Origin of the sequence: Serratia sp. PGPR-27 (assembly GCF_022678525.1) — a bacterium.
Taxonomy (GTDB): domain Bacteria; phylum Pseudomonadota; class Gammaproteobacteria; order Enterobacterales; family Enterobacteriaceae; genus Serratia; species Serratia nematodiphila.
Map to the genome: position 1 here is coordinate 1 of NZ_JALBYS010000004.1, position 115,343 is coordinate 115,343.

Sequence of the window (115,343 nt, forward strand, 5' to 3'; positions counted from 1 at the left end):
TATATTTCTAGTGTAGATCTCCCGTCGCTTTCTATCATGACGTTTCCTGCTTCGGCTATGTCTGAACCTCCAGAACTGGTGTTCCTGCTTGGATAATTTCATTGCATTATTGTATCTGGCCCATTCGCGCATAAACGCGGGTTTGGAAAGGGCGTGCTGACGCATTCGTGTCCGCAAGTCATCAGAACCTTGTTCTTCCTTGTTTTTGTAATGTTGATGGTTGACAAGGAAACTTGCCCAAAGATCAACGTTATCTGTTCTAAACGCCAGATCGAGGATAAATTTATAGTCATTCCGCCATAAATGAAGGCCTGAATGTGAGTGCAAGTGTCCGTTGAATTTTTCTACTTTTATGTTGAATATTGCTTTACGATCCGTTAATGACCCGAATACATGAGCAATGATCCCCTGACGAAGCGTGTCATTTTCTCGAAGTATCTGTACCGATTTGCTTTGATCGGGCTGGCATTGATGATGAAAATTGAGATTACCTATCCATTGCCAGATCCTCACAGGATCAAACGGAGCTTGGGCTAATTCAAAATAGCGATCTACCATTGAACCGACGATCTTACTTATCCCATTGCGACAATCACATTCATAGGATTTTTTCCCACAATGGCAGTAAAGGTTATGGGTTAATTCATCCAGAAGAGATTCGAGAGTATTCTGTGAAAAACAGGAAATGAGCCTCTTAATGAAATAACGAGTTCCTACCACTCTTTCAAATTTTTCTTTGTGGCTTGGATAGAGGTTTGCACAGACTCGTAAGAATCCAGAGAGATATTTTCGGTTAAATTTTTCTGGCCCTACGACTTGGATGAATTTTGCTGAAATATTGAGTGAAATATTACTGGCTTCAAAAATTAAAACGGCTAAAGCACTAATGAAATCGTATTCTTTTACATTGAGCAAGCATCTGCTTGCTAATGTACGAATATGTTCAGACTCGCTGGGGTTTAAAATAATCAAGCTCAATTCAGGCATCAACTGGTTATTAACCGGAGAGTCTGCTAGAAGTTCTAAAATTAAGTCACGTAAATGCCCCTCATCGCCCATAGCTAAAAGAGGTTTTATTTCTTCAACAACGTCTCGTGTGAAAAAACCGGCCGCGCTGAACCGTCGCCAGAAATCGCTCCGACGAAAGTAAGGGTCTGCGGCTTCAATCTCTTTAAGCCGATGAAGAAGCTGTCGTTTCGATGAGCGTTCAAGCTGCGATGGATCGCCGTTTGCGAGTACCGCATAGGCGTCAAGCTCAATAATAGCTCCCTGTACCGACCTGTTGCCTAGTGCCGCCATCCATCCTAGCAGACCTCTCAACTCATCTCTGGCAGTATCGTTCGGTGCAATAATAGACAAGCACTTTGATAAAGTGAGGTCATCCGCAGGATCGGCTATTCGTTTAATGAGATAATCCGCTGCACAGTATTCAGCGACGATCTTGTGGACCGGGCGGTGTTGATCTTCATTATCGCCGGGTTTGAAAAGCTGTGTTGACAATATGTCGTAACAGGCAGTACTGCCGTTAAACAACGCTGGCAGCATGGGATACATCCGATTTGCAGTCGTGTCGATGGTGCTTATGCCTTCTGCGCCCGACAACAGAAGTTTGGCATAAACCTCGGCAGAAAATGCAATCTTTTGTGCAACGGGAAGAGATACGGAGGCTTTCGGAATTCCTGGATTGACTTCTTTGGCCAGTCGTTCGACCGCTAAAGCAAAGATTGAACGTTTGTCAGCAAATCGTCGGTCACTTTCTAAATAGGCATCGGTGAACATTTTCAGAAACTGAGGGTTTGGTAACAACATGTCTAAACTAAACCGAGTGACTTCGGTCTGGAATGCAAAGAAATCTTCTGCTGGTGCATGGTGCTTAAAGATGGAGTGTTGTTCGTCTAGATCGAATTCTCTCAGTCTCACAATCATAGGGGAGACACCAAGAAATTTTTCAAAAATACTGGTGAAAGCAAGTCCCCATTCGCTTGACCTGCTCGACATGATTACGCGATTTGGCTTTGATGCCCTGGCGAGCGCAAGGAGTTTATGGATACCTGATTGATCGATTCTGGCGACTTCATCAACAGCGTCGATTATCAGTGAGCTATTTTCTTTATCTGTTCCCACGTAAGCAAATACGCTGGCATTTAAGACAGAGGTGTTCAGTTTCTGAGCGATACTTTTCATCAGCTCTGTTTTCCCGCCGCCGGGTTCTGCTAACACAACAATGTGCGTTGATTCAGCCAGCAACTCTGTCTCTGTGTACGTCCTGTCATTGCGTGTAAAATTACGTTCAAGATAGAAGGTTGAATTCATAGTTACATAGTGCATCATGTTGAATTGCCAAAATATTCCAGCAGAAAAGAAAGCTGTGCCTAGTTTCCTTGCTTCTATCAGAGATAATACGGCATTTTTTCTTTATTGAGGGGCTATTTTATTAACTTCTGGACGGGTTATACAACTCATTGACATACATAACATTTTTCAATCGCGATATGTAGGTAACAGACATTAAGTCTTTCTTATATGGGGGACTTATCTGTGGGATTTTTACTTTCAGTGCTCTGGTTCCAGAACTCCTCACTTGCTGCTACTAGCTAATTGCGACACCATTAAATCAGTTCATACTGCCACCTTTTGTTGTTCCCATCATCAGTGGTAGAAACCGGGTTTTACCGTTTCGCATCGATGATGCAAGAACAAAATGGGCGCTATTCGCTGTGAGCAGCTCAGAACCATTGATATAGAAGCCTTGAACAACGTATACCTCCTGCTATTGTGAATGAAGTGATAAGCCATCCTGAACCGATGTTTTGATGTAATTGATAAACTCAAAAAAGCAAAAAGCCCGCTTAAGTTTCCTTAAGCGGGCTTCTCTAAATATGGCTCCTCTGACTGGACTCGAACCAGTGACATACGGATTAACAGTCCGCCGTTCTACCGACTGAACTACAGAGGAATCGTGTGAACGGGGCGCATCATATCCAGCGGCTCCGGGTGTGTCAACGCTAAATTGCCCCAGGCGGTGCGACTGCTCGGTATCTGAGCAATGCGCCCGTCAATCAGCCCATTGCGCGTCGTTTTCCGCCTGGTCTCGCAGCAGGCGCGCCAGCGGATCCTGGCGGTAGAAGCGGCAAAAGTGCTGATACAGCGCCGGGAAGCGTTCGGCCAGCAGTTCGGGAGCGCTGAAGAAATACTCCGACAGCACGGCGAAGCACTCGGCCGCATCGGTGGCGGCGTAGGCATCCATGCTGGCGGCCTCTTCGCCGACCATGTCGATCTCGTCCTGCAGGCTTTCCATCGCGGCGTGCAGATCATGTTCCCAGGCGGCCACCTCGCGCAGCGGGATCGGCGGCACGCCGGTGGCGACGCCGCCGTTGCGCATATCCAGTTTGTGCACCGCTTCGTGGATCACCAGATTGAAACCGGAGAGGTCAAAAGAGTCCTGCACGTCTTGCCAGTTGAGCACGATCGGCCCCTGTTCCCAGCTTTGGCCCGACTGCACCACCGGCCCCGAGTGCACCAGACCGATCTCGTCCTGCCATTCGTCTTCCACCACGAACGGGGTGGGGTAGAGCAGAATTTCGTTGAAGCCGTCGAGGCATTCCGCGCCCAGCTCCAGCACCGGCAAGGCGAACAGCAGGGCGATGCGCGCCTGCATTTGCGAGGTGAGCTGCAGCCCCTGCAGCGGCACGATGCGCTTTTGCTGCAATATTTGCCCGGCGACGGCCACCAGCCGCTGCCGCTCCTGCTCATTCAGCGGCGAGAGCAGCGGGATCGCCAGCGCGTCCTGCCACTGGGCCTCGATGTCTGCCTGGGATTGAGAGGGTTGAGTCGCTTTCCACGGCCATTTAATCATCAGGTTGCTCGTAAACTCATCACTTGAACGTTCAGCGGTATGCTAATGCTGTAAAAATGCCGCAAAAGCGGGCATGATAGCAAGCGTTGTCAGGAGAGATGCCGGAGCGGCTGAACGGACCAGTCTCGAAAACTGGAGTAGGGGCAACTCTACCGGGGGTTCAAATCCCCCTCTCTCCGCCACTTTACCCCGCGTTATTCCCCCATTGAATCAAAATCCTTTTCTTTCGCTAATGCTTGTAAACCGTTGGATATGAAACCGGTTTGCGTTGGCCGAGATCCTTTCTCGCATTATAACTCGTGCAATATCAACGAATAGCATTTTGCGATTATGTTCTTCATTTTGTGAGCCACGTTGCGCTTGAACCCGGTGCGGCGCTTGCGGCAAGCCCAGTGCTATGCATGCCAATCACGCTGAAGGTGTGAAACCGTCACGGCGATAATGCCTGCCGGCAGGGGCGTGCACGGTCTGAGTCCGCTATCCCTTGAAAAGTTTGCCAGACTGAAAACATGCCCAACGCCTCCAGGATAGTGTGTATTTACACGCGATTTTTTGCGCACTAATATGTGTGCACATGCACATAAATGATCAGTCTCCTGCCCGAAACGAGGGCGACAGAAGGGGCTGACCGCCTGGAGACTGGAGGACTTGCCATGAGTTTGCTCGATTGCGCACTGGATTTTCGTCAATTCATTGAGGAATTGCGTCGCCGAAACGATTTGGTCGACGTGCATCAGGAAGTTTCCGCCGACCTGGAGATAGCGGCTGTCTGCCGCCGGGTCTATGAGCAACGGCTTTCGGCTCCGCTATTTCATCATGTGGCGGGCGCGATGCCAGGGGCCCGCATCCTCGGCGCGCCGGCCGGCATGCTCGCTTCTGCGGAACATGCCTATTCTCGCCTCGCCCTCCATTTTGGGCTGCCGCCGGAGAGCGCTCCGCGGGATATCGTGGCGGCGATTCGCCGGGCGGTGAAGGCGGAGCCGTTTGCGCCGGATTATTGTTCGACCGGTCCGGTGAAAGAGAATATTTGGCGTGGCGACGAGGTTGATCTGGAACGCTTCCCGGTACCGCTGTTGCATGAACGGGATGGCGGGCGCTATTTCGGCACTTACGGGTTCCATGTCGTGCAATCCCCGGACGGAAAGTGGCATAGCTGGGGAGTCGGCAGGCTGATGATGCTCGATCGCAATCGTCTCACCGGCCCGGCGATACCCACCCAACACATCGGCATGATCCGTGAAATGTGGCGCCGAGAAGGGAAACCTACGCCATGGGCGATGGTGCTCGGGGCGCCGCCTGCCGCGGTGGCGGTCGCGGGGATGCCGTTGCCGGCCGGCGTCAGTGAGCCTGACTATGTCGGCGCGCTGCTCGGTAAAAGCGTTACGTTCACCCAAGCGGAAACCAACGATCTCTGGGTGCCGGCCAATGCGGAAATTGTGCTGGAAGGTGAAATCAGCCTGACGGAGACGGCGCTGGAGGGGCCGATGGGGGAGTATCACGGCTATCAACACCAGCAAGGCCATGAACAGCCGGTGTTTCATGTGCGTGCGGTGACGTTTCGCGATGACCCCATTTTGCCGATTTGCGTCGCCGGCACGCCGCCGGAAGAAAATCATACGATCTGGGGCACCATGATCTCGGCTCAGCTGCTGGAAACCCTGCAGAGCGCGGCCTTGCCCGTTGACTTTGTCTGGTGTTCCTATGAGGCGGCGACCTGTTGGGCGGTGGTCTCCGTCGATATCGAAAAACTGGCCGGAATGAATACCACCGCGGCGGATTTTGCCGGCAAGGTGGCGGAGGTGGTCTTCGGCTCGCATGCGGGCTACCTGATCCCCAAACTGATCCTGGTCGGCAATGACATTGATATTGTCGATATCGATCAGGTGGTTTGGGCGTTGGCCACGCGTTCACATCCGGCGCGCGACCATTTTATCTTCCCGGACGTACGCGAGTTCCCGATGGTGCCGTACCTGACGGAAGAAGACAAGGCGCGCGGTAGCGGCGGCAAAGCCATCATCAACTGCCTGTTCCCCGAGCAGTTCAGCGGCGTAACACGTGCGGGTACCGCCTCTTTCAGGCACTCTTATCCGGAACAGGTCAGGGCAAAAGTCGAGGCTAATTGGAAACAGTATGGATTCTGAAAAAAAAGGCACGCAGAGTGGCAGACGGGGAATGGGATTGCCCAATGGTGCGCTTTACAGGATGACGGAGGTGGTGCGTCACCGCGAAAAACGGCTGTCTGCGTTACTCGCTTTGCAAGGACTCAGCCTCCATGAGTGGCGCGCGTTGCGCATTCTCTACAGTTTTCCAGGCGACGTGGCCATGAGCGAGGTGATAGCGCATTCGCAGACCGATCGCACCGCGCTAGGCCGTACGATCACCCAACTGGTTAATCGGGGGTGGGTCGCGCGCTTCCCCGATCCGGAAGATAAGCGCGCGGTATATCTGCGCGTCATGCCGGCGTCTCGTCCCATTTTTGACCAGGCGAGGCAATGGGTGGCGGATTATGACGCACAGCTGATGGCCTGTCTGGATGATGCCGGGCTCAGTGCCCTGGATGACGCACTGCAACGCATGATGCTGTTCATCGAGCCCGCGTAGTCCGTTCCGGCGAAAGCCAGCGCCGTATTTCCCGAGTGACCTCATCGCGGTGTTGTACTGTTGCCCGCGGGTAAGGTAATTTGCTGAGGGCATGATGACTGAGGCAGGGGCCAACGGACATGAATGAAAGGATCGACTACCACATCGAGAAATACCACTTCGCGCCGCTGGATGAAGCCCCGCGGCTCGCGCGCCAGTGGAGCGAGGTGTTGAACGAGTGTCGCCAGACGCAGGCCGGGGCGGAACAGCGTCTGCGCATTGCGCTGCTCAACGTGGACTATGTGACCAGTTTCGAATTGCCGTTTCGCTTATTGCTGGTGCGGGCGCCGCAGCTGATTGCCGGCCTGCGCGATGAGCTGTCGATCAGTCAAAAAAATGTGGTGTTCAACGGTAAGCGCTTTGGCTGCGTTTACAGCCTGAAAAGCGATTTAAGCGACGTGCCTGAGGCCTTCCAATATGGCCTGTCGACCCGTATTCACCGAACTTCGGCGTCGGGCGTGGACGCGCTGCCTTACCGGGAAATCGCCAAAGCGCTCAAGGCGCCGCGTGAGCGGCTTAAGCTGGCGCTGGAGCAGGGGCTGCGCGTCACGGCGCTGGACGGACTGTTCTGGTTCGGCATACAGCGCATCGCCGCCGAAGTGCGCAGGCTAAGAAAAACCGGCATGACGATCGTGACGGCGGAAACGGAGATTTTCGACACCCTGACCGGCACGACGCGCAAGGTTCCGGTATACCGGTTGGCCGATCGTTAATGGCCGATGACTGGCGATTCATTATGCTGGTTTAAACCTGATTTCCGGTGGGGGACAGTCTGACCCCGCAGTGGCTTCCTCTTTTTCTACCCTCATTTCCTCGTCGCTCGATAAGAAAATAGGCGCGACTTCTTCTCAAACTCTCCTCATCGTTCGATCGGCTGCAGCACAACGCAAACGGCGGGCCGTCGTCGATGGCGGGTGTCACGATAGCGTCTCCGGTTGATGGAGCCGTTTGCTGTCCACCGTTGGCTTACAACGATGAAGATTTGAAGGAGAAGAGCATGTTGAAACGTTTTGCGTTGCTGTGCGGGTGCCTGTTCGGTGCCCATGCGCTGGCGGCCGGCCCCAACGCCAATATCAAGTATTACGGCTATGACTGGCTGGACTTTTATGAAACCGCCACGCCGTCTTTCAGTGCCACAGAGGCGCTCAAGGCGATTACCGGCACCGGCTTCAGTATGACCAATCTGAATGTGGTGCACACGTTGGCAAGTCTCAATCTGCCCGTTTGCGCTGGGGGGACTTGCGCCGTGAACATTCAGGCTGGATCGGGGGCGGTATCGGGCTCGCCGTTTATCGATATCTGCCCTGGAGCGGTCTCGAACAGCAGCTGCCAGGCCGCAGGTTCCTGGAATGCGATCTGGACGGTGGTCAAGAAGATCGCCGGAGCCAAATATAAGCCCGGCGCCATTTATTTTATCGATGAGCCGTTCGACGTTCCTGCCTTACAGACCGGGGGAAAATATGACGCTTACCAATACTCCAGCTATGTTTGCACCCTGCGACAGGCCATGCACGAGTACGGGGTCGCGATCCCCGTCTACACCATCTTGTCCTACCGACATGCCAACAACGCCGAATGGATCCGTGAAATACAGCAGGGCGCGCCCGCGACCGCGTGTCCGACCAATGTAAAAAGCACGCCAGATTGGGTTGGGGTGGATAACTACAACTGGTCGGTGGCGGATATGTGGAGTACCTACAATCGCCTGGCGCCGATAAGCGCAGCCGGACAAAAGTGGGTGTTGGTACCGCCTTCTACGGCATCGTTAGGAATGAACGACCAGCAACTGCATGCGCAAATTCAACTGTATTGGGATTTCATTAATCAATATCCGACTGCGCCCGTGGTTTACATCATGAACTGGCGGTTTGATCGCGCGGTCACCGAGAATCGCGCGGCCTTCCCCGAATCGACCGCCTTATTGTCTTTCATGGCGAACACGCTGCTCACCCAACCTTAAGCGAGCAAAAAGGAGGTTCACATCAGGAGCCTCCTTATGGATTGCACGGCTTACCGATAGGCTTCATTCCGCGCGATCGCGTATTTGCCGCTGCCCAGCAGCAGGATGGCGAGTCCGCCCATAAAGAACACCAGCTCGTTTTCAATGCCCCAGGCGCCGACGTCGGTGACGGTGAAGACCTTGCCGGTGCCCACCATCAAAAACGCCACCACCAGCGTGAGGGCGTAAACCCCTGCGGCGGGGCGGGTTAACAGCCCCAAAACGATCAGTATCGGCGCCAGGATCTCCCCAACATATACGCCATAGGCGATGAAGGCGGGCAGCCCCTGTTGTTGTAACGCATCGGCGATCCAGCCGACGCCATGCTGAACTTTCGCGACGCCGTGAAACAGCATCAGCCCGCCGAAGGTTAGCCTGAGCGCCAATTTGCCTGCGTCCGGGTGGTCAAAAAAGCGAGTGAATGCCGCATTGAGTGACTTAACCATGGCTTTTTCTCCTGAATAGGAATGATTTTCAATCAATATATCAGTCGGATGAATGCGAAAGCTGTTCTGGATCAGGAAAACGGCGGGCTTGGCGCTAAATCGCCGGACGAGGCCGGCGATGCGGCCTGATTTTTAGGCGGAATAACCTGTGCGCACGGGCCGAACCGGGGATGAGAAAAGTCATCGGCAGAGGTGGCCCGCCGCGTAGCCCATCTCTTTTCTGTATGTGTTGGCTACCCGATTTGCGTTTTCATCAAGGATTGTCAAAGGACAGGCAACGTAAAGATTCATAAGGTTTTTTTGCAGCAATGAAAAGGTGCGCGTTTTCGCTTTAATAACCCAATAGAGTTACCTTTATTTTTATTTTGAACCGCTAAATCATTAACGCTTTTTTTCGGCCTTTTTATTGGGAATTATCTTGCTTATTTTGCCTTGCGAAAGTTGATCCTGTGGGGCGTACGGCCAGTGGCGGGTTTTATTTTTATAGATTTTCTTATTTTTTGATGACAATTCAATGCCGAAGAGAATGAGGGAGATTGACTGAGGGGGTTATGAGGGGGGGGTAAATTCCCATGAACTATTTTTCCTGGCGTAAAAGTAATCGATTCAGTGCTGTTTTAAGTTATTGAATTGTTTGTTTTATGTATATTGATTTGTTATTTTTTTATTAAAAAAATAATATTTTTTCTTGATATTGGGTTTGCCTTTGCTAGTATCAAATTAGTGGTCTTATCAGTTAGGGAAACATTTCTTGTATATGGAACAGATCGCTGGTCTTAACACGGTTCCTGTCGTTGCAGCGCTTACGTGGTTATTTTGCCGTTATAGTAAATGATATCTCTAATGCCACTTTAGTCTGCGAGACTCTTTACCGCAGTGATGCTTTTGCCGCGGTAAGCCGTATGAGAACACACACGAAGGGGAATTGAATCTTAAATTATTCTGATCATTACCCTGAGTTAACTATAAAAGAATGATGCTTTATCCACCAGGCTGTTTGTGTACCAATAGGTATTCGGTGCACCACGGCGGAATGTTAATCTGTGCTTTAGCTTTAAAATTAATAATCAAAACTCTCGCCAAATTGTTTATTTTCACACCAGGTTTCGCATGTGTAAGTACTGAGTGCTGGAAATGAAAGTCACACTGCCATCGTCTTCTATTGATCATTGCGTGCTACCCGCTTGCAAGAAACGACTGGCTGTCATGGTTTTATGAAAAAATTTCACTATTTACTGTGGTTATCATTTGCTAATTAAATTATTTGTATCCAGTGGTATTACTGGAATTATCCTACCAAGGATGAAACGTTGTTTTTAGGGCAGTTTTTGATTTTTTTCCTATTCTTAGCTTGCATAATTATCGTTTGCAATTTATTGATTTTAAAAGGAAAAAATAAATATGTAAATGTAAAATAGTTTAAACCGATCACTGTGATTCTATTGATAGGTTCAATCTATTATTGTTGTTAATATTAATACATCTAAACAATTTGCGAGCTTGGTGACGACTAACTTACGCTAAAAGGACTCTGGGAAAGACTGGCGAACGTAAAAGCCCGCTTTATTAGGCTTTATGTTTCTAGTGCTGATTGAAAAGGATATCAGGCCATGAATGAAGTCATCTCAACGGAAGTGAATGGCGTCGAATTTGATCCACGATACAGTGAAATTGAATTCACGCTTTCGGAATATGACAGCCAAACCGATCCGCTTAATGCCGTAGACAATGCGCGTGATATCAATTGGCACGCCATTCGCGAGCAGTCTGCCGCGTTGCTGGAACAGTGCTTCGATTTACATGTCGTGCTGTGGTTTATGCGCGCCAATCTTCATATCGACGGTTTTTCGGCCTTCTACCAGGGCATTAAGGATATTGACGCCAAATATGCCGAGGAGGGCGCCACCATTTTCCCTCAGGCGGACATGGAACCCTCATCGGACAGCTTTCATGCGGCCGCATTAGGGTGGCTCGCCACATCGTCCTGTCTGCACGAAATCAAGAACAGCAAGATTTTTCCCGACACGCCGTTAACTACCGACGAGCTGCTGAATATGCGGCTTGACGAGCAGGAAGGCAAAAGCCTGCATTTTTCGGAGGTGGTAAAGGTGCTGGGGCAAGCCGACAGTTATTTTGCCGGCAGAAATCTGCCTTCGCTGAAAGAGCAATTGTCGCTGGAAATCGATGCGCTGGAGCGCGTCGAGAATTACGCCAATCTGCAGGCTGAAGATTATCGTTTGGACTGCCGGCAGGTACGCGACTATTTGAAACAGTTCAGCCGCCAGCTGGCTTCACTGGAACAGCAGGAATTGCCGGCTGAACGGGATGACGCGGAGATTGACTCGCCGGATGCTGACGCGCCTGTCGCCATGCCCGGCAAATATATCCGTTCCCGGCAGGATGTCATCTTGCTGTTGGATCAGGTTTTGGACTATTTCCAAAACTATGAGCCCAGCCATCCGGCCCCCATTCTTATTCGACGTTCACAAAAAATGATCGGTATGGACTTCGCGACGATTGTTGAGGAGCTTTTGCCGGAATCTCTGGCCTCGTTAAATCAATTGTCCGGGAAGTAATTTTTATCACAAAGGAGTTTTCCAATGGCTAAGGACTCAAGCTCTCAGAAATTTATCGGTAAAAATAACGCGCCGCGCGTGCAAATTGAATATGACGTAGAGCTTTACGGTTCACAAAAGAAAGTGGAGTTGCCCTTTGTTACGGGGGTCATGTCCGATCTCTCTGGGCATCGGAAAAAGCCTTTGCTGCCGATCGAAGAGCGGAAATTCCTGACCTTTGATCAGGACAACTTCAACGATCGCATGCGCGCCATCAAGCCTCGTCTGCAATTTTACGTAGAGAACACCCTGAGCGAAGACGATGCGTTGCTGGACGTGGAATTGGAGTTTGAATCGATGGATGACTTCACGCCTGGCGCCATCGCCAAACGGGTTCCGCAGATGCAACGCCTGCTTGAAGCCCGGGAGCATCTCACGGAGCTGATCACCTATATGGATGGTAAATCCAGCGCGGAAGAAGTGGTGAAGAATCTGCTGGAGAAACCCGATTTTCTGCATCGTTTGGTGACGGATGCGCGTAAAACGGTCGCGGATGCGGAACAGGATGTGCAGGATCCCGGCAATAAAGGAGATGAGGAATGAGAGCGAGGCAACGACGCTATTCGGCTAAGCAGCAGGCTACGGCAGTCGCTGAAGTTGAAACGCAGGACACGGAAAATGAGCTTGACGGTTTGCTCAAGCGTTCATTCCGGCCCAGAACGAACGAGGCTTCGGAAGCGGTTCGTCGGGCTATCGGCACGCTGTCCGAATATGCCAACAAAGGCAAGGTCAAGGTCAGCCAGGATGTCGTATTGACCATTGAATCGTTGATTGCCCAGATCGACGAACAGCTTTCGCAACAGATGAACAATATCTTGCACCACAAGGAGTTCCAGAAGCTGGAGTCCGCCTGGCAAGGTCTGAGTTATCTGGTCGATAACACCAACGTCAGCGAAACGCTCAAGATCCGGGTGTTGAACATCAGTCAGGATGAGCTGACGCGCAATTTGCGCCGCTATCGGGGCTCCGCCTGGGATCAAAGCCCGGTGTTCAAACAGATTTACGAACAGGAATATGGTCAGTTCGGCGGCGAGCCGTTCGGTTGCATCATCGGCGATTTTGAATTCGATCACAGCCCGATGAGCGTCACGCTGCTGACCGAGTTGGCGAAAATTTCCGCGGCGTCGCACTGTCCGTTCATTTCCGCCGCGTCGCCGTCGCTGCTGCAGATGAGCAAGTGGAACGAACTGGGCAACCCGCGGGATATCGGCAAGATTTTCACCACGCCGGAATATGCGTCCTGGCGCCGCCTGCGCGAAAGCAACGACTCGCGTTACCTGGTGTTGACGATGCCGCGTTTCCTGTCGCGTTTGCCTTACGGGGCGAAAACCAACCCGATCGAAGAGTTCGCTTTCGAGGAGTCCGTCAGGCCGGATGTGGATGATGATTTTTCCTGGGCCAACTCGGCGTATGCGATGGGCGTCAACATCAACCGCGCGTTCCATGAGTACGGCTGGTGTTCGAAGATTCGCGGCATCGAATCCGGCGGCTCGGTGGAAGAACTGCCCGCCTACGCGTTTCCTTCCGATGAGGGCGGATATGAACTGACGTGCCCGACGGAAGTGGCCATTTCCGATCGGCGCGAGCAAGAGCTTTCCGACGCCGGGTTCTTGCCCCTGGTCTATCGCAAGCATTCCGATTTCGCCGCTTTTATCGGTTCTTGCACCATGCACGCGCCGGCGAAATACGAGGATCCCGACGCGACGGCCAACGCCAAGCTGTCTTCGCGCTTGCCTTATATTTTCGCCACGTGCCGATTCGCGCACTATTTGAAATGCATCGTGCGCGACAAAATCGGTTCTTTCCGTTCCAGAGACGATATGCAGCTGTGGCTGAATGACTGGCTGATGAACTATGTCGATGGCGATCCTTCCGTATCGACCGAGGCGACCAAGGCGCGTCGTCCATTAGCCGCCGCCGAGGTGCGCGTTGAAGATGTGGAAGACGATCCGGGTTATTACCGCGCGCATTTCTATTTGCGCCCGCATTACCAGTTGGAAGGCATGACCGTGTCCTTGCGACTTGTATCAAAACTTCCGTCAGCCAAAAAAGATGGGAGCAGATAAGTTACGGCTGGTCATTGGTTTGGATATTGCCGACGTTAATTATTAAATGGCGTTGGTGGGAATTGATATTTCATTGAAATTTAGTGGCGCTGTTTTTTACGCTATTGCTATTTATTAATGGCTAATGGGTTCTCATTGTCGCTATTTCAATGATCGCGTAGGCAATATAACGACTTATCTGAATAGACTTTTCAATTAACGAAGTAGACCTATCAGTCAAGGAGACAAAAAATGAGCACGAAAGCTTTAGTAGACTATTTTTTGAAAATTGAGGGTGTTGATGGTGAATCACCCGACCAAACCTACCCTGGCTGGATTCAGCTGCAAGCCTGGCAATGGGCGGAAGAAAACGCCGGCCGTTGGGGGTTCGGGAGCGGCGGTGGTTCAGGCAAAGTCGAGATGAAAGACTTTGAGTTTCGCATGGTGAGCAATAAGGCTTCGCCGAAACTGTTCCTGATGTGCGCCACCGGCGAGCATATTCCTCAGGCAAAACTTGTTTGCCGTAAATCAGGCCAGGGTCAGCAAGACTTCATTGCCGTGACCTTCAGCAACTGCCTGGTTTCTTCATTCAAGACCGTGGGTAATATGCCGCTGAATTCCACCATCGGTACTGAAATCGATACCGTGCTGCCAACCGACGTTATCAAGCTGAATTTCGCACGTATCGAAGTTGAGTACAAAGAGCAAAACAATGATGGCTCCATGGGTGCGGTCATTAAGACGGGGTATGACCTCAAGCTTAATGCCCGTATCTGATCATTGATGTCACAACACTAATTGCAGGTTGTCTGCCCGCAGCGATTGCGGGCAGACATAAGCCTTATCGCGAGGTGTTAAATGAAAGCGTCATTGCCCATGCTATTCGATAAGCTCAGCGTGAGACATCAAAGCGCCAGCGCCGATAATTGGCGGCGTGTTTTGGTGCGTGATATCGAATTTTTACTGAATGACGCATCGCGCAGCGCTGATTTGAAACTTCATGATTATGCGCACAGCGAAAGTTCGGTATTGAATTATGGCCTGCCGTCGCTGAGCCAACGCATACCGATTAATACCGATCCGTTAACGCTGGCGAGACATATACAAAGAATCATTACTTCGTTTGAGCCGCGTCTGGATCCGAAAACGATTCGTGTGGTGCCTGTAGTGAATGAACGCCAATCGTATGTGCTGGCGATTTTATTCGATATTTATGGCACCTGCTCATTACCGGGTGACGAAATGCTGGTTAATTTGCGCATCGCTCTTGATTATTCCTGTGGCGCCGTACACGTATTTGATTAATAGGGGTGACTATGTTCAGTGAGCGCTTTCTCCAATTATATAATGATGAGCTGCGTTATTTTCGCGAGGCCGGTCGTCAGTTCGCCTCTTCTCATCCCCAGGTCGCCCAGCATTTAGGCATGCATATCGACGGCGTGCTGGATCCTTTCGTTGAGCGTCTGTTGGAGGGCTCCGCGTTCCTTTGCACCCGCATCCAGGAAAAGCTGAACAATGAGCAGCCGGAATTTGCCCTGCAAATGCTCTCACGCCTGGCGCCGCTGTGGTATACGCCGGTTCCCGCGATCGCCACCGTCGCGATTAAGCCCGATCTCTCTTTTCCCCAGTGGCACAGCCAGGTTGACCTGCCGCGCGGGAGCCGCATGACCCTCAACGATATCTCGCTGAACAACAAACCCGCCACGTTCACCACGGCGCGGCATATTAAAGTGCAGCCCGTTGAGATTTCACTGGCGGAATGTGAGATTTTGCCGCCGCACCATTTGCCTGACGGCGCCGCCAGACACATGCAGGATTGCTCGGCCTACGTCAGGATATGCCTGACGACGCACGGCGTGCTTCCCGTCTCGGAGCTGGATCTCGAGCCGCTGCACCTGACGCTGGCGGAAGATACGGTGCGGGCCAATCAACTGCTGGCCGCGTTGCTTAATCGCACCTTGCGCATCGTGCTATGGGCGAAAAGCGACGACCGGCCAATCGTCAAAGTCTTGCAGCCGGACAGCTTGCGCCTGGGCGGCGTCAGCGATGAAGAAGCCTTGTTGCCCACCGTGGTGGGGGAACTGCCCGGCAACCGGCTGATGCGCGAATACTTCGCCGCGCCAAGCCGCTTCTTCAGCCTGGAGCTGCATGGCGTGCAGGATTTTCTGCGCCAATGTGAACGCGTTCACGAGTTCGAGATCTTGTTCGCGCTGGAGCAACGCCCACTCACTCTGATCGGTCGCGTCAACGCCAGGGATTTTCATCTTTTCGCGACCCCGGTCATCAACCTGTATCGCCGCCATTGCTCGCCGGTGCTGCTGACGGATGAGCGCACGGAGCACCAGCTGGTGGTCGATCGTTTGAACACCTCGCTGTATGAGATACACAGCGTAAAACAAGTGAAAGGCATGCTGCCCGACGGCAACCCGGTGATTTTCTCTTCGCTGCAGGCCGACGTGCAGTACGACTGCGAGCGGGAGCCGGCCGGTTATACGCTGCACCGTCGCCGGGAGCCGTCGCCCTCCAAGTACAACAATCCGCACCTGCCCAACGAAGATACCTTCATCGCCATCTCGCCGGGCAAAAGCGGCATCGACATCGACGACATCACGTCGCTCAGCGTCGAGGCGCTGGTATGCGAACGGCATCTGGTGCCGGCGCACCTTCAGCAGCCGCATTTCCAGCTGGAAACGGCGATGCCGATCCACCAGGTGGAGATCGTCCGCTACCCGAGCAACCCGGTCGCGGTGCCGAACATCAGCCAGGCGTGGCAGGCGATTCAGATGCTGGCCTCCAATCCTTTGCGCCATGCGCGCCCCGACGTTCAGGATTGTTCGGCGCTGTTGCGCGACTGGCTGTCGTTGTTCTGCCATCAGGATGACTCCAGCCAGCGCAAGCGCATCGCCAGCATTAAAAACGCCTGGGTGGAGCACCATTTCGAACGCAATCAGGGGCCGGGGCCGCTGGCCTGGATCCGCGGAGCCGAGATCGCCGTCAACTTAAGCGCCAACCATCATGCCGACCACGGCGCCTATCTGTTCGGCAAAATATTGCACCACGCGTTGAGCCAATACGGCGACCTGAACCAAACGTTAAGCATGAAGCTGTTGCTGGATGGGGAAACCCACGCCGACTGGGGGGCGCTCTACTATGGCTGATATGTCGTTGATGCGTGAAACGGCGCTCTCGTTGGAACAGGCGCCAACGCCGGGGGCGCAGAGCGAAAGCGCGGGCCAGGCCGAAATCCGCGGGCTGTCCAATCGACAGGATTTTTTCGAGCTGCTGCGGCGTATCGAACGCGCGCAGCCGGATGCGCCGCGGCTCGGCGTCTCCAACGATCGCAGCCGCGAAAGGCTCTGCATTACCCAGCCGGCGGATATGGCGTTCGCTTCGCGTGAAATCGCCTCTATCGTGCAGCGCCCTAAGCAAGTGCTGATTCAGGCGCGGCATTTCGGCATGTTCGCCCCCTACGGCCCGCTGCCGATCCATGTGACCGAGCACGCGCGCACCGAAGTCATCGCCAGACGCAACCAGGCGTTCCAGCAGTTCGTCGGCATCGTCAGCCAGCGCTTCGCCGTATTGCACTACCGGGCCTGGGCGCAGCTGAAGGCGATGATCGGCCATGAGCATGACGATGACAAAAACCCGTTCTTGCGCCATTTGCGCCAGACGGTGGGCGTCGATACGGCGCTGACGGTGAACCCGCATATCCAGCGCCTGCGCGAGGCGTACCCCGGCACTTATCTGCCCGGTCGCCGCTCGCTGCGGCAGCTCAACAAGATGTTGGCGGCCTATTTCGCCGTTCCCATCACGATTACGCCGCGCTACGCCAAGTGGATCGACGACGGCAAGCAAAGCGGCAGCCAAAAGCTGGGCAAGTTGGGCAGCACGCGCATCGGCAGCCGCTTTTTCGATGCCCAGTACGGCGCGCATATTCAGATCGGCCCGCTGGGGGCCCCGCAGTATCAGCAGTATCAGCGCGGCAGCCGGCGGCTGCAGGCGCTGGTGAGCATCTGTCATGACTTTACGAGCCATCAGTTGATGCTGGATGTCAGCCTGCTGATCGCCACGGAGCCGGGCATGGCGGCGCAGCTGGGCGGCAAGTCGCTGAGTAAAGACAGCTGGCTGAAACCTAAGACAGGGACGTTTAGGCAGCTGGTTTATCAATCAACAACTTAATATAAGGAAATTTAAGGTGTATCAACGAGAACGTCTTTTTTCGCGATTGGGCCACTTTGCCTATCAGTCGTTCGTCGAAGCGACCAAGCTGTGCCGAACCTTCAGGCACGAATACGTGGAGCTGGAACACTGGCTGAAAGTCCTGGTGGACAAGGAGCGCGGCGACCTGCCGCTGATCCTGGCGCACTACGCCATCAACAGTCAGCGCATCAGCGATGCGTTGGATCGCATTCTTCATACCTTGCCTAACCGCACGAATGCGGTGGTGGATCTGTCGACGCAACTGGAAACGGTGGTGGAAAGAGGGCTGCTGATGAGCCAGCTCGCCGAAACGCCGTCCGGCGGGGTGCGCACCATTCATATCCTGGTCGGCATTCTGCAGGATCCCACGTTGCAGCGCAGCCTGTACCGGCTGAGCGACGAGTTCAAAAAACTGCCGATCCCGCAGCTGTTCGACGATTATCCGGCGATTCTGGCGGAGTCCGTCGAGCATGAGGAAGAGGAAGAAGAGGTCTACAGCGCCCACGGCGATGCGCCGGAGGCGTCCGAGACGGTCGATATTCTCGATAAATGGTGCGCCGATCTGACCCGCCAGGCGCGCGACGGTGAAATCGACCCGGTGATTGGCCGCGAAGCGGAGCTGCGCCAGGTGATCGACATCTTGCTGCGTCGCCGGCAGAACAACCCGATTTTGGTGGGCGAAGCCGGGGTCGGCAAAACGGCGGTGGCGGAAGCGCTGGCCTGCAAGATAGCCCAGGGGCAGGTGCCGCCGCTGCTGCAGGGCGCCCGGCTGCTGTCTTTGGATCTGGGGCGCATGCAGGCCGGGGCGAGCATGAGGGGCGAATTCGAATCGCGCCTGAAAGCGCTGATCGACGCCATCGCGCATTCGGCGGTGCCGGTGATCCTGTTTTGCGACGAGGCGCATACGCTGGTGGGCGCCGGCGGGCAGGCCGGCACCGGCGACGCCGTCAACCTGTTGAAACCGATGCTGGCCAGGGGGGCGCTGCGCATGGTGGCGGCGACCACCTGGTCGGAATACAAACAGTTCATTGAGCCGGACGCCGCGCTGACGCGCCGTTTCCAGTACGTGTTGGTTTCTGAACCCGACGAAGAGAATGCGGTGAACATGATGCGCGCCATCGCCCCGCATTTTGCGCAGCACCACAGCGTCAAGATCCGCGAGTCGGCGCTGCAGGCGGCGGTGCATTTGTCGCTGCGCCATCTGCCGTCGCGGCAACTGCCGGACAAAGCCATCAGCTTGCTGGACACCGCCTGCGCGCGGGTGGCGCTGAGCCAGCATGCGCTGCCTGAAAAAATCGAGTCGCTCGAGGCCGGGTTGGCGGTGAAGCGCACCGAAATGAACGGCCTGCAGGAGGAAAGCAAATTCGACGATCTGGCGCTCAGCCGCATCACTGAATTGCAGCAGACCCTCAGCGATATGGAAGGCGAACTGGCTGCGCTGCGTCAGCGGCAGGCGCAGGAGCAACAGGCGGTCACCACCTTGCTCGACGCGGAGCGGCAGTCGCCGGAGCGCTTGCCGCAGTTGGCCTCCGAGCTGGGAGCCTTGCAAGACGACGGCCTGCCGTTGGTGTATCCGTGGGTGGATGACCGCGTCGTGGCGGAGGTGTTGTCGGATTGGACCGGCATCCCCACCGGCCGCATGCTGCAAAGCGATCTGGACAATGCGCTCAATCTCAATCAACTGCTGAGCCGCCAGATATTCGGCCAGCAGACGGCGATCGATGAAATCGCGCAGGCGGTGCGCATCTCCCGCGCCGGCATTCAGGCGCACGATCGGCCATTGGGCGTTTTCATGCTGTCCGGCCCGAGTGGCGTCGGCAAAACGGAGACCGCGTTTGCGCTGGCGGAGGCGATGTACGGCGGCGCGCACAACCTGATCGTCTTCAATATGAGCGAGTTTCAGGAATCGCATACCGTTTCCACCCTGAAAGGGGCGCCGCCGGGCTATGTCGGCTACGGCAAGGGCGGCAAGTTGACCGAGGCGGTGCGCCGCAAACCTTATTCCATCGTCTTGCTCGACGAATTCGACAAGGCGCATCCCGATATCCACGAGGCGTTTTATCAAGTCTTCGACAAGGGCGTGATGGAAGACGGTGAGGGCCGCATGATCAGCTTCCGCCAGTGTTTCATTTTAATGACGAGCAATATCGGCGCCGGCGAAATAGAAGCGACGCTGGCGGAAACTCCGGATCTGAAAACCGAAGCGCTGCGGCCGATGCTGCACGACGTGCTGGCGCGCTTCTTCCCGGCGGCGCTGTTGGCGCGCATGAACGTCATTCCCTACGTGCCGCTTTCTACCGAAGCGATAACCCATATCGCCACCAAACAGATTTCGCGTTTACAACAGCGTTTGCACAAAGAAGTGGGCGTGTCGCTGGTGCTGGAAGGCGACATTCCAGGCTGGATAGCCAAACGCATCAGCGCCCATCCTTCGCGCGGCAGAGCGGTCGAGTCGCTGCTGCAGCAGGCGATTTTGCCGCCCATCAGCAATGAAGTGCTGCAGCGCAAACGGACGGGACAGGAACTGCAGAATATCCAACTCATGGTCGAGAACGATAGTTTAAGTGTTTATTTCGACTGATTTTTAATTTGCCGCCGGCCCGTAAACGCGGGGCGGGGTTCGATATCGGATCAGAGAGGTTGTTATGCCTTTAATCGAAATTGATAACCCGGTGTTAGCCGAATTAAATGCGTTTCCACTCAGCTTCACCACCAAAGAAGGGTTGTCGAGCAACTCGCAATATACGCTCGAATTCGAATGTGAACAGGCGGACGTTGATTATGAATCTCTGCTGGGTCAAGGGATCAGCATTCAAATAGAAAGGCCGGATTTCGGCGCGCGGCCGTTTTACGCTTACGTGATCGGCGCCTCCGATTCGGGGCAGCATCAGGATAAGTTCGTTTATAAGCTGGAGCTGAGCACCTGGCTGTGGTTTTTGATGCAAAACCGCAACAGCCGCATTTTCCAGGATTTGAACGTGCTCGACATCATCGAGCAAATCTTCTCGCGCTACGGTTTTGCCGACTACCGTCTGGATATTCAAGGCACTTATCCGACGCGTGAATATTGCGTGCAGTTTTCCGAAACGGATTTCGCGTTTATCAGCCGCCTGCTGGAAGACGAAGGCATCTGGTATTACTTCGATCACGCCGAGGATAAACACACGCTGGTGATCACCGACCGGCAGAATTTCGACGATCTGGATTTCGGTTACGCCGTGTTGCCGTTCATGCCGGACAGCGAAGAAAACCGCGCCATCCGCGAAGGGATCCAGCGCATCCAGCGCTCCCGCAAAGTGCGCCCGAATGAAATCGTGCTGCGCGACTTTGACTTCCAGAACCCGCGCAAGAACCTGCAAACCAAGGTGGAAGAGAGCCGCCTCGGCCTGCAGAACACCCCGCTGGAGTGGTACGACTACGCGGCGGGTTATGTGGATACCGAACGCGGTGAAAACCTGGCGCGGCTGCGCCTGGAAGAAATGCAAAGCGACGGCCATCTGCTGTTTGGCGAGAGCAACGCCGTCGGGCTGATGGCCGGCAAGGATTTCTCCTTGATTTTGCACCCGGACGCCAACCGCAACCGCCGCTTCAAGCTGACCCGTTGCGACTATGTGTTCGTGCAAGACGGCCCGGACAGCAGCAGCGACGGCCGCAACGTCACCTGCCGTTTCAATGCGTTGAACGACGACGTGCCGTTCCGCCCGCTGCGCGAAACGCCAAAACCGCAGATGCCGGGCATCCAGAGCGCCACCGTGGTCGGCGCGCCCAACTCCGAAGTGCATACCGACAAATTTGCGCGCATCCGCGTGCATTTCCACTGGGATCGCTACAAAACCACCGAGGAAGACAGCTCTTGCTGGATCCGCGTGGTGCAGGCCTGGGCGGGGAAAGGCTGGGGCGTGATCGCCATGCCGCGCGTCGGCCAGGAAGTGCTGGTGACCTATGTCGACGGCGATCTCGATCGTCCGATGGTGACCGGGATTGTGTATAACGGCGACAACCCGCCGCCTTATCAGTTACCTGAATACATCAACTACTCGGGCATGGTGTCGCGTTCGCTGCGCTTCGGCAAGCCGCAGCATGCCAGCCAGTTGACCTTCGATGACAACCGCAACAACGAACGCGTCATGCTGCATGCCGAACGCGATCTGCAAACCACGGTGGAGCGCAACCAGGCCACCGAGGTGGGAATGGACAAGTTCGACATCATCCGCCGCACCTTTACGGACTGGTTCACCAACCACGTCTCTTACAAGGATTACGTCTTCAGCATTACCGGGTTTGACGCCTCGATTAAAGGCGTCAGCGCGTCGATGACCGGCGTCAGCCTCACCGCCACCGGCGTGAGCACCTCGTTCACCGGCGTCAGCACCTCGTTCACCGGCGTGAGCACGTCATTTACCGGCGTGAGCACTTCGTTCACCGGGCTGAGCACCTCGTTCACCGGGCAGAGCACCAGCTGCACCGGCGTATCAAACTCGATGACCGGCGAAAGCAACTCCTTCACCAGCATCAGCAACAGCATGACCGGCGAAAGCAACAGCTACACCACGGTCAGCACCAGCCAGACCGGCAGCAGCACCAGCTTTACCGGCGTCAGCGTCAGCACCACCGGATCGTCGACCAGCACCACCGGCTGCAGCATCAGCACCACCGGCAGCAGTGTCAGCACCACCGGCAGCAGCGTCGGCACCACCGGCAGCAGCGTCAGCAGCACCGGCAGCAGCGTCAGCAACACCGGCAGCAGCGTCAGCAATACCGGCAGCAGCACCAGCACGACAGGGGTGTCGATCAGCTATACCGGCGCGTCACTGTCCGAGACCGGCGTCGATTTGAAAAAAGTCGGGATGCAAAGCAAAAACTAACGAGGCGCGGCAATGAGAATCATACGGCCACAGCAATTGGTGGCGATTAAAGGAAGTTACCAGATCGGGACAGACAGCCGGCTCGGCATCAGCGTCGTGGCCGGGTGCTACCTGTCCCGGCCTGAACACTTCGTGAACGAAGCCGAAATCTGGGAGGCGTGGAAGCGCGTGCCGCTCAGCCTGCCGATATTGGATGTTGCCGAGCCGAAGCCGTTCGCCGAATACCTGATCGCCGGCCATGCCGGCATCGGTCAGCCGGTGAAAACGCTGAATGTCAGCGCCGACATCGGCGGGCTGAAGCGCCGTTGGCGGGTCGAGGGCGAGGGACGGCGCGGCGCGATGGAGGTGGAACCCTTCCTCAGCGTGCCGCTGGATCACACCTCCGCCTGGGGCGGCAAAGACAACAAGGAGAACCCGTTTGGCCGCGGCTGCAATGACGGGCTGCGGCCGCTGCTGATGACGCTGTCCGCCGAGGGGACCGCGCAGGAGCGCTCTCCGCTGGCGGCGCCGGCGCCGGTGCCGCACGAGTTTGCGCTGCGCAAGGCGCACATCGATAAGGTGGCGGGCCAGATCGCCGGCAAAGCCTATCTCGAGACGGCATTCCCCGGGCTGCCGGCCAATATCGATCGGCGTTATTTCCAGATGGCGCCGCCGGCGCAGTGGTTGCCGGAAGCGGCGTGGCCGGATCGGGTGCCCTTCGAGCTGCAGGGCGTCGGCGCGCAAAGCGAGGCGATTCGCGGCGAGCTGCCGGCGGTGCGCGGACGGGCGTTCATCCGCCGTCACGATAGCGACAGCCTCGAGGAAATCGAGCTGCAGCGCAAAACGCTGTGGTTCCTGCCCGACAGCGACATCGCTTTGCTTATCTTCACCGGCAATGCGCCGTTGACGCATCTGCTGGACGAGTCCATCGAGTCCGTCATGCTGGCGTTGGATCGCTGCGATGCGCCGCGCTCGTTCGACTATTTCCAACAGGTATTCCGCAAGCGCAGCGACGATGACGCCTCGCCCTTTGAGTTTCTGTTTGATCCGGATCTGATGCCGGCGGAGATGGGGTTGAACGTCATCCAGGCGGTGTCGGATCACCCCAGCGACTTGCGTTACGATCCGTCGCCCACCTCTCTGGGCGATTCCGCCGTGTTCTATCGACGCATCCGCGAGGCGATCGCCTTGCACCAGCAACAAACGTCGGCGGAGCCGGCTTCCGTGACGCTGCCCGATTTGCCGGATCTTCCCGCCGAAGACGGCAATGACGCGTTTTTCCCCGATAGCGCGACCGTGGAAGGAAAGACCTTCAGCGGTTTACGCTGCGAGGCGCTGTTGGGCAGGCATTTTCTGCAGTGCCGCTTTGAGCGCTGCGATTTCTCGCAGGCTTCTTTTGAGAACTGCACCTTCGAAAACTGCGTTTTTGATGGGGTCAACCTGACGCAGGCGGCGCTGCGCCAGATCCGCATGATCTCGTGCACGCTGCAAAAGCCGTTGCTGGCGGAAAGCGTGTGGCAAGAGGCGGTCTTCGAACGGGTGACGCTGGCGGAGCCTCAGGGGCAAGGCCTGCGCGCCGACCACGTGAAGCTGGATAACTGCGTTTTCGAGCGGGGCGATTTCACCGCGAGCCGCTTTGAACACGCGGCGATCGGCAACGGCATGTTTAATGGCGCAACGCTGATCCGCGCGCAGTTTCTGCAAGGCGAGCTGGACGCGTGCGTGTTTAACCGCTGCCTCGCCGAAGAGGCGGTTGCGCTGGAGATGACGCTCACCAAAAACTCGTTCCTTGGCGGCAACTGGCGCGGCGTGCGGTTCGAACGCTGCCGTGTCGAGAGCCTGACGGCGGGCATGCAGGCGAACTTTTCCCACGCCGTGTTCAGCGATAGCTGTTTCACCAAAGTGGGATTGAAAGCGGCGCGTATGGAGAGGTGCCAACTGCAGTACAGCGTTTTCACTGAATGCAACTTTGACGAGGCCGATCTGACGGCCTGCGCGATCGCCGGCTGCGATCTGGCCGGCGTGCGGTTTAAAGACAGCCTGTTGACGCACTCACGTTGGCAAAACAGCAGCGCTCAGCAAGGCCTGTTTTATAACGCCGATCTGCGCGATGCGGCATTTGACCAGTGCAATCTGGCGGCGGCGCATCTGGCGATGACCTGGCAGGACGCCGGCACGCGGTTCAGCGGTTGTCTGCTGGAGCGCGCGTGTTGGGTGCCGCGCAGAATCATTCATGGGGACTATGCGCATGAAAACTGAAAGCCGCGTGATCCAACAGGCGCTGCCTGACCGAGAGGCGATCGAACTGGAGGTCGCCCAGGCGGTGGCGCAGACGCCGCCCATGCCGCGGATCTTCAAGAAACGCCGGTTCCACGATCGCGAGCTGAAAGGGTTGACGCTGAGCGACTGCTTTTTCATCGACTGTCATTTCGAACGTGTCACGTTTGAAGGTTGTGATTTGCGGGCGGTGCGCTTTGAGGGCTGCACCCTGCAGCAGGTCAACGTGGTCGGTGGCAGCCTGATGCGCCTGTCGTTCAACGAATGCCGGTTTGACAACCTGACGCTGCAACAGGGGCTGCTGTGCAATTTGGCGTGCAACGACACCGCGCTGCAGGGGTGTTACGTCGGCGATTGTCTGCTGGATGACTGCGGTTTGATCCGGTGCGAGGTCAACGGCGCGGAAATTGAACGCAGCAGCCTGGGGCATCTGGCGGTGCAGTCCAGCACCCTGACCAACCTGATGTTTCATCAGGACGTGATACAGGACGCCAACTGGTACGCCTGCCAACTCACGCAGTGCCTGTGGCAGGCGTCGACCCTGGATCGTCAGGTGATGGGCAGTTGTCAGCTGGAGACGTGCAGCTGGCAGACGATCGCGGGGCAGGCGCGCATCTGGTTCACCTGCCGCCTGTCGGGCTGCACTTTGGCGCAGCTACAGCTGCAGGGCGCCAGTTTTCACCGCAGCGAGCTGGAGGGGTGTTCGTTCGCCGACAGCGATCTGACCTCGGCGATCTTCGCCGAAGCGCAGGTACAGCGCTGCGATTTCGAACGCGCGACGCTGACCCTGGCGCAGGGGCAGAAGGCCCGGTTCAGCGAATGCGCGATGGGCGGCGCCAACTGGGGGCGCGCCATCTTGCCGCAAGCGGAATTCAGGGCGTGCGATCTGGCGTTAGCCAATCTTGAGCAGGCCGAACTGCGGGAAGCGAACCTGATCGAACAGCCGTTGACCGCCGCTCAGCAACAGAGCGCTCGCCTGCATGGCGCGCAGCGTCATCGCGCCGAAAACGTGCCGCTTACCGCCGATCCGTTCTTGAGTGCGATCGACGCCTGGTATGCGCATCAACAACCGGGGCCGCGGCAACCGTCGTATCAACGGCCAACAGGAGTAAGCAGATATGTATAAATCCAGAAGAGAGCATCAGAAAGTCTATGCCAACGCCAGGGTGACGCCTTTGCAGTTGGTGCGCAGCGCTCCGCTTCCCGAACAAGGGGGGCGCAAGGTGGTGACGCTGGCGGCCGACGCCAACGGCAGTCTGTATGTCGACGGCATGCGCGCTCATTGTCTGGCGGTCGCCACCAGCTGTCTGGTTCAGCCGCTGGCGGGCGATCGCGTTTGCGTCATCGCCGACGGCGACAAGTTGGTCATCACCGAGATCTTGTCGCGGCAACAGGCGAACGCCGTCATGACGCTGGACAGCCGCTGCGCCAACTTGCGCATCGTGGCGCCGGAGATCGAGCTGCAGGGCGGCAAGCGGCTGACGCTGCGCAGCCCGCACTTCACGCTGCTGACGCGCAGCAGCCGTTGGGTGGCCGAAACGCTGCACCAAATCTCTCAACGCCTGTTTGTGCGCAGCAAGCACGCGAGTCGGCGGGTGGAGGAAACCGACGAGGTGCTGGCGAAGCACATCATTCAGGATGCGCGGCAATCCCTCGTCATCAACAGTGAAATTGGTTCTCTGAAGTCTTCGGCGGTGCTGAAGATCGACGGCGGCCAGATACATATGGGGTAACCATTATGACCGCAGCCAATACCAACGCGGGCGGGATCGGCTTGGCAAGCTGTGACCCGATGATTCCGGCGCCGGGCCCGAACACCTCGCCCAACAACACCGGCATACCGAACGTGCCTAACTATTTCATTTGCGGCGGCAATGAACAAAATCTCGGCACCGTTCGCGTGGCCACCATCGATTCGGGTGGGGTGATCGGCGCCGCCTCGGGAACGCATTCGGCCCAGGCGCAGCCGGTGCAGGGATCGGGCAAGTATTTCTCCGGCGGCATGCCGGTCACGCGGTTGGGTGATTCCAGCACGACAAACAATAACAACATGGTCGCCACTCAGGTCGCGCCGAGCCAGACCAAATGTTTTGTTAATGCGTAGGAGTTCAACATGGTGAAGACGCTTCGGGGAGTCGCGGCAGGGGGACTGTTGGCGGTGGGGATGCTCGGCGGATGCAGCTGGTTTTCTCACGACGAGGCAGCGGACGCGGGGCGTCGGTTGCGGTTTATCGACGTCGAGGTGACCGCCAACGACAACGTAAACCCCAATGCGGCCGGCGAGGCGCAACCGGTCAAGGTATGCGTGATAGAAACCAATCGCTCGGGGTGGATGCCCGAGGGGATTGGCGACGGCGCTCCTTGCCGCGAGACGGCGCCGTCGGAAGGGGCGCTGAGCCGGCACCAGAGCATTTTGCAACCGAGGGAGACGTTGCGATATCGCTTTGAGGTGCCGGCGGGGCAAGAGCGATGGGTCGTCGTCGGGGCGGAGTTTCAGCAAATCAGCGGCGTGTTGCCGCTCGCCGAGCAAAAGTCCCCTGCGCAGGCTGATTCGCAAATGAAGGTGATGGTGGGGATGACGTCACTCAGCATAGTGACTAACGACAAAATGGATGAATGACATGTTACCTAAACAACGCGTCGCCTGGGTAGAAGGCATGTTGATGGAACCGCAGCATTTCCAGCAGCAGGAACGTTTTTTCGAGCACTTGATTGAAGCGCGCTTGCGCAGCGTCGAAACCTTCACCTGGGGGTTCCTGACGCTGGAGATCGACAACGGGCTATTGGAACAGGGCAAGTTTGCGCTGAAGAAAGCCAAGGGCGTTTTCCCCGACGGCACGGCGTTCAGCATGCCTGAGGATATTCCGCTGCCGCCGCCGCTGGTGCTGGGAGAAGGCTGCCAGGGGAAAGTGGTGTGCCTGTCCGTGCTGATGGACATCGCCGGCAATGCCCAGATCGATCTTATCCAGGATGCGCGAAAAAGCAGCCGTTTTCGCACCATGGACGCCGAGGTGCCGGATCGCAACCATGGCGTCAGCCTGGAGGGAACGCCGCGCGTGTGCACGATGCAACTGGGCAGCCTGGTGACGCGGCTAAGCCTGGAGGACGCGGTCAGCAGCGCGGAAAGCGTGCTGCCGGTCGGTTTCGTGCGGGAGATCACCAGCGATCGTCGGGTGCTGCTGGATGAGCGCGCCTTGCCGCCGATGCTGGATTTCCGCGCCATCGGCTGGCTGCCTGCTTTCACCACCGAATTGCTTGGGCTGATCAGCCAGCGTCTGGAGTCGGTTTTCCGCCCGGACGTGCATATGACGATCGGCGGGCTTTCCGAGCTGCTGGAGTTGCTGTTGCTGCAAACCTTGAGCGAGTTCAATTTGCGCATCAGCCAACTGCTGGCCAGCCCGCAGGTGCATCCTGAAACCCTGTTCGACACGTTGCTGAGCCTGCTGGGGCGGTTCAGCATCATTCCCGGCGGCGAACGCCTCTGGGATCGGGCCGATCTGGTGTATCTGCACGATGAACCGCACAACTGCTACTTCCAGCTGTTCGCCTCGATTCGCCGCGCGCTGTCGCTGGTGATCGAAGCGCCGGCGGTGGCGTTGCCGTTTGTCGATCGCGGCGACAGCATTTATCTGTGCCCGAACGATTCGCAGCTGCGCCTGGAAAAACTGGTGTTCGCCGTCAGCTGCGGTTTGTCCATCGAGCATCTGCGCTCGTATTTCCCCGCACAGGTCAAACTGGGGCCGGTCGAGAAAATCATTCAGCTGATCGATCTGCAATTACCGGGCGCTCGCTTGCTCCCGATGGCTTCGCCGCCACGGCACATACCGTATTACCCGAACAGCATCTATTTCGAGGTTGATCATGCCGACCCGATTTATAAGGAAATGATGGCCGGCTCGGCGATGGCGCTCAGCATTGTGGGTGATTTCCCCGACCTGCGTTTTGACGTCTGGGGATTAAGGCAAGGGAGGGTGGGATGAACGAATTTGAGAGAAAAATACGCGAGGCGATGGCGGTAACGCGCAACAACGCGACGCCGCGCCTTCCCGCGTCCGGCTCTGTGGGCAAAACGACGGCGGAGATCGCCGCGCTGTCCTTCGGCGCGCGGGCGCTGGCCGCCAAGCTGCGGCCGGGAAGCGCCGGGGTGGCGACGCCCCCCGAACCCAAGCCTTATGAGGCTGAAAGCGTTGCGCCGGAAAGCAGCGAGCCCGCGCCGGGCGAGCGCCCGGCCGAGGCCGCGCCGACCTCGAGCGGGCTGTTCGGCCGCGCCGCGCTGAGCAAGCCCGGCGTGATGATGGGCCATTGGGACAACCCGCTGATCGCCGCCGCCATCCCGGTTCTGCTGCAGGTGGAGCGGGTGCGCGATCAGAAACAGCTGAATCCGGGCGCGGTGCGCGCGCAGATCGTGCGCGAGATCCAACAATTCCAGCAGACGCTGCTGGCGGATCACATCGCGCCGAGCGATGTGGACAAGCTGGCCTATCTGCTGTGCTCCTACGTGGATGAGTGCTGCATGAGTACGCTCGAATCCGGCGAACTGAATCTCAGCCTGCTGGTGGAGTTTTATCGCGACGCCTGGGGCGGGGAAAAGTGCTTCGAGCACCTGCAGGCCTATCTGGCCGCCTCGCCGCGCAACAAGGCGATCCTGGCGTTTTACGATCTGATCCTGTCGCTGGGCTTCGAAGGGCAATATCACGTGATGGAACGCGGCGCTGTGCTGTTGGCCGATGTGCGCAACCGTCTTGACGGCTATCTGTATAGCCAGAACCCGACGCAGACGCTGGCCGATGCCGAGCCGAGCAAAGTGGTGCGCAAGGCGACCCGCATCACGCCGCTGAAGCTGCTGTGCTACGGCCTGGCCATCGCGCTGCTGGCGTATGCCTCGGCCGCCTGGTATCTGCACGATCAGTCCCGCGCGCTGCGCAACGCCATTTTGGCCTGGACGCCACCGCAGCCGCGCAAAATCAACATCATGGAGACGCTGCCGCAGCCGCTGCCGCAAATCCTCAGCGAAGGGTGGCTGGAGGTGCGCGCCGATCCGCGCGGCTGGCTGTTGATCTTCACCTCCGACGGCGCGTTCGCCACCGGGCAGTCGAAGCTGTCGGAAGAGTTTAAAAAGAAACGCAACATCGAGCGTTTGGGGGAAGCGCTGGCGCCGTGGCCGGGCGATCTGGAGGTCATCGGGCATACCGACAACAAACCGTATCGCAACACCTCCAACAACTCCAACCTGAAACTGTCCGAGGCGCGCGCGCAGACGGTGGCCGACAAGCTGCGCGAATCCTTGGCCAACAGTAAATACAACCGCACCGTGACATCGGTCGGCAAGGGCGATCAGGAGCCGCTGGACGACAACGCGACGGAAGAAGGGCGCCGCCGCAACCGCCGCGTGGACATCCTTTGGAAAATCGGCGAGAGGGAGATGGCTTCACCGTCTGCAACGTTAAATCAGGCAGGGGTAGCCGCCGAGGTCCCCGAGGATAACTAAGACATCCGCCGGCGTAGAGATAATAAGGAAATTATATGATACGTAGATCATTCATATTGGTGATTGCCTTGCTGCTGTGTGCGGTGGTGTGGTGGATTGGGCCGTTGATCGCCATCGGCACCTATCGGCCGCTGCTGTCGGTCTGGGTCAGGGGCATCATCATCGCGCTGATCCTGTGCTGGGCGCTGTGGCCGTTCGTGGCGACGTTCTTATCCTGGGTGTTCCGCCACGCGCGAGCGCCGGCCCCGGCCAAACGCAAGACCGCCCAGCGAGATCGCGTGACCTCGCGCTTTTACGACGCCTTGCGCACCTTGCAGTACGTCGGCACGGCAAAGCAGCGCACCCCTTGGCAGCGCTTCAAATACCGCCTGACGCGCCGTTACGTCAGCGAAAAGCCGTGGTTTCTGGTCATCGGGCCGCCGGGCAGCGGCAAAACCTCGCTGATCGGCGAAAGCGGCGAACGCTTCTTGCTGGCCGAGCACTATGGCCTGCAGCAGACGGTGGACGTCGGGCCGACCCAGGATTGCAACTGGTGGCTGGCGGAGAATTCGGTGTATGTCGACACCTCTGGCGAATGGCTGCAGTTGAACGGCCTGGGGGAAGAGGGCGCCAGGGCGCGCGACACCCTGTTCAAACTGATCCGCCGCCATCGCCGCCATCCGGGCATCGACGGCATCATGCTGTGTCTGGATGCGCGTTGGTTGCTGCACGCCTCGCTGACGGAGAGAAAGTCGGTCGCCGACGCGCTGCGCGTGCGCCTGCTGGAGATGGCCTCGTGGTTCCGCAGCGAGCTGCCGGTCTATCTTACCATCAGCCACCTCGATCAACTGGTCGGCGGCGAGACCTTCCTGTCGATGCTGGGCGACGATCTGTTGCAAAAAGGTATGGGCTTCAGCCTGAACCGCGCCGAACAGGGAGAAACCCCCTTCGAACAGTATGAAACCCTCTACCGGGAGATGGTGGCGCGCGTCAGCCATCACGTGCTCGAACTGTTGCACGATGCGCCGGACGGCCAAAACCGCCAGCAGCTGCTGTTCTTCACCGAGTCGCTGGGGTCGCTGGGCAACCCGCTGTATTCCCTGTTAGAGCAGATCTTCCCGCAAACGCCGGTGGGCTACGCCTGCCATCTGCAGCAGGTGTGGCTGGGCAGCACCATCGCCTTGTCGCCGCAGGGGGCGATCTACAACGCGGAAGCGGCGGATATCTATGAAGCTCGCCCGACCGGGCGCATTTATCACCCGGAGCTGGATTACGCCCGGCAAGAACGCGGGGTGATGCAGCAGTCTTCGCACGCCAGGCCGCTCGGCAGCCGCATGAGCTCCCTGGGCCGCTATGTGCTGGTGCTCATTCTGTTGGCGGTCTCGTTTAATCTGCTGGCGATGCGTTACCTGTGGGAGAGCGATTACATCTCCTACATTGCGGCGCGCTTCGATGAGACAAAACGCATCGTGCGGGAAATTCCGGTGACTAACCGCGTCAGCGACGATGTCATTTCCGCCTATGAGCAGCTGGGCTACATGAACGCGCAATTGGGCGGCGAAGTGTCGCCGGTGCCGAATCCCTATTTCGAGCACAAGCTGATCAACAGCGCGGCGCAAAAAACCTACCAACGCCATTTGCTGCAGATCTTCTGGCCGGCGGTGGAAAACTATATCGCGGACGAACTCAAGAATGACGTCTCGGCGTCCAACAAGGACGTCTACGGCACCCTGAAAGTGTACCTGATGATGGGCGAACCTTCGCATCGCTCCGCCGAAGCCTTGGTCGACTGGTTCATGGCGCGCTGGGAAACCTTTATGCCGCAGGGGTACACCGATATGAACAAAGGCATCTTCGCTTACCATCTGCGGGAGATGTTCTCTTTGCCGGACGCGCCGGTCATGAAGATGAACGGCGACCTGCTGCGCCTGGCGCGGGTGAAAGCGATGAACATTCCGATGCAGGTGCGGGTGGTGCGCCGCATCGAAGAGAAACCGCTGCCGGCGGCGATCAACGATATTTCGTTGGCCGACGCCGCCGGGCCGAACGTCTCCTTGATGCTGCGCCGCAAGAGCCAGGCGACGGTCACCGATACCGCCGTGCCGGGGTTCTATACCCGCGCCAGCTATCGCGACGTTTTCCTGGCGCAGCTCGATGACGCCGCCAAGGACATGATTGAAGAAGAGTCCTGGGTGCTGCGCGACAGTGGGGAAGGGAAAAACGCGGTGAACTCGCTGGCCTCGGCGCAGAAGCTGGCCGACGAGGCGAGGAAGCTTTACCTCATCGAGTATGCCGACAAATGGGATGCGTTCATGCGCGACGTGCGCGCCCGGCCGGTCAACGGGCTTGAGGATGCGGCGATCCTGGCGCGTCAACTGTCCGATCCTTCTTCTCCGCTGGCCAATCTGGTGCGCTTCGCCGCGCGCGAAACCAGCATGACCGGCACCAACCAGGGCGATGCGGCAAGCTGGTTCGATCGCCAGCGCAACCGCATCGAGCAGCAGCGGCGCGACATCCTGGGCGAGATTTCCGGCGAGCGCGCGCGTTTTCGTCTCACGCCGGAACGCGCGGTGGAAGATCGCTTCGAGCTGCTGCGCCGTCTGGGCTATCAGCTGTTGCAGACCACCAACGCCAGCAACGATCCGCTGAGCCGCAGTTTCGAAGCGCTGTACAGCCAGTTGACCACCTTGTCCACCTCGCTGCGCGGCGGCCAGGTGGTGCCCGCCGGAGGCACGCTGAAGCGTCTGCAGTTGGATGCGGCGCGCCAGCCGGAACCGGTGCGCAGCGTGATGATGGATCTGTTGCAGGTCGGGGACAGCCAGACGATTCAGCAGAGCCAAAAGAACCTGAGCAAAGGCGCTTCGTCGCTGGCCTCCGGCTTGTGCAAGAGCAGCATCAGCGGGCGTTATCCGTTCTCGCGCAACGCCAGAGCGGAGGTCGGCATCGAGGACTTCTCGCGCATGTTTGGCCAAAGCGGCGCGATGCAGCAGTTCTTCGATGAGAACCTGGCCCCTTATGTGGACGTCAACGCGCAGAAATGGAATGCCAAACCGGGTTCAGAGGGGATCGTCAATGCCAGCACGCTGGGCGCGTTTGAAAATGCCCGGCTGATCCGCGATACCTTCTTCACCGCCGGCGACAAGCTGTCCTTCTCCATGTTCATCAGGCCGTTGTCCCTGACGCCGACCATTACGGAAGCGACCCTGGATATCGACGGGCAGGTGATTAACTACAGCCATGGTTTCAGCCAGCCTACCCGTATCGATTGGCCGGGCCCGAAAGGCGGCAGCTATGTTCGACTGACCTTCCGCACCGGCACCGGCCAGATCCAGGTCGCCAGTTTCGACGGGCCCTGGGCCTTGTTCCGGATGTTCGACGCCAGCAATCCCGTGCCGCTCGCCAGCGACAGACGAGAGCTGACGATGTCGATGTCGTCGGTGGTGGGCGTGCTCAAACTGGAATTGCGCTCGACGATGAAAGATTTCCCACTTTGGTCACGGGCGTTGCGAGGATTCTCGTGCCCGAAAGCGATGTAAACACAACCGTAAAGAGGTGATAAACATGTTAGATCCAGCCAAAATTTTAGAAACCATGAAGGCCGGCGGCAATTTGGGCACCAACTCCCAATCGTCACTGAGTCAACCGTTTATGCAAGGCGTCAGCAATATTCAAATGTCGGGGCCGGATGCGGCCAAGTCGGTCATGAGTAACGTGACAAAATCTTGCGATGATATGTTCGGCAATATGAAGGGCATTTTTAATGGTCTGCAATCGAATGTGAACGCACATCAAAAAATGCAAACGGGCGAGCAGCCGAAAGATTTTAATGTTTCCATGGACGATCTTCGTCCGGCGATTGCGAAAGGGTTCCCGCACGAAATGGCGGACTTCTTTTCCAAAGTGCCGAAACTGTAATCAACAACTCGATGGATAAAATACCGGGAGGTGGAAATGCCTCCCGGCATTCACAAGGAGTGGTGCGATGATCTATGACTGGATGCTCAAAAACGCCAATAAACGCATGGGTTTTTTTATCATGGTGATACCCAGCTTGTTTTTTTGGATATTGGTTTTTCTGACCTTATCTATTTTTTGATTCTTTGAAGTAAAAAAAAAAGCACCCGCGAAGGTGCTTAAAATGAAGCGAATTAAAAAATAGGAAGGGATGATTATGAGTTGTTATTACAGTTTAGAGATGATCTGCAATCCGCTGGAAATCAGCGCATCGACAGCCAGACCAATACCTTTACCGATGGTGCCGACAACGGTTTTGGCATCCGGGTTAACACCGGCAATCGCGGAAATGGTATCAATACCTGTACCTACCGCACTGCCAATCAGTGTGCCTACGTCACCAAAAAAACCAGCACCGTTAACTTGTTCAATTTCTACTGCGGATAGTTCTTTCATGATTGAAACTCCTTTTTCAGTTAGCCCTTTACTTCAGGCCATTTCATTATTGCAAATCAGGTCATTTTTTCAATAAAACTCGCGTTGTTTTTTTATACTATTGTGTTTTTTGTTAGATTGATTTTGCAGCGTTAGATTATATATTGCCGAAGTCTGGATTGTTATATCTCACTCGCCTTGAACGGCGGCGGTTTTATGAGGTTATTATTTTAAATCGGAATGATATATACCAGAAGGGAGACCTTATGAAGGTATTGACGACGCCGGAAAGACCTTTCCGGTATGATGAGCTTGCGGATAAAATTATCCGCGAGGCCAGGAGCCGCTTGGGGTGCGCCGTTTTGCGGTTTTTAGACTGCATGATCCTGGGTTATGGCCCGCCGGTGATAGTCTTTGATATCTATAATAATCACGGTAAGTTGCAAACGTTCAAAGTCATTCTTCCTCTTGGGAGCGACAAGCAGCTAAAAAAAGATCACCTCGGATTGGTTTCCTGCCTGGAGGCCAAAAAGCTGATGAGGATCAAAAAAATATAATTCATCCTGCTCGTCAACGATGCCGCGTTATCTCTCTGCGCTGCGCATCACTCCTGAAAAATCTTTAATCCTACCTGGCGTTTCTTGCGTGGGCGGCCGATGGGTTCGCCTTCTTCTTTTTTGTTGCCGTCTACATGAAAGGGCGGGAATCACTTACTGCCATAAAGTGTAGCTTTTTTTTATGCAATTTTTTTACAATAAAATGAATATGGTTATACTCTGTTTAATAGGGTCTGCGATGATCCCGCCGCCACGGGCGAAAAAAGCATTATCCTGCCTTTATCATAAGTAAATTCCTAATGCATAAACGGATTCTCTTAACAATCAATGCCGCGCAATGTTATGTTCTATATTATGTGTTTTTTCGATATTTATCTGGATATATTGCGCTCTTGGAGTAAAATTAACGTATCAGAGAAAAATCTTAGCACCGTGATGCTGATGGCAATGATGCCTTATAAATATATCTTACGATAACAATTTCCCTTGCGAAGCGCGGCAGCTTACCGCGTCTTGCTTTTGTATGCTCTCCAGGGCAGATGAGTTATATAACCCTATATAAAATGCACTTTTGCGAGGCATGGCTTTTTTTGCTTCGCCTATAACGCTTTTTTATTAAAAAGCACGTTAAAACAAAAAATAATCACAGCAATGATATTGCAGTAAGGAGAGTGAGCAAGCGTAGTCAAAAGGGAGGTTTGTTAATGGAGCGCGTCAATATCGCTATTGTGGATAAAAATCAATTCTTCAAGCTGGGGTTGAGTCTTGCCTTGCAAGAAGGTTTTCTCACGAATGGCATTAAGGCCAAGATCACGGGAGAAGAACGTGCCAACATCATATTCAGGGCGCCGGACAAGCGGGTGTCCATAAATTTTTGCCATACCCAGCTTTTGCAGGGCAACTTTTCTTCTATTCCGCTCTATTTTTCAATATTGGAGCATAAAAAGACATTCCCTAAAATTCATTGCAATTTGGAAGCCGGAAGTATTACGCGCAAAGACAGCGTGGCGGCGATCGTGGACAAGGTCATGTTCTGCTATCGCAAGAAAAATAGTTTGGTTTCAAGCTATTGCCCGCGTTGCCGTACCCAGTTGACCTTTAGCGAGGGGAAAGTGTGCCGTTTGATCCATTTGGGCTATTCACAAAACCAAACGGCGATGTTGCTCGGCATCAGCCCGAAAACGGTGAGTATTCATAAACGTTCGGCCATGAGAAAACTGAACATCGATAATAATATTGAATTCTTGCGCTGGTTAAAAATGCACAGCGACTCTTGTTAATCAGGGAAAGGAAGCGAACGGTCCGGCGCCGTATTATAAGCGGCGCTGAGCGGTCATCTTTTATTGATTTCCGCCCGGCATGGAATCGGTTTTATAGGGAGATAAAACATGGCTGTCTTTGTGAGGGAAGCGGTTTCTCATAATCATTTCAAATTATTGCAGGAACTTTATGGCAGAGATTTGGGCGGGGAGCGTTTCCTGCACTGGAAGCATTTGCTCGATCCGCATTGTGGGGCGCCGATGGAAAAAACGGGCATATTTTACAAGGATCAAGAACGTTATCTCGGGATGTTTGTATCCAGTTTTTATCCTTTTAAAATCAATAAATTGTCTTTTAACGTCAATATGCTTGGCGATCTTGGGATCCACCGTCAGGTCAAATCTTCCACCGTCTTGAAAGATTTTTTCCTGCAGGCTAAGCGTTCGGATGTGGCGGCGGATATCTGCTTTTCCGATGACAGGAAGATCAGGATTTATGAAAAGATTTTCAGAAAGTATTTAACCACCAATACGCAAATCTATCCCTTCGTCGAATTAACCTTAAAGCCTGATAAGTTTATGGCCTTTCGTTTTACCGAGGGCGGCCAAGCGCGGCAGGCCAGTTTTATCAATAATCTGGGGCGAGAAAAAGATCATCGCGCATTTGAATATATTGAAAAACATCCTCTTTATCATAAAATTCATTATATCAATAAAGGCAATCTCTACGCTGTGATTGGCTGTTCCAGTGAGTGTGCCGAACTTTTGGATATTTCCAATCCTTCCAGGGAGTGTTTTTCCTGGGCCATCGGCGTTTGTCGGCACCTGCATAGCCGTTGCAAAGTGATGATCCCTATTGGTTTTTACAAGTCGATTTGCGCTCAGGCGGCGGAGGTCATTGCAGAAAAGCGCATCAACATGCTGATCGGTTATTACTCAGAAAAGATAAGCGAGCTGATGCCGAAAGAGGTTTGGGTATGCCGCATGGATCGCCGTTAAGCAGGGCACGTGTATTCTAAATGGAGTGTTTGTCATGGAAGAGATTCCTGTATCACCCTATTCAAAAGTTTTTATCGATGAATATGACCGCCATCCAGAGGGCTGTAATTACAACGTATTGGTGCTGCAGCGTATTGAGGGCGCGCTGGATCCCATCAGATTACAAGCTGCGCTGAATGCGCTGGTGCAAGATCATGTCCTGCTGAACAGCCATATTCATGAACAGAATGGCGAGCTGTATTGGCGTCGCAATGACGCAATCCATCCTTTGCAGCATTACACGGACCGCACGCTGCTGACCCAAGTGATTCGCCAGCCCTTCGACATTTACCGCGGGCCGCTTTATCGTTGGGCGCTTTTCGCCGAGGGGGCGGGGCGCTATACCCTGGCGCTGGTGGGCCATCATCTGGTGATCGACGGCGCGTCTTCCGACGAGTTTTTCTCATTGGTGAGCCAGTACTATGGTCAACAGCGGTTATCGACACGCCTCGAGGCGGCCGAGATTGCCGCCATCAACCGGCAGCTGCAGCGCGAGGTGGAACAACTGGCCGCCGACGGAGCGCTGGCGCACTGGCGGGCCGAAGCGGCAAATTTGGGCGCGATAGACGTGCCCTTTGAGAAAAGCGGCGCCGTGCGAAGCGATGAGGCGGCCGAGCTGCGTTTCCAGGTGCCCAAAGCGCAATGGAAAGCGCTGAAGCAGGGCGCGGGAATACGGCGAATGAATGACTTTCTGGCGTTGCTGGTGCTGTGGGGCATCTTGATGGCGCGCAGCGGCAATCAGGAAACGGTCTATATCAGCTATCCGGTGTCGATAAAAAAAGGGCAAAGATTTGCGCTTGGCGGGCATGTAAACACCAGCGTGATGCCCCTCTCGCTGCGTGACGGCGAAGGCTTCGCCGCCGTTTATCAACGCGCGCTGGCGTTTATTACCGCCGCGGCGCCGCACTCGCGCCAACGGTTTAACCAACTGCCCACGCAACAGGTGGTGCAGGCGCTGGGGATCCGCGCGCTGCCGATTTCCTTTGCCCAGACCAACCTGCGCGATGCGGCCTTGGCGCTGGCCGATTGCGCCACTTCGCCGCTGTTTGAAGCCAACCACGATATGGCCAGCGCGTCGCTTTCCCTGGAATATGAGGATCGGGCCGACAGCGATGCCTTGCAGTTCCGGCTGCGTTTTCGTCAGGACATGTTTGACGAAGAAGATATGCGCGACTGCGCGGAACATTTCATGCGCTTGATGCAAGCGGCGATGCGCGCGCCTGACGCGCCTTTACGCCACCTCGCCTTTTATCCCGCCGCCGACATGCCGCCAGATGACGACGCGGCCCCCGCGTTGCCGAGAGAAACCCTCAGCGCCCGGTTTGAGGCGATCGCCCTGCGTTATCCGGATAAGATTGCGCTGGAGTTTGAGGGGCTGTATGTCAGCTACCGTGAGCTGAACGGCATGGCGAATAGCCTGGCGCGCGAAATTACGCTCCGCTACCAAGCGCTGACCGGGGGCGCTCCCCAGGCGGACACGCTGATTGCGCTGTACAGCGAGAAAAGCCTGGAAATGGTGGTGGCGCTGCTGGCGGTGCTGAAAACCGGTGCGGCCTATGTGCCGCTCTCCTGCAATTATCCTCAGGCGCGCATTCGGCATATTCTCGAAGAAACGCGCGCGCCGGTGCTCATCGCCGGGGAAAGCCTGCAATCGGTCGCCGAGGCGCTGGCGGCGATGATACCGCACGCCGTGTCTGTCCTCGCGCTGGGCGATCTGAACCGCCTGCCGCACGAGCGGCAGAATCTGCCGGCCGTCACCGGCGCCGACCGGCTCGGCGCGGTGATCTATACCTCGGGATCGACGGGGACCCCGAAAGGCGTGATGCTCGAGCAACACGCGATGTGCGGGTTGGCGACCGCGTCCGGCATCGCTGTCACGCCCGATGACGCGTTGCTCTTCCTCTCGAGCCCGGCGTTCGATGCGGCGACGTTCGAGGTGTGGGGCGCATTGCTCAACGGCGCCAAATTGGTCGTCGTGCGCGACACGGAGGATATCGCCGGCGATGTGCCGCAGCTGGAAGCCCTGCTGCGTCGGCAGCAGGTATCGATTCTGTGGGCGACGCGCAGCCTGTTCGATCATCTTTACCTCAGTCACCCCGACCTGTTCGCCGGGCTGCGCTGTCTGCTGGTGGGCGGGGAGGCGCTGACCGCCACGCTGATGCAGCGCCTGGTGCGGCAAGCCAACCGCCCGCAGCAGGTCATCAATGGCTATGGCCCGACGGAATGCACCACGTTCACCACGATGTACGCCATCGCGGCGGACGAAACCCGCAGCAGCATCCCGATTGGGCGAGCCATACCGGGGCGCGAACTTCATGTGCTGGATCGCTGGCTGCAGCCGTTGCCGCCAGGGCTGGCCGGCGAGCTGTATATCGGCGGAGACGCGCTGGCGCGCGGCTATCTCAACCAGCCGCAGCAGACGCAAGAGCGTTTCATTACGCTGAACGGGCGACGCTTGTATAAAAGCGGCGATCGGGTGCGAGCGTTGCGCGACGGCAATCTGGAGTATCTCGGCAGAAACGATTGCCAGGTAAAAATCCGCGGTTTCAGAATTGAACTCAGCGAAATAGAAAATACGATCAATGCGCTGGAGGGCGTCGAGAAATGCGTCGTGGTGGATGTCGTCCATCGCGATAGCAAGCGCCTTGCCGCTTATGTGCTGATGGCGCGGGGCGAGCCGCTGGATCCTGCCGATTTGCGCGCCCGGCTGGAGCGGATCCTGCCGGATTACATGGTGCCGTCCAGCTATGTCGCGCTCGACGAGATACCGCTGACGGTGAACGGCAAGCTGGATCGCACGGCGCTGCCCGCGCCGCAATTCGCGCAAGGCGAGCGATATGCCGCGCCGCAGAACGCGCTGGAGGCGTTGATTTGCGCCCTGTGGGCGGAGATCCTCGGCGTTGAACGGGTAGGGGTGGATGACGACTTCTTTCGTTTGGGCGGCGATTCGATCCAAAGCATCGTGTTCACCAGCGAATTGAGCAAGTCGGGCTATCACAGCAACTCGCGTGCGGTGTTCGAAACCCGGAATGCGCGGGCGCTGGCCAAGCGCATTTTGCAGCAACGGGAGGCGATTGCGCCGCTCAATGAACAGGGCGAGCTGCAGGGCGAATTCGAATTGCTGCCGATTCAGCGCTGGTACAACGAGCAGCCGCCGCAACATCGCGCCTTCTTCAACCAGACTTTTTTGGTGCGGGTGCCGCCGATGTCCGCCGAGCGCGTGGCCGATCTGGTGAACGGGCTGGCGTCGCGCCATGACATGCTGCGCGCGCGGTTTAGCGCCGACGACGCCGGCGCGCTGGTCGCGCAGCGCTATCTGTCGGTGGCCGACGGCGGCCCTTCATGGGGATACTATGACCTGGCGCTTTGTCGCCAAAGCCGCGCCGAACTTCTGCATCAATGGCAATCGGGGTTTGATCCAGTAGAAGGGCCGCTGTGCCGCTTCGTCTACATTTTCGACAGCAGCGCGCCCGGCTACGCGCTGATGTTCTGCGCATTCCATCATCTGATCATCGACGTGGTGTCCTGGCGCATCATCGTCAGAGACATGCGACGGTTGCATCAGGGGGAATCGCTGTCGGCGAAAGGCACCAGCTACCGGCAGTGGGGCGAGACGTTAAGGCACTACGCGGCGAGCCGGCATGACCAATGCGCTTACTGGTTGGCGATGATCGCCGGGCAACCCGATTACGCCACGCTCAGCGAGGGGGCGCAGAGTCCGGCGTTTTGCCGCTTCGAGTGCGACGCGGCGTTGACGACGCTGTTGATGGACAGCTGTCATCAGACCTACCGCACCTCGACCCGCGATGTGTTGCTGGCGGCGCTGGCGCCGGTGTTGCAGGCCTGGCATGGCCGTGCGGACAGTTACCTGACGCTCGAACACCATGGCCGCGATATCAATGACGATAAGATCCAGCTCGACGACACCGTCGGCTGGTTCACCGCCTTACTGCCTTTGCGCATCACCGCGCATCAGAGCCCAAAACACACGCTGCGCGCCATCAAGGACGCATTAAGAAAGATGCCGGATCACGGCATCGGCTATTCGGCGCTGAAATACGGTTCAGCGTCGGACGACGAAGCGATAGCCTGCCTGCGGCGCCACCGCTTGCCGGCCATTTCATTCAACTATCTCGGGGTCTTTAACGAACAGACTGACGACGCCTTGTGGGCCTTGATCGACCAAACGGCGGATCTGGAAAACGGCGCGCTGCCGGCGAGCGACAATGTGCTGGATCTGGTGCTCTACGTGCACGGCGACCGGCTGAGCATCGTGATGTCGGGCTTATTGCCGCAGGCGACGCTGGCCCGGATCGGTTCGCACTATCGGGAGAGCCTGTCGGCGCTGGTCGCACACTGTTGCCACGAGGCGAGCCAGGGCGTTCGCCTCGCCAGCCCGGGGGACTTCCCCCATGCCAACGTCAGCCTCGCCGAGTTGGACCGCTGGCAGCAACGTCATCGCATCGCCGCCGTTTTCGAGGCTACGGTCACGCAGCGGGAATTGATGTATTTCAACCGGCTTAACCGCGAGTATCAGATCGATCAGGCCGTTTATGAGGTGGCCGGCCCGCTGCAGCCGGAGGTGTTGAACCAGGCCTGGTCGCTGGCGCTGCAGCGATTTGAAATGCTGCGCGCAGGGTTTGGCGATCAAACCCGCCGTGGGCGGCCCAACGTCTTCATCTGCGAGACGCTGCAGGCGCCGATCGCGATCGAGGATTGGACCGACGCGCCGCCGTCCTCGCTGGAAGAAAGGATGGAAGCGCTGTTGGCCCGGGAACGAGAAACCTCGTTTGAGCTGGATGCGCCGCCGTTGATCCGCTGGCGCCTGATCAAGTTGAACGCCGATGAGCACTATCTGGTGCAGACCTTTAACCATATCTTGTTCGACGGTTGGTCCCTCGGCGTTCTGTTCGAACACTGGTTCAACGACTATCTCACCTTGCTGGAAGGGGGCGCGCCGGCGCTGGAAATTAACCGATTTGAGCCTTTCGCCGCTTATGTGCGCGCGCACGGCGACGATCCCGAGGCGCAGGCGTTCTGGGCGGACTATTTGCGCGGGGCGCCGGTCAACCAACGTTTGCCGTTGAGCGCTTCGCCGGCTGCCGCGCCGCAGGGGCGACGCATGCGGCAATATGGCGCGGAATTCAGCGCGGAACAGGTGGCAAGCCTCACTGCGTTTTGCCGGCGCCAGGGGATCACGGTCAATCAACTGACGCAGCTGGCCTGGATGCTGGCGCTGGCCGAAGCGCTGGCCTGTGACGATATCGCGATCGGCACGACCATGAGCGAGCGCCCGGCGGACATTGAGCAGGTGCAGACGCTGTTTGGCCTGTGTGTCGCCAGCCCGGTGCTGCGCCTGCAGGCGATTCGCCGCCGGCCCATTTATGCATTGCTGGCCGATATCGCGGATTCCCAGACGCTGAGGCAGAAGTACGCCTTTTCCGAACTGAACCGCTACGACGAACAATGGGTGCCCACTTCGCCGTTCGGCAGCCTGTTTGTGTTTGAAAACATGCCGCAACCGCAGAAGGATCCGCGCTTGCCGTTTACGTTCCAGGTGACGGATATCGTCAGCGGCAGCAACCACCAGACGGTGCTGTGCTTGTTCCCCGAAGCGGAACGGCTCGCCATTTCACTGTTTTATGATTCTCACGAGATAGCTCAGGAGACCATCGTTGCGGTAGGACGCCGTTTTCAGGCCATTGCGCTCGCGATCGCCCACCTTCCGCCCGACAGCGAAATCCGCGCCGAAGACGGGATTATCCAGGCGGAGGAGGCGTGATATGTGGCTTGCTATCGACGGCAAAATAAAATACCGGGCGATCGTGAGCGATCTTGACGGAACCTTGCTGGATCCTGCCGGAAATCTGTCTGATCTGACGGTGGAAACGCTCAATATCCTGCATGCCCGCGGACTGGAAATCGTCATCGCGACAGGCCGTTGCGATGCGGATGCGCGCGGGATTGTGGATGGCTTGGGGTTCTCGCCGGCGATCGTCTCCTGCAATGGCGCGATGGTCAATATCGAGGGGCGGCCGGTGGCGGATAAAAGCTATTTCCTGCCTCGCGACAGCCAAATGATGTTGATGGATTACCTCTTCGCCTGTCCGCTCCACGTGACGTTGTTCACCCAGGAAGGATGGATGATGGCCGAAGAGAATCCGCATTTTGCCGACTATATCAAAACCTCGGGCGTCGCTTGCCGCTATGTCGAGCCGGAGGCGATGAAACGGCAACCGATCCTGAAAGTGCTGCTGCAGGGGGAAGCGGCGCTGATCGAGCGGTTTTACGACGAGGTCAGTCAGGCTTTCGGAAAAACGCTGTCCATCTGTAAGTCCTCTGCGGAAACGATAGACATCATGGATAAGCATATTTCCAAGGCCAGGAGCGTGGCCGACTATCTGAGCGCCAAACAGATAGCGATGCGCGATTGCCTCTCTTTCGGCGATGCGATGAACGATTTGGACATGCTGCGCTGGGCCGGAACGGGGGTGGTGATGGGCAATGCCATGGGCGAATTGAAGCGCGCGCTACCGTTTAACCCGATTGCGTTGCCCAACAGCCGCAATGGCGTTGCCGATTATCTCTGCCGTGAGTTCGGCCTGTTCTGACATTGTCACCGCCGCGCGGGTGAACGCATTGGCAACAGGGTCTTTCGTGGGCAGATAACAAGGAGGTGAACAAACAGTGAGGGTTTCATTTTTTCATTACTAAACATGTCGATAAATACAAAGGAGACAGTATGAAAGAACTGACTGAAGCAGAAGTCATGGCGGTTTCCGGCGCAGGCATCGCTTCCGATGCCGGCAAAATCCTGGGCAATGGCATTGGCGCCATCGTAGATGCCGGTACCGGTCTATTCGGGATCCACGCGGATGCGGCGGGCGCCGGCGCCAAACTCGGTGAGGGCATTGGCGCCGTCATCGATGCCGGTATTAGCGCCTTCTCGCAGCTGTTTGGCCGTAAATCGTCATAAGCCCGGCCCTTAATGAAAAGTGCCCGCAAGGGCACTTTTACCTCGCACATGTCGGGAGCCGCAAGAACGGCAAAGGGAGAGTTCATGGCGAATAAAATCATCTTGATCATGGCCATCAATCTGTTCGTGGCGGTGGCGTTGGCGGTGTTTAACTTTATCTATATCCAAAAGAAGGTGGATATACGCGCCCCCAATGACGCCACGCCCTTTCAGGTGACCGAGAAAGCGCAGGGCAGGATCGTCTCCATGCAGCAGACCTCGGTATTTCTGAACAACAATCCTGTGGTGGCGTTTACGTTGGAAATCAACGCCAGGCGCAAACAGTTTACGATCGCTGACCATCGGGAGGTCGTGCTGTATATCGCCGTGAGCCGTTATGAGGAAAACGGCGTTTACAGCCTATTGCTGGGCGAGAACGACAGGGACGTGGCGTTCGAAAAGGACAGCTTTGGCTATCCGATACGCTTTCATCAGGTGCTCTAGGCGCGCGGAAGGTTTCCTGCCGCCAGGCGGCGTACAAGGGATTTGCCACGGACAAAGGGGGGAGGAAAAAATGCTAAAACGCATCGGATACATCGCGCTGATTTGCCTGGCCTTAATCGGCGGCCGGCAGGCCATGGCGGCAGAGGAAGATCGCTGCTTTGCGGACGAACATCCCGCCTTGCACACCGTTATTCCTTGTTATAACAATCAGTTGGCGATATTGCCTCTGTCATATTCGTTAAAGGGCGTGGATAACGGCCATGACGTGTCGATACGCCATTATCGGTTGATGTCGCAATCCTGGTCGCCGCAAGACGCCATCCGGCCGACGCAATGGTGGCACGATGTGGATATTTATATCCCCAACGGTGCGCTTGCCCGTAAAGCGTTGGTGCTGATGAGCGATGACTGCGCTTGCGCCGCCGCAGGGGCGAGCGGGGCAGGCAAGCAAAATGCGACGTTTTCCGTCGCTATGCCGGCGGCATTGGCGGCGGAAAGTCACACCGTCGTGATTGTCGTCAACCGGCTGCCTTATCCGTACCTGGAATATCAAAATGAGGGGCGGCGTCGTGCGGGGGAGGACAGCCAGGCCAGAGGCTGGCGTTTGTTCCTGGACGATGCGGATGAATACTTGATGATGCCGCTGGCGATCCCCATGACGGCGGCCTTGTCGCAAACCATGACGCTGGCGCAGCGCGAATTGAGCCGGTGGGGGATAGATAAATTCATCGTGGCGGGCGCGGCGAGCGGCGCAACCGCGGCGTGGCTGACGTCATTGTCGGATGAGCGCATCGATGCCGTCGTCGCCATGTTCCCGGATGGGGTCGCGGCGCGGCAGGTCTTGAAGCATACCTATCGTACGTATGGCGGCCGTTGGCCGTTGGCGTTTCATCCTTATTACCAACTCGGCATCGATCGGCGCATAGAGACGCCGGCGTTCGACAAACTGATGCAAATAGCGGATCCCACCGCTTATCCGCCGCCGACGGCGGGAGCGCGGCCAGCTGTACCGAAATATGTCATCATCGCCAGCGGCGACGAACGTTATCCGCCGGACAGCACGCGATTCTATTTCAGCGCCTCAGCGGGAGAGGCTTCGCTGCGCGCGATTGCCGACGGGGATCGCGCGGCAAGTCGGCCGGCCGCCGAACGCGCCATACTGGCGATGATCAAGCGCCGCCAGCGCGATATCGCGTTGCCGACGATCGAGGTGCAAGGCAGCGCCGCGGATGCTGCGGTGCGCACGCTGCGTTTTTCCGAACCGCCGGCCACCGTGCGGCGCTGGAGCGCGCACAACCGCACGGCCCGAGATTTTCGTTATTCGTGCGGCGTACGCTTTACCCCGGAGCCGTTGGCCGCAGCGGAGGCCGATCGCGGCGAGTTTCGTCTGGCCGTCCCGGCGCAAGGCTGGGAGGCCACCTTTATCGAGGCGGTGTTCAACGATGGGTTTATCGCGACCACGCCGGTCTTTATCACGCCGGACGATAACTATCCGTCCGCCGTTCCCGCGGGCGATGGCCTGGCGTGTGAAACCCTACCCGGCAGAGGGCTGGGTGAAGATTATCGCCATGACGATTAATTAGCGGCGCCGAAAAACAATAAGGCGGCAATGCGTTATTATGCGCGACAGAGCGCATTGCCGCCTTATTTTCGAAATAGTGAACGGCGCCAGACAGAATATTTCTGCGTAACGCCATTTTCTCGTTGTCATATGATCGCGCCGGTTTCACGAACGGCGAACGCCTTATTCTCCCTCCTTTATCGCCATGCTTTTGCTATTCTGCTTCCCCTCTTGCTGTCGCCGCGTCGTGATGTCTTTCGTAATATAAATGTCATTTATTTCAGTGCGAGTTTTTTCGCCCGGTTTTCATTTTACGGCGATGTCACCTGATTTTTCGCCTGAGGGGGAAATGAGGAGGATCTGGCGAAAGCGCCTTCGAATAGCGCGAGAATAAATTCTCTTGCTGCCAGATGAATGAATCAAGAAACGCCGATTTGGCGGTTTTTTCAAAATAAAATTAAGAATGATGCTAATTCTATTTGGGGTAATTATCTTTTCTCATCTTTACATTGATTTTATGTATTGCTAAAGGGGGAAAGCTAAGCATAATTAACTGTGAAAGGAGCGGGGCTCCTATTCTCCCTGTCCGGGATCTCCGTGGCGGGGATATTTTGAAGTCTGTCTAATCAAAAGGAGAAGTACCCATGATGGAAAAAAAAGTGATTATGTTGGCATTTGTCGCGGCAGCCTGTTCAAGCGCTTTACCTGCTCTGGCAGCAGATGGTCAGGTTAATTTTACCGGGAATATTGTCGATGCTGCGTGCAAGGTCACGAATGACTTGAGTAATCCATTAAATGTTGTTTTGGGTGATGTGGCCCGAACGGCATTTGCGGGTGGCAAAGGATCAACGTCCAGCGCGACAAAATTCACGCTGGAAGTCACCGATTGTCCGGATACGGTAAAAAGCGCCACCGTTAAGTTTGACGGCGCGGCCGATAACGGCGACAGCAACGTATTGCAGCTGACCCAGGAAACGGATGTCGCTACCGGCGTCGGTATCCAACTGTCTGATATTTCTAACAGTGTTCTGCCGCTTTACACGGCGTCGACGGCTTATCCGTTGGCTTCCGGCAGCGGCGTGAAAAATAACCTCGATTTTACCGCCCGCTATATTTCCACGCAGGCAGATGTGACCGCCGGTAAAGCCAATAGCGTCGCCACCTTTACGCTGAATTATAACTGATAATATTTTCTTGCCCGCTGGTTCACAGCGGGCTGTATTGCCTCGGAGATAATATTATGCGTTTTAATCGCTACGGCGCCTTAGCGGCTTTCATTATTTTATTGTTTGCGTCTACGGTTCACGCCGGCGTGGTGATTGGCGGGACGCGGGTGATATTCAACGGCGAAAAAAAAGAAGCGTCAATCAGCGTGGAGAATCCGGATAAAGAACCGTATTTGATTCAGTCCTGGCTGGAGAATCAACAAAGCGGGGTGGATAAAATCGCGTTTATCGTTACGCCGCCTTTATTTCGGTTGGACGGCAACCAGGAAAATATGCTGCGCATCGTGAAAGTGGGCGATGACTTACCGAAAGATAAAGAAAGCTTGTATTGGATGAATATTAAATCCATTCCTTCAACAACACAGACAGGTAAATCGAATACGCTGCAAATAGCGGTCAAGACCCGCATTAAATTGATTTATCGGCCGGCGCCGCTGCTCCGCCAGGTACCCGAAGAAGTGACGCAGCAGCTGAAATGGCAGCGTGTCGGTTCAGAATTAAAACTCACCAACCCAACGCCTTATTATATGAACTTCCATTATGTCCGTATCGGGGGGCGGGAAATGAAAGAGGTGGCGTATATCGCGCCGATGAGCAGCGAAATGTTTGCATTGCCCGTGGCGGGCGCAACGTCGGTAAGCTGGAAATTAATTAATGATTATGGCGGCACAGGTAAAGAACATCAGTCAGGTATTTAATCTGTAAGGGAAGGCAGAAAAAGGGATAAAACATTTCAATAATGGAGCTAATGAATGATAACTCAAAAGCGTATATTAGCGAAGCGGGATGCTTGGCTGAAACGCATAGCCTTATTCACGGTAACAACGGCGGTATGCGGCAATATGGCTAATCCCGCCTTCTCTCGTGATTATTTTAATCCGGCGTTGCTGGAAACCGGGCGCTCAGGCCAGCAGCACGTCGATCTGTCGATTTTTGAAAATGGCCAGCAGGTTCCCGGCACGTATCGGGTCGATATTTGGGTGAACGACATGCTGCTGGAAACGCGCGAGGTGTCGTTCGCTCTGCGAGCCGGCAGCGACGAGAAGGCCGATCTGCAGCCTTGTCTGACGCGGGAAGATCTGAAACGGCTTGGGGTGAAAGTTGAGCTGTTTCCCGGTTTGGCCGGCGCCGATCGCTGCGCGAATTTGGCCGCGATCCCACAGGCCTCGGCGCAATTTCAATTTAACCGCCAACGCCTGATGCTGAGTATCCCCCAGGCGGCGTTGGAAAATAAGGTGCGCGGATACGTTCCGCCGGAACAATGGGATGAAGGCCTGCCGGCGATGCTGCTGAACTACGGCTTCACCGGCAGCAACAGCAAGGGGCGCGATCGATTCACCCAGAGCGCAAGCAGTTATTACCTCAACCTGCGGCCGGGCTTCAACCTGGGCGCCTGGCGAGTGCGGAACTACACCACCTGGAGCTACAACAGCGCCGGCGGCGGGCGAGCGTCGGAGGATCGTTGGGACTCCGTCTATACCTACGCCCAGCGCAATATCATCCGCCTGAAAAGCTTGCTGACGCTCGGCGAAAGCAGCAGCCCGTCCGATGTGTTTGACAGCGTGTCGTTTCGCGGCGCGCAGCTGGCTTCCGATGACGACATGTTGCCGGAAAGCCTGCGTGGTTATGCGCCGGTGGTGCGCGGCATCGCGCGCAGCAATGCGCAAGTGGTCATTCGCCAAAACGGCTATGTCATCTACCAGAGTTACGTTGCGCCGGGCGCGTTTGAAATTTCGGACATGTACCCGACCGGCGGCAGCGGCGATTTGGAGGTGACTATCAAGGAGGCGGACGGCAGCGAACAGCACCTGACCGTTCCCTTCGCCAGCCTGCCGGTGCTGCAACGCGAAGGGCGGCTGAAATATGCGCTGACCTCGGGGCAATACCGCACTTACGATCACAGCGTGGATAAAAAGATCTTCTCGCAGGCCAGCCTGATTTATGGCTTGCCCGCCGGTTTCACCCTGTATGGCGGCGGCCAATTCGCCGGGCCGTATCAATCGCTGGCGTTGGGCCTGGGCAAGAACCTGGGCGAGTTCGGCGCCCTGTCGGCCGACGTCACCCAGGCGTGGGCAAAGCAGGAGCATCAACCGAAAAGCGATGGTCAGTCGTGGCGTGTGCGCTACAGCAAAAATATCGTCGAGACGGGGACGAACTTCGCCATCGCCGGCTACCGCTATTCGACCAGCGGCTACTATGGGCTGCAGGAAGTGCTGGACACCTATCGCAGCGGCAACCGTTACGCCCCGATAGACCGCCGCAAAAATCGCGGCGAAATCACGCTGAACCAGAATTTATGGGAAGGGGCGGGGTCGCTTTCACTCAGCGCGGTCTCCGAAGACTATTGGGGCTCCGAGCGCAATATGCAGTCGCTGAGCGCGGGTTACAACAATAGTTGGAATGGCATCAGCTACGGTTTTAACTACAGCTACAGCCGGAATTCACAGGCTATTTACGACGATTCGAACCGCGGGCGCATTTACGATCGCGATCAGATCTTCGCTTTCAACATCAGCGTGCCATTAGAGAAATGGCTGAGCAACACCTACGCCACCTACAACCTCAACACCAGCAAAAAAGGCAATACCAGCCATACGGCGGGCCTCAACGGCACGGCGCTGGCCGGCGGCAACCTCAGTTGGAGCGTACAGGAAGGGTATGGCAGCCAGGGCCAGGGCAACAGCGGCAACGCCAACGCCGACTGGCGCGCGACGTACGGCGAACTCACGGCGGGCTACGCCTACGATCGCAGTCAACAGCGCGTCAACTACGGGGTGAAGGGCGGGGTGATCGCCCATGAAGACGGCGTGACCTTCGGTCAACCGTTCGGCGAAACCGTCGCCCTGGTACAGGCAGCCGGCGCGAGCGATGTGGCGGTCGGCAATCAGGTCGGGGTGAAAACCGACTGGCGCGGCTACGCGATCGTTCCTTACGCCACACCTTATCGCAACAATTCGATTCGCCTCGATGTCGACAGCTTGCCGGATGATGTCGATCTCGAGTTGACGAACCAGTCGGTCACGCCGACTCGCGGCGCGGTGAGCCGGGCGAATTTCAAAGCCAACGTCGGCAGACGGATTTTGATGAAGGTGACGGACTCGCAGGGGGCCCCCCTGCCGCTGGGCGCCAGCCTGCGTCTTGCCGAGGGGGCGACTCAGCCGTTCCTGGTCGGCGGCGACGGCGTGGTCTATCTGACCGGCATGGCGGAAAAGGGCCTGCTCATCGCGCAGTGGGGCAGGAATGGCGAGAACCAATGCCGCATCCGTTATCAGTTGCCGGCGGAGCCGCCGTCAGCGGGTCTCCAAACCCTAAACGGCGTTTGCCAATAGATCTCGCTCTATTTCCATCATGACTTTTAAGTGAGAGTGAAAATGAACGTTTTTCTCAGGATATTCGGTTACGGCGCCCTGGTGTGGCTGGCGACGCTCACGACGGCGGTTTATGCCGGCACCTGTACCACCAACGCGAAAACCGCCCGTATGGGGTTGCTGACGCTGGCCGTGGATCCGCGCATTGAAGTCGGCGAGCAGTTGGCTGTTCGAACCGAGAACAGTATGAACGGCACGACGTTTTCTTTTCTTTGTTCCGGTTCGGTCGCCTATCGCTCCATGTCGCCGCTGACGCCGAGCGCGCTGCCCGGCGTATTTGAAACGGGCATAGAGGGCGTGGGGGTGACGATTTCAGACTTATGGCAGAGCAATAAGAACGTGCCCGTCAACACGGCGATTTCGCCCAACTTGCTGACGCCGTGGATCAATCGAAACGATGTTCGGCTGACGTTTATTAAAACCGGTCCGATCAAAACCGGCGGCGATATGGGCGGGAAAATTATCGCCAGATATTATCTGGATTCGACCTCCATTTTGGATCTCAGTATTTCCGGCATGAAGGTCATTCAGAAAAGTTGCCTGGTTGATTTGAACTATAAAAATCAAACGGTGAATCTGGGCAGCCCTAAACGCAGCGAGTTTAACGGCGTCGGCAGCACGGCGGCGTCTTCCGAACGCAATTTTTCCGTGGTTCTGCAATGTCAGGAGGACAATATTCCGGTTCAGGTCACGTTCGAGGCGGCCGGAAATTCGCCAGGCGTGGGAATGATTGATATCGCCGACGGTGCCGATGCGGCGAAGGGCGTCGCCGTGGAAGTGTTGGATGAGAACCGTAATCCATTAACGTTTTCCAGACCGATCAATTACCACACCGCGGCTGAAAAAGAGATCAGGATCCCCTTGATGGCGCGCTATAAGCAAACGGGAGCCATTAGCCCCGGGCAGGCCGACGCGGTGATGACATTCACCATTACGCAGAATTAAAGAGACCCCCATTAAAAATATAATGTCGTCTGTTCGCGCGACATTATTGGTGGCATCAGGCGCTGCAGGCCGATGCCAATGCAATGACAACACGCATGTATGGCCGTGTTTGTCCGTTTAAATATGGAGATTAACCAATGAAAGAACTGTCTGTTATCGAAATGAATGAAGTGTCAGGCGCTTATTCCTGGGATATGAGCAATGGACTGTCGGGGCTGATTGGCAGCGCCGTTTCCAATGCCGCGGAAGCCGTTTCATCCATCGCTCTGGGCGCCTCCGTGGGCAGCATGGCGGGCGCCGTCATCGGCGGTAAGCACGGCGGCGACGGCGGCGGCCTGCTGGGCGTCGGCTCGATTGGCCAGGGCGTCGGCATGGTCGCCGGCGGCATCCTGGGCGGCGTAGCCAGCGGCGTGGCCGCAGCCGTTATTGGCTGGGACACCACGCTGGAATACTCCAAAAAAGGCCTCGATGGGCTGATTAACGGCACCATCAGCTAAATCCATATGCGGTCCAAAGCCGCAGCGTTCTCGCTGCGGCTGTCTCCCGGTCAGGCAAGCGCAGGTTCTTCCTATGAGTGATAATAAGAGCAGGAATATTTTCCGCCAGGAGGCGGTCAATTATCAACGTCAAAGATGGACCGGCAGGGCGCTGTTAATTTCCGGCGCGTCGAGCCATGTGATTGCCGCCACCTGTTTCACTTTTATTCTGATCCTGGCGGGCGCACTCTATTTTTGCGAGTACACGCGCCGGGTCGATGTTGAAGGCGAGGTGATCAGCATCCCGCATTCCACCAATGTGTTTTCCTCCCAATACGGCTACGTGAGCCAGGCATTTCATAAAGCCGGTGACGTCGTGGAAAAGGACGAGCCGCTGTATGTGATTGATGTCTCGAGAAGCACCACGTCCGGCAATGTCAGCCATATCGCGGCCAGCGAAATAAGCAAACAGATTAGCAATCTGGATTCGATAATCAGCAAGCTGAATAAAAATAAAACCGCCATGCTGGATAATTTGCGCAAACAGATCAATAGCTATGAAAACGCCTATAAAGAAACCGAGAAACTGAACCTCAGCGCCAAAGAGGGGATGGATAAAATGCGGGATAGCCTGAAAAATTACGAGCACTATTTGACGAAAGGCCTGATCACCAAAGATCAGTTAAATTATCAGCGTTCGCTCTTTCAACAACAGCAAAGCTCGTATCAGGCGCTCTACAGCCAAAAGATCCAGCAAAATATTCAGCTGTCGCAGTTGCGCAGCGATTTGCTGATTCGCGCCGCCGATTACGACAATCAGATATCGCAAAGCGAATCGCAACGCAGTGATTTACAACGCCAGCTGGCGGAGTCCAATGCCGGCGGCCAGGTCATTATCAAAGCGCCGCTCAAGGGGAAAATCGAGTCGTTGAGCGTGACCACCGGGCAGGTGGTCGAGAGCGGCAGCAGTCTGGCGCAAATCAAACCGATTGATAACATCAAATATTATCTGGTTTTATGGCTGCCGAATAACAGTTTGCCCTACGTGAAAATCGGCGATGGCATCAACATTCGCTATGAAGCCTTCCCGTCGGATAAATTCGGTCAGTTTCCGGGAAAAATAGAATCCATCTCGTCGGTCCCCGCCTCCCCGCAGGAAATGTCGGAATACAGCAGCGGAAATAAAAGGGAAAGGAACGCCTACTACAAAGTGCTGGCGTCCATCAGCGACACGCAATTCAGCGATAAAGGCAAATATCTCGAAATCAGCAGCGGGCTGCAGGCCAGGGTCATCGTCTTCCTGGATAAGAAACCGCTTTATCAGTGGGCGGTCGCGCCTTTGTATGACATAAAAAACAGCGTCGTGGGGCGAGTCGATGAAGGACAATAATCTCTTTGAACGGATCAACGAGAAGTTAACCTTCTCACTGCGCAAGCGGGTGCCGAGCATCTTGCAGTCGGAGTCATCGGAATGCGGCCTGGCGTGCCTCGCCATGATCGCCTCCTATTACGGGTTTAATGTGGATATGCTGAGCCTGCGGCAGCGATTCGGCATTTCCACCCAGGGCGCGACCCTGGGGACGATCTCTCAAATCGCGTCGCAAATCCAGCTGAAGACGCGCGCCTTGTCCCTGGACATCGACGAAATCAATCAGCTGAAAACGCCCTGCATACTGCACTGGAATATGAATCACTTCGTGGTGTTGGTTAAGGTGCAGCGCGCCGGTTTTGTCATTCACGATCCGGCCTTCGGGCGCCGAGTGATCGGGCTGCAGGAGATGTCGAATCATTTTACCGGCATCGCGTTGGAGCTGTGGCCCGACAGGGCCTTTCAAAAAGAGACCCTCAAGACCCGTTTGCGCCTGCTGGATTTGATGAAAAACATCGAGGGCCTGCCGGGGACGCTGCTCAAGATCTTTGCGTTATCGATAGTCATCGAGTCGGTCAACCTGCTGCTGCCGGTGGGAACCCAACTGGTGACCGACCATGTCATTCAGGCGCATGACTACAGCCTGCTGACGGTCATCTGTTTGGGGCTGATCTTCTTCACCTTGTTCCGCGCGGTGGTCAGCATCGCCAGGGCCTGGATCTCCATCGTGCTCGGGACGCTGACCGATATTCAGTGGAAGACGACGCTGTTTGAACACCTGATGAAGCTGCCGCTGGATTTTTTCGAAAAACGGCACCTGGGGGACATTCAATCGCGCTTTTCCTCGCTGGATGCGATCAGAACCACCTTTACCAATAATATCGTCAGCGGGATCATCGACGGCATCATGACGGTCGGGCTGTTCGCGATGATGATGGTCTACGGCGGCTGGCTGGTCTGGGTCGTGGCGGGCTTCACTCTGATCTACATCCTCATCAGGATGATGACTTACAGAACCTACCGTCAATTCTCGGAGGAGCAGATCGTCAAGGCGGCCAAGGCCAACTCGCATTTCATGGAGACGCTGTACGGCATCTCTACCGTCAAGGCGCTGGGCATCAAGGAAACGCGCTCCAGCTATTGGCTCAATCTGAACGTCGACGCCGCCAATACCAATATCAAAATCACCCGATTCAATATGATGTTCGGCGGGATCAATACCTTTATCACGACGCTCGATCAGGTGGCGATCCTGTGGCTTGGCGCCATGATGGTCATCGACAATTCCATGACGCTCGGCATGTTCATGGCGTTCAATGCCTATCGCGGCCAATTCTCTCAGCGGGCCTCGAGCCTGATCGATCTGGCGATCGGCTTGCGCATGCTGTCGCTGCACAATGAGAGGATATCCGACATCGTCTTTACCGATGCGGAGACGGAGTCCGCGCCGCGACAGGTTTTCCCCTCGGGCACGGGGATTGCCATTGAGGTAAAAAATCTTACGTATCAATATGACGCGCTGTCGCGGCCGATCTTCAAAGACCTGAACATGCGCATTGCGGCCGGCGAAAGCGTGGCCGTCGTGGGCGCCTCCGGCGCGGGCAAGACCACCTTGCTGAAGGTGATGTGCGGTTTGCTCAGCCCCACTTCCGGCCAGGTTTTGGCCGACGCGATGGATATCCATAAAGTCGGGGTGAATAACTACCGTAACGCGATCGCCTGCGTGCTGCAGGACGACCGGCTGTTCTCCGGGTCCATTGCGGAAAACATCAGCGGGTTTGAGGTCAATGCCAATAAAGAGCTGATCATGGCCTGCGCGATACACAGCAATATCCACGATGAAATCATGCAGATGCCGATGGGCTACGAAACCCTGATCGGCGAGTTGGGCAACGGCATCTCCGGCGGGCAAAAGCAACGTTTGTTTATCGCGCGCGCCCTCTATCGCCGCCCGAGCGTGCTGTTTATGGATGAAGCGACCAGCCATCTGGACGTTGAGAATGAGTCGGCGATCAACCGGGCGATATCTTCGCTGAATATTACGCGCGTGATCGTCGCCCACAGAAAGTCGACCATCGACTCGGCCGACAGGGTGGTGGTGCTGGGGGCCGGGAGCGGCGCGCCGGCAGGCGGCGGTGAATAAAGGGCGCTTGCCGGCGCCGGAGGCGAAGCCGGCAACGCAGGCTGTCCCCGCGACCCAAATCGCGGTAAAATGCAGCAGTTGACCCTATCGCATTCCATCAGGCCGTCGAACCCGCTATGAAAACGCGCAAACCGCGCCGCCCGCCCGGGCGGTGGATCTATTACATCCTGCATGAAGACATGCTGTGGCCTTGCCCGGTCAAATGGGAGTGGGAGAGCGGCTATAACGCCTGGTTGCCGTTTTACTATTCCCCCACGCTGGAATTCGTCGCCGGCAACCCCGCCCGCGCTACTAAGGTCAGCAGCGGCCGGCGCTAAGCGTGCTGCCCGCCTTGCCGCCCGGCATCCGCTCACCTAAGATCATTGTATCACCCACAGGTTTCCGGGAGCGTCCATGTCTACTCTGTTTCGCGCGTCTCTTTGCGGCGTAGCGGCGTTGTTGCTGCTTGCGGGTTGTCAGCAGACGGCGCATCAACCGGGGCCGCCGCTGCAGGCGCAATTGGATCACATCGCTTTGATGTTGGCCGGCGGGCATTTCCTGCGCGTGGACTGCGGGCGCAGCGACGTGCCGGACGACGTGAAATTGCAACGCACCGCGATGCGTGCAGCGCAGCACCGCGGCTGGGATACGCAGGCGGCAGGGTATCGGCAGTTGCCGGCGCTCACCCAGGCGCGTTACCTGACTCTGCAACAGGATAGTCAACTGCTGACGGACAAATGCGCCATGCTCAGCCGCAGCACCGCGCGCTTTATCGCGGCGGCGCAGGCCGATCAGGAAGACTACATGGAGTAGCGCTACGGTGTGCCTGTCGGGCGCTCGCCACGGGCGCCCAAAAATTCTTTGCAGGATAACGATTTATCGCTCATCATTTGAAATGATGTTTCACTTTTATCCATCGAGCCCACCTTGAACCTGTATGCCGCACTGCGTCAGCGCGTGGAAAATACGCCCTGGTACGCCAAACGGAAAAGCTACCGCGTGCTGTTCTGGCGCGAAATCACGCCGCTGGCGGTGCCGATTTTTCTGGAGAACGCCTGCGTTCTGTTGATGGGGGTGCTGAGCACCTTTCTGGTGAGTTGGCTCGGCAAAGAGGCGATGGCCGGGGTGGGGCTGGCGGACAGCTTCAACATGGTGATCATCGCCTTTTTTGCCGCGGTGGATCTCGGCACCACCGTGGTGGTGGCTTTCAGCCTCGGCAAGCGCGATCGCCGGCGGGCGCGGGCGGCGGCGCGTCAGTCGCTGGTGCTGATGACCGGCGTGGCGCTGCTGTTGGCGGCGGGCATTCACCTGGCGGGCGAACCGATCATTGATGTGATCGCCGGCGCGGCCTCGCCGGAGGTGAAAGCGCTGGCGCTCTCTTACCTGCAAACCACGGTGTGGAGCTACCCGGCGGCGGCGATTGCGCTGATCGGCAGCGGCGCTCTGCGCGGCGCAGGCAACACCAAGATCCCGCTGCTTATCAATGGCGGCATGAATATCCTCAATATCATCATCAGCAGCATCCTGATTTACGGCATGCTGGGCTGGCATGGCCTGGGCTTCGTCGGCGCCGGGCTGGGGCTGACGATTTCCCGCTATATCGGCGCCATCGCCATCCTCTATGTGCTGGCGATCGGTTTTAATCCGGCGCTGCACATCACGCTGAAAAGCTATTTCACGCCGCTGAAGATGAGCATCCTGTGGGAAGTGCTGGGGATCGGCATTCCCGCCAGCGTCGAGTCGGTGCTGTTCAACGGCGGCAAACTGTTGACGCAGATGTTCGTCGCCGGCATGGGCACCAACGTGATCGCCGGTAACTTTATCGCCTTCTCCATCGCTTCGTTGATCAATTTGCCGGGCAATGCGCTGGGCTCGGCTTCGACCATCATCGTCGGCCGGCGGCTCGGCAAAGGCGAGATCGGTCAGGCGGAACGGCAGCTGCGCCATATTTTCTGGCTGTCTACCCTCGGGTTGACCGCTATCGCCTGGGGTACGGCGCCGTTGGCCGGGGTATTCGCCGCGTTTTATACCTCGCAGGATGACGTGAAAACGGTGGTGAAAACCCTGATTTGGCTCAACGCCGCCTTTATGCCGATCTGGGCCGCTTCCTGGGTGTTGCCCGCCGGGCTGAAAGGCGCGCGCGACGCCCGCTTCGCCATGTGGGTGACGATGCTTGGCATGTGGGGCTGCCGCGTGGTGGCGGGCTACGCGCTGGGTATCGAACTGGGCATGGGCGTGGTGGGTGTCTGGTTGGGGATGTTCCTTGATTGGGCGGTGCGCGGCGCCTTGTTCTACTGGCGCATGGTCAGCGGGCGCTGGCTGTGGAAATATCCGCGGGCCAAACGCCGGGAGGCCGGGTAACGTCGGCCGCGGGGCACCGGCGAGATGGCCTCAGTATAAAAGCGTCATCGCGCTGAAGAACAGCAGCGTCAACGCGATGATGATGACGTTTTGCGTGGCTTTGCGCACCAGTTTGCTGGCGCTCAGGCGGCTGTCGATGACGTAGAGCAGCGGCACCATCAGCAGCACATAGGCGAACATCAGCATGGTGGTAAAGGGCTGCAGATTCATTCATGTTCCTCCTGGGCGTCATCATGGCCGATCAGGTGTATCAGCACGGCTTGCGTCTGGCGGTGCTGGCCGATGAAGGGCGACGTGGCTGGCGACGCCGGCGCGAACGTCAGGCCGGCGCGTCGCGTTTTCACCGCCGCTTGCAGGATCTTCTTTCGATGCTTCCGAGTATGGTCGACCATGCGCCTCCGAATAGGGCCGCCCGAAGGCGGCCGATCGTTGTATTGCCCATTAAGCTGGAGAGGATCGCAGCCGCTGCCGGGGCCGCAGAGGTATAATATTGCGAATGATAACCATTATCAATAATGCGAGTGAAAAAATTAAGGGTATTGCGAGGGAACAGCCGGCGGGGCGGGAAAAGAAAAAGCACGCCTTGCGGCGTGCTTTGCGGGGTACTAACGGCGGTGGTTACTTCTGATCGGGCAGAGCGTAAGCGACCACGTAGTCGCCCAGCTTGGTGCCGAAGGAGCCGTGGCCGCCGGCGTAGATCAGCACGTACTGCTTGCCGTTGACCTCATAGGTCATCGGCGTCGCCTGGCCGCCGGCCGGCAAGCGCGCTTCCCACAGTTTTTCACCGTTGGTCACGCTGAAGGCGCGCAGGTAGTTGTCTGCGGTGGCGCCGATGAAGAACACGTTACCGGCGGTGGTCACCGGGCCGCCCAGCATTGGCATGCCCATTTTGAACGGCAGCGGCAGCGGTGAGCTGTCGCGCACGGTGCCGATGCGTTTTTTCCACACGATGTCGTTGGTTTTCAGATCCACGGCGGAAATGTAACCCCAGGCCGGCTGTTTGCACGGCAGACCGAACGGCGACAGGAACGGATTCAGGGTGACGCCGAACGGCACGCCATACTGCGGCTGTACGCCGGACTCGGTGCCGCTGCCGCCTTTGTCGCCTTCCGGCGGCTCAATCGGGTTGCCTGGGCCGCGCGGGATCAGTTTGGAGACGAACGGCAGCGCGATCGGGTTGGCGATGGCGATTTCGCGATCGGTATCGACGGCCAGGCCGCCCCACTCGAACATGCCCAGGTTGCCCGGGAACACCAGCGTGCCCTGCTCGGAAGGCGGAGTGAAGGTGCCTTCATAACGCAGGCTGTGGAACATCACGCGGCAGACCAGCTGATCATAGATGGTCGCGCCCCACATGTCGGCGCCGGTCAGTTTCTTCTCAGGACGGAAGGTCAACTCGGAGAACGGCTGGGTCGGCGACAGGCGATCGCCTTTGGCCGGGCCCTGCGGTACCGGTTTCTCCGGCGCCGGCACTACCAGCTCGCCGTTGGTGCGGTTCAGCACGAAGATGTTGCCGGTTTTGGTCGGCACATAGATCACCGGCACTTTTTTACCGCTCTTGTCGGTAATGTCTGCCAGGGTCGGCTGCGCCGGCACGTCCATATCCCACAGGTCATGGTGGACCGTCTGATAGAACCAGGCCAGTTTGCCGGTGGAGGCGTTCAGCGCCAGCAGGCCGCTGGCGTAGCGTTCCATTTCCGGGGTGCGATCGCCGCCCCAGATGTCCGGAGTGGAAACGCCCATCGGCAGGTAAACGATATCCAGCTTGGCGTCATAGGCGGCAGGCGCCCAGGAGTTCGGCGAGTTCGGCACGAAGTGGTGTTCGTCCGCCGGGATGGCGTTCGGATCCTTCGCGCCCGGATCGAAGGCCCACAGCAGCTTGCCGCTGTTGATGTCGAAGCCGCGGATCACGCCGGAAGGCTCGCGGTTGGAGTAGTTGTCGGTCACGGCGCCGGCGATGACGATCACTTTATCGGTGATCACCGGCGGCGAGGTCGGCTCGTAGTGGCCCGGCGTCGCATACGGCATATTGCTCTGCAGGTTCAGCTCACCGTTGTTGGCGAAGTCCGGGCAGGGTTTGCCGGTTTCGGCGTCCAGTGCGAACAGACGGCCGTCGTTGACCGGCAGAATGATGCGGCGTGCGCACATCGCCGGTGCGGCATCGCCTGTGGCGCCTGCGGCTGCGGCGGTTTCGTGGTAAGACACGCCGCGGCAGGTGATGTGCTGGAAGGTTGGGTTGTACTTCAGCTGCGGATCAAACTTCCATTTTTCTTTACCGGTGGCGGCATCCAGCGCAAACAGCTTCTGGTGCGGCGTACACATGTAAAGGGTATCGCGGATTTTGATCGGCGTGACTTCGTTGGTGATCTCACCTGGATCGTTGGCGGTCTTCAGATCGCCGGTCTGGAAACGCCAGGCTTCTTGCAGCTGGCCAACGTTTTTGTCGTTGATCTGGCTCAGCGGCGAGTAACGGGTGCCTTCCTGGGTGCGGCCATAGGCCGGCCAGTCGGCGCCGGTGGCGTCTTTCGGCTGTACCTGCGCGGCGTCGAGCGTGCCGTTGATCTCTTGCGGATCGTTGAACACGGCATAGGCCAACGCGATGACGGTGATCGCCAGCGCCGCGCTCAGCGCGCCGTAGGCGAATTTGCCGTTGGCCACCAGCTTGCGGTAGATAAACGGCAGCACCAGCCACAGGCCGAAGAAGAAGGTGACGTCCAGGCGCGGTGTCAGCGCCCAGAAGTCCGGGCCCACTTCCCACAGGGCCCAAATAGTGGTGCCCAACAGAAATACCGCGTACAGCAGCAGCGCGGTGGCGCGGCGGCGGAACAGCAGCCAGGAGGTCGCCAGCAGCACCAGCCCGGCGATGATGTAATACAGCGAACCGCCCAACTTGGCCAGCCAGATGCCGCCGCCGAGCAGATAAAGCCCGCTCAGCGCGGCAAACAGCGCCGTTATGACGATAAGCGGCGATAGTGACGCTTTATTTTGCATAGCAATACCCTTACCAAAAATGAAAGTCCCCGATTTAGAGATTAAGCCAAATCGGAAAAAACACGCGGTTTCTCCCTATTATTTCAGCGAGAAGCCGCTAGGGTGACGTAAAACCCATCCCGTTTTTTAACCTTAAGGTGCTTTGCCTTATTCAAAGCGATAAGACAAGGTGGCGCCGCCACCCCAGTTGCGCCCCGGCGCCGGCTCGAAGTAGCGGCCGTTGCCTTCGTTGACGATCACCGAACCGACGTATCGGCGATCGAAAACATTGTCCACCCGGCTGAACACGTCCAGCGCCCAGCGGTTCCAGGTAAAGCGATAACCGGCGTTTACGCCGGCCACGGTGTAAGAGGGAGCCTGCGCGCTGTTGGCGTCATTGGCCTGAATGTCGCTCATGTAGCGTAGCTCCGCGCCGGCGTGCCAGCCTTCCGGCGGGGCATAGGCCAGCGAGGCGTAGCCCATGTTGCGGGCGATGCCCGGCAGGCGATTGCCGGCGGGGGTACAGCCGGATTTACCGCACATTTCGCTGCGGTAGGTGGCGTCCAGCAGCGTCCAGGCCATATGCAGGCGCCAGTCCAGCGCGAACTCTTGATCCAGCGCCAGTTCCAGGCCGCGCCGCCGGGTTTTACCGGCGTTGGCGTAGCTGGTGCGCCCACCGCTGCTTTCCGCCACCACCAGCTCGTTGTCGGTATCGGTCTGGAACAGGGCGGCGCTCACCAGGCCGTTGCCGAGGCGCAGTTTGCTGCCCAGTTCGACGGTGTCGCTGGTGGACGGCTGCAGGCCGATGTTCAGGCCGGCCTGGCCGTCGGGGCGGTAGGAGAGTTCGTTGATGGTCGGGGTTTCAAAGCCGCGGCCGGCGGAGAGATAAACGTTCCACGCCGGATTGATTTTATAGTTGAGCGAACCCATCGGCAGCCACTGGTGGTAGCGTTTGCTGCCGCTGTCGTCGCCGTTGCGCGGCGTGATGTAGTAGTCGGTCGAGTCGAAGCTGACCGTGCTGTAGCGCAGGCCGGCGTCCAGCGTCCAGTGCGGCGTCAGTTGCCAGGAGGTTTGCAGGTAAGGATCCAGGTTCCAGATGCGGTTTTTCTCGTTGCGCCGCTGGTCGCCTTTCTCGCCGTAGTCCACTGTGCCGTCTCGCAGAATAAAGTTTTCAAACCCCTGCCGGCGTTCGGTCATGGTTTCATAATCCAGACCGCCGATCAGTGTTACCGGTAACGAGGCGAGAGTATCCTCATGCTTCCAGCGAGTGTCAATGCCCTGATATTTTCTTTCCAGCACGATCACCCCGCCGGCGTGGGTAGGGTTGAGCTGCGGCCCGCGTGGAATGGATTGGTACTGCGTGGTGTGGCGCTCGCCGTGGTAGGCGGTCAGCGTCAGTTCGTCGCGCTCGCTGATCTGGCGCTGATAGCGCAGGCCGGCCTGGGTCTGATCGAGCGATTTGCGGGTGTTGAATTGATCCGCGCGCGGCGCCTGGCGCGGGTTTTCCTTCCATTCCGCTTCGGTCAGGCCGCCCGGATCGCCGGCGTCAATGGAGACGCTGTTGAACATCAGCGTCAGGGTGCTGACGTCGTCCAGCCGCACGCCGAGCTTGCCGTTGCCGAGGTTTTTCCGCGCGGCGCTGTGATCGCGATAGCCCTGAGTGGTGAAGCGGGTGCCCGAGATGGCGTAGTTGACGTCGCCGGCCTGGGTGCCGTCGCCGGTGGCGCCGGTCGCTTTCACCCCGTAGCGCCAGGTGTTGTCGCTGCCGAAATAGCTGCCGGCCTCCAGCGTTGGCGGCTGGGCGCCGGTCTGGGTGTCAACGTTGATCACCCCGCCCGAAGCGTTGCCGTACAGCGCGGAATAGGGGCCGCGCAGCACCTCGATGCGCTCGACGGAGTTGATGTCGATGTTGGAGGTTTGCCCCTGGCCGTCGGGCATGGTGGCGGGAATGCCGTCGACGTACATGCGCACCCCGCGCACGCCGAACATCGAGCGGCTGCCGAACCCGCGTATCGACAACTGCAGATCCTGCGCATAGTTTTGCCGGTTTTGAAGCTGCAGGCCCGGCACGCTGCCGAGGTTTTCCGACAGGTTAATCTGCGGGGCGGCGTTGCGCAGGTCTTGCCCGTCGATCACGCTGACGGACACCGGCGATCCCAGCTCGGTCAATCCGATGGGTTGCGCCATCACCACCAGGGTGTCGCTTTTCTCTTCATTATTTTCTGCCGCCAGTGCCTGGCTGGCAAACATGGGTTGTAGCAATAGCATTGCAGCCGGGGTAAGCACGGCGCTTTTCTTATTGGTCATGGAATAAATCTGCCACTGGTATTGAAAGGGAATCGCAGGTCGATTCAGAGTTAGCCATCTGTCGCTCCATCTACATGACGCTAAACGAAAAGGGTAAGGCATCCTGACATCAGTATAGAGTATCTCGGGCAGGAACGTTCCCGCAAAAACGCTGGTCCCAGCAACGGTTAACGGATTCATGAGCCTGGTTCATAAGCTCAAGCGTATTTTGCCCCATAGTCATGGCGGCAGCCGCCTTTTACAGTCACCACACCGGAGCGGCGCCGCGTCAGGCGGAGCCGGTATCATTCAGTGGGAGAGTGAAGATGCAAACACGCAAGTTAGGGCGAGAAGGGCTGGAAGTATCGGCGTTGGGTCTGGGCTGTATGGGGCTGAGTTTTGGCTACGGCCCGGCCACCGACAAACGGCAGGCGATCGATCTGATCCGCGCCGCGGTTGACGAGGGCGTGACGTTCTTCGATACCGCCGAGATTTATGGTCCGTTCACCAACGAGGAATTGTTGGGCGAAGCGCTGGCGCCGGTGCGCGATCGGGTCGTCATCGCCACCAAGTTCGGTTTCGATCTGCCGCAGCCGGCGGGGCAACAGGTGTTGAACAGCCGTCCGGAGCATATTCGCCGGGCGGTGGAAGGTTCGTTGAAGCGCCTGCGGGTAGAGACGATCGATTTGCTGTATCAACATCGCGTCGATCCCGAAGTGCCTATCGAGGAGGTGGCCGGTACGGTGCAGCAACTGATTCGCGAAGGGAAAGTGAAGTACTTCGGTTTGTCGGAAGCCGGAGCGCAAACCATCCGGCGAGCCCATGCGGTGCAGCCGATTACGGCGCTGCAAAGCGAATATTCGCTATGGTGGCGCGAGCCGGAGCGTGAAATCTTGCCGACGCTGGCGGAATTGGGCATCGGTCTGGTGCCGTTCAGCCCGCTCGGCAAGGGCTTTCTCACCGGCGCCATCACCGAAGACACCGCCTTTGAAAGCGGCGATTTTCGCAACCTGGTGCCGCGCTTCAGCGCCGAAGCACGCCGGGCCAATCAGGCGCTGGTGAGCGTGCTGGGGCAGATAGCGCAGCGCAAGGGCGTGACGTCGGCGCAGATCGCCTTGGCCTGGCTGTTGGCGCAACAGCCGTGGATCGTGCCAATTCCGGGAACCACCAAGCGTCATCGGCTGCAAGAGAACCTCGCGGCGGCGTCGGTGGTGTTGGCGGCGGACGAACTGGGCGAGATTGAGCGCGCGCTCTCCGCTATCGACGTGATCGGCGATCGTTACCCGGCGCATCTGCAGAAAAACGTCGGGCGTTAAGCCCCGCGCCGCAACGCCTCAATCAGCAGCGCAAAGGCGGTGGTGTGTTGCCTGCGGCTTGGATAATAGAGGTAATAACCGGGAAACGGCGGGCACCAGTCGTCCAGCGCCATCTGCAACCGCCCGTCGGCCAACGGCTCGGCGACGCTGTCTTCCGGCACAAAGGCGATACCGAGGCCGAGCTGCGCAGCGTCGATCCGCTGGCGCAGGCTGTTGAAGGTCAGTTGCCCCTCCACACGTACTTTGATCTCCCGGCCATCGCGGGCAAATTCCCAGGCGTACAGCCCGCCGAGGGTGGGCAAACGCATGTTGATGCAACGGTGGTTTTGCAATGCCTGCGGCGTGGCGGGGAGGCCGTGACGGGCGAAATAGGCGGGTGAGGCGACGGCCACCATGCGCATGTCCGGCCCGATGCGCACCGCGATCATGTCCTTCGCCACCTGTTCCCCCAGCCGGATGCCGGCGTCGAAACGCCCGGCGACGATGTCGGCCAGACTATTGTCGACGGTGATTTCCACGTTGATGTCCGGGTAATCGATGAGGAAAGTGCGCAGCACCGGCCACAGCACCGCATCCACCGCATGTTCGCCGGCGGTAATGCGGATGTTGCCGGCCGGGCGATCGCGCATTTCACCCAGCGCGTTCAGCGCGTTTTCTATCTCCGCAAAGCGCGGACCGATACTGTTGAGCAGCCGCTCACCGGCCTCTGTAGGGGCGACACTGCGGGTGGTGCGCGTGAGCAAGCGCAGCGCCAGGCGCTCTTCCAGCCCGCGTATAGCGTGGCTGAGCGCCGATTGGGAAACGCCAAGCTGCGCCGCCGCTTTGGTGAAGCTGCGTTCTCTGGCCACCATCAGGAAAGCGATCAGGTCGTTAACGTTTTCTTTCAACATATCGGCACCGAAGAGCAAGGTTAGGGCGCGGCTGCGCGTAGATTTATGAATTTAGCTCATAGCTCCTTGCGCATTTTACCCGCTAGTCGGCGGAAAAGCATGGCGCTATCTTGGCATCACTCACTTATGACTATCAGCGCCGGTTGTGAGAGCCGGCGCGGAGGATAAAACAGATGAAAATACAACGCAGCGGTTCGATCCCATCACAGCGCGGTTCGGCGGATTATTTTACCGGGCAGGTGCGCATCGACGCGCCGTTCGCCGGCGAAGCGCCGGCCAGAGTGGGCGGCGCAACCGTCACCTTTGAGCCCGGCGCCCGCACGGCCTGGCATACGCATCCGCTCGGCCAGACGCTGATCGTCACTCAGGGGCGCGGTTGGATCCAGATGTGGGGCGAGGCCACGCAGGAAATGCACCCCGGCGATATCGTCTGGATCCCGGCTGGCGTCAAACACTGGCACGGTGCGACGCCGGACTCCGCCATGACTCATATCGCCATCGCCGAAGCGCTGGACGGCACTCCGGTGACCTGGCTGGAGCCGGTCAGCGAGGCGGAGTACCGGCAATAACGGCGCTCAGGATCTGCGGTTCTGTTCGCAGAACCGCAGGCGGTTGCCGAACGGATCGGTGAGGTTCAGTTCCTTGCCCCAATCGACAATCTCCAGGCCCGGCCGTGCATAGCGGTAGTTTTTGGCCGTGAGCTCCCGGTGCAGCGCATCGATGTCCTGCATCGGAATGAAAATGGCGGCGCCGGGCGTGCTGTCGCCGTAGTGTTCGCTCAGGTGCAGCGTCAGCCCGGCGCGGGCAATCTGCATGTACAGCGGCAGGTCTTCGCTGAAACGGTGCTCCCATTCCAGCGTGAAACCGAGAAAATCCAGGTAAAACTCTTTGGCCTTGTCGACCGAAAAGATACGCAGGATCGGAATGGCGGGCGAGAAGGCGATCATCGTTGACCTCATTGTCGCGTTAGCGGCAGCCGATGTGGATATCGACCGCGTCGGGGCCGGTATAGGCTTCGAAGTCGGTCAGGAAGCGGCGTTCGATCTCAGGGTGTTGTTCGAAGTAGGCCCAGATGCGCTGCCAGCTTGCGATGACCGCCGCCGGCATCGCGCCATGGGCGGAGAAGACCAGATAGCGGCCGGGTTGGATGTGTAAACCGCTCTGTGCCTCACTGCCGGCGGTGACGTCAAACGGCCCGCTGGCGTCGGAAGCGTAATTGGAATAGACCCCGTATACCGGCAGGGCGGGTGAGGTAGCGAAAAAATCCGACCACAGCGCGGGAATCTTTGCCGTTTCGGCTTGGGTTTCGTTCTGGTTGGTGGTTCTGACTGTTTGGCCGGCGACGTAAAAGCCGGGCAGATGTACCGAGATGGGCCGCATAGAGACAATCCCTTTTAACCGCACAAAGATGCCTAACCTAAAGATAGCAAACGCCAGACAGAACCCCCGCAGGTGCGGGGGCCGAACGCATCAGGCATCCACGCCGCCAAGGCATAGGTATTTGATTTCGAGATAGTCCTCGATGCCGTACTTCGATCCTTCGCGGCCCAAACCGGAGTGTTTCATGCCGCCGAACGGCGCCACCTCGGTGGAAATCAACCCTTCGTTGATGCCGACAATGCCGTACTCCAGCGCTTCGGCCACGCGCATCACTCGGCCGATGTCGCGGCTGTAGAAGTAAGCGGCCAGGCCGAACGGCGTGTCGTTGGCCAGTTCGACGGCGTCAGCCTCCTGGCTGAAGCGGATCAGGGGCGCCACCGGGCCGAACGTCTCCTCGCGGAAGATTTTCGCCGTGCGCGGCACATCGGTCAGGATAGTCGGGGTGAAGAAATTGCCGCCCAGCGCGTCAGGCTTGCCGCCCAGCAGCACCGAGGCGCCGTGCTCGACGGCGTCGGCGATATGCTCGCGCACTTTTTCCACCGCGTCCGGGTTAATCAACGGGCCGATGGTGACGCCGTCATCCAGGCCGTTGCCGACTTTCAGCTTGGCGACGGCGGCTTTCAGTTTGGCGGCGAAAGCATCGTATACGCCGTCCTGCACCAGAAAACGGTTGGTGCAGACGCAGGTCTGGCCGGCGTTGCGGTATTTCGAGGCGACCGCGCCGGCCACGGCGGCGTCCAGATCGGCGTCGTCAAACACGATAAACGGCGCGTTGCCGCCCAGCTCCATGCTGGTTTTCTTGATGGTGGGCGCACACTGGGCCAGCAGCTGCGCACCGACTTCGGTGCTGCCGGTGAAGGAGAGTTTGCGCACGTCCGGGTTGGCGGTGAGTTCGCCGCCGATGCCTTTGCTGGGGCCTGTTATCACGTTGCATACCCCGGCGGGCAGCCCGGCGCGCTCCGCCAGCACGGCGATCGCCAGCGCCGAGAACGGGGTCTGGCTGGCGGGGCGGATCACCCCGGTGCAGCCTGCGGCCCAGCCGGGGCCGGCTTTGCGGGTGATCATCGCCGCCGGGAAGTTCCACGGGGTGATGGCGGCGAACACGCCGATCGGCTCTTTTTGCACGATGATGCGGCGACCGGCCTGGGGCTGTGGAATGGTGTCGCCATACACCCGCTTGCCTTCCTCGGCGAACCATTCGATAAAGGAGGCGGCATAGGCGATTTCACCGCGGCTTTCGGCCAGCGGTTTGCCCTGTTCCGCCGTCATGATGCGCGCCAGATCTTCCTGATTTTCCATCATCAATTCAAACAGCCGGCGCAGCTTGCCGGCGCGCTCTTTGGCGGTTAACGCGCGCCAGGCGGGCAGCGCTTTTTTGGCGGCGGCGATGGCGCGTGCGGTTTCTTCGGCGCCGAAGGCCGGTACGTGGCCGATCCGTTCGCCGTTGGCGGGATTATGAATGGCGATCGAACGGCCTTCCTGGGCCGGCAACCATTGCCCGTCGATGTAGTTGGCCTCGCGGAACAGCGTGGGATCCTTGAGGGTAGCGCAGATACTGGTGCTCATGAGTCTCTTCCTTTGCTGAGTTCAACAGAGTGGTCTATCCCATACGGCTACCCTTTACCCTAGCAAATTTTGCCGCCGCCGTTTGCCCACGCGGCAACAAGATGGTGGTTTTCTTTATGCGCACCTTCTGTACAAAAAATATCCTTCGCCGGGCCGATACTGAAAGAGCAGGCATATGACCCTTTTCGATGTAATTAAAAGGAGTGTGCGAATGATGAAATCAGTGGACAGACATCTCGCGGCCTACGGCAGCGAAATGGATTTTTTGGCGTCGAGCATCGCCCTGATGGAATGGCAAGGGCGGCAGATTGACGCCGGGCAGGTGGCCGGCAATATGTCGGAGCAGCAAAGCCGCCTGTTCTTTGCGCGGTTGAATTATTTTCGTCAGCTTTATCAGGCCGCATCGGCGGCCGAACACAGCCTGTAATTTCCGATCCAGCCCCGCCGCAGCGGGGCTTTTCATTTCAGCGCTGCCACACCCCGGTCGCCAGCGTCGCCGGCGAATACTCCAGATTACGCCCCCGCCACGGCAACGCCGCCGTAAAACGCCAGGCGCGGCGAACGTCAAACCGCCAATAGCGTTCTGCGCCTTCAACGCCGGGATGCCCCTCTGCTTGCCAGAGGATCTGCGTTTCCCCCTGCAGATGCAGCACGTCACCGCGTTCAAAATCGATGAACAGCAGCGCCGCCCGCGGTTCGGCCAGCAGATTGCCCAACGTGTTCATGTAGCGGTTACCGCGAAAGTCCGGCATCCACAACGTGTCACCTTCCAGGTGGATAAAGCCGGGGCGGCCGCCGCGATGGGAAATATCGACGCCGCCCTGCGCCAGTGCCAGGTGCGCGCAGCTGGCAACGAAGCTGGTATCCGCGGTGCGGATCAGCGCCTGCGCCGCCGCATCCAGCGAGGCTAAATACTCAACCGGCTGTGGCCGGCTGTCCACCGGGTAGAGTTCGCGGCGCTGAATGTACTGCGGGCAGTTACCGAAGCTTTGCTGAACGACGATCTCCACCCGGTTTTTGTCGGTGCGGCCGACGGTGCCGTTGGCGCGGTTGCGCCGCCGGTTGCTGAAATCCAGCCCGAGCGCGCCGACCGATTTGCCGGGCAGCAACAGCGCCTGGGCGGGATCGTCGCTGCGACGCGGTGCGCTGATACGCAGGTGCGTGTCGTCCGGCGTGCGTAAAAATCCGGGCGGGCCGGTGAACAGGGTGGCGATGGGCCAGCCTTGTTCATCCAGCGTGGCGACGAACAGGTAGGGCAGCGCGGCGAAAAACGCGCGGTGCTGATCCGGCATCGCAGGGTAGATGCCACCGCCTACGCCGCCAAACCCGGCCAGCGTCTGCGCGCGCAGCTCATCGGGATGGAACAGTTGCGGGATCATGGCGTCAACTCCCCGCCGGTTCCGGCAGGGCCGGCATGGCAAAGAAGCCGGGCAGTGCAGCGATGCGCGCCGCCCAGCGACGTATCGCAGGGTAAGGCGACAGCGAAATGCCGCCTTCGGCCGCGACCGCCACGTAGCTGTGGCAGGCCAGATCGGCGATGGTCGGGTGTTCGCTGGCCAGGTAGTCGCGCTCGCTCAGGTGCTGTTCCATCTGCGGCAGAAAACGATCGCTGATTGCTCGCGCCGCCTGATAGTCCTCCGGCACGGCGAATTGGGCGATCAGTCGGCAAGAGGCCGGGCCGTAGCGGACTTCACCGGCGGCTTTGGAAAGCCAGGCCTGCACTCGCGCCGCCGCCGCCGGCTGTTCCGGCAGCCAGTGGCTGTCCGGCGCATAGCGCTTCACCAGATAGACCAGAATGGCGTTGCTGTCGGCCAGCGTCAGATCGCCATCCTGCAAGACCGGGATCTGGCCGAACGGGTTGAGCCGGCGGAAGGCTGCGCTCTGCCGCACCTCCGCCGAGGCTTCGACCCATGCATAGGGCAGCGCCAGCATGCGCAGCAGCAACGCCACGCGATGAACGTGGCCGGAAAGCGGGGTGCCGTAGAGTGTGATGGTGGACATGGCGTTTCTCCTCAGTGCTTTTTGTTAGCATACTCTTGCGTTGAACGAGCGAAATCCGGCAATGTGGAAATTGATAATTTCACTTTTCGGAAGAATCTATGGATCGGTTAGACGAGTTGGCGATTTTCGTGGCGGTGGTGCAGCAAGGCAGCCTGGCGGCGGCCGGGCGCAAACTGCGGCGTTCGGCGCCGGCGATCACCCGGGCCATCGCCGCGCTGGAACAGCGTTTCGGCACCCGATTGGTGGAGCGCACGACCCGGCGGCTGGCGCCTACCGAAGCGGGCGCACGGCTGTTGGAGCGCGCGCAACAGCTGCTGCAGGATTATCAGGCGGTGGTGCAGGATACCGCCGAGGCGCAGTTGAGCGGCTTGCTGCGCGTTACCTCGCCGGTGCAGTTCGGCCGCCGCTACGTGGCGCCGGTGGTGATGGCGTTTCTCGATGATTACCCGCAGATGCAGATCGAAATGGTGTTGAACGATCGCAATCTCGATCTGATTGACGAAGGGTTGGATATCGCGGTGCGCATCGGTCATCTGCAGGACTCTTCCCGCGTGGCGCGGCGGCTGGGGCAGGTCAGCCGGGTGACGGTCGCCAGCCCGGATTACCTGGCGCGCTGCGGTGAACCGCGATCGCCGGCGCAGCTGGCGGAGCACGCCACCATCGTCGGCACCCAGCGGCCGTCGCTGCGCGAATGGCGCTTCGGCCCGCAGGAAAACGGCGAGCGCGTGCGATTGACTCCCCGGCTGTTGCTCAACGACGTGGAAGCGCAACTGCTGGCGGTGCGCGCCGGCAAGGGCGTCGCCCGGTTGCTCTCGTATCAGGTGGCGGACGATTTGGCCGCCGGTACGCTGGTGCGGCTGTTGACGGATCATGAGCCGTTGCCGATGCCGGTACAGCTGGTAGCGCAGCAGGCGCAGCACATGCCGCTGAAGGTGCGCGCCTTTTGGGATTATGCATTTGAACGGCTCAGCGCCTTGCCGCAAATTCAGCCGGACGGGCGGGGGAAATAAGCGCAAAAAGTTTCATGGGTTAAACTTTTTCATTATTCATCAGGTTTTATCTTACCGGGCGCGCATTGCTGACGCGCCCGTCTTGACAATAATCTTGCCGGTGCTAATAGTTAATTTACATTTTAAATAATAAACGAAGTTTAATATATGAAACCACTTGCGGGGAGTTATGATAACGGCGCCACGGTGGATAATGAAGCGGCTATTTTGACTTCATTTCAAACTCGCAGCGCGGCTGTTTATAAACAGACGCGCCATGAAAATAATATTGCTTATGGCAACGGCGAACGAGAAACATTTGATTGGCTCTATTCTGCAAAGCGGCATCAGGGGACGTTAATTTTTATTCACGGCGGCTATTGGCAATTCTGCGATAAGGCGGATTTCGCCTTTATCGCCGCCGGGCCGCTGGCGTTGGGTTTTGACGTGGTGTTGGTGGAATATGCGCTGGCGCCGGCGGTGGATCTCGACGAAATATGCCGACAGGTCGGGATGGCGCTGGATGCCATTCAGCGCCGCCTGCCGCCGCACTATGCCCATCCGGTTTATCTGTGCGGCCATTCCGCCGGCGGGCAGCTGGCGGCGTTCTGGCAGCAGCATGCGTTGGTGGATGCCGTCTTTCCCATCAGCGGCCTGTTCGAGCTGGCGCCGTTGCAACAAAGCTATGTTAATCGGGCGCTGCAACTGAGCCCGCGGCAGATTGAAACGCTCAGCCCGGCACGCCGCCTGCCGACGCGCGGCAAACCGCTTACGCTGTATTACGGCGCATTGGAGCTGCCGGAACTGAGAGGTCAGTCGCAACACTATCATGCAGCGCTGCGCCAACGCGGGCTGCCGGCCGATCTGGTCGCGGTGCCCGGCGCCAATCATTTTACCATTCTGGATGCGTTGTTCGCCGCCGACGGCGCGCTGCTTCACCAACTTAACCACCACGGGAACCACTGACATGCGCGAGATCGTAGAGACCGGGCTGCCGGAGATCGGCCAGCCTTTTTCCTGGGCCACCCGGGGCGGCGGCATGCTGTTTACCGCTCACGGCCCGGTGCGGGCGGACGGCAGCATCGACACCGGCGCGCCGGAGCGACAGATTACGCTGACCTTCGATAATCTGGCGCAGACGCTGGAGGCGGCGGGCAGCCACAGCGATAAGGTGCTGCAGGTGATCGTGTATCTCACCGACGTCAACGACGTTAAATGTCTCGATGATATTTACCGGAAATACTTTAATTATCCTTATCCCAATCGCTCCACGGTCATTGTCGAAAAATTGGTGGTGCCGGGAATGAAAATAGAAATTACCGTCAGCGCCATCGCCTGATTTAATTTCTTCTTAAGTCAACCTTCATATTAATTCAATAACGAGTTAAGGATGCGTCATGTTTAAACAGATTGCACCTTCCGCCGCCGATCCTATTATGTCGCTGATGGAAGCCTATTTGCAGGATCCCAATCCGAAAAAAGTGAATTTAGGCATTGGGCTGTATTACGATCGGCAGGGGAATATTCCGCTGATGCAGGCGGTTGAGGCCGCCGAGCAGCGGCTGCTGGCGCTGCGTCGCCCGCACGGTTATCCGCCGATCGAAGGTTCGCCGCAGTTCGCTCGCCAGGTGCAGTCGCTGCTGTTCGGTGAGCAACAGGCGGCCGAGATCGCCACGGTGCAGACCGTCGGCGGTTCCGGCGCGTTGAAGCTGGCGGCGGATTTTCTGCGCCACTTTCTGACGCGCGGTGAAATTTGGGTGTCCGATCCCACCTGGGCCAATCACTGGGCGATTTTCGAAGGGGCGGGGCTGCGGGTGAAAACCTATCCCTACTTTGACGAAGCGGCGGGCGGCCTGCGTTTCGCCGCCATGCTCGATGCGCTGGACAGCCTGCCGCCGGGCAGCGTGGTCTTGCTGCACCCTTGTTGCCATAACCCGACCGGCACCGATCTGACGCCGGAGCAATGGCGCGCCACGCTCGCCGTGCTGCAGCGGCGTAACCTGCTGCCGCTGTTCGACATCGCCTATCAGGGCTTCGGCGACGGGCTGGAGGAGGACTGCTTTGCATTGCGCCAAGCGCTGAAAACCGATCTGCCGTTTTTGGTCTGCAATTCGTTTTCCAAAAACGTCGCGCTGTACGGCCAGCGTCTGGGCGCGCTGTCGGTGCGCTGCGCCGACGCGGAAAATGCCGCCAACGTCAAAGGGGCGTTAAAAACGCTGATCCGCCGCAGCTACTCCTGCCCGCCGACGCACGGCAGCCAGATCGTGGAAACCCTGCTCGGCGACGCCGAACTCGGCGAGCTTTGGCGCAATGAGCTGGCGGAAATGCGCTCGCGCATCAAGCAAATGCGTGAACAGCTGGCCGCCGGGCTGGCGCAGGGCGGCTCTTCGCTGGATCACCGGCGCATTCTCGAGCAGCGCGGCATGTTCAGCTATACCGGCCTGAACGAAGCGCAGCTGCAGACCCTGCGGCAGCGCTACGCCATCTATCTGGTCTCGCCCGGCCGCATGTGTCTGCCGGGGCTTAACCCCGGCAACATTGACTACGTGACCGCCGCCATTCTCGACGTCACCCGTACCGCCTAACTCCGCCCAGGAGCACAGCCATGCCACAGATGAATGATTTTGAGCATATCGCCCGCCGTCAGGGCGGGTTGAACAAGCATCTTACCGCCGGACAGATGTCGATGCTGGCGATCGGCGGCGCCATCGGCACCGGGCTGTTTCTCGGCAGCGCCTACGCCATTCAGATGGCGGGGCCATCGGTATTGCTGAGCTACCTGATCGGCGGCGTCATTGCGCTGCTGCTGATGGGCAGCCTGGCGGAAATGACCTCCGAACACCCGACGCCCGGCTCGTTCGGCGACTACGCCGAATTCTATCTCGGCCCGCTGTTCGGTTTTCTGGTGCGTTATTCTTACTGGTCCTGCGTGGTGTTGGCGGTGGGCACCGAAGTCACCGCCATCGGCATGTACATGCAGTTCTGGTTCCCGGCGACGCCGACCTGGCCGTGGGTGCTGCTGTTCTCGGCGGCGGTGATCGTCGTTAACGTGATCGGCGTGAAATCGTTCGGCCAGGTGGAATACGCGCTGTCCACCGTCAAAGTAACGGCTATCGTGGCGTTTATTCTGATCGGCATCGGCATTCTGGCGTTCTCGGGCAACCCGGCCTATGGCCTGCGCAACCTGACCGCCGGCGGCTTCATGCCGTTTGGCGTCAAGGGCATGTGGTTCGCGGTGATCGTGTCCATCTTCAGCTACCTGAGCATTGAAATGATCGCGGTGGCCGCCGGCGAGGCGAAAAATCCGGTGATTGCGGTGAAGGCGGCGTTCAAGGGCACCATCGTGCGGCTGTTCATCTTCTACATGCTGTCGATCGCCCTGATGCTGGCCATCGTGCCCTGGCGCCAGTCCGGCACCGGCGAAAGCCCGTTCCTGATGGCGATGAACGTGATCCATCTGCCCGCCGCCGCCGGTATTTTCAACTTTATCGTGCTGGTGGCGGCGCTGTCGGCGATGAACAGCCAGCTGTACATCACCACCCGCATGATGTTCTCGCTGTCGCGCGCCGGGCAAGCGCCGGCGGCGCTGGGGCGCGTCAGCCGGCGCGGCATTCCGGTCAATGCGCTGGCGATGTCGTGCATCGGCATCGTGGTGTCCATCGTCCTGAGCCTGGTGGCGCCGGAAACCTCGTTCGCCGCCATGATGTCTATTTCGGTGTATGGCGCCTGTTTTACCTGGCTGATGATTTTTGTCACCCATCTGTTCTTCCGCCGCCGGCACCGGCAGACCCACCTGAAGTTCCGCATGTGGGGGTTCCCCTATACCACCTTACTGGGTGGCGGGCTGATGGCGGCGCTGATGATCTCGACCGCGTTTACCGAATTTTTCCGCATGACGCTGTGGTTCGGTATTCCGTTCACCCTGCTGCTGGTGGTGGCTTATCACTTCCAGAGCCGCCGCGCGGCTGCGCCGTCGCCGCTCAAGGCGCCGGAAGTGGAGTAATGCGGGGGAGGGGCTGAGGCGCACCTCAGCCCTGGGGATTAAAGCTGGCTTTTCGGGATCAGGTGATCGCCGAAGCTCAGGCGCTGGCGGCCCGGTTCGATTTCGGTCAGCGGCGCCACTTCGTGCAGCGAGGATTTGCAGCGCTGCACCAGATCCTGATACTCGCGGGTGCCGGCAATCTTCCAGGCCAGCTCCTGTTCGGTCAGATCGCGCAGCACGCGCGCCGGGCTGCCTACCACCAGCTTGTTGGCTTCGATCGTCGCCGCGGCTTTGACGAACGCCATCGCGCCGACGATGGTGTTCTCGCCGATCTCCGCGCCGTCCATCACCACCGCGTTCATGCCCACCATCGCGTTGCGGCGAATGCGGCAGCCGTGCAGGATGGCGCCGTGGCCGATATGGCCGTCTTCTTCCACCACCGTGTCCTGCTGCGGGAAGCCGTGCATTACGCAGTTGTCCTGAATGTTGGCGCCGTCGCAGATCACCAGGCGGCCAAAATCGCCGCGCAGGCTGGCGTTCGGGCCGATATACACGTGTTTGCCGACGATCACGTCACCGATCAGCACCGCCGTCGGGTGCACGTAACTGCTGGGGTCAACGACCGGCGTCAGGCCGTCAATCTGATACACAGGCATAGCGTGAGTTCCTTAATATGTAGGGTCGCGCGGCAGGCCGCCGAAGCGCCGATAGTAACCGGCGGCCGGCGCGGGCAGGGCGCCGATGGTGGTCTCCGCCAGCGAGCTGACGTACTCCGTCGCAGCGCGATCGACCTGCTGGTAGAGATTGATGCACAGGTTGCGGGCGATTTGGCCCTCCCACTGCGCGGGCAGCAGCGCGTCCGGCAGCAGCGGATCTTTCAACACCACGCGACGGAAGAAGTGAATCAATAATAGCTTAATCTGGAAACAGCGCAGCGGCGTCAGCGCCGCCGGGTCGACTTCGCGCAGCAGCGCCATCAGCGGCCGGAAAGAGACGATAAACTCATGATAACCGGCCGCCACCTCGCTCAATGACCAGCAGTCGGCCACCAGTTTCTGCAGCGTTTGCTCGGAGCGGTTGTAGGGGTAATCGGCGCGGAAGTAGATCACCTGCTCGCTGGCGTTCAATTCGCCGAGCAGCGCCGTCACGTCGGTTTGCGCATGGGTGGGGGCGGCCATCAGGTTGTTGGCGATCTGCCCGAACCCGAGCCAGCCCAGCTCTTTTTTCAGCCGCGCGCGCGCGTTTTTTTCGGCGCATTCCAGCAGCAGCAGCTCCCATTTGCCGTCCCAGGCGGGCTGCTCGCGCAGATAAATTTTCGATTCGGCGTGGCGGAACTGGCGCATCCCCTGCTCGGTCACGCGGTAGAAGCTGCGGCGGCCGATTTTCTCCACCGCCAGCCACCCCTCTTTCTGCAGGCGGAACACCGAGGTGCGCACGAAACGATCGCCGAAACCGAAGGCTTCCAGCAGCGCGCTCAGGCTGCCGAGCCACACTTCGCCGCCGCGGTGGCTGAGCGCGTCGCCGTACAGCGAAATGATCAGCGACGTGCCGCTGATCGGCTGTGCGTCGATGGCGTGGCGAATGAACTCATCCAGTTTATGTTCCATATTTTTCCATGGGTTAGCCTTCGATGAGCCACAACATTAACATAATTTGGGGCGGCGTCATCCGTGACGCCGTGCGCCTCAGCGTGGCCGCAGATCGACCACGCGCTGCGCCTTGCCTTCCGAGCGCGGGATATCGCCGCAGTTGGCGATGCTGACGTCGGTGCTGACGCCCACGATCGATTTGATGTGGTGGCGCAGCTGGTGGCAGATGTCGCAACGCTGCTGGTGGCTGAGGCTGAGCGCCGATTCTTTCAGCTCGACGCGCACCGCCAGCGTGTCCAGGTGCCCGCTGCGGCTGACCTGCAGCTGATAGTGCGGCGACAGCTGCTCGAACTGCATGATCTGCTCTTCCACCTGCGACGGGAAGACGTTGACGCCGCGAATGATCAGCATGTCGTCGGAGCGGCCGGTGATCTTGCCCATGCGGCGCATCTGGCGCGCGTCGCCCGGCAGCAGCCGGGTGAGATCGCGAGTGCGGTAGCGGATCACCGGCAGCGCCTCTTTGGTCAGGGTGGTAAACACCAGTTCGCCGTGCTCGCCGTCCGGCAGGGCGACGCCGGTCTCCGGGCAGATGATCTCCGGCAGGAAGTGGTCTTCCCAGATGGTGGGGCCGCCGCCGCTTTCCAGACACTCCATCGCCACGCCCGGCCCCATCACTTCCGACAGGCCATAGATATCCAGCGCCTTGATGCCCATGCGGGATTCGATTTCGTGGCGCAGGGCTTCGGTCCAGGGTTCGGCGCCGAACACGCCGAGCCGCAGCGAACAGCCGCGCGCGTCGCCGCCCATCTTGCGCTCCAGTTCGTCGATCAGCGTCAGGCAATAGGACGGCGTCACCATGATGATGTCGGGTTTGAAGTCGAGGATCAGCTGCGCCTGGCGTTCCGTCTGCCCGCCGGACATCGGGATCACCGTCGCGCCGAGCCGCTCCGCGCCGTAGTGCGCCCCCAGGCCGCCGGTGAACAGGCCGTAGCCGTAGGCGACGTGCACCTTGTCTTTGGCGGTGGCGCCGCCGGCGCGCAGGCAGCGGGCGACGATATCGGCCCAGTTATCGATGTCGCGCTGGGTGTAGCCCACCACCGTCGGGCGGCCGGTGGTGCCCGAGGAGGCGTGGATGCGCACCACCTGCTCCATCGGCACCGCGAAGGTGTCGAACGGGTAGTTGTCGCGCAGATCCTGCTTGGTGGTGTAGGGGAAGCGCGCCAGATCGCTCAGCTGCTTAAGATCGTCGGGGTGTACGCCCGCCTGATCGAACTTGCGCTTGTACATCGGCACATTGTTGTAGGCGTGGTGCAGCGTCCACTTCAAACGCGCCAACTGCAACGCTTCAATCTCATCGCGCGAGGCGAATTCGATCGTTTCGAGGGGCTGTGGATTTATTGTCATGGTTAGCCTCAGGGGTCAGACACGCTCAATGATCATGGCGATGCCTTGGCCGACGCCGATGCACATGGTGCAAAGCGCGTAGCGGCCGGCTCGCCGTTCCAGTTCAAACAGGGCGGCCAGCGCCAGGCGCGCGCCGCTCATGCCCAGCGGATGCCCCAGAGCGATCGCGCCGCCGTTGGGGTTAACCTGCGGGGCATCGTCCGGCAGGCCAAGCTGGCGCATCACCGCCAACGCCTGGGCGGCGAACGCTTCGTTCAGTTCGATGACGTCCATCTGCGCCAGGCTCAGCCCGGCGATCTCCAGCACCTTGCGGGTGGCCGGCAGCGGGCCGATGCCCATCAGCCGCGGCTCCACGCCGCAGGTGGCGGTGGCAACGATGCGCGCGCGCGGCGTCAGCCCCTGGCGCACCGCCATTGCTTCGGAGGCGACGATCAGCGCCGCCGCGCCGTCGTTCAGGCCCGAGGCGTTGCCGGCGGTGACGCTGCCGAGCTGACGGAATGGGGTTTTCAGCGCCTGCAGCTGCTCGAAGGTGGTGTCGGCGCGCGGGTGTTCATCCTGGCTGAACAGGGTGACCGCGCCTTTTTTACCGGTGAGGCTGACCGGGGCTATCTCCTGCGCCAGGTGGCCCAGCGCCTGCGCCCGGGCGGCGCGCTGCTGGCTGCGCAGCGCAAAGGCGTCCTGATCGGCGCGGCTGATATTGAACTGCGCCGCGACGTTTTCGGCGGTCTCCGGCATCGAATCGGTGCCGAACTCGGCCTGCATGCGCGGGTTGACGAAGCGCCAGCCGAGGGTGGTGTCGTACAGCTGCGCCTGGCGGCTGAAGGCGCTGTCGGCCTTGCCCATCACCAGCGGCGCGCGGGTCATCGACTCCGCGCCGCCGGCCAGCAGCAGCCCGGCGTCGCCGGCTTTGATGCTGCGCGCCGCCATTGCCAACGCATCCAGGCCCGAACCGCACAGGCGGTTCACCGTGGTGCCGGAAACGCCGACCGGCAATCCGGCCAGCAGCAGCGCCATGCGTGCCAGATTGCGGTTGTCTTCCCCGGCCTGGTTGGCGCAGCCGAGGATCACGTCGTCCAGCTGTGCCCAATCCACCTGCGGATGGCGCTCCAGCAGCACGCGCAGCGGCAGGGCGGCGAGGTCGTCAGCGCGCACCTGCGCCAGCGCGCCGCCGTAGCGGCCGATCGGGGTGCGCACGCCGTCGCAGATAAATGCCTGATTCATGCCTGATCTCCTAAAATGCTGTGGCCAAGGCGGTGCGCGCGGCCGCGAAACCAGGCGACGGTTTTGCCCCGTTGGTTAACGATTTCGACGTCATACAGCCCGGTGGCTTTGCCCTGATGGCGCATCTGCGCGCTGGCGGTGAGGCGATCGCCGGCCAGCGCCGGGCGGACGAAGTCGATGCTGCAGCCGGAGGCCACCGCCGCCAACCCCTGGCTGTTGCAGGCGTAGGCGAAGGCGGTGTCCGCCAGGCTGAACAGTTGGCCGCCGTGGCAGGTTTGGTGGCCGTTGAGCATCTGCGGGCCGACGGTCATGCTGACCTGCGCGTACCCGGCGTCGACGGCGTCGATGTGCATCCCCATCGCCTGAGCGCAGGTATCTTGCTGGAACATCTGTTCGGCGCAGCGCTGAGCCAGCGCGCGCGGCGTATTGGCGTTCATCGTTCGGCTCCTGAGAAAGAGGCGGGGGAAGCGTAGCGGCGCAGCAGCGGCATCGGGCGATAGCGCGCTTCGCCGTAATAGCGTTGCAGGTTTTCCAGCGTCGTCAGAATGTGACGCCAGCCGAGTGCGGCGCCCCAGGCCAGCGGGCCGCGCGGATAGTTGACGCCGCGCAGCATCGCCAGATCGGTATCTTCGGCGCCGGCGACGCCTTTGTTCACCACGTCGAGCGCTTCGTTGGCCAGCATGGCCAGGGTGCGCATCGTCAGCAGGCCGGGATAATCCGGCAGTTGAATGATCTGCTTGCCGAGGGACTGCAGCAGGCGAATCGCGTTGGCATTGTGTTGCGCGCCGTTTTGCGCCGCGCAGCTGATGGCGATGGCGGAGGCATGCGCATAGTCGGCACAGAGATCGAACAGCACCACAGGCGTTCCACGTTCGTCGGCCAGTTGGCCGGCGGTTTTACCATTGGTTAACATCAGTGTAACGTCGTCGATCGTGAGGTACGGGCTGGTCTGGCCAGGTTGTTTGATCGCCCCCGCATTTTCGATCAACAGTTCCGCTAAATCGGCCAGCGAAGACCAGTCGCCGTGCAGCGTGACGCGTTGCGGCGGCGCGGCCTGCGCCGGCGGCGCAAAGGCGATCATCTCTGCGGCGGGGCGTTGCGCGTCGTAGCGGTAGAAGCCGCGGCCGGATTTGCGGCCGAGATGTCCGGCGGCCACCAATTCCTGCTGCACCAGAGAGGGGGTGAAGCGCGGATCCTGGTAGAAGGCCTGATACACCGAGTCGGTCACGGCGTAATTGACGTCCTGGCCGATCAGATCGGTCAACTGCAGCGGGCCCATGGCGAAGCCGCCGGCGTCGCGCATGACTGCATCCAGGGTGGCGGCGTCGGCCACCCGTTCCTCCAGCGCGCGCAGGGTTTCGGCGTAGAACGGCCGCGCCACGCGGTTGACGATGAATCCCGGCGTCGAACGGCACACGACGCTCTGCTTACCCCAGCGCTGCGCCAGGGCTTGCAGCGCGGCGAGAGTCTCGGCCCCGGTCTCCAGACCGCTGACGATCTCCACCAGCTTCATCAGCGGCGCCGGATTGAAGAAGTGCAGCCCGGTCATGCGCGCCGGGTGTTGCAAGGCGCCGGCGATGGCGGTGATCGACAGCGAGGAGGTATTGCTGGCGAACAGCGCCGTGGGCGAGCAGACCGCTTCCAGATCGCGGAACAGGCTCTGCTTAATCGCCAGATTTTCCGCCACCGCTTCAATTACCAGCGCGCTGTTGGCCAGTTGCTCGAGCGAATCGGCGCGCTCGAGGCGTGCCAGCAGCGCCTCGGTGGCGTTGGCGTCGGCCTTGCCGCCGTCGACCCGCTGGCGCAGGCGGCGAGTGAGTTCATCGATCGCGCGCTGGGCGGCGGCGGGCGCGATATCGAACAGCCGCACCGGGTGACCGGCGGCGGCGGCCACCTGCGCAATGCCGATGCCCATGGTGCCGGCGCCGATCACCGCCACCTGGCCGTTAAGAAGGGGCGCGTTCATGGCTATTTCCCGCTGAAGTTTGGCGTGCGTTTGGCGAAGAACGCGCTGACGCCTTCGCGGTAGTCGTCGCTGCGGCCGCCCAATCGCTGCAGATCGCGCTCCAGATCGAGCTGCTGATCGAGGCTGTTGGTGGCCGAGCTGTAGATGGCTTTCTTGATAAGACCCAGACCGTAAGTCGGCTGGGTGGCCAGATGGCGCGCCAGCGTTTGCGTGCGGTCGGCCAATTCATCCGCCGGCACCACCTGCCAGATCATGCCCCACTCCAGCGCCTGTTGGGCGCTGATTTTGTCACCCAGCAAGGCCATGCCCATGGCGCGGGCGTGGCCGGCCAGCCGCGGCAGGAACCAGCTGCCGCCGGAATCCGGCACCAGCCCCAGGCGGCAGAACGACTGAATAAAGCCGGCGTTGTCGGCGGCGATGACGATGTCGCACGCCAGGGCCAACGCGGCGCCGGCGCCGGCCGCCACGCCGTTGACCGCGCATACCACCGGTTTCGGCAGGGCGGTCAGGCGGCGGATCAGGGGGTTGTAGAAACGTTCGACCGACAGGCCGAGATCCGGCGCCTGTTGATCGGCGCTGACGTTGCGATCGTTGAGATCCTGCCCGGCGCAGAAACCGCGGCCGGCGCCGGCGATCAGCAGGCAGCGCACGCTGTCGTCGCGCTCGGCCTGCGTCAGCGCTTCACTCAACTGGCGATGCATCTCGTCATTAAAGCTGTTGAGCCGATCCGGCCGGTTGAGGGTCAGCGTCAACACGCCGGCGTCGAGATGGCTGAGAATCAATGCGTTATCCATAAATCAGCGCCCCTGATAGTTTGGCGTACGTTTTTCGAAAAAGGCGGCGATGCCTTCGCGGCGATCGTCGGTGGCGGCCAGGGTGACAAATTGCTGACGCTCCATCGCCAGCCCTTGGCTAAGGCCGATTTCCTCGGCCTGTTTCAGCGCCTGTTTGGCGGCGCGCAGCGCCAGCGGCGCCTGACGGCTGATGCGATCGGCAATCTGCTGCGTGCGCTCCAGCGTCAGGGCATCGACGCACACTTCGCTGATAAGGCCAGAGTGCAGCGCGGTGCGGGCGTCGATGGCTTCGCCGGTCAGCACCATCTGGCTGGCGCGCGACTTGCCGACGCAGCGGATCAGGCGCTGGGTGCCTCCGGCCCCCGGCATCAGGCCGAGGGTGATCTCCGGCAGGCCGAAGCGGGCGCTTTCGCCGCCGATAACGATGTCGCAGGCCAGCGCCAACTCGCAGCCGGCGCCCAGGGCATAGCCGTTCACCGCCGCCAGCAGCGGCTTGCTGAACTGCGCCAGCCGCTGCCACAGCTGCGGACGGCTGTCCGCCAGCGCGGCCGGCAGATCCTGTTGTTGCAGTTCGCGCAGATCGGCCCCGGCGGCGAAGAAGCGCGCCGCGCCGGCGATCACCACGGCGCCCACGCCGCTGTCGGCGTCAGCCTGCTCCAGCCGGGTAACCAGCTGTTCCAGGCACGGCGTGCTCAGGGCGTTGCGCGCCTCCGGGCGATGCAGCGTCAGCGTGACCACGCGGTGTTGCTGCTGATGCAAAATAAAGGGGGTATCCATCGCGGCTCCTAGACGTCGAAGTCCAACACCACGCCGTCGCCTTTCGGCCACGACTGGCAGCTCAATACGTAGCCCGCCGCCAGCTGATCCGGCTCCAGGCTGTAGTTGACGCCCATCTCCACCTGGCCGGCCTTCAGCCGGCATTTGCAGGTGGCGCACACGCCGCCTTTGCAGGCGTAGGGCAGATCGGCGCCCTGGCGCAGCGCGGCATCGAGAATGCTGTCGTCCTGTTCGCCGACCTCGATATCCAAACGGCGGCCGTCGAGCAGGATCGCCACCCGGGTGGCATTGCGATCGCCGCTGTGGCGCGGGCGGGCGACCAGGCCGCTGGTGTTGAAACGTTCGCTGTGGATGTGATTGGCCGGTACGCCGGCCTGTTCCAGCACGGTCTGCGCGTCGTCCATCATCGATTCCGGCCCGCAGATGAAGGCGTGGTCATAGTCGCGGAAATCCAGCAGCGCGCCGCCGATCGCCGCCAGGCGTTCACGGTCGATGCGGCCGCTGAGCAGCGGGCTGTCGAGGCTCTCCTGGCTGAACAGGTACAGCGGCTGAAAACGCTGCGGATAGCGGTTTTTCAGATCCGATAGCGCCTCTTTGAACATCATTGAACGGCTGTTGCGGTTGCCGTAGATCAGGGTGAAGCTGCTGCCCGGCTCAAGCTGCAGCGTCGCCTTGATGATCGACAGCATCGGCGTGATGCCGGAGCCGGCGGCGATCGCCAGATAGTTGCCGCGGCGCTCCGCCTGCGGCTGATAGCCGAAGCGCCCCTGCGGCACCATCACTTCCAGCGCATCGCCGACTTTCAGCATGCGGTTGACGAAGCCGGAGAAACGGCCCTGATCAATCGCTTTTACGCCGATCTGCAGCAGGCCTTCCTGCGGCGAACTGCAGATGGAATAGCAACGCCGCAGCTCTTCGCCGTTGACTAGCGCCTTGAGCGTCAGGTGCTGGCCGGGGGTGTAGCGGTATTGGTTTTGCAGCTCTTCGGGCACCCGCAGGGTGATGGCTACGGCGTCCGGCGTTTCGCGCTCGATGGCGGCGACGTTCAGGCGATGAAAGACCGTCATGGTGTCAGCGCTCCTATATGCATTTGAAATAATCGAACGGTTCCCGGCAGTCGCAGCAGCGGTACAGCGCTTTACAGGCGGTGGAGCCGAACTCGCTGATCTTCTCGCTGTGGGTGCTGCCGCAGCGCGGGCAGGCTACCGGGCCGTGGGCATGCGGCCGATCGCAGGTGTGGCCCTGCGGCGGCGCTACGCCGTATTGCCGCAGCCGTTCGCGGGCGTCGGCGTTCATCCAGTCGGTGGTCCAGGCCGGGCTGAGGCGAATGTCCACCCGCACCGGGCTGAATCCGGCGGCCGTCAGCCGCTGCTCAATGGCGTTGAGCAGAAATTCGGTGGCCGGGCAGCCGGAATAGGTTGGGGTGAAGGTCACGCGCCAGCCGTTGCCGTCGCGCGCCACGTCGCGCACCATGCCCAAATCGGTGATCGACAGCACCGGCAGCTCGGGATCGCTGATCTGTTGCAGACAGTGCCAAATCTGCGGGATTTCAGCGGGTTGCAAACGAGTGACGTTCATCGCGGCCTCCTACCATTGGCCGTTTGGATAGGCGCGTTGCAGGAACTGCATCTCCGCCAGCAGCGGGCCGAGGTGTTCACTGTGTCGGCCTTGTTTGCCGCCGTGCCGGAACGCCTGCTCGGCGGGCAGCGTCAATGTCGCCTGGCGCAGCGTCTCTTCCACCTGCGCTTGCCAGGGAGCCTGCAGCTCGCGCGGATCGACGGCGATGCCCTGTTCCGCCAGCTCAAGCTCCAGCGCGTCGGCGTGGAACAGCTCGGCGGTGAAGCGCCACAGGTTATCCAGCGACTGCTGGATCTTGCGGTGGCTGATGTCGTTGCCGTCACCGAGGCGGATCATCCAGCCGCGGCTGAAGCGCAGGTGGTAATCGGCCTCCTTCAACGACTTGGCGGCGATGGCGGCGATCTGCGCATCGCCGCTGCGGCTCAACGCCTGGTGCAGCTGCACGTGGTAGACGTCGAGCAGGAACTGGCGCACCAACGTGTCGTTGAAACCGCCGTTCGGCTGTTCCGCCAGCAGCAGGTTATGAAACTGGCGTTCGTCGCGGCCGAAGGCCAGGCTGTCTTCGCTGCAGGGCGGCCCGGCCAGTCCGGCGGCGTAGCCCAGGAAGTGGCGCGCCTGGCCGAGCAGATCGAGCCCGATGTTGGCCAACGCCAGATCGATCTCCAGCTCGGGCGCGTGGCCGCACCAGGCGCACAGGCGCTGGGCGAGGATCAGAGGCGTGTCGCCCTGGCGAAGCAAATAGCTGATGCGCGGATCGTTAACCGTCATGGTCGCCTCTACATGTTCTTGATGCCGTCGGGAATGGTGTAAAACGTCGGATGACGGTAGATCTTGTCTTCGGACGGATCGAAGAACGCGCCGCGATCTTCCGGCTGCGAGGCGATCAGATGGCGCGATTGCACCACCCAAATCGAGCAGCCTTCATTACGGCGCGTGTAGGCGTCGCGGGCGTTTTCCAGCGCCATTTGGTCGTCGGCGGCGTGCAGGCTGCCAACGTGGCGATGCGCCAGCCCTTGTTTGCTGCGGATAAACACTTCATACAGCGGCCATTCAACGTGGCTCATGATCTCGGTTCCTTATGTTGGCTATGCGGCGGAAGCGGCGTTTTTCGCGGCGTGGGCCATGGCGCCGTCACGCACCCAGGCGCCGTCTTCCCAGGCGCGGCGTTTGGCCTGCAGGCGTTCGTGGTTGCATTGGCCACGCCCTTTGATCACCTCATGCAGCTCGCTCCAGTCGATCTCGCCGAAGCGATAGTGGCCGGCAGCGGCATCCCAGTGCAGATCCGGATCCGGCGCCGTCATGCCCAGCGCTTCCAGCTGCGGTACGGTGTTGTCGACGAACTTCTGCCGCAGCTCATCGTTGCTGTGGCGTTTGATTTTCCACGCCATGCTCTGGGCGCTGTGGGGGGAGTCGACGTCGCTCGGGCCGAACATCATCAGCACCGGCCACCAGAAGCGATCGATGGCGTCCTGCAGCATGGCGCGCTGCGTGTCGCTGCCGTTGGCCATCGCCATTACCGCCTCGTAGCCCTGGCGCTGGTGGAAGCTCTCCTCTTTGCAGATCTTCACCATCGCCCGCGCATAGGGGCCGTAGGACGCGCGGCACAGCGCCACCTGGTTGACGATGGCGGCGCCGTCGACCAGCCAGCCGATCACGCCGATATCCGCCCAGTTGAGCGTGGGGTAATTGAAGATAGAGGAGTATTTCATCTTGCCGTCGAGCATCTTTTGGTAGATGTCCTGGCGCGAACAGCCGAGGGTCTCGGCGGCGCTGTAGAGGTACAGACCGTGGCCGGCTTCATCCTGCACTTTGGCCAGCAGCACCGCCTTGCGGCGCAGCGTGGGGGCACGCGTCAGCCAGTTGGCTTCCGGCAGCATGCCGATGACTTCCGAGTGGGCGTGTTGGCCGATCTGCCGAATCAGGTTCTGACGATAGGCGTCCGGCATCCAGTCTTTAGCCTCAATGGCGATATCCGCCGCGATCTTGTCGTCGAAATGCTGCTGATACTGTGCGTCAGTTGTCATGCTTGCCTCTTGGTGATTCGTATTTTTCACATTAAATATAAAAATGTGAATCACTTTAACTAACCATAAGGCTACAAACTGATAACAAAAAGATCAAACGAGATTTATGTGGTTTTGCGAGCGCACTCACAAGTGTTTTTGTTAATCATTTGATTTTATTTTATAAATATAAAAAGTGACTCCGTATTAATGCCAGGGTAAACGGCTTGAAAGCGCTTCTTGTTCTCTTTTTGTTAAAATTGAGTTTGGCGTTGACTGGCATTTATGTGATACGTAATTAAGCTGTATGGTGAAAATTTATGAATTCCGGAGGGCACATGCAGCAGTTACACAGTTATCTTTCTGGCGCCTGGGTGTACGGGCAGGGAGAGGCGCGCGAGATCCGTCACGCCGTAACCGGCGAAGCGCTGTACCAGGTTTGCTCCGACGGCCTGCCGTTAGCGGCGAGCCTGAGCTATGCCCGCAGCCACGGCGGCCCGGCGCTGGCGCACATGACGTTCCAGCAGCGCGCCCAGATGCTGAAAGCGGTGGCGAAACACCTGCTGGCGCATAAAGAGACGCTGTATCAGATTTCCTATCAAACCGGGGCGACGCGCAGCGACGGCTGGGTCGATATCGAAGGCGGCATCGCCACGCTGTTCGCCTATGCCGGCATGGCCGGCCGCGATCTGCCGGACGATACGCTGTGGCCGGAAGATGAGCTGATCCCGCTGTCGAAGCAGGCGCAGTTCGCCGCCCGCCACGTATTGACCTCGCGCCCCGGCGTGGCGCTGCATATCAACGCCTTCAACTTCCCTTGCTGGGGCATGCTGGAAAAACTGGCGCCGACCTGGCTGGCGGGCATGCCGGCCATCATCAAACCGGCCACCGCCACCGCGCAGCTGACGCAGGCGATGGTCAGGCTGATCGTCGACAGCGGGCTGGTGCCGGAAGGCGCGCTGCAGTTGGTATGCGGCGGCGTCGGCGACATGTTTGCGCACCTGGATTATCAGGATGCGGTAACGTTCACCGGTTCGGCGCAGACCGGGCAGCGGCTGCGGGCGCATCCGCGCCTGTTGGAGAAATCGATCGCGTTCACCATGGAGGCGGATTCGCTCAACTGCTGCGTGCTGGCGGAAGACGTGACGCCGGAGATGCCGGAGTTTGCGCTGTTTATCAAAGAAGTGTGCCGTGAAATGACCGCCAAGGCGGGGCAGAAGTGCACCGCGATCCGCCGCATCATCGTGCCGGCGGCGCAGGTGGCGGCGGTGCGTCAGGCCTTGTTGCAGCGTCTGGCGGGGGTGACGGTGGGCGACCCGCAGTTGGAGCAGGTGCGCATGGGGGCGCTGGTCAGCCACGAGCAGCGTGATGATGTGCAAAGCAAGGTGGAGTTCCTGCTGCGCAACGGCTGCGAACCGCTGTGCGGCGCGTCGTTGGATAAGCTGGAAGTGATGGGCGACAGCGCGCGCGGCGGGGCGTTTTATCCGCCGACCCTGCTGTATTGCGCCGATCCGTTCACCCATCAGGCGGTACACGGCACTGAGGCCTTCGGCCCGGTGGCGACGCTGATGCCGTATGCGGATACCGAGCAGGCGATCGCGTTGGCGTTGCTGGGGCAGGGCAGCCTGGCGGGATCGCTGGTGACCGCCGATCCGGCGGTGGCCAAGCGCTTCATTCGCGCGGCGGCGTGCGCCCATGGCCGCATGTTGATTTTGGATGAACAGGCGGCGGCGGAATCCACCGGCCACGGTTCGCCGCTGCCGATGCTGGTGCACGGCGGCCCGGGGCGCGCCGGCGGCGGTGAAGAGCTGGGTGGACTGCGCGCGGTGAAGCACTATATGCAGCGCACGGCGATCCAGGGCAGCCCGGCGATGCTGGCGGCCATCGGCGGCGAATGGGTGCGCGGCGCGCCGGTCGCCGAACATCCGGTGCACCCGTTCCGGAAATACTTCGAGCAGCTGCAGCTGGGCGACAGCCTGTTGACCGCGCGCCGTACCGTGACTGAAGCGGATATCGTCAACTTCGCCTGCCTGAGCGGCGACCACTTTTACGCGCACATGGACAAGATCGGCGCTGCCGATTCGCTGTTCGGCGAGCGGGTGGCGCACGGTTACTTTGTGGTGTCCGCTGCGGCCGGGCTGTTTGTCGACGCCGCCGTCGGGCCGGTGATCGCCAACTATGGCATGGAGAATCTGCGCTTTATCGAACCAGTGAAGATCGGCGACACCATTCAGGTGCGGCTGACTTGCAAAAAGAAAATCCGCAAGCCGCAAAAAACCGCCGAAGATCGGCCGCACGGCGTGGTGGTGTGGGATGTTCAGGTGTTGAATCAGGAACAGCAACCGGTGGCGCTGTACAGCATTCTGACGCTGGTGGCGCGCCAGCAAGGGGACTTCGAGGCATAATGCGCGTTTCGCCGCCGCCGGCATCCCGGCGGCGGCGAGCCATTCAGATCAGCGGCTGCCCGCGCAGCTGTTCCAGCACTTTCAGCGGCGAACGCTGCGGATCCTGCATCTTGTTCACCGGCAACAGGAAGGTCTGTTCCAGCATAAACTGGCCGCCCATTGCGGCGTGCGGCGTTTGATCCGAGAAGCAAATCCAGCTGCTGCCCGGTGGGAATTCCAGCGCCAGCTGCGGACCCCGTTGCTGATAATCGCCGTCGGCCTTCATGGCGTCATGCAACTGCAGCATCAGGTGGTCATAATGGCTGCGGCGGGTCTTGGTGATGCGCACCTGATGCTGCAGCCAACTGCTGAGGGCGGAGTAGCGTGCGAGGCGCGGCATAAAGCGTGCCGCCAGCTCAGGGAACGGCTCGCCGACGCGCCATTGGCGATGCTCGCCGTGCGGGTTGATGTTGGTGAAAATGCGCAGAATGCGTTCGCCGTAGTTCGGGCGCGACGGGAAAGCGTCAACGTGCAGGCGGCTGTCGTCTTTGCGCCAGGAACTGGTCGCCCGCCAGGCGGAAACCGGGTGCAAACGCAGGCTGCCGGTCGGGTGGTGCAGCGCCTCCTGATACTCGGGCAGCAGCCCGGCGATCAGCTGGCGGCAAGATTGATAATAGCGCTCCAGCAGTTGCTGAACCTGTTGACGGTGTTCCGCGACGGCGACGCCGCTCAGTTTGCCGGACAGCGGTTGATAGCTGATGTTTTTGCGCTTCGGATCGACCAGCGTTGGATCCAGCAGCGGCATTTCCTGTTCAGACAGGGTGAAGGCCAGTTCGGGCAGAAACAGTACCTTGCCCTGTTCCAGTTCGCTGACCGCGCTGGATGCTTCCGCTGCCGCCCATTGTCGCAACGGCAGCGTCAGGACGGCCTGTTCACGCATAATATCGCCAGTAGGCATGAGATCTCCTCGCAAATCTATATCGCTTTATTCCCGTCTTTCAGGTTGCCGCGTGATTGGCTGCACTGGCTTGCGCAGTGGCTGGCTGGAGCGGCGTCAGCAGGCCGCTCAATTGCAACGTGAAATTTGTGGGTTCTATTATGGATGTATCAGCAGGGCGCAGTGCGCCGAAGCGTGCGATGGCTTCCTGATATAGAGAATAGTCCTGATAAGGATATCACCGGCAATACCAATGAAAAGTAAACGAGGGCTAAACGGGGCTGCGCGTAGGCACGAATAATCAAAAATGGCACGAATTGTCTGCGGAATGGCGATTTTTTATCTTGTTGAATTTTAATGGAAATAAATATTACGCTTATTATTGGCGTTATTTTATTCAGAGCGCAGGGTAACCCGGGAAAATAATGTTGCGGAGAGGAATTATTTCATTTTGGTTGGTAATAAATCGGGCCGCCAAAATTTGGTGGCCCGATTAATGATTAAGCGCCGTAAATGCAGTTTTTGCCTTTTTTCTTGGCCTGATACAACGCACTGTCTGCCTCATTGATAAAGCTGATCGGCGTATCGTTATACATATGTGGCACTTTGGCGCAGATACCGATGCTGATGGTGACGATGCCGTGCGGATTACCCTGATGCGGAATTTTCAGATCGCGCACCGCGTTGATGACGCGTTCGGCGAAAATCAGTGCGCCCTGGACGTCGGTATCCGGCAGGATGATCCCCATCTCTTCGCCGCCGTAACGCGCCAGAACGTCGTTGCTGCGGCACGCCAACCCTTTGAGCGTTTGGCCAATCTGCTGCAGGCATTGGTCACCGGCGACGTGGCCATAGCTGTCGTTGTACTGTTTGAAATAGTCGATATCCAGCATCAGCAGCGCCACGCTGCGGTAGTTGCGCGAAGCCCGTGCCAGCTCGTTCTTCAGCGCGATATCAAACTGGCGGCGGTTGGCCAGCCCGGTCAGGCCGTCCAGCAGCGCCAGCTCTTCGAGCATCTGGTTGATGCTGGTCAGCTGATCGCGGGTGCGCATCAGCTCGGCTTCGGTTTGCATGCTGTGCTTGATTTGCCGCAGCAGCACCATGCCCATCGCCAACAGGATCATCAGCAGCGAGAGGCCGCCGACGGCGAACAGGCCGGCGTCGGTGCGCCAGTCCGCCAACGCGTCGCGTTTCGACAGCCCGGCGGCGATCACCAGCGGAAAGCGGTTGACCCGCGAATAGCCGTAGATGCGCTCTACTTTGTCGTACAGCGAGGTGATGGTGGCGTTACCGAATTCCGAATGCGGCAAAATTTCGCTGAACAGCACACCCTTGGCGATGTTTTTACCGATCGACGCCGCCGAGTAAGGGCGGCGGTAAAGGATGGTGCCGTCCGCCAGCAGCAGATTCAGTGAGGCGTCGGTGTTGAGGGCGAAGCTATCGTAAAACTGGCGGAAATAATCGATGTACAGCGTCGCCAGCACCACGCCGCCAAAGCTGCCGTCCGGGTTGTTGAAACGCCGCGAAACGGGAATGATCAGATCGCCGGTGGTGCGGCTGCGGATCACCTTGCCGATGTACAGGCCGCCGTCGTCGCGGTTTTGATGGTATATGAAGTACTCGCGATCGGCGTTGTTGGCGTTCTTGATGAACTTGCCCGAGGAGGTCGCCAGCCAGCGGCCGCGCGCATCGTAGAGAAACAGCCCATGCAGCTGCGGCAGGTTGCCGACCTGCGTTTGCATCACCCGCTGCAGCCGGGTCAATTGCGATGGCCCCAGTCCGTCGTTCTGGAGACGTTCGGTCAGATCGAGCAGATTGCCGTCCACCTGCATGAAAGTATCGTCGGCATGCTGCGCCAGCGAGCGGGCGAGGTTGGCGGATTCATGCTCGGCGCTGCGCAGATCGCGCTGGTGTGCGTTCCAGATTTGCCAGCTGTTAAAGAGGATCAGCGTGGCGGCAACGATGATGACAAACACGCCGGCCTGAAATAATAATGGGGAGCTTTTAACGCTGCGCGCCGGCACGGCATCCTGTATGGGTTGCTGCTGAGTCATGTCACCCTTGTTGTTTGATTACTATTCAGTTTGAGTTAAGAGCAATCTTATATTTTATGCATAAATGCGTCAGACCTCTAGCCTTTAACGAGGCGATAAGGCGAAAGGTCGATCGCTGCCCGCATCAGCGGCGGTGTGAACACCTCGGAGTGAAAGAGCCATGTCTGATTACATCATTATCGCTTTACTGACGCTGGCGGTGTATTACCCCCTTACGCTGGGAACGCTGGCGGTGATGATGTACTTCGCCTGGCGCCGCCGCCGATCGCCCTATTGGCGGTTGGGATTGGCGCTGTTGGCGCTGCTGTTCGTGCTGTTCGCCAAGGCGGCGTATGACTGGCACCGCTATGGCTAGCGGCGCCATGCGGGGTTATTCGACGTTGATCATCCAGTTGACGCCGAATTTGTCGGTCAGCATGCCAAAACCTTTGGCCCAGAAGGTGGCTTGGTAAGGCATCGTCACCTGGCCGCCCTGCGCCAGATTGTCGAACAGTTTGCGTCCTTGTTCCGCATCGCTGGGGTTCAGCGACAGCGAGAAACCTTTGTGAGAAGCACCGCCGCTGTCATCTTGCGGACAGCCGTCGGAGGCCATCAGCACGCCGTCGCCGATCAGCAGGCGCGCATGCATGATCGCTTCCGGATTGACGTCCTGCGGTCCGCCTTGCCGGGCTTCTTCGGGCATGTCTTTAAAGCGCATGACCATTTCAACTTTGGCATTCAACTGCTGTACGTAGAAGTTAATCGCTTGCTCACAGTTACCGCTGAAAAACAGATAGGGTTGTACCAGCATGACATTGACCTCGATTATGGCCCGACAGGCAACGACCGGCTCTCGGGCGGACGAAATGATTGCTGGCGGCAATAATTGCCGTCGGTGACTTACTAGTGTAGTTCCCCTGGCGCAGAATGCTTGTGCGAGGTGAGCGCGCCTTCGCCGGCGGTGTGACGGGCAAAGGCGCGAAGGGGTCAATACAGCGACGGTTCGCCGGGTGGGCGGGTTTTAAAGCGGCGGTGCAGCCACATGTATTGGTCGGGGGCCAGCAGCACTTGTTCTTCCACCACGCGGTTCATCTTGGCCGCCGCGCGCGTTTCATCATCCAGCGGGAAGTCCGTCAACGGCGGCTGCACGATCAGCTCATAGCCCTGAGCATTTGGCAGGCGGCGCGGCACGAAAGGCACGATCGACGGCCGCCCCATGCGCGCCAGAATAAAGGTGCCGGTGGTCGTGGCGGCATTTTCCACGGCGAAGAACGGTGTGAATACGCTACTTTGCGGCCCATAATCGTGATCCGGCGCGTACCACAGGATTTCGCCCTGTTTCAGGTTGCGGATCATACCTTTGATATCTTTACGATCGATCATGAATTTATTCGAGCGCAGCCGGCCGCGGGTCTGTACCCATTCCATCAGCTTGTTGTTGTGCGGGCGATGCACACCGATGCCGGGGTTTTGCATGCCGAAAATGCGCGCACCCAGTTCCAGCGTCAGGAAATGCAGACCGATCAGCAGAACGCCTTTGCCGTCCTGACGCGCCAGCCGCATGTTTTCCATGCCGCTCACCTTGAACCAGCGGGCGATGCGCCAGTCGGGCCAGAACCAGGCCATGCCGACTTCGAACAGGCCCATGCCGACGGACTCAAAATTTTTGACGATCAGCGCCTCGCGCTCGGCGGCGGGCATTGCGGGGAAGCAGAGTTCTAAATTGCGGCGCGCTATTTTTACCCGGCGTTCCATTAGGCGCATGGCTATTCTGCCAAGGCCGTGTCCGAGCCGATAAATGAGCGGGTAGGGCAGTAATACCAAGAGATAGAGTATTCCCAGTCCTATCCACAACAACCAATAACGAGGGCGCAAGAATTCGCGCTCAAAGCGTTGGTTAGAAAGCATTTTTCCTGTTATTCCTTTTCTTTGCCAATGGGACCTTAACCCAAATTGTCATGAGGAAGATGATAGAATATTTTGTGCTAAACAGGATTTTCCATTAATGCTTTTTTTTACGCTTTATTTAAACGCAGGCGAAAAACGAAGCGAAATAGGATTTTTACCGAGGGATGAGGGGATATTTTCCGCTATTTCAATTGGCTGGCGAAATTGAAAAATAAAGACACAATTCAGCGCATCGCAAAAGTGACAACGGCTATGTAACCTTAATGAAACAGTAACGCTACGGAACCGTCCCAAGCGGCGGCCAGTGCGTACAGTAGCGCGAGGATCAGGACAAAAGGTGCATTGAACATCGGCGTTTCCTCCCGGAGGATATGTTTAAAGTTTAGCCTTGCAAGATGACAGCGGGATGAAATCAGATCGTTTTTTGTATGGTGAAATTCAGACGGACGGAAATAGGTAAACCGCTGATTTTTTACTATAGTCATAGTGTGAAGTTGTGCGTTTGCCGCCGGAAGCCTCCGCATTGAGCGGCAGCGGGCAGATTGCCCAGAGCAATATCGCGGAGCGGATGGCGCCTGGCGCGAAACATGTGACGAAATTCTCAGAGGGTTGGTCTGTAAGGATTTGACATGTCATATGAAAATGACGATCTAAACGGTGTTGAGCAACCGAGCGACTACGTGAAAACCACCGCCTGCGAAGTGAGCAGCGGTGTAAAAGCAGCGCTCGAGCAATCATGTGCCTGCCTCAAGGATAACCCTTGGGCGGGGATAGGCGCCGGCGCCGTCGTGGGCCTGGTAATAGGATTTCTGTTAGGCAAAAGGTAATAGGGAGAGTAAAGATGGGCATCATTTCCTGGATCATTTTTGGTTTAATCGCCGGTATCCTGGCCAAGTGGATTATGCCGGGCAAAGACGGCGGCGGCTTTATTGTGACCGTTATATTGGGGATCGTGGGCGCCGTCGTCGGCGGCTATATCAGCACCTTCTTCGGTATGGGCCGCGTTGACGGTTTTAACCTGGGCAGCTTTGTGGTGGCGGTCATCGGTGCCCTTGTGGTGCTTTTTGTCTACAGGAAGATCAAAGGCTAAGCAGCCGTTGCTCAACAGGGTCGCCGCGGCGGCCCTTTTTCGTGAAATCAATCCGGCGGTGCGGCGCGGGCCGTACCCGCTGAAAGGGGAATATCATGGGTCTGTTCGATAGCGTATTGGGTAACATTCTGGGCGGCGGCGCCAACGGTGGTAAAGGTATCGACTACATCGCCATTATGCAGTGGGTCGAGCAACAAGGCGGCCTGCAGGCCATTTTGGACAAGTTCCGTCAGGGGCAGTTCGGCGATATCGTCGGTTCCTGGCTCGGCAATGGCGAAAATCAGCCGATTACCGGCGACCATGTGCAGCAGGCGTTGGGTAGCGACGCCATCAACCAACTGGCTGAAAAGCTGGGCATCGATCCTGCACAGGCGTCCAGCACCATTGCACAGTTCTTGCCAACGGTCGCGGATGCCGCCTCACCAAACGGTGAAGTTCAGCAAGACAGCAACGAGCTGGGCGATATGGTCGGTAAACTGTTCAAATAATGATTAGGCTCCCGGCGTCTGGCCGGGAGCATTCACTCCGTTAATTCCCTCGATCGCCGTCAACGCCTGCTGCAGATGCGCCACCCAGGCGCGCACTTTCTCCGGAATAAAACGTAAAGCGGGGTAGACCGCGTGCAGCGCCATGGGCGGGTAGCGGTATTCCGGCAAAACGGGCACCAGCGCCCCCGTCGCCAGCTGCTCGGCGATTAACGGCCGTTGGGCGCCGCCGATACCGGCTCCAGCCTCAATGGCGGCCAGCAGCGATAGCGTATTGTTGGCGCGGAACGTGGGCCGCACTGCAACCATCTCGGGGCCGTGCGGCCCGAACAGAGTGAGCGTATCGCCGTCGTTCAAACCGCTGTAACGAATGTGCGCATGTTTAGCCAGCTCCGCCGGCGAACGTGGAGCGCCATACTTGGCCAGGTAGGCCGGTGACGCCACCAGCAGGCGTTGCAGCTCGCCCAAACGTTTAGCCACCATGCCGGGCGCATGCAGTTCACCGAAACGCAGCGCCACGTCGATGCCTTCGCCGATCACGTCGGCGCGACGATCGTCCAGCAGCAGCTCGATGGCGAGGTTCGGATGACGTTGCTGGAAAGCGATGGCCAGCGGCGTGACGTGCAACTGCCCGAACCCGGTCGGGGCATGAATGCGCAGATTGCCCTGTAACTGGTGGTGCTGGCCGTGCAGCGATTCTTCCGCTTCGTCGACCGCCGCCAGAATCGGTTTGAGGCGCTGATAATAACTGCTGCCGGCATCGGTCAGGGTGACCGCCCGGGTGCTGCGAAACAGCAGTTGTGCCCTCAGTTGCTGCTCCAGGCCGGCGATTTGCTGACTGACCGCCGGCTGCGTCAAACGCAGATCGCGAGCGGCGGCCGACAGGCTGCCCAGCTCCGCCACCCGCATAAAGGTTTTCATTGCGTTCAGCTTATCCATGTCGATCTTGCCTCTAGATTTTTCTTATAAGTGTTAGTGTAAACACTCTTCTACCGCAAGCATTACTAATCAATGACACTCAGGGTATCGACAACCTGAGGAGTGGCAAGATGGATACAAAGCGACAGGCATTGGTGATCGGCGCCAATGGCGTGATTGGGCGCCGATTGATTGAGGAGCTGACCGGTCAGGGCTGGCAAGTGGTGGGCGTCTCGCGCCGGGGGGGACAATCGGCGCCGGGGGTGCGCCACCTTCAGGTTGATCTGCTGGATGCGGCGGCGACGCGCGACGCGCTGCGGCCGCTGAGCGCGATTAGTCACGTTTTCTATGCCGCCTATCAGGATGCGCCGGACTGGGCGGGGCTGGTGGCGCCGAACCTGCAGATGTTGCAACACGTTGTCGAAGGGCTGGAGCCGATCGCGCCGGCGTTGGAGCACATCAGTTTGATGCAGGGTTATAAGGTGTATGGCGCGCATTTGGGGCCGTTTAAAACGCCGGCGCGCGAAAGCGATGCCGGGCATATGCCGCCGGAGTTTAACGTGGCGCAGCAGCAGTATCTGGCGCAGCGGCAGGCCGGCAAACGCTGGCGTTGGAGCGCCATCCGTCCAAGCGTGGTGGGGGGCTTCTCCCTCGGCAACCCGATGAATCTGGCGTTAAGCATCGCGGTTTACGCGTCGATCAGCAAAGCGCTCGGGCTGCCGTTGCGCTTCCCGGGTAAACCGGGCGCTTACCACAGCCTGCTGGAAATGACCGACGCCGGGCTGTTGGCGCGCGCCACGCTGTGGGCGGCGACCGAACCTGCGGCGGCCAATCAGGCGTTTAATATCAACAACGGCGATCTGTTTCGCTGGAGCGAGATGTGGCCGAAAATCGCCGCTTACTTTGGGCTGGAATGCGCGCCGCCGCTGCCGATGTCGCTGGAGATCATGATGACGGACAAAGCGTCGCTGTGGCGGGAGCTGGCGCAGCGGCACCAATTGGCCGAACCGGACTATCGCGCGGTGGCCGGCTGGCGTTTCGCCGATTTCGTCTTTTCCTGGGACTATGACATGTTCGCGGATGGCAGCAAGGCGCGGCGCTTCGGTTTCCACCAGTTTGTCGAAACCGAAGTCATGTTTTTCTCACTGTTCGATGAGTTCCGCCGCCGCGGCATCATTCCCTGAACGTGGCATTGGTTTCCCCGCAGCACCGGCCGCGGGGAATGGGCTCAGAACGTCAGCATGATCTTGCCGATGTGCTCGCTGGACTCCATCAGCGTATGCGCGGCGGCGGCTTGCTCAAGCGGGAAGGTTTTAAAAATTTGCGGTTTCAGCACGCCACGCTCCAGCAGCGGCCAAACCTTTTCGCGCAGATCGGCGGCAATCTGCGCTTTGTCCGCCACGCTGCGCGAGCGTAGCGTCGACCCGGTATGGGTCAGACGTTTCAACAGCAGCGGCATCAGATTGAGCTCTTTCACCACGCCGTTTTGCGTGCCGATTTGCACGATGCGGCCTTCCATCGCTGCGGCCTGATAGTTTTTGGCGACATAATCGCCGGCGATCAGGTCGACGATGACGTCGGCGCCTTTACCGTTGGTGGCGTCTTTGGTGCGTGCGACAAAGTCTTCGCTGCGGTAATTAATCGCCACGTCGGCGCCCAGCGCCAGGCTGGCCTGACGTTTCTCTTCGGAGCCGACGGTGGTGATCACCTGGGCGCAGAAGGCCTTCGCCAGCATGGTGGCGACCGTGCCGATACCGGAGGTGCCGCCATGGATCAACACGGTTTCGCCGGCTTTGAGATGACCGCGCTGGAACACGTTGACCCAGACGGTAAAGAAGGTTTCCGGCAGCGCGGCGGCCTCGGTCAGGCTCAGCCCCGCCGGCACCGGCAACGCATTGCTTTCATGCACGGTGCAGTATTCCGCATAGCCACCGCCGGCGATAAGGGCGCAAACCCGATCGCCGAGCGCGAAGTGGGTCACGCCTTCACCGATGGCCACCACTTCGCCGGCAATTTCCAGGCCGGGGATATCCGAGGCGCCTGGCGGCGGCGCATAGTTCCCCTGGCGCTGTAGCACGTCGGGGCGGTTAACGCCGGCGGCGGCGATTTTCACCAGCAGTTCGCCCGCTTGCGGAGCGGGCACCGGGCGTTCGGTAACGACCAGAACGTCGGGAGCGCCCGGTTCGCTGATTTCAATCGCTTTCATCGTGCCGGGCAGCGCTGCATTTGTTGACATGGTTACTCTCCTCATCGTGGCGGACGTGGTTATCAGGCGAAACGTCCGCAATAAAGTCTGCTGTTAGCTTAGCGAAATCGAATGAGGCGCGCGTGGTTGAATAGAGCGGTTTTGCGAGGAAGAGGCGAAGCCGCCGCGATGGGCGGCAGGGCATTAATCGTTAGGCGGGATGCGGAACCCTTTTAACGAGACGATGAAGTGTTCTTTTCCTTTGGAGATTTTGGCGCCTTTATCGCACCACAGGCTGGCAAGCTGGAAGAAGTCGTCGCTGCCGATATCGTAAGCCAGTTCGATTTTCTTGGCGGTGCCGGCGCGGATGAGTTTTTCTGCTTCCTGATGGTTTGCAGCTTTAATTATGGTCATGGGCGAAATCCTTGGTGTTAAGCCAGAGCGGATAAACGCGAATCATCATATGGCCATAATGTGACAATTTTGTGATGAAAGCATGACAGCCCGCGAAGGCGCGGCGCGCGATGTGCCGGGCCTTCGCGGTGAAAGCGCGTTGTCGGTTACCGATCGTGCGGGCGGACGAGTGTGCTTTTTTTCTGAGATTTTAAATGCTTGTAGAGGGCGAAGCCCGCAATGCCGGCCAAGACGGCCAGGAGGGCAAGGGATCCTGTGGCCATGAACGTTACCTCCGAATAAGAATGGCAAGGAGGCGTATTTGTGACATTCATCACTTTGTGGGGCAATGAGAGCAATCTGTAATCGGAAGACGCTTTGAGGGATAGGCAAAAAAAAAAGCGCCTATAGGGAGGCGCATAAAGATTTGCAACACAGCTTGTTGTGTTCAACACCAGGAGGAGTGGTGAACTGAGGCATATTCTATGCAGCGGCAAAGGAGGCTGATATAGGCATTACTCCGAAAGCGCCACTACCACTCATACCCCAACTGAATGTTGTAATCGGGATCCTTATTGGTGGAATAGGGATCAGACTGGCGGCGGCGATCGGTTTTCTTCACCGGGCCTTCATACGCGGGATAAGGTTTGGCGCGCGGTTTGCTGCAGCCAGGATGATCGCACTCAATATCGACGCGAAAACCGCTTTTATCTCTCGCCTCTGTCCAGGCAATCGGCGGTTTTCCCGTTTTGGGGGCCGGCCCTGAGGGGGCAGGCGGCTTGGGCGCGGGAATCATGCTGGGGTCGGGGGCTTGATAATTGAGCTCCAGTGCACTCTGCGGAGCGCTGTAAGCGGCAAAGGCCAGCAGGGCGGCGGCACTGACAGCCGGTAATGTAAGCCATCTCGGCATGGTGAATCTCCCTGAATGATTTCGTCAGGCAACTATAAAACAGCAGAACGAGAATTACTATCATTTGCCTTGGGCGTTACGGGCGAGCCAGGCGGCGGCCCTATCGGCAGACAGGGTCAAATCCTGTGCGTTTAGCCGAGATTAGCGTCCCATCGCGGCGAAAAAGGTTGCTATTGCCGCTCGCTCATGAGTTAATGATGTCGGCCTGTGGTACAGACCTATTTATGCACGACATTTTGAGTAAAGTAGTTCAAATTTAAAGCGTTATCCCGGATAGCCCTTCTCTGACGAATTTCCTTTCCAGTGCCTCCATAAGTAACTGATGACCGGCTACCTCGCCCATGGCGGCTTACATTTATTATTGAAGGAAATTAGACATGTCTAACATGATCAAAGGTCAAGTGAAGTGGTTCAACGAAGCTAAAGGTTTTGGTTTCATCACCCCAGCAGACGGCAGCAAAGACGTATTCGTACACTTCTCTGCTATCCAGGATCAAGGCTTCAAGACCCTGGCTGAAGGCCAGAACGTACAGTTCTCTATCGAGAACGGTGCGAAAGGTCCATCTGCGGCTAACGTTACCGCTATCTAATTGGCGTTTCCCGCTGATTGAAAAGAACCCGCTGCGGCGGGTTTTTTTATGCCTGCAATTTGGCAGCGCGCAAAAAAAAGCCCGCAAGTCTGCGGGCAAAAGTTCCTTGTTACTTCTTCATTTGCGAGCGCTTCTCTGGGGGGGAAACGCCTGAAGACAGGCTACGCGAGGCCGGCTTAAGATTCTGCGGCCAAACCGTTAAGAAAGTGAAAATCCAGGCGGCTGCTACGCTGATAGCAGAGGCCGGCAGGGCTGGAGCGGTGTCCATCGCCTCCGGTTTTGTAATACACTGACGGCAATCGTAAATAAGGGAGAAGGGTATGCAAGTTAACGATCGAGTGACGGTAAAAACAGACGGCGGCCCGCGGCGTGAAGGCGTCATTCTGGCCGTAGAGGTGTTCAACGAAGGCACCATGTACCTGGTTTCTCTTGACGACTACCCGGCGGGCGTATGGTTTTTTAATGAGATCGACAGCCGTGACGGCACGTTTGTGGAGCCCTGTCGCGAGCACGGGCAGTAACTTAGGCTAATCTCATTAATTTGCTAATGAAATTGTCCATTTTGAGATTATTTCATTGCGGTAAGATTTTTTTTATCGACGGCAAAAAAATACCCGTTGCGCTAGCGGGGGATAACGCAACAGGTATTTTTTTGTGGTTCCAGCGGCTGCTATCCAGATGACATTATCATCGGGTATTTAACGGCTGGTAAAACAGAGCGGGGGCGTTCTCTGTGGTTCAGCGGCTATTGACGAATATTCCACTGGTCAATGTATCGGTCAAACGAACAACGTGATAAATGATCTGCTTGTTGTGCGTTTTTATTTTCCGCTTGATGTTTCCCTTGTGGGAAGAGACCGTTTTGGCCTTTATTTGCATCTGGTCTGATATCTGGATGGTGCCTTGACCGGACATCCACATGCGTAACATGTTTGATTCAGTCTGGCTCAGCGTTACCGGCGTTTGATCCAGAGAGGATTTCTCCGTACGGAGGGACGTTCTCTCGAGATAGTGGCTAAGTAGCTGATTCATAGTCTCTGGCTTGATGGATTTTGACGATATGATGACGTTCTTGCGAACATATAAATAATCGTCGAAATGTACGTTGGTAATGGCCATGAAGATGAAGAATAACGTATCCGGGTGCAGTGAAATCACCCGTTTTATTCGCTCGGTGGCGTTTGCTTCGTGGATGAAGCAGTCCTCGTTAATAAACACCAGGCTCGGATTCAACTTGCTGCATTTTTCATGCAGGCTGTCAATGTCCTCGATGGCATTAATATGGCGCTTCTTCACGCCATGCGAAGTCAGATAGTCGGTTAACCCCAATCTGGTATAGCTGCATGAATCCATGATAATCGTTGGCATATCGCACCCCCACTTAAATCCGTTTTACTGCGGTAATATGAAAAAAGCCTAAAAAGCCGAAAGGCAAAATGGAGCAATAATTCAGTGTAGCGAGTGTTCTATCAATAAACACGGCGTCACTCAATGATATTTTCATACTAAACTTATTAATTGCATGAATCTATAAGTTTGGCTTAAGTCAGAGCGATCTGCTGCTCGTCCAGCTTCGGCATGTTGAGCCTGATCTGCGCTTGGCGCCCGCGCCTGCCGGCATTGCTTGCCGCGAATCTGTTCATCATGTCACGAAACAAAATTTTAGTTTGCTAGGAAAAGTCTTAAAAAAAATTCATGTGTCGTTTTTTTGAAGTCTTTCAGCGCATTTTTTGAGTGATTAAAAAATACCCTCTCTGAGGTTGTTTTATTTTTTTGTTTAAAAATCATTAATTTGTGTTGATTTCATGCTTTCCATGCTAATGATTAGCACTTCTTTTTTTATCATAACGGCAAACGAAAGTTAACATTATGGCCGGAATGTGTAGCTTATTTGTTGCTATAAATCACCGTTTTACAATGAGTTATCTGGATATTTATTTTAAATGAAATAATTTTCGTGAATGTTTAACGGTGATTGAGTGATTTCTCTAAACTATCATCCTGCTGCCCGATCCGCAGGGGAGGAATGGCAGGTCGGAGTTGTCTCTGGCCCGCGTTGGTTTTAACTTGCCTCTCCACCTTTCAAAAACAGGATGTCGCGGTGAGACGGAATCAGTATGGGCAGCCGATAGGCGAAGCCCTCCCTCATTGGCAGCCGGCAGGCATGCCCGGGCACTCGCCACTGCAAGGGCGGTTTTGCCGCCTCGAACCGCTTAACCTCGAGCGCTGGGGGGAGGCGCTTTATCAGGCTTATCAATCCGCCGAGGACGATCGCGACTGGACTTATCTGTTTTGGGAGCGGCCGCAGTCGCGCGCAGATTTCCAGCGTTATCTTCAGGCTCAGGCGTCCAGCGCTGACAGAAACACGATGGTAGTGATCGATCAGTCAAACGGGCGTGCGGTGGGAAGCTGCGCTTTTTTGCGCATCGATCCTGCCAACGGCGTGGCCGAACTGGGCACTATCAACTGGTCGCCGCTGATGAAGCGCAGCGCGCTGGGTAGCGAGGCGATTTTCCTGATGCTGCGGCATCTGTTCGACGATCTTGGCTACCGGCGCTGCGAATGGAAATGCGATAGCCTCAATCTTCCTTCACGCCAGGCCGCCGAGCGCTTGGGTTTCCGCTATGAAGGCACCTTCCGCCAGGCCGTCGTCGTCAAAGGACGCACGCGCGACACCGACTGGCTGTCGATCGTCGACGGGGAATGGCCGGCGCGGCGCGCGGCGTTTGCCGCCTGGCTGTCGCCGGATAATATCGGCGATGACGGGCGGCAAGAACGGCGTTTGCAGGCCTTCCAACTCGGGTAATACGCCGCGCGCGTTAGGCCGTTTCCGCCAGGCAATGGCGCAACGAGTCCAACGCCAGCCTGATGTCCTGTTCTTCCGTCATCCAGTTGACCAGTGCGGCGCGGATCCCCGGCTGACCGTTATAACGCGTAGGGGTGCAGCACACCACGCCGTGCCGGCTCAGGCGCTCGAGAAAACGATCGCGCGCCGCCTCGCTGTCGCCCTGTGGATGGCTGAGTGCGAAGCAGACCACGTTCAAATTCACCGGCGCCAGCAGCTGGAAACCGTCATCGGCTGCCAGCGCCGCCCCCAGCGCCTGCGCCAATCGGACGTTGCGCTCGACGATATCCCGTATGCCGCTGCGGCCATAGGCTTTCAGCGTCAGCCAGAGCGGCAGGGCGCGGAAGCGGCGCGAATTCTCCGGCGTCAGATGCAGATAGTTGTCTGGCCGCAATGTCGGTGCTTCCAGATAGGCCGAATGGTTCTGAAATACCTGCATTTGCAGATCCAAATGGCGGGTAAATTGGATCGCGCTGTCATAAGGCACGTTCAGCCACTTGTGTGCGTCGACAGTGATGGAATCGGCATGCTGCCAACCCTCAAGCCTTGGAGCGTATAGCGGTGAGCATGCCGCCACGCCGCCAAATGCCGCATCGACATGCAGCCAAAACGGATAACGCTCCCGCAACGTCAGCAGACGCGGCAGATCGTCGAACGCGACGGTGTTGACCGTACCGGCGCTGGCCAGCACCAACGTTGGCTGGCCGGCGCCGGCGGCGAGCTGCCGTTCCAGTGCTTCCATATCCATGGCTTCCGAGTCCGGCAGGCTGGCGACGGTCGTCAGCGCCTCGTGGCCGATACCGAGCATGCTGAGCGCCTTCACGCTGCTGGAATGTGGATTGGCCGACAATACCCGGATGGAACCCAGCGCCGCCAGGCCCTGTTGGGCGATATCCACGCCATGCTGTTGTCCCAGCCACTGCCGGCCAATGGCCAGCCCGGTGAAATTGGCCATGGTCGCGCCGCTGACCAGGCTGCCGCTGAACGTTTCCGGCAGGCCCAGCAGTGATTTCAACTGTGTCACAGCCGCCAGCTCGATCGTGGCTGCGATGGTATCATGGCTGAGCAGGCTATTTTGGTCTGTCACGCTAACCAGCCAGTCCGCCGCTACCGCTGCCGGGGTTCCGCCGCCGGTGACGAAGCCGAAATAACGCGGGCCAGCGCTGGCGGAAATGCCGGCCTGATAGCGTTGCCAAAAGTTATCCAGCGCCGCCAGGGCGCCTTCGCCGTTTTCCGCCAGCCGATCGTCTCCCGGATGCAGCTGCTGTTGATCGCGCGGTGGGCAGACCGAGCGTTGCTGCAGCCCGGTCAGAAAATCTTCCGCCAACTGGCGAGTGTGGTCGAGGATCTGCGGAAACTGTGCGAGGTCTTGTTGTAAACGTGGGTGCATGGCGGCTCCGAAAACGTCAGGGATGATGGGGTAAACATAGAACATTTGCCTGCCGGTCAAAATCGATGAAAAATAACCTTTTTGGATAGCATGGTTAACCAATGATGAATGAACGCATTCCCCTGCATGTCTTGCCGACCTTTGCGATCGCCGCCAGGTTGGAAAATTTGCGCGCCACGGCGCAGCAGGTGCATTTGACGCACGGTGCGGTCAGCCAGCAAATTCAGTTGCTGGAGCAGGCGGTCGGCTATCCGCTGTTTGAACGGTGCGGGCGCGGTGTGCGCCTGAATGCGGCCGGGAAAGAGATGCTGGCGGCGGTAGAGCCGGCGCTGCAGGCGCTGCAGCAGGGCGTCGCCCGCGCCCGACGTGCGGCGACAAGCCAGACGCTGCGCATCAGCGTGTTGCCGTCTTTTGCCCATTATTGGCTGTTGCCGCGTCTGCCTGCTTTTCATGAGGCCTGCGCCGATATTGCGCTGGATATCGATGCGTCGCTGGCGCTGCAGGATCTGTCGCAGCGAGGGTTCGATGCGGCGATCCGCATCGGCAGCGGTCAATGGGCGGGGCTGCAGGCGCAGCGCATCGCGTCGGGTGACGTGCTGCCGGTCGCTTCGCCGGATATGGCGCGAGAATGGGGGGCGGCGTTCGAGAACGGTGGCGATATTCCGTTGCTCGAGCACGACGTCAGTCCCTGGCGCGATTGGTTCAATGCGCAAGGGCGCTCGCTGTGCGGGCGGCAACAGGCGTTGTTCAACGATGCCGGATTGTTGATTCGCGCGGCGGAGCAAGGGTTTGGCATCGCGCTGGCGAAAAAGCTGCTGGTGCAGGATGCCCTCGACGCCGGGAGACTGGTGGCGTTGGCCGCGCCCTGTCGCCTGAGCGATGACGACGTTTATCTGGTGTGGCCGCAGACCGCCGGGCTGACGCCGGCGGTCACCCGCTTGCTGCAGTGGCTGCAGCAACAGTTGGCGGCGATTTAGCGGCGCAGCCATTCCGGTTGCGAGGTGCCGAGCGTAGTCGCCGGCAGCGCCCATTGCAGCGCCGTGCCCTGCAGGCTTAACGGGGCGCGCAGGCGTTGCGCGGCCCCCCAGTAAGTCAATTCCGTTTCCGGGTTCTCGTCGGCGGGGCCGGCCGGCGCCAGCGGTTCCGGCCGATAATCTGCCGAACAGGGATGCGCCAGCAGCAGCTGCGCCGTGCGCGCCAGCGACAGCCGCGCGTGGTAGCCGGTGCCGCGGCTCAGGCGCTGCGCCATACCGGTCAGCACCGCCGCCGCCATCAAATAGCCGGTGGCGTGATCCAGAGCCTGTACCGGCAACGGCACCGGCAAACTGGCGCTGCGCCAAACCATGCCCGCCTCCGCCAACCCGCAGCTCATCTGTACCAGGCTGTCGAAACCACGCCGGGTGCGCCACGGCCCGCTCCAACCATAGGCATTCAGGCAGACGTCTATCAGGCCCGGCGCCAGCGCGCGCCTTTCCTCCGCGCCATAACCCAACTTCTCCAGCGCACCGGCACGGTAGCCGTGCACGATCACGTCGGTGTTTCTCAGCAGATGTTCAAACGTATGGCGATCGTGCGCATTGGTCAGGTTGAGGCGCGCGCTGCGCTTGCCCAGCATGACTTCGTGTTCAACGCCGGGCTCATCCCAACCGTAGGGATCGATGCGCAGCACGTCGGCACCCAAACCGGCAAGAAAACGCGTGGCGATCGGCCCGGCGAGAATGCGCGTCAGATCCAGCACCCGTACGCCGTGCAGCGGCCGGGCGACGGGAAGCGCCCAGCCCGGCGGTGGCGCTTCCGGCTGCAGCGAGGCGTGGATCAGCGGTTCGAGCGCTACGCTTTTGCCCTGAATATGTTGTCGCCACGCGGCCGCCGAGCGCATTTGGGCCGCGCAGCCGCCGGCTTCGATCACCGCTTCCTCCAGCTCGCTTTTTTTCCAGCCCAGCACGCGTTCCGCCAGCGTGCCTTTATCCGATGCCGAACCCAGCACTTGCTCCACCGCTCGCCGATGGTGCGGCGCATTGGTATGCAGGCGTATCCAGCCATCCGTCGTCGCATAGTCGCCGGCCAGCGCGTCCCAGGCCGCAGGCAGCGTCCACCCCAGCGGACGCAGCGTCCAGCCGAACCAGAGCGAGGCCAGACGTTGATCGATCCAGACCTGCGGCGCGTCGGCTGCCTCGCGGCGAAGCAACTCGGCGCAGGCCAAACCGGCGGCGCTCCAGGCGGCGGTAGCCAATTCGGTTACGGGAAAAGCCGAAGGCAATGCGCCGGTGCCGCTTACGGTTAGCCGGTCGGCGGGGGCGGGGCGCTGCCCCAGGCTTTGCCAAATTTCGTCGAGCAGAGTGTGGATCAGAGGCGTCATCGGCCACTCCTTACGGGTCGTCGGAAATATAGCCTAGCGTAGCCCACCGCCGGCGACCTTGCTAAGGTGCAACGTCGAACGTGCGGCCATCGGCCAGTTTGGCGCGCAGGCTGCGGGCCGCTACGCCGGCGAATGGCTGCGCGCTGAAGTTGGCGGTCAGCGCTTTGTCCCACAGGGCCTGATGCAGCGGCCGGAAGGCGGCGTCGGCGCCCAATGTCGCCATCTTCTATTTGTGACATCGAAATATCATCGCGGTATTCCAGTTTATTTTTCGTTTAATAAATTAGCCTTTACTTCATTACCCGACGTCACTATACTCAGCCAAAATTTCGGTGGAGAAACCCAATTGGACAGTTGTAGTTGTAATAAAATAAATAAGGCAAGCTGACCAATTCTCTTCTGATTTGTTGCTTGCCGTTATCGGCGGGCAGCACCCCTCTCCAGTTATTTCTGAGCTGTGCATACCCGAATAAGAAAACGTTTCCTGATGCCAGGTGGCTTCAGGCGAATTGAGTTGGACGTTATTATGGTATTCTGCAGCCACAGCCTTTTCCCTCCAGGCATGACACGCTGATTCGCTGATTTATTTTCAGCGCGTTTTCGCGTGTGCTAAACAGCACATGATTTTATCTCCTGTGATTAATTAAGGAGAAAGTCATGGCTATGACTCCTTTCGTTTTAAATTTATTGCTGGCGATGTGCCTGGGCGCGGTGATTGGCGCCGAGCGCCAGTGGCGCCAACGCATGGCCGGCCTGCGCACCAATGCGCTGGTGGCGACCGGTGCGGCGGTCTTCATTCTCAGCTCCATGTCCACCGATCCGGCCAGCGCCGGCCGGGTGGCCGCGCAGATCGTCTCGGGTATCGGCTTCCTCGGCGCCGGCGTAATCATGCGTGAAGGGCTGAACATTCGCGGCCTCAACACCGCCGCCACGCTGTGGTGTTCGGCGGGGATCGGCGTCCTGTGCGGCCTGGGCCAGCATTGGGATGCGGTGGTCGCCACGCTGGTGATCCTGTGCGCCAATATCCTGCTGCGCGAGGCCGCGCAGCGCATCAACCTGCAGCCGCACCAGCAGGCGACCGATCTGGAACTGTGCTATCGCATTCAGGTGACCTGCGGCGAGCAGGATGAAATTCTGGTGCGCACCCTGATTCTGCAGGCGCTGAACGGCGTCGCCTTGCGGCTGCAATCCTTGCGCAGCGCCGATATTGCCAGCCCGGGGCAATTGGAAGTGTGCGCGGAAATTACCGCTACGCCGGCCGCGCAAAAAGAAATTGAGGGTATTGTTTGCCGCGTCAGTCTGGAAAAAAGCGTGAGTGCCGTGCGTTGGCGCGTCGCGTCCGAATTACCGGTCTGAGTAATAATATAAATATTGATTAACTTTATTATATGTTCGGTTTTATTCATGAGTGCCTTGAATAACGCGGAACATTAAGGAGGCGTTATGGACGATGACCCCGGAAGGGAAATGATTCTTGCGTGGCTGACAGGGTAATCACGCTATTCAGTCACGCTAATTAAAAAATTCCACTCTGCGCAGAGTCACCTGTTTATCGGGCGGGATCTCCCTGTGCGCAGAACGAAAATAAGAGAATAGCGTTATGACTCAGATTAATGAAAGAATGCGTCGCCGTGATAAAGACGCGGTGACCTACGCCATTGCGCAAGAGGCGACCAACAGCATCGCCCAAACGCTGGCGAACCTGAAGTGCAACCGCAACGGCTTGACCCAGGACGACGCCGATGAGCGGCTGGAGCAGTTCGGCGCCAACCAGGTCGCCCACGACAAGGCGCCGCATGCCTTGATTCAGTTGATCAAGGCCTTTAACAACCCGTTTATCTTCGTGCTGATGGTGCTGGCTGCGATCAGTTTCTTTACCGATTATTGGCTGCCGCTCCAGAGCGGTGAAGAAACTGAACTCACCGGCGTCATTATCATTCTGACCATGGTCACGTTGAGCGGGCTGCTGCGGTTTTGGCAGGAATACCGCACCAACAAAGCGGCGGAAGCGTTGAAGTCGATGGTGCGCACCACCGCTACTGTGCTGCGCCGCAGCAGCTACAGCGCGCATCCGCTGACGCTGGAAGTGCCGATCCGCGAACTGGTGCCGGGGGATATCATTCAGCTCTCCGCCGGTGACATGGTGCCGGCCGACGTGCGTCTTATCGCCTCGCGCGATCTGTTCATCAGCCAGGCGATTTTGACCGGCGAAGCGATCCCGATCGAGAAATACGATGCCATGGGCAACGTGGCGCAGAAGTCGAGTGAAGGGGAAGTGTCCAGCGAGAACGCGCTGCTTGAGCTGTCCAATATCTGCCTGATGGGCACCAACGTCGCCAGCGGCACCGCCACGGCGGTGGTGGTGGCAACCGGCGGGCGCACTTACTTCGGCTCGCTGGCCAAGTCGATCGTCGGTTCGCGGGCGCAAACCGCGTTCGATCGCGGGGTGAACAGCGTCAGCTGGCTGCTGATTCGCTTCATGCTGGTGATGGTGCCGGTGGTGTTGCTGATCAACGGCTTCACCAAAGGCGACTGGAGCGAGGCGGCGCTGTTCGCACTGGCGGTGGCGGTCGGCCTGACGCCGGAAATGCTGCCGATGATCGTCAGCTCCAACCTGGCGAAAGGGGCGATCGCCATGTCACGCCGCAAGGTGGTGGTGAAGCGCCTGAACGCCATTCAGAACTTCGGTGCCATGGACGTGCTCTGCACCGACAAGACCGGCACCCTGACCCAGGATCGCATCATTCTCGAGCACCACATCGACGTCACTGGTGCCAGGGATAACGAGGTGTTGCACCTGGCCTGGCTGAACAGCTTCCATCAGAGCGGCATGAAGAACCTGATGGACCAGGCGGTGATCCGTTTCGGGCGCGGCAAACCGGGAATCGAAGCCCTGGGCCGTTTCAGCAAGGTGGATGAGCTGCCGTTCGATTTCGTGCGCCGCCGTTTGTCGATCGTGGTGGCGGACGAAAATGGCAAGCAGCAGCTGATCTGTAAGGGCGCGGTAGAGGAGATGCTCGAGATCGCCACCCACGTGCGTGAAGGCGACAAAACGCTGGAACTGGACGACGCGCGCCGTGCGGCGCTGCAGGCGCTGGCCCGCGAGTATAACGAAGACGGTTTCCGCGTGCTGGTGCTGGCGACGCGCGAGCTGGATGCGCAGCGCCCAACCGAACCGTTGAGCGTGGCCGACGAGCGCGACATGGTGGTGCAAGGGCTGCTGACTTTCCTAGATCCGCCAAAGGAGAGCGCGCAGCAGGCGATCGCCGCACTGCAGGAAAACGGCGTGACGGTGAAGGTGCTGACCGGCGACAACCCGGTGATCACCTGCAAGATTTGCCGGGACGTCGGGCTGGAGCCGGGTGAGCCGCTCTCCGGGCTGCAGATTGAACAGATGGATGACGAAGAGTTGGCGCACGAAGTGGAACAACGCACGGTCTTCACCAAGCTGACGCCGCTGCAAAAATCGCGGGTGCTGAAAATGTTGCAGAGCAACGGCCATACCGTCGGCTTCCTCGGCGACGGCATCAACGATGCGCCGGCGCTGCGCGATGCCGACGTCGGCATTTCGGTCGACACCGGCACCGACATCGCCAAGGAGTCGGCGGACATCATCCTGTTGGAAAAGAATCTGATGGTGCTGGAAGAGGGGGTGATCAAAGGGCGCGAGACCTTCGGCAATATCATCAAGTACCTGAACATGACCGCCAGCTCCAACTTCGGCAACGTGTTTTCGGTGCTGGTGGCCAGCGCCTTCATCCCGTTCCTGCCGATGCTGGCGATCCACCTGTTGATTCAAAATCTGATGTACGACATTTCCCAGCTGTCGCTGCCGTGGGACAAGATGGACAAAGAGTTCCTGCGCAAGCCGCGCAAGTGGGATTCTAAAAACATCGGGCGCTTTATGCTGTGGATTGGGCCGACCTCGTCGATCTTCGATATTACGACCTATGCGCTGATGTGGTACGTGTTCGCCGCCAACAGCGTAGAACACCAGGCGCTGTTCCAGTCCGGCTGGTTCATTGAGGGGCTGCTGTCGCAAACGCTGGTGGTGCATATGCTGCGCACCCAGAAGATCCCGTTCATTCAGAGCACCGCGGCGCTGCCGGTGTTGCTGACCACCGGGTTGGTGATGGCGCTCGGCATCTACATTCCGTTCTCGCCGCTCGGCGCCCTGGTTGGCCTGCAGCCGCTGCCGTGGGAATACTTCCCGTGGTTGGCCGCAACGCTGGTCAGCTACTGCGTGGTCGCGCAGTTGATGAAGCGTTTCTATATCCGCCGCTTTGGCGAGTGGCTGTAAGCCGCCTCGGCGTTCACTTCGGGGGCGAAATTCGTCGCCCCCGCACCGCTACAGCAGTTTGTTGACCAGCAGGCCGAGCATGATGGTCAGCGTGAAGGAAAACAGCGTGCCGAGCAGCACATACTCGGTACGCATCTTATCGTCACTTTGGCGCAGATCGCCGAAACGGAAGATAGATTTGGCCGCCAGTAAAAAACCGATCGCCGGAATTTGCCCCAGCAGCACAAAGGTCAGGATCAGCGTTCTTTCCAGATAGCCAATCTGTTTGCCCGCGCGCAGCAGCGAATCGTTGTCGGCCTTGGCCGAAGGCGGCATTTGCGGCGTCCAGCGCGCCAGCAGTTGCCCAATCAGCAGGCTCATCGGCAGATAAATCAGGCTGTAGGCCACCAGCACCAGGCCGGTTTGCCAACTCCCCAGTTGCCGTCCCAACGCCGCGAGCAGTTCACCGGCATTCGGCGTCAGCCCCAGCCACAGCAAGGCGATCACCGCCAGATGCAATCCCTGATCGAGCAGAAAGCTGCGGGCCGGGCTCAGGCGGTTCATAGCAGTGACTTTCAGCAAATCGATCAGGTAGTGGCTGACGGCGATGGCCAGCAGGCTGGCCAGCACCTGCAGTGAAGACAGTCCGCCGTGCAGCAGGCCGAAACCGGCCACCGCCCAAGCGGCCAGCACCCCGTGCAGCAACGCGTGCAACAGCAGAAAACGCGAACGCGCGCGATGTTGGATTTTATCTTCCACCCAACTCAGCGGCTGCAGCGGAAAATCCGCCAGCAGATGGACGATCAACAGCCAGGCCAGCAAAGGCGCATAGGTCAGATCCATGGTCAGACGATCCTGTTAATGGCGTGAATAAATCGCATGATTTCCTCGTAGGCCGCGCGTTTCAGCGCGGCGGAGACCGTGGAGGCGGCTTTTTGCAGCTGGTCCGCCACGGCGGCGCCGCTGTCGGCGAACATTCTCGCCTGAACGATGCGCGCTTCGGCCTGTGACAGGCGACCAATTACATGATCTAACATCGGCAGCAGATCGCTGACAATGGCGTTTGTCCGATCGTTGTCGGTTTTCAGAGCCAGCCGGCAATTTTTTGCCATGGCGTCCAGCGCGCTGCCGGAGTTGATAAAGGCGCTGCCGTAACCGGCGGCGTCGGGCCGTTGGCTACCCAGCCCGACGGCGATGCGCGCATCCCAGTGCGCGGCGCCCATCGCCCGCAGCGCGAGGCGTATGTACACCGCCAGCAACAGCCCGTCTTCCGGCGCGGCCTGCGCCTGGAAGGCATCGCCGCGAAAGATTTCCACCTGATGCAGCCGCCCGTCACGCCGCAGCCGATCGAGCAGGTTATGCAGCCCATTGAGGTAGTTGACGGTGTCTGATCGGCGGGAATCGACCAGATCGCCGCTGATTACGCTGATTGGCGTCGGCATGGCGTGTTCCATTATTTGCGGAGGGATGACTATAAATTCGCACCTGGATACGAATATGTCAATAATTCGCCTCTAGGTGCGAATTTATGGGGTTTTCGCCTGTGAGGGCGAAACGAGGCAGGATGAGGAACGTGGGATGAACGGCCGGGAATGCGCGGGCCTGCCAGGCTCGCCACCGGCGACGTAGAGGGAAAATGGCCGGCAATCGGCTGTTCAGAAGCTTTTAACCAGCACGTCACGCGGCATTTCGCTGCCGTGTTTCAGCAGATGCTCAAACGATCGCTCGCTGCTTTTCAGCTGCTGCAAAAATTCCTGCGGCGACAGATCGTGTTTTTTGCCGCTCATGTAAGCCAGCGCCAGTTCTTTTGCCTGATAGCGGGAGAAGTTGTACATGGTGTCCTCGATACGGTGAATGTCAGTGCTCACGATTGTAGCGAAAGAGCACATAATGAACAGCGGCTTTGGCGTATGGAATCGATAGCCGAAACTTAACTTGCAGGCTGCAACAGCTCATCGCACAGGCGCTTGATCACCTGAGCTTGCGGCAGGCCGTTGTGCAACATCTGGCGGATATGCTCCGAATCGCTGATGCCCTGGCGGACATGGCGCTCGACGGCCTGCAGCAGGGCACGATCCTCCCGTCGCTCGGCAAAACCGCTCAGCGCTTCGAGAGTGTGCAGGATGTGGGCAGTCAGGCTGCTGCGGCGCAGCGTCGCGGGATCGACGTATTCGGCGGCAAAGCCGCTGCGATAGGCGTTGATCTTGTTGTAATTGGTGAAGGCATCGTATTCCGGCGCGATCGGTGAGCGGTGCTGCAACAGAAAATCGGCCAGCAGGCGGCAGTAACCGACCAGCAGCACGGCGTGGGTGAGGCGCAGCGGCGTATCGCAGATGCGGATCTCTACCGTGCCCAGCTCCGGTTTTGGCCGCGCATCCCAGTAAATATCCTTGACGCTTTCAATCACGCCTGCGGCATTCAACCGTTCGTAGTAGGCGTTGAATTCATGCCAGCTGTAGATGTGTTCCAGGCATCCGTAGTTGGGGAAGGAGTTCTGGGCGCTGAAGCGGGAACTGGCAAAGCGCGTGTCGACCCCCTGATACAGCGGCGACGAGGCGCTGAGCGCGATCAACTGCGGAAAGTAGGGCGTCAGCGCATGGCACAGGTACATCGCTTCGTCCCCGTCGTTGACGCCGAGGTGAATGTGTTGGCCGAACACGCAGGCCAGCTTGGAGAGATAGCCAAAACGGCTGGCCAGCTGCCTGTAGCGCGCGTTGTCGCTGATGACCTGCTTGCGCCAGTCGTTGCTCAGGTGGCGGCCACCGCCGCAGACGTCACAGCCCAGGCGCTGCGCGCTGCGCCGGACGGTATGGGTCAGGGCGCGCAGCTCGGTGTGCAGCTCATCGAGATCGCGGTGCACCGAGCTGTTCAGCTCCACCATCGATTTGGTGAGCTCATGCTTGACGCGCCGGCGGTCGCCGACCGTGCTGACCACCCGATCGGCTCGATCCGTAAGATCGTAGTGCTCGGCATCGACCAGCTGTAACTCTATTTCGGTGCCGATGGAGAGCCTTTCCGAACGTTTGAATGTGAGCGGCATGGTACCTCCTTCCTGCAAGAACGGCATAAAGATAAGTATATGTCTCGGTGAGGGGGGCAACGTTTTGCATTTTATATTTGTTTTTTCGCATGTGAAGCTGGTATCTTCACGAGCGAGTTGTGGTGAAGAGAAAGGTTAACGGGAGTGTGACATGCCGTCATTGACGCCGCTGAAGCTGTTTAAAAACCTGTCTGACGAGACGCGTCTGACCTTGGTGCTGCTGTTGCGCCACGCCGGTGAACTGTGCGTGTGCGAGCTGTCGGGTGCACTGGCGCTGCCGCAACCCAAGATTTCAAGGCATCTGGCGATGCTGCGTGAAAGCGGGCTGCTGCTCGATCGGCGCGAGGGTAAATGGATACATTATCG

Annotated in this window: 103 protein-coding genes, 2 tRNA genes and 1 pseudogene (1 of these 106 running past the window's edge); 62 read left to right on the top strand and 44 right to left on the bottom strand. The window is 58.7% G+C overall.

Going from position 1 to position 115,343, the window contains the following annotated elements:
- From MMS95_RS03255 to mtfA, 3 genes and pseudogenes are all read right to left on the bottom strand, one after another.
- Positions 1–2,331, bottom strand: a pseudogene (locus MMS95_RS03255) (hypothetical protein); the annotation flags it as partial.
- Between the two features lie 549 nt (positions 2,332–2,880).
- A tRNA-Asn gene (locus MMS95_RS03260) sits at positions 2,881–2,956 on the bottom strand.
- A gap of 99 nt (positions 2,957–3,055) precedes the next feature.
- Positions 3,056–3,856: a DgsA anti-repressor MtfA gene (gene mtfA / locus MMS95_RS03265; RefSeq protein WP_004935401.1), complete on the bottom strand. Its 801-nt coding sequence runs from the start codon at positions 3,854–3,856 to the stop codon at positions 3,056–3,058.
- A 92-nt stretch (positions 3,857–3,948) separates the two neighbouring features.
- Here mtfA and MMS95_RS03270 point away from each other — a divergent pair.
- The 5 genes from MMS95_RS03270 to MMS95_RS03290 all read left to right on the top strand — a co-directional run bounded on the left by MMS95_RS03270 (position 3,949) and on the right by MMS95_RS03290 (position 8,456).
- Positions 3,949–4,038 (top strand) — tRNA-Ser (locus MMS95_RS03270).
- Between the two features lie 471 nt (positions 4,039–4,509).
- Positions 4,510–5,997, top strand: a complete 1,488-nt coding sequence (locus MMS95_RS03275; RefSeq protein ID WP_277951779.1) for a UbiD family decarboxylase — start codon at positions 4,510–4,512, stop codon at positions 5,995–5,997.
- Positions 5,987–6,457, top strand: a complete 471-nt coding sequence (locus tag MMS95_RS03280) for a MarR family transcriptional regulator (RefSeq protein WP_015378395.1) — start codon at positions 5,987–5,989, stop codon at positions 6,455–6,457. Before MMS95_RS03275 ends, MMS95_RS03280 begins: the two co-directional genes overlap by 11 nt.
- A gap of 119 nt (positions 6,458–6,576) precedes the next feature.
- Entirely contained in the window at positions 6,577–7,209 is a 633-nt protein-coding gene (locus MMS95_RS03285) for a helix-turn-helix domain-containing protein (protein WP_004935390.1), read from the top strand.
- Positions 7,210–7,493: 284 nt separating this feature from the next.
- Positions 7,494–8,456 carry a hypothetical protein gene (locus MMS95_RS03290; protein WP_172574810.1) on the top strand — a complete coding sequence of 321 codons (963 nt, stop codon included), beginning with the start codon at positions 7,494–7,496 and terminating at the stop codon, positions 8,454–8,456.
- 50 nt (positions 8,457–8,506) lie between these two features.
- Here MMS95_RS03290 and MMS95_RS03295 read toward each other — a convergent pair whose 3' ends face one another.
- A complete protein-coding gene (locus MMS95_RS03295; protein WP_242141384.1) occupies positions 8,507–8,941 on the bottom strand; it encodes a DoxX family protein in 435 nt (144 codons plus the stop codon).
- A 1,610-nt stretch (positions 8,942–10,551) separates the two neighbouring features.
- Between MMS95_RS03295 and MMS95_RS03300 the strand changes: the two genes are divergently transcribed.
- The 18 genes from MMS95_RS03300 (at position 10,552) to MMS95_RS03385 (ending at position 34,304) form a co-directional block, all read left to right on the top strand.
- Positions 10,552–11,517: a type VI secretion system ImpA family N-terminal domain-containing protein gene (locus MMS95_RS03300; protein ID WP_242141385.1), complete on the top strand. Its 966-nt coding sequence runs from the start codon at positions 10,552–10,554 to the stop codon at positions 11,515–11,517.
- A gap of 24 nt (positions 11,518–11,541) precedes the next feature.
- Positions 11,542–12,099 (top strand): type VI secretion system contractile sheath small subunit, encoded by a 558-nt coding sequence (gene tssB, locus MMS95_RS03305; RefSeq protein WP_004935376.1) that lies wholly within the window; start codon positions 11,542–11,544, stop codon positions 12,097–12,099.
- Positions 12,096–13,622, top strand: a complete 1,527-nt coding sequence (tssC, locus tag MMS95_RS03310) for a type VI secretion system contractile sheath large subunit (protein ID WP_004935371.1) — start codon at positions 12,096–12,098, stop codon at positions 13,620–13,622. Before tssB ends, tssC begins: the two co-directional genes overlap by 4 nt.
- Before the next feature lie 231 nt (positions 13,623–13,853).
- Positions 13,854–14,378, top strand: a complete 525-nt coding sequence (locus tag MMS95_RS03315) for an Hcp family type VI secretion system effector (RefSeq protein ID WP_004935369.1) — start codon at positions 13,854–13,856, stop codon at positions 14,376–14,378.
- Positions 14,379–14,459: 81 nt separating this feature from the next.
- Positions 14,460–14,906, top strand: a complete 447-nt coding sequence (locus tag MMS95_RS03320; RefSeq protein ID WP_015378391.1) for a GPW/gp25 family protein — start codon at positions 14,460–14,462, stop codon at positions 14,904–14,906.
- 11 nt (positions 14,907–14,917) lie between these two features.
- Positions 14,918–16,759, top strand: coding sequence for a type VI secretion system baseplate subunit TssF (gene tssF / locus MMS95_RS03325; protein ID WP_033643661.1), 1,842 nt, complete (start codon positions 14,918–14,920; stop codon positions 16,757–16,759).
- On the top strand, positions 16,752–17,780 hold the full coding sequence (tssG, locus tag MMS95_RS03330) for a type VI secretion system baseplate subunit TssG (RefSeq protein WP_004935359.1): 1,029 nt from the start codon (positions 16,752–16,754) through the stop codon (positions 17,778–17,780). The genes tssF and tssG overlap by 8 nt, the downstream gene beginning before the upstream one ends.
- Positions 17,781–17,796: 16 nt before the next feature.
- Positions 17,797–20,382 (top strand): type VI secretion system ATPase TssH, encoded by a 2,586-nt coding sequence (gene tssH / locus MMS95_RS03335; protein WP_166445227.1) that lies wholly within the window; start codon positions 17,797–17,799, stop codon positions 20,380–20,382.
- Positions 20,383–20,446: 64 nt separating this feature from the next.
- On the top strand, positions 20,447–22,666 hold the full coding sequence (gene vgrG / locus MMS95_RS03340) for a type VI secretion system tip protein VgrG (protein WP_049188265.1): 2,220 nt from the start codon (positions 20,447–20,449) through the stop codon (positions 22,664–22,666).
- 12 nt (positions 22,667–22,678) lie between these two features.
- A complete protein-coding gene (locus tag MMS95_RS03345) occupies positions 22,679–24,904 on the top strand; it encodes a DUF2169 domain-containing protein (RefSeq protein WP_198525008.1) in 2,226 nt (741 codons plus the stop codon).
- Complete coding sequence (locus MMS95_RS03350; protein WP_015378387.1) at positions 24,894–26,048, top strand: pentapeptide repeat-containing protein; 1,155 nt, start codon at positions 24,894–24,896, stop codon at positions 26,046–26,048. Before MMS95_RS03345 ends, MMS95_RS03350 begins: the two co-directional genes overlap by 11 nt.
- Positions 26,041–26,655 (top strand): DUF3540 domain-containing protein, encoded by a 615-nt coding sequence (locus MMS95_RS03355; protein WP_004935341.1) that lies wholly within the window; start codon positions 26,041–26,043, stop codon positions 26,653–26,655. Before MMS95_RS03350 ends, MMS95_RS03355 begins: the two co-directional genes overlap by 8 nt.
- A 5-nt stretch (positions 26,656–26,660) precedes the next feature.
- Positions 26,661–27,026, top strand: a complete 366-nt coding sequence (locus tag MMS95_RS03360; protein WP_094142884.1) for a PAAR-like domain-containing protein — start codon at positions 26,661–26,663, stop codon at positions 27,024–27,026.
- Positions 27,027–27,035: 9 nt separating this feature from the next.
- On the top strand, positions 27,036–27,542 hold the full coding sequence (locus tag MMS95_RS03365; protein WP_004935335.1) for a type VI secretion lipoprotein TssJ: 507 nt from the start codon (positions 27,036–27,038) through the stop codon (positions 27,540–27,542).
- A gap of 1 nt (position 27,543) precedes the next feature.
- Positions 27,544–28,902 carry a type VI secretion system baseplate subunit TssK gene (gene tssK, locus MMS95_RS03370; protein WP_242141386.1) on the top strand — a complete coding sequence of 453 codons (1,359 nt, stop codon included), beginning with the start codon at positions 27,544–27,546 and terminating at the stop codon, positions 28,900–28,902.
- The gene (gene icmH / locus MMS95_RS03375) at positions 28,899–30,410 is read left to right on the top strand and encodes a type IVB secretion system protein IcmH/DotU (protein WP_021505815.1); all 1,512 of its coding nucleotides are present in this window, start codon (positions 28,899–28,901) and stop codon (positions 30,408–30,410) included. The genes tssK and icmH overlap by 4 nt, the downstream gene beginning before the upstream one ends.
- Before the next feature lie 35 nt (positions 30,411–30,445).
- Positions 30,446–33,925 carry a type VI secretion system membrane subunit TssM gene (gene tssM / locus MMS95_RS03380; protein WP_031300672.1) on the top strand — a complete coding sequence of 1,160 codons (3,480 nt, stop codon included), beginning with the start codon at positions 30,446–30,448 and terminating at the stop codon, positions 33,923–33,925.
- Between the two features lie 25 nt (positions 33,926–33,950).
- Entirely contained in the window at positions 33,951–34,304 is a 354-nt protein-coding gene (locus MMS95_RS03385) for a DUF6277 family protein (protein ID WP_004935323.1), read from the top strand.
- 267 nt (positions 34,305–34,571) lie between these two features.
- Here MMS95_RS03385 and MMS95_RS03390 read toward each other — a convergent pair whose 3' ends face one another.
- Positions 34,572–34,799, bottom strand: a complete 228-nt coding sequence (locus MMS95_RS03390) for a hypothetical protein (protein ID WP_004935320.1) — start codon at positions 34,797–34,799, stop codon at positions 34,572–34,574.
- Positions 34,800–35,044: 245 nt separating this feature from the next.
- Between MMS95_RS03390 and MMS95_RS03395 the strand changes: the two genes are divergently transcribed.
- The 18 genes from MMS95_RS03395 to MMS95_RS03480 all read left to right on the top strand — a co-directional run bounded on the left by MMS95_RS03395 (position 35,045) and on the right by MMS95_RS03480 (position 58,519).
- Positions 35,045–35,335, top strand: a complete 291-nt coding sequence (locus MMS95_RS03395) for a hypothetical protein (protein ID WP_004935318.1) — start codon at positions 35,045–35,047, stop codon at positions 35,333–35,335.
- A gap of 704 nt (positions 35,336–36,039) precedes the next feature.
- Complete coding sequence (locus MMS95_RS03400) at positions 36,040–36,615, top strand: LuxR family transcriptional regulator (protein WP_004935315.1); 576 nt, start codon at positions 36,040–36,042, stop codon at positions 36,613–36,615.
- 108 nt (positions 36,616–36,723) lie between these two features.
- Positions 36,724–37,593 carry a hypothetical protein gene (locus MMS95_RS03405; RefSeq protein ID WP_242141387.1) on the top strand — a complete coding sequence of 290 codons (870 nt, stop codon included), beginning with the start codon at positions 36,724–36,726 and terminating at the stop codon, positions 37,591–37,593.
- A gap of 34 nt (positions 37,594–37,627) precedes the next feature.
- Complete coding sequence (locus tag MMS95_RS03410; RefSeq protein ID WP_176325769.1) at positions 37,628–43,414, top strand: non-ribosomal peptide synthetase; 5,787 nt, start codon at positions 37,628–37,630, stop codon at positions 43,412–43,414.
- Position 43,415: 1 nt separating this feature from the next.
- The gene (locus tag MMS95_RS03415; RefSeq protein ID WP_004935307.1) at positions 43,416–44,243 is read left to right on the top strand and encodes a Cof-type HAD-IIB family hydrolase; all 828 of its coding nucleotides are present in this window, start codon (positions 43,416–43,418) and stop codon (positions 44,241–44,243) included.
- A 131-nt stretch (positions 44,244–44,374) separates the two neighbouring features.
- Positions 44,375–44,608, top strand: coding sequence for a hypothetical protein (locus tag MMS95_RS03420; RefSeq protein ID WP_004935304.1), 234 nt, complete (start codon positions 44,375–44,377; stop codon positions 44,606–44,608).
- An 84-nt stretch (positions 44,609–44,692) separates the two neighbouring features.
- Positions 44,693–45,091 carry a hypothetical protein gene (locus tag MMS95_RS03425; protein WP_160125595.1) on the top strand — a complete coding sequence of 133 codons (399 nt, stop codon included), beginning with the start codon at positions 44,693–44,695 and terminating at the stop codon, positions 45,089–45,091.
- Between the two features lie 70 nt (positions 45,092–45,161).
- Positions 45,162–46,670 (top strand): PhoPQ-activated protein PqaA family protein, encoded by a 1,509-nt coding sequence (locus MMS95_RS03430; RefSeq protein ID WP_242141388.1) that lies wholly within the window; start codon positions 45,162–45,164, stop codon positions 46,668–46,670.
- A 626-nt stretch (positions 46,671–47,296) separates the two neighbouring features.
- Positions 47,297–47,836 (top strand): fimbrial protein, encoded by a 540-nt coding sequence (locus tag MMS95_RS03435; protein ID WP_004935293.1) that lies wholly within the window; start codon positions 47,297–47,299, stop codon positions 47,834–47,836.
- 56 nt (positions 47,837–47,892) lie between these two features.
- Entirely contained in the window at positions 47,893–48,576 is a 684-nt protein-coding gene (locus tag MMS95_RS03440; protein ID WP_004935289.1) for a fimbria/pilus periplasmic chaperone, read from the top strand.
- Positions 48,577–48,720: 144 nt separating this feature from the next.
- Positions 48,721–51,207 carry a fimbria/pilus outer membrane usher protein gene (locus tag MMS95_RS03445; protein WP_347340945.1) on the top strand — a complete coding sequence of 829 codons (2,487 nt, stop codon included), beginning with the start codon at positions 48,721–48,723 and terminating at the stop codon, positions 51,205–51,207.
- A 42-nt stretch (positions 51,208–51,249) separates the two neighbouring features.
- Positions 51,250–52,191, top strand: coding sequence for a fimbrial protein (locus MMS95_RS03450; RefSeq protein ID WP_004935283.1), 942 nt, complete (start codon positions 51,250–51,252; stop codon positions 52,189–52,191).
- Positions 52,192–52,328: 137 nt separating this feature from the next.
- Positions 52,329–52,688 (top strand): hypothetical protein, encoded by a 360-nt coding sequence (locus MMS95_RS03455; RefSeq protein WP_004935280.1) that lies wholly within the window; start codon positions 52,329–52,331, stop codon positions 52,686–52,688.
- A gap of 73 nt (positions 52,689–52,761) precedes the next feature.
- Positions 52,762–54,057, top strand: a complete 1,296-nt coding sequence (locus tag MMS95_RS03460; protein WP_182264225.1) for an HlyD family secretion protein — start codon at positions 52,762–52,764, stop codon at positions 54,055–54,057.
- A complete protein-coding gene (locus tag MMS95_RS03465) occupies positions 54,044–56,179 on the top strand; it encodes a peptidase domain-containing ABC transporter (RefSeq protein WP_021505808.1) in 2,136 nt (711 codons plus the stop codon). Before MMS95_RS03460 ends, MMS95_RS03465 begins: the two co-directional genes overlap by 14 nt.
- Before the next feature lie 116 nt (positions 56,180–56,295).
- Complete coding sequence (locus MMS95_RS03470; RefSeq protein WP_015378375.1) at positions 56,296–56,496, top strand: hypothetical protein; 201 nt, start codon at positions 56,296–56,298, stop codon at positions 56,494–56,496.
- A gap of 76 nt (positions 56,497–56,572) precedes the next feature.
- Positions 56,573–56,971 carry a type II secretion system pilot lipoprotein GspS gene (gene gspS, locus MMS95_RS03475; protein WP_242141390.1) on the top strand — a complete coding sequence of 133 codons (399 nt, stop codon included), beginning with the start codon at positions 56,573–56,575 and terminating at the stop codon, positions 56,969–56,971.
- A 114-nt stretch (positions 56,972–57,085) separates the two neighbouring features.
- Complete coding sequence (locus MMS95_RS03480) at positions 57,086–58,519, top strand: EmmdR/YeeO family multidrug/toxin efflux MATE transporter (RefSeq protein ID WP_004935263.1); 1,434 nt, start codon at positions 57,086–57,088, stop codon at positions 58,517–58,519.
- 30 nt (positions 58,520–58,549) lie between these two features.
- Here MMS95_RS03480 and MMS95_RS03485 read toward each other — a convergent pair whose 3' ends face one another.
- The 4 genes from MMS95_RS03485 to pqqU form a co-directional block, all read right to left on the bottom strand.
- Positions 58,550–58,729: a hypothetical protein gene (locus MMS95_RS03485; RefSeq protein ID WP_242141391.1), complete on the bottom strand. Its 180-nt coding sequence runs from the start codon at positions 58,727–58,729 to the stop codon at positions 58,550–58,552.
- On the bottom strand, positions 58,726–58,911 hold the full coding sequence (locus MMS95_RS03490; protein WP_033643635.1) for a hypothetical protein: 186 nt from the start codon (positions 58,909–58,911) through the stop codon (positions 58,726–58,728). Before MMS95_RS03490 ends, MMS95_RS03485 begins: the two co-directional genes overlap by 4 nt.
- Positions 58,912–59,137: 226 nt before the next feature.
- Positions 59,138–61,510 (bottom strand): glucose/quinate/shikimate family membrane-bound PQQ-dependent dehydrogenase, encoded by a 2,373-nt coding sequence (locus MMS95_RS03495; protein ID WP_004935255.1) that lies wholly within the window; start codon positions 61,508–61,510, stop codon positions 59,138–59,140.
- 147 nt (positions 61,511–61,657) lie between these two features.
- Positions 61,658–63,739, bottom strand: coding sequence for a TonB-dependent receptor PqqU (pqqU, locus tag MMS95_RS03500; RefSeq protein WP_021505803.1), 2,082 nt, complete (start codon positions 63,737–63,739; stop codon positions 61,658–61,660).
- Between the two features lie 362 nt (positions 63,740–64,101).
- On the opposite strand from pqqU, the gene MMS95_RS03505 reads away from it, so the two are divergent.
- Positions 64,102–65,091 (top strand): aldo/keto reductase, encoded by a 990-nt coding sequence (locus MMS95_RS03505; protein WP_176325771.1) that lies wholly within the window; start codon positions 64,102–64,104, stop codon positions 65,089–65,091.
- Here the strand turns inward: MMS95_RS03505 and MMS95_RS03510 are convergent.
- On the bottom strand, positions 65,088–65,981 hold the full coding sequence (locus MMS95_RS03510; RefSeq protein WP_048325047.1) for a LysR family transcriptional regulator: 894 nt from the start codon (positions 65,979–65,981) through the stop codon (positions 65,088–65,090). The two genes, MMS95_RS03505 and MMS95_RS03510, sit on opposite strands and share 4 nt — an antisense overlap.
- A gap of 173 nt (positions 65,982–66,154) precedes the next feature.
- Here MMS95_RS03510 and MMS95_RS03515 point away from each other — a divergent pair, with 173 nt between their 5' ends.
- The gene (locus MMS95_RS03515) at positions 66,155–66,550 is read left to right on the top strand and encodes a cupin domain-containing protein (protein ID WP_015378368.1); all 396 of its coding nucleotides are present in this window, start codon (positions 66,155–66,157) and stop codon (positions 66,548–66,550) included.
- Between the two features lie 6 nt (positions 66,551–66,556).
- Here MMS95_RS03515 and MMS95_RS03520 read toward each other — a convergent pair whose 3' ends face one another.
- From MMS95_RS03520 to gabD, 3 genes are all read right to left on the bottom strand, one after another.
- On the bottom strand, positions 66,557–66,925 hold the full coding sequence (locus MMS95_RS03520) for a glyoxalase/bleomycin resistance/extradiol dioxygenase family protein (RefSeq protein WP_025159860.1): 369 nt from the start codon (positions 66,923–66,925) through the stop codon (positions 66,557–66,559).
- Positions 66,926–66,947: 22 nt separating this feature from the next.
- Complete coding sequence (locus MMS95_RS03525; protein ID WP_015378366.1) at positions 66,948–67,361, bottom strand: effector binding domain-containing protein; 414 nt, start codon at positions 67,359–67,361, stop codon at positions 66,948–66,950.
- Between the two features lie 90 nt (positions 67,362–67,451).
- The gene (gabD, locus tag MMS95_RS03530) at positions 67,452–68,927 is read right to left on the bottom strand and encodes an NADP-dependent succinate-semialdehyde dehydrogenase (RefSeq protein WP_015378365.1); all 1,476 of its coding nucleotides are present in this window, start codon (positions 68,925–68,927) and stop codon (positions 67,452–67,454) included.
- Positions 68,928–69,138: 211 nt separating this feature from the next.
- Between gabD and MMS95_RS03535 the strand changes: the two genes are divergently transcribed.
- Positions 69,139–69,354: a glycogen synthase gene (locus MMS95_RS03535; protein ID WP_004935234.1), complete on the top strand. Its 216-nt coding sequence runs from the start codon at positions 69,139–69,141 to the stop codon at positions 69,352–69,354.
- A 37-nt stretch (positions 69,355–69,391) separates the two neighbouring features.
- On the opposite strand, the gene MMS95_RS03540 is transcribed toward MMS95_RS03535, so the two are convergent.
- Both MMS95_RS03540 and MMS95_RS03545 read right to left on the bottom strand, forming a co-directional pair.
- Positions 69,392–70,306, bottom strand: a complete 915-nt coding sequence (locus tag MMS95_RS03540; protein ID WP_242141392.1) for a pyridoxamine 5'-phosphate oxidase family protein — start codon at positions 70,304–70,306, stop codon at positions 69,392–69,394.
- Positions 70,307–70,310: 4 nt separating this feature from the next.
- A complete protein-coding gene (locus MMS95_RS03545; RefSeq protein WP_075685143.1) occupies positions 70,311–70,928 on the bottom strand; it encodes a glutathione S-transferase in 618 nt (205 codons plus the stop codon).
- 98 nt (positions 70,929–71,026) lie between these two features.
- Between MMS95_RS03545 and MMS95_RS03550 the strand changes: the two genes are divergently transcribed.
- From MMS95_RS03550 to MMS95_RS03570, 5 genes are all read left to right on the top strand, one after another.
- Positions 71,027–71,938 carry a LysR family transcriptional regulator gene (locus tag MMS95_RS03550; RefSeq protein ID WP_004935224.1) on the top strand — a complete coding sequence of 304 codons (912 nt, stop codon included), beginning with the start codon at positions 71,027–71,029 and terminating at the stop codon, positions 71,936–71,938.
- 147 nt (positions 71,939–72,085) lie between these two features.
- The gene (locus tag MMS95_RS03555) at positions 72,086–72,883 is read left to right on the top strand and encodes an alpha/beta hydrolase (RefSeq protein WP_242141393.1); all 798 of its coding nucleotides are present in this window, start codon (positions 72,086–72,088) and stop codon (positions 72,881–72,883) included.
- A 1-nt stretch (position 72,884) separates the two neighbouring features.
- On the top strand, positions 72,885–73,256 hold the full coding sequence (locus tag MMS95_RS03560; protein ID WP_015378360.1) for a RidA family protein: 372 nt from the start codon (positions 72,885–72,887) through the stop codon (positions 73,254–73,256).
- Between the two features lie 58 nt (positions 73,257–73,314).
- On the top strand, positions 73,315–74,502 hold the full coding sequence (locus MMS95_RS03565; protein WP_075685139.1) for an amino acid aminotransferase: 1,188 nt from the start codon (positions 73,315–73,317) through the stop codon (positions 74,500–74,502).
- Positions 74,503–74,522: 20 nt separating this feature from the next.
- Positions 74,523–75,920 carry an amino acid permease gene (locus tag MMS95_RS03570; protein WP_004935209.1) on the top strand — a complete coding sequence of 466 codons (1,398 nt, stop codon included), beginning with the start codon at positions 74,523–74,525 and terminating at the stop codon, positions 75,918–75,920.
- Between the two features lie 38 nt (positions 75,921–75,958).
- Here the strand turns inward: MMS95_RS03570 and paaY are convergent, their stop codons facing one another.
- From paaY to paaA, 13 genes are all read right to left on the bottom strand, one after another.
- The gene (paaY, locus tag MMS95_RS03575; RefSeq protein WP_004935205.1) at positions 75,959–76,555 is read right to left on the bottom strand and encodes a phenylacetic acid degradation protein PaaY; all 597 of its coding nucleotides are present in this window, start codon (positions 76,553–76,555) and stop codon (positions 75,959–75,961) included.
- 12 nt (positions 76,556–76,567) lie between these two features.
- Positions 76,568–77,506, bottom strand: coding sequence for a phenylacetic acid degradation operon negative regulatory protein PaaX (gene paaX, locus MMS95_RS03580; RefSeq protein WP_088381724.1), 939 nt, complete (start codon positions 77,504–77,506; stop codon positions 76,568–76,570).
- Positions 77,507–77,584: 78 nt separating this feature from the next.
- Positions 77,585–78,892 (bottom strand): phenylacetate--CoA ligase PaaK, encoded by a 1,308-nt coding sequence (paaK, locus tag MMS95_RS03585; RefSeq protein WP_015378357.1) that lies wholly within the window; start codon positions 78,890–78,892, stop codon positions 77,585–77,587.
- A gap of 15 nt (positions 78,893–78,907) precedes the next feature.
- Positions 78,908–80,113: a 3-oxoadipyl-CoA thiolase gene (gene pcaF / locus MMS95_RS03590; protein ID WP_242141394.1), complete on the bottom strand. Its 1,206-nt coding sequence runs from the start codon at positions 80,111–80,113 to the stop codon at positions 78,908–78,910.
- A complete protein-coding gene (gene paaI / locus MMS95_RS03595) occupies positions 80,110–80,550 on the bottom strand; it encodes a hydroxyphenylacetyl-CoA thioesterase PaaI (RefSeq protein ID WP_033639965.1) in 441 nt (146 codons plus the stop codon). Before paaI ends, pcaF begins: the two co-directional genes overlap by 4 nt.
- The gene (locus tag MMS95_RS03600) at positions 80,547–82,079 is read right to left on the bottom strand and encodes a 3-hydroxyacyl-CoA dehydrogenase (RefSeq protein WP_242141395.1); all 1,533 of its coding nucleotides are present in this window, start codon (positions 82,077–82,079) and stop codon (positions 80,547–80,549) included. The genes paaI and MMS95_RS03600 overlap by 4 nt, the downstream gene beginning before the upstream one ends.
- Positions 82,080–82,081: 2 nt before the next feature.
- Positions 82,082–82,873, bottom strand: a complete 792-nt coding sequence (gene paaG / locus MMS95_RS03605; RefSeq protein WP_015378353.1) for a 2-(1,2-epoxy-1,2-dihydrophenyl)acetyl-CoA isomerase PaaG — start codon at positions 82,871–82,873, stop codon at positions 82,082–82,084.
- Positions 82,874–82,876: 3 nt separating this feature from the next.
- Positions 82,877–83,650, bottom strand: coding sequence for a 2,3-dehydroadipyl-CoA hydratase PaaF (paaF, locus tag MMS95_RS03610; protein ID WP_015378352.1), 774 nt, complete (start codon positions 83,648–83,650; stop codon positions 82,877–82,879).
- Between the two features lie 8 nt (positions 83,651–83,658).
- Complete coding sequence (paaE, locus tag MMS95_RS03615) at positions 83,659–84,717, bottom strand: 1,2-phenylacetyl-CoA epoxidase subunit PaaE (protein ID WP_015378351.1); 1,059 nt, start codon at positions 84,715–84,717, stop codon at positions 83,659–83,661.
- Between the two features lie 13 nt (positions 84,718–84,730).
- Positions 84,731–85,228, bottom strand: coding sequence for a 1,2-phenylacetyl-CoA epoxidase subunit PaaD (gene paaD / locus MMS95_RS03620; protein ID WP_004935179.1), 498 nt, complete (start codon positions 85,226–85,228; stop codon positions 84,731–84,733).
- 9 nt (positions 85,229–85,237) lie between these two features.
- Positions 85,238–85,996, bottom strand: a complete 759-nt coding sequence (paaC, locus tag MMS95_RS03625; protein ID WP_242141396.1) for a 1,2-phenylacetyl-CoA epoxidase subunit PaaC — start codon at positions 85,994–85,996, stop codon at positions 85,238–85,240.
- Positions 85,997–86,004: 8 nt separating this feature from the next.
- On the bottom strand, positions 86,005–86,292 hold the full coding sequence (gene paaB / locus MMS95_RS03630; protein WP_004935173.1) for a 1,2-phenylacetyl-CoA epoxidase subunit PaaB: 288 nt from the start codon (positions 86,290–86,292) through the stop codon (positions 86,005–86,007).
- Positions 86,293–86,313: 21 nt separating this feature from the next.
- Complete coding sequence (gene paaA, locus MMS95_RS03635) at positions 86,314–87,252, bottom strand: 1,2-phenylacetyl-CoA epoxidase subunit PaaA (protein WP_033632689.1); 939 nt, start codon at positions 87,250–87,252, stop codon at positions 86,314–86,316.
- 317 nt (positions 87,253–87,569) lie between these two features.
- Between paaA and paaZ the strand changes: the two genes are divergently transcribed.
- On the top strand, positions 87,570–89,636 hold the full coding sequence (paaZ, locus tag MMS95_RS03640; RefSeq protein WP_085336719.1) for a phenylacetic acid degradation bifunctional protein PaaZ: 2,067 nt from the start codon (positions 87,570–87,572) through the stop codon (positions 89,634–89,636).
- Between the two features lie 43 nt (positions 89,637–89,679).
- Here paaZ and MMS95_RS03645 read toward each other — a convergent pair whose 3' ends face one another.
- Both MMS95_RS03645 and MMS95_RS03650 read right to left on the bottom strand, forming a co-directional pair.
- Positions 89,680–90,573 (bottom strand): Kdo hydroxylase family protein, encoded by an 894-nt coding sequence (locus tag MMS95_RS03645; RefSeq protein WP_103085439.1) that lies wholly within the window; start codon positions 90,571–90,573, stop codon positions 89,680–89,682.
- 479 nt (positions 90,574–91,052) lie between these two features.
- The gene (locus MMS95_RS03650) at positions 91,053–92,606 is read right to left on the bottom strand and encodes a sensor domain-containing diguanylate cyclase (RefSeq protein WP_015378345.1); all 1,554 of its coding nucleotides are present in this window, start codon (positions 92,604–92,606) and stop codon (positions 91,053–91,055) included.
- 160 nt (positions 92,607–92,766) lie between these two features.
- Here MMS95_RS03650 and MMS95_RS03655 point away from each other — a divergent pair, with 160 nt between their 5' ends.
- Positions 92,767–92,961, top strand: coding sequence for a hypothetical protein (locus MMS95_RS03655; RefSeq protein WP_004935157.1), 195 nt, complete (start codon positions 92,767–92,769; stop codon positions 92,959–92,961).
- 15 nt (positions 92,962–92,976) lie between these two features.
- Here the strand turns inward: MMS95_RS03655 and yjdN are convergent, their stop codons facing one another.
- The gene (gene yjdN / locus MMS95_RS03660) at positions 92,977–93,396 is read right to left on the bottom strand and encodes a VOC family metalloprotein YjdN (RefSeq protein ID WP_004935154.1); all 420 of its coding nucleotides are present in this window, start codon (positions 93,394–93,396) and stop codon (positions 92,977–92,979) included.
- Positions 93,397–93,572: 176 nt separating this feature from the next.
- A complete protein-coding gene (locus tag MMS95_RS03665) occupies positions 93,573–94,493 on the bottom strand; it encodes a Kdo(2)-lipid IV(A) acyltransferase (RefSeq protein ID WP_103085437.1) in 921 nt (306 codons plus the stop codon).
- Positions 94,494–95,122: 629 nt separating this feature from the next.
- On the opposite strand from MMS95_RS03665, the gene MMS95_RS03670 reads away from it, so the two are divergent.
- The 3 genes from MMS95_RS03670 (at position 95,123) to MMS95_RS03680 (ending at position 96,071) form a co-directional block, all read left to right on the top strand.
- Positions 95,123–95,320: a hypothetical protein gene (locus MMS95_RS03670; RefSeq protein WP_004935148.1), complete on the top strand. Its 198-nt coding sequence runs from the start codon at positions 95,123–95,125 to the stop codon at positions 95,318–95,320.
- Positions 95,321–95,334: 14 nt separating this feature from the next.
- On the top strand, positions 95,335–95,583 hold the full coding sequence (locus tag MMS95_RS03675; RefSeq protein WP_004935146.1) for a GlsB/YeaQ/YmgE family stress response membrane protein: 249 nt from the start codon (positions 95,335–95,337) through the stop codon (positions 95,581–95,583).
- A gap of 95 nt (positions 95,584–95,678) precedes the next feature.
- Complete coding sequence (locus MMS95_RS03680) at positions 95,679–96,071, top strand: YidB family protein (RefSeq protein WP_004935144.1); 393 nt, start codon at positions 95,679–95,681, stop codon at positions 96,069–96,071.
- Between the two features lie 3 nt (positions 96,072–96,074).
- On the opposite strand, the gene MMS95_RS03685 is transcribed toward MMS95_RS03680, so the two are convergent.
- Positions 96,075–97,007 (bottom strand): LysR family transcriptional regulator, encoded by a 933-nt coding sequence (locus MMS95_RS03685; RefSeq protein WP_033632694.1) that lies wholly within the window; start codon positions 97,005–97,007, stop codon positions 96,075–96,077.
- A gap of 110 nt (positions 97,008–97,117) precedes the next feature.
- On the opposite strand from MMS95_RS03685, the gene MMS95_RS03690 reads away from it, so the two are divergent.
- Positions 97,118–98,170: an SDR family oxidoreductase gene (locus tag MMS95_RS03690; protein WP_015378339.1), complete on the top strand. Its 1,053-nt coding sequence runs from the start codon at positions 97,118–97,120 to the stop codon at positions 98,168–98,170.
- Positions 98,171–98,214: 44 nt separating this feature from the next.
- On the opposite strand, the gene MMS95_RS03695 is transcribed toward MMS95_RS03690, so the two are convergent.
- The 3 genes from MMS95_RS03695 to MMS95_RS03705 all read right to left on the bottom strand — a co-directional run bounded on the left by MMS95_RS03695 (position 98,215) and on the right by MMS95_RS03705 (position 100,474).
- Positions 98,215–99,222 carry an NAD(P)H-quinone oxidoreductase gene (locus MMS95_RS03695; protein WP_015378338.1) on the bottom strand — a complete coding sequence of 336 codons (1,008 nt, stop codon included), beginning with the start codon at positions 99,220–99,222 and terminating at the stop codon, positions 98,215–98,217.
- 153 nt (positions 99,223–99,375) lie between these two features.
- Positions 99,376–99,585 carry a hypothetical protein gene (locus tag MMS95_RS03700; protein ID WP_004935132.1) on the bottom strand — a complete coding sequence of 70 codons (210 nt, stop codon included), beginning with the start codon at positions 99,583–99,585 and terminating at the stop codon, positions 99,376–99,378.
- A 511-nt stretch (positions 99,586–100,096) separates the two neighbouring features.
- Positions 100,097–100,474, bottom strand: coding sequence for a hypothetical protein (locus MMS95_RS03705; protein ID WP_015378337.1), 378 nt, complete (start codon positions 100,472–100,474; stop codon positions 100,097–100,099).
- 377 nt (positions 100,475–100,851) lie between these two features.
- Here MMS95_RS03705 and cspE point away from each other — a divergent pair, with 377 nt between their 5' ends.
- Together cspE and dsrB are read left to right on the top strand one after the other, a co-directional pair.
- A complete protein-coding gene (gene cspE / locus MMS95_RS03710; protein WP_004935122.1) occupies positions 100,852–101,064 on the top strand; it encodes a transcription antiterminator/RNA stability regulator CspE in 213 nt (70 codons plus the stop codon).
- Between the two features lie 320 nt (positions 101,065–101,384).
- The gene (gene dsrB, locus MMS95_RS03715) at positions 101,385–101,585 is read left to right on the top strand and encodes a protein DsrB (RefSeq protein WP_004935117.1); all 201 of its coding nucleotides are present in this window, start codon (positions 101,385–101,387) and stop codon (positions 101,583–101,585) included.
- Between the two features lie 217 nt (positions 101,586–101,802).
- Here dsrB and rcsA read toward each other — a convergent pair whose 3' ends face one another.
- Complete coding sequence (rcsA, locus tag MMS95_RS03720; protein WP_004935115.1) at positions 101,803–102,432, bottom strand: transcriptional regulator RcsA; 630 nt, start codon at positions 102,430–102,432, stop codon at positions 101,803–101,805.
- A 796-nt stretch (positions 102,433–103,228) separates the two neighbouring features.
- Between rcsA and MMS95_RS03725 the strand changes: the two genes are divergently transcribed.
- Positions 103,229–103,870: a GNAT family protein gene (locus tag MMS95_RS03725; RefSeq protein ID WP_079007628.1), complete on the top strand. Its 642-nt coding sequence runs from the start codon at positions 103,229–103,231 to the stop codon at positions 103,868–103,870.
- Positions 103,871–103,883: 13 nt separating this feature from the next.
- Here MMS95_RS03725 and MMS95_RS03730 read toward each other — a convergent pair whose 3' ends face one another.
- Positions 103,884–105,299, bottom strand: coding sequence for a pyridoxal-dependent decarboxylase (locus tag MMS95_RS03730; protein ID WP_176325781.1), 1,416 nt, complete (start codon positions 105,297–105,299; stop codon positions 103,884–103,886).
- A 101-nt stretch (positions 105,300–105,400) separates the two neighbouring features.
- Here MMS95_RS03730 and MMS95_RS03735 point away from each other — a divergent pair, with 101 nt between their 5' ends.
- Entirely contained in the window at positions 105,401–106,276 is an 876-nt protein-coding gene (locus MMS95_RS03735; RefSeq protein WP_088381715.1) for a LysR substrate-binding domain-containing protein, read from the top strand.
- On the opposite strand, the gene MMS95_RS03740 is transcribed toward MMS95_RS03735, so the two are convergent.
- Entirely contained in the window at positions 106,273–107,658 is a 1,386-nt protein-coding gene (locus tag MMS95_RS03740) for a CoA transferase (protein ID WP_242141397.1), read from the bottom strand. The genes MMS95_RS03735 and MMS95_RS03740 overlap by 4 nt on opposite strands.
- Before the next feature lie 61 nt (positions 107,659–107,719).
- Positions 107,720–107,881 (bottom strand): hypothetical protein, encoded by a 162-nt coding sequence (locus MMS95_RS03745; RefSeq protein ID WP_162837997.1) that lies wholly within the window; start codon positions 107,879–107,881, stop codon positions 107,720–107,722.
- Between the two features lie 434 nt (positions 107,882–108,315).
- On the opposite strand from MMS95_RS03745, the gene MMS95_RS03750 reads away from it, so the two are divergent.
- Both MMS95_RS03750 and mgtA read left to right on the top strand, forming a co-directional pair.
- Entirely contained in the window at positions 108,316–109,014 is a 699-nt protein-coding gene (locus MMS95_RS03750; protein ID WP_004935097.1) for an MgtC family protein, read from the top strand.
- 244 nt (positions 109,015–109,258) lie between these two features.
- Positions 109,259–111,958 (top strand): magnesium-translocating P-type ATPase, encoded by a 2,700-nt coding sequence (gene mgtA / locus MMS95_RS03755; protein ID WP_176325782.1) that lies wholly within the window; start codon positions 109,259–109,261, stop codon positions 111,956–111,958.
- Between the two features lie 48 nt (positions 111,959–112,006).
- Here mgtA and MMS95_RS03760 read toward each other — a convergent pair whose 3' ends face one another.
- The 4 genes from MMS95_RS03760 to MMS95_RS03775 all read right to left on the bottom strand — a co-directional run bounded on the left by MMS95_RS03760 (position 112,007) and on the right by MMS95_RS03775 (position 114,977).
- Positions 112,007–112,780: a DUF3307 domain-containing protein gene (locus MMS95_RS03760; protein ID WP_075684970.1), complete on the bottom strand. Its 774-nt coding sequence runs from the start codon at positions 112,778–112,780 to the stop codon at positions 112,007–112,009.
- Between the two features lie 2 nt (positions 112,781–112,782).
- Positions 112,783–113,379, bottom strand: a complete 597-nt coding sequence (locus MMS95_RS03765) for a hypothetical protein (protein ID WP_015378329.1) — start codon at positions 113,377–113,379, stop codon at positions 112,783–112,785.
- A gap of 213 nt (positions 113,380–113,592) precedes the next feature.
- Positions 113,593–113,772, bottom strand: a complete 180-nt coding sequence (locus tag MMS95_RS03770; protein WP_004935085.1) for a hypothetical protein — start codon at positions 113,770–113,772, stop codon at positions 113,593–113,595.
- A 95-nt stretch (positions 113,773–113,867) separates the two neighbouring features.
- Complete coding sequence (locus MMS95_RS03775) at positions 113,868–114,977, bottom strand: YbdK family carboxylate-amine ligase (RefSeq protein WP_172574792.1); 1,110 nt, start codon at positions 114,975–114,977, stop codon at positions 113,868–113,870.
- Between the two features lie 151 nt (positions 114,978–115,128).
- Between MMS95_RS03775 and MMS95_RS03780 the strand changes: the two genes are divergently transcribed.
- On the top strand, positions 115,129–115,343 hold the 5' portion of the coding sequence (locus MMS95_RS03780; protein ID WP_004935082.1) for a metalloregulator ArsR/SmtB family transcription factor. It continues 112 nt past the right edge of the window; the window shows 215 of its 327 coding nt (coding positions 1–215); the start codon lies at positions 115,129–115,131; its stop codon lies beyond the right edge, outside the window.

Coding starts and splice junctions, on each gene's coding strand:
- mtfA (WP_004935401.1), bottom strand. CDS start 3,856: ATGATTAAATGGCCGTGGAAAGCGACTCAACCCTCTCAATCCCAGGCA.
- MMS95_RS03275 (WP_277951779.1), top strand. CDS start 4,510: ATGAGTTTGCTCGATTGCGCACTGGATTTTCGTCAATTCATTGAGGAA.
- MMS95_RS03280 (WP_015378395.1), top strand. CDS start 5,987: ATGGATTCTGAAAAAAAAGGCACGCAGAGTGGCAGACGGGGAATGGGA.
- MMS95_RS03285 (WP_004935390.1), top strand. CDS start 6,577: ATGAATGAAAGGATCGACTACCACATCGAGAAATACCACTTCGCGCCG.
- MMS95_RS03290 (WP_172574810.1), top strand. CDS start 7,494: ATGTTGAAACGTTTTGCGTTGCTGTGCGGGTGCCTGTTCGGTGCCCAT.
- MMS95_RS03295 (WP_242141384.1), bottom strand. CDS start 8,941: ATGGTTAAGTCACTCAATGCGGCATTCACTCGCTTTTTTGACCACCCG.
- MMS95_RS03300 (WP_242141385.1), top strand. CDS start 10,552: ATGAATGAAGTCATCTCAACGGAAGTGAATGGCGTCGAATTTGATCCA.
- tssB (WP_004935376.1), top strand. CDS start 11,542: ATGGCTAAGGACTCAAGCTCTCAGAAATTTATCGGTAAAAATAACGCG.
- tssC (WP_004935371.1), top strand. CDS start 12,096: ATGAGAGCGAGGCAACGACGCTATTCGGCTAAGCAGCAGGCTACGGCA.
- MMS95_RS03315 (WP_004935369.1), top strand. CDS start 13,854: ATGAGCACGAAAGCTTTAGTAGACTATTTTTTGAAAATTGAGGGTGTT.
- MMS95_RS03320 (WP_015378391.1), top strand. CDS start 14,460: ATGAAAGCGTCATTGCCCATGCTATTCGATAAGCTCAGCGTGAGACAT.
- tssF (WP_033643661.1), top strand. CDS start 14,918: ATGTTCAGTGAGCGCTTTCTCCAATTATATAATGATGAGCTGCGTTAT.
- tssG (WP_004935359.1), top strand. CDS start 16,752: ATGGCTGATATGTCGTTGATGCGTGAAACGGCGCTCTCGTTGGAACAG.
- vgrG (WP_049188265.1), top strand. CDS start 20,447: ATGCCTTTAATCGAAATTGATAACCCGGTGTTAGCCGAATTAAATGCG.
- MMS95_RS03345 (WP_198525008.1), top strand. CDS start 22,679: ATGAGAATCATACGGCCACAGCAATTGGTGGCGATTAAAGGAAGTTAC.
- MMS95_RS03350 (WP_015378387.1), top strand. CDS start 24,894: ATGAAAACTGAAAGCCGCGTGATCCAACAGGCGCTGCCTGACCGAGAG.
- MMS95_RS03355 (WP_004935341.1), top strand. CDS start 26,041: ATGTATAAATCCAGAAGAGAGCATCAGAAAGTCTATGCCAACGCCAGG.
- MMS95_RS03360 (WP_094142884.1), top strand. CDS start 26,661: ATGACCGCAGCCAATACCAACGCGGGCGGGATCGGCTTGGCAAGCTGT.
- MMS95_RS03365 (WP_004935335.1), top strand. CDS start 27,036: ATGGTGAAGACGCTTCGGGGAGTCGCGGCAGGGGGACTGTTGGCGGTG.
- tssK (WP_242141386.1), top strand. CDS start 27,544: ATGTTACCTAAACAACGCGTCGCCTGGGTAGAAGGCATGTTGATGGAA.
- icmH (WP_021505815.1), top strand. CDS start 28,899: ATGAACGAATTTGAGAGAAAAATACGCGAGGCGATGGCGGTAACGCGC.
- tssM (WP_031300672.1), top strand. CDS start 30,446: ATGATACGTAGATCATTCATATTGGTGATTGCCTTGCTGCTGTGTGCG.
- MMS95_RS03385 (WP_004935323.1), top strand. CDS start 33,951: ATGTTAGATCCAGCCAAAATTTTAGAAACCATGAAGGCCGGCGGCAAT.
- MMS95_RS03390 (WP_004935320.1), bottom strand. CDS start 34,799: ATGAAAGAACTATCCGCAGTAGAAATTGAACAAGTTAACGGTGCTGGT.
- MMS95_RS03395 (WP_004935318.1), top strand. CDS start 35,045: ATGAAGGTATTGACGACGCCGGAAAGACCTTTCCGGTATGATGAGCTT.
- MMS95_RS03400 (WP_004935315.1), top strand. CDS start 36,040: ATGGAGCGCGTCAATATCGCTATTGTGGATAAAAATCAATTCTTCAAG.
- MMS95_RS03405 (WP_242141387.1), top strand. CDS start 36,724: ATGGCTGTCTTTGTGAGGGAAGCGGTTTCTCATAATCATTTCAAATTA.
- MMS95_RS03410 (WP_176325769.1), top strand. CDS start 37,628: ATGGAAGAGATTCCTGTATCACCCTATTCAAAAGTTTTTATCGATGAA.
- MMS95_RS03415 (WP_004935307.1), top strand. CDS start 43,416: ATGTGGCTTGCTATCGACGGCAAAATAAAATACCGGGCGATCGTGAGC.
- MMS95_RS03420 (WP_004935304.1), top strand. CDS start 44,375: ATGAAAGAACTGACTGAAGCAGAAGTCATGGCGGTTTCCGGCGCAGGC.
- MMS95_RS03425 (WP_160125595.1), top strand. CDS start 44,693: ATGGCGAATAAAATCATCTTGATCATGGCCATCAATCTGTTCGTGGCG.
- MMS95_RS03430 (WP_242141388.1), top strand. CDS start 45,162: ATGCTAAAACGCATCGGATACATCGCGCTGATTTGCCTGGCCTTAATC.
- MMS95_RS03435 (WP_004935293.1), top strand. CDS start 47,297: ATGATGGAAAAAAAAGTGATTATGTTGGCATTTGTCGCGGCAGCCTGT.
- MMS95_RS03440 (WP_004935289.1), top strand. CDS start 47,893: ATGCGTTTTAATCGCTACGGCGCCTTAGCGGCTTTCATTATTTTATTG.
- MMS95_RS03445 (WP_347340945.1), top strand. CDS start 48,721: ATGGCTAATCCCGCCTTCTCTCGTGATTATTTTAATCCGGCGTTGCTG.
- MMS95_RS03450 (WP_004935283.1), top strand. CDS start 51,250: ATGAACGTTTTTCTCAGGATATTCGGTTACGGCGCCCTGGTGTGGCTG.
- MMS95_RS03455 (WP_004935280.1), top strand. CDS start 52,329: ATGAAAGAACTGTCTGTTATCGAAATGAATGAAGTGTCAGGCGCTTAT.
- MMS95_RS03460 (WP_182264225.1), top strand. CDS start 52,762: ATGAGTGATAATAAGAGCAGGAATATTTTCCGCCAGGAGGCGGTCAAT.
- MMS95_RS03465 (WP_021505808.1), top strand. CDS start 54,044: ATGAAGGACAATAATCTCTTTGAACGGATCAACGAGAAGTTAACCTTC.
- MMS95_RS03470 (WP_015378375.1), top strand. CDS start 56,296: ATGAAAACGCGCAAACCGCGCCGCCCGCCCGGGCGGTGGATCTATTAC.
- gspS (WP_242141390.1), top strand. CDS start 56,573: ATGTCTACTCTGTTTCGCGCGTCTCTTTGCGGCGTAGCGGCGTTGTTG.
- MMS95_RS03485 (WP_242141391.1), bottom strand. CDS start 58,729: ATGAATCTGCAGCCCTTTACCACCATGCTGATGTTCGCCTATGTGCTG.
- MMS95_RS03490 (WP_033643635.1), bottom strand. CDS start 58,911: ATGGTCGACCATACTCGGAAGCATCGAAAGAAGATCCTGCAAGCGGCG.
- MMS95_RS03495 (WP_004935255.1), bottom strand. CDS start 61,510: ATGCAAAATAAAGCGTCACTATCGCCGCTTATCGTCATAACGGCGCTG.
- pqqU (WP_021505803.1), bottom strand. CDS start 63,739: ATGTTTGCCAGCCAGGCACTGGCGGCAGAAAATAATGAAGAGAAAAGC.
- MMS95_RS03505 (WP_176325771.1), top strand. CDS start 64,102: ATGCAAACACGCAAGTTAGGGCGAGAAGGGCTGGAAGTATCGGCGTTG.
- MMS95_RS03510 (WP_048325047.1), bottom strand. CDS start 65,981: ATGTTGAAAGAAAACGTTAACGACCTGATCGCTTTCCTGATGGTGGCC.
- MMS95_RS03515 (WP_015378368.1), top strand. CDS start 66,155: ATGAAAATACAACGCAGCGGTTCGATCCCATCACAGCGCGGTTCGGCG.
- MMS95_RS03525 (WP_015378366.1), bottom strand. CDS start 67,361: ATGCGGCCCATCTCGGTACATCTGCCCGGCTTTTACGTCGCCGGCCAA.
- gabD (WP_015378365.1), bottom strand. CDS start 68,927: ATGAGCACCAGTATCTGCGCTACCCTCAAGGATCCCACGCTGTTCCGC.
- MMS95_RS03535 (WP_004935234.1), top strand. CDS start 69,139: ATGATGAAATCAGTGGACAGACATCTCGCGGCCTACGGCAGCGAAATG.
- MMS95_RS03540 (WP_242141392.1), bottom strand. CDS start 70,306: ATGATCCCGCAACTGTTCCATCCCGATGAGCTGCGCGCGCAGACGCTG.
- MMS95_RS03545 (WP_075685143.1), bottom strand. CDS start 70,928: ATGTCCACCATCACACTCTACGGCACCCCGCTTTCCGGCCACGTTCAT.
- MMS95_RS03550 (WP_004935224.1), top strand. CDS start 71,027: ATGGATCGGTTAGACGAGTTGGCGATTTTCGTGGCGGTGGTGCAGCAA.
- MMS95_RS03555 (WP_242141393.1), top strand. CDS start 72,086: ATGAAACCACTTGCGGGGAGTTATGATAACGGCGCCACGGTGGATAAT.
- MMS95_RS03560 (WP_015378360.1), top strand. CDS start 72,885: ATGCGCGAGATCGTAGAGACCGGGCTGCCGGAGATCGGCCAGCCTTTT.
- MMS95_RS03565 (WP_075685139.1), top strand. CDS start 73,315: ATGTTTAAACAGATTGCACCTTCCGCCGCCGATCCTATTATGTCGCTG.
- MMS95_RS03570 (WP_004935209.1), top strand. CDS start 74,523: ATGCCACAGATGAATGATTTTGAGCATATCGCCCGCCGTCAGGGCGGG.
- paaY (WP_004935205.1), bottom strand. CDS start 76,555: ATGCCTGTGTATCAGATTGACGGCCTGACGCCGGTCGTTGACCCCAGC.
- paaX (WP_088381724.1), bottom strand. CDS start 77,506: ATGGAACATAAACTGGATGAGTTCATTCGCCACGCCATCGACGCACAG.
- paaK (WP_015378357.1), bottom strand. CDS start 78,892: ATGACAATAAATCCACAGCCCCTCGAAACGATCGAATTCGCCTCGCGC.
- pcaF (WP_242141394.1), bottom strand. CDS start 80,113: ATGAATCAGGCATTTATCTGCGACGGCGTGCGCACCCCGATCGGCCGC.
- paaI (WP_033639965.1), bottom strand. CDS start 80,550: ATGAACGCCAATACGCCGCGCGCGCTGGCTCAGCGCTGCGCCGAACAG.
- MMS95_RS03600 (WP_242141395.1), bottom strand. CDS start 82,079: ATGAACGCGCCCCTTCTTAACGGCCAGGTGGCGGTGATCGGCGCCGGC.
- paaG (WP_015378353.1), bottom strand. CDS start 82,873: ATGGATAACGCATTGATTCTCAGCCATCTCGACGCCGGCGTGTTGACG.
- paaF (WP_015378352.1), bottom strand. CDS start 83,650: ATGGATACCCCCTTTATTTTGCATCAGCAGCAACACCGCGTGGTCACG.
- paaE (WP_015378351.1), bottom strand. CDS start 84,717: ATGACGGTCTTTCATCGCCTGAACGTCGCCGCCATCGAGCGCGAAACG.
- paaD (WP_004935179.1), bottom strand. CDS start 85,228: ATGAACGTCACTCGTTTGCAACCCGCTGAAATCCCGCAGATTTGGCAC.
- paaC (WP_242141396.1), bottom strand. CDS start 85,996: ATGACGGTTAACGATCCGCGCATCAGCTATTTGCTTCGCCAGGGCGAC.
- paaB (WP_004935173.1), bottom strand. CDS start 86,292: ATGAGCCACGTTGAATGGCCGCTGTATGAAGTGTTTATCCGCAGCAAA.
- paaA (WP_033632689.1), bottom strand. CDS start 87,252: ATGACAACTGACGCACAGTATCAGCAGCATTTCGACGACAAGATCGCG.
- paaZ (WP_085336719.1), top strand. CDS start 87,570: ATGCAGCAGTTACACAGTTATCTTTCTGGCGCCTGGGTGTACGGGCAG.
- MMS95_RS03645 (WP_103085439.1), bottom strand. CDS start 90,573: ATGCCTACTGGCGATATTATGCGTGAACAGGCCGTCCTGACGCTGCCG.
- MMS95_RS03650 (WP_015378345.1), bottom strand. CDS start 92,606: ATGACTCAGCAGCAACCCATACAGGATGCCGTGCCGGCGCGCAGCGTT.
- MMS95_RS03655 (WP_004935157.1), top strand. CDS start 92,767: ATGTCTGATTACATCATTATCGCTTTACTGACGCTGGCGGTGTATTAC.
- yjdN (WP_004935154.1), bottom strand. CDS start 93,396: ATGCTGGTACAACCCTATCTGTTTTTCAGCGGTAACTGTGAGCAAGCG.
- MMS95_RS03665 (WP_103085437.1), bottom strand. CDS start 94,493: ATGCTTTCTAACCAACGCTTTGAGCGCGAATTCTTGCGCCCTCGTTAT.
- MMS95_RS03670 (WP_004935148.1), top strand. CDS start 95,123: ATGTCATATGAAAATGACGATCTAAACGGTGTTGAGCAACCGAGCGAC.
- MMS95_RS03675 (WP_004935146.1), top strand. CDS start 95,335: ATGGGCATCATTTCCTGGATCATTTTTGGTTTAATCGCCGGTATCCTG.
- MMS95_RS03680 (WP_004935144.1), top strand. CDS start 95,679: ATGGGTCTGTTCGATAGCGTATTGGGTAACATTCTGGGCGGCGGCGCC.
- MMS95_RS03685 (WP_033632694.1), bottom strand. CDS start 97,007: ATGGATAAGCTGAACGCAATGAAAACCTTTATGCGGGTGGCGGAGCTG.
- MMS95_RS03690 (WP_015378339.1), top strand. CDS start 97,118: ATGGATACAAAGCGACAGGCATTGGTGATCGGCGCCAATGGCGTGATT.
- MMS95_RS03695 (WP_015378338.1), bottom strand. CDS start 99,222: ATGTCAACAAATGCAGCGCTGCCCGGCACGATGAAAGCGATTGAAATC.
- MMS95_RS03700 (WP_004935132.1), bottom strand. CDS start 99,585: ATGACCATAATTAAAGCTGCAAACCATCAGGAAGCAGAAAAACTCATC.
- MMS95_RS03705 (WP_015378337.1), bottom strand. CDS start 100,474: ATGCCGAGATGGCTTACATTACCGGCTGTCAGTGCCGCCGCCCTGCTG.
- cspE (WP_004935122.1), top strand. CDS start 100,852: ATGTCTAACATGATCAAAGGTCAAGTGAAGTGGTTCAACGAAGCTAAA.
- dsrB (WP_004935117.1), top strand. CDS start 101,385: ATGCAAGTTAACGATCGAGTGACGGTAAAAACAGACGGCGGCCCGCGG.
- rcsA (WP_004935115.1), bottom strand. CDS start 102,432: ATGCCAACGATTATCATGGATTCATGCAGCTATACCAGATTGGGGTTA.
- MMS95_RS03725 (WP_079007628.1), top strand. CDS start 103,229: ATGCCCGGGCACTCGCCACTGCAAGGGCGGTTTTGCCGCCTCGAACCG.
- MMS95_RS03730 (WP_176325781.1), bottom strand. CDS start 105,299: ATGCACCCACGTTTACAACAAGACCTCGCACAGTTTCCGCAGATCCTC.
- MMS95_RS03735 (WP_088381715.1), top strand. CDS start 105,401: ATGATGAATGAACGCATTCCCCTGCATGTCTTGCCGACCTTTGCGATC.
- MMS95_RS03740 (WP_242141397.1), bottom strand. CDS start 107,658: ATGACGCCTCTGATCCACACTCTGCTCGACGAAATTTGGCAAAGCCTG.
- MMS95_RS03745 (WP_162837997.1), bottom strand. CDS start 107,881: ATGGCGACATTGGGCGCCGACGCCGCCTTCCGGCCGCTGCATCAGGCC.
- MMS95_RS03750 (WP_004935097.1), top strand. CDS start 108,316: ATGGCTATGACTCCTTTCGTTTTAAATTTATTGCTGGCGATGTGCCTG.
- mgtA (WP_176325782.1), top strand. CDS start 109,259: ATGACTCAGATTAATGAAAGAATGCGTCGCCGTGATAAAGACGCGGTG.
- MMS95_RS03760 (WP_075684970.1), bottom strand. CDS start 112,780: ATGGATCTGACCTATGCGCCTTTGCTGGCCTGGCTGTTGATCGTCCAT.
- MMS95_RS03765 (WP_015378329.1), bottom strand. CDS start 113,379: ATGCCGACGCCAATCAGCGTAATCAGCGGCGATCTGGTCGATTCCCGC.
- MMS95_RS03770 (WP_004935085.1), bottom strand. CDS start 113,772: ATGTACAACTTCTCCCGCTATCAGGCAAAAGAACTGGCGCTGGCTTAC.
- MMS95_RS03775 (WP_172574792.1), bottom strand. CDS start 114,977: ATGCCGCTCACATTCAAACGTTCGGAAAGGCTCTCCATCGGCACCGAA.